Here is a 112,010-nt window from a genome sequence, read left to right on the forward strand (position 1 = left end):
CAACTTCTCGCCGGTGGTGCTGCGCGAGCGCTGGCAGTCGGAGTGGGCGCTGCTGCTCGACGAGCTCGGCGAGCGGCTCCCGGAACGCGCGAAGGCCCAGGCCGCCTGCGAGGTGATCCTCCTGACCCACCACGAGGGACTGCACGAGGTGAACCTCGGCTGGCATCCGCTGGCCGAGGAGGTGCTGTGGCGTCCGGAGGCGCAGGAGGCGAAGCGCACGCAGCACGGCGGGGCGGTCGTGCGGTACCGCCTCGACGTCAAGCGCCGCGCGGTCGCCCGCTTCCGCGAGCTGGTGGCGCGCCACGCCCCGTGGCTGACGATCCGCTACGCGTTCTGACGATCTCGACGGGTCGAGCTCCGCTCCGCTGCGTCTCCCGGGATCGCGATTACGCTCGGTCCGCGTGAGCACCCGGCTGGCGTTGAGCCGCGCCTACCCCTACGGCGTCCCCGCCTTCGCCGCCGCGCTCGCGGACCCCGAGTTCCACCGGATCAAGCTGGACGTCGACGGGTCGGGACGCATCGAGGTCCTCGCGTTCGACCGCGCCGACGGTCCCGGGGACACCCGCCGCATCCGCGTGGTGCTGCGCCAGCCCGTCCCGCCCGGTCAGGTCCCGTCCGTGGTCGAACGGCTGCTGTCCGGCGTGCTCGTCATCGAGCGCACCGAGGAGTGGCGGCTCGGGCCGCAGCGCTGCGACGGCCGGGCGCGGGTCGCGGTCCCGGGGACGCCGATCAGCGCCGCGGGCACGATGTCGGTCGCCGGCGACGACGAGGGCAGCAGGCTCTCGGTCGACCTCGACATCACCGCCGCGGTGCCGCTGCTGGGCGGCGGGATCGAACGGTCCGTCGTCACCGGCATCCGCGGGCTCACCGGCAGCGAGCACGACCGCATCTCGCGGTGGCTCGACGGCGCGGAACGGGCGGGCTGATGCCGGCACGACGCAAGCGGCGACCCGGTTCCGACCGGCTCTACGTGACCTCGGCCGAGGGCCTGCCCCTCGGTCACCTCGACCTCGTCTCCCGCGTCGCGCACGACGTCCCCGCGGGCTACCGGGAGCGGTTCACCCACGAGGCCAACGCCTGGCTGTGGGAGAACAACCTGCCGCCGATGGCGAGCCCCGACGAGATCGCCCCGCCGGCGGCCCTGGGTGCGGGTGCCGCGCCCCCCGAGGGCGGCTGGGACCCGGGCTGGGAGGACCTCGCGCTGCACCGGCCCGGGCACGGCCTGATCGAGGAGGCCGCCACCGCCCGCGCCGAGCGCGGACCGGAGGCCGACCGGCCGGCCCGCCTGCGCGCCGACGGCCAGCACGCGGTCGCCGAGGCCGTCGCCAAGCTGACCCGCCCGCCGACGCTGCGCCGCGGCCGCGGGGCGCGCTGGCGCATCCTGCACAGCGTCCCGATGGCCTTCGCCGAGGCTCCGGGAGACGCCGCGCAGCGGAGCTCGACCCCGGGGCTCGTCACGCTCGACCACGTCCTCATCGGGCCGCCGGGCCTGTTCGTCATCGAGGTCGTCAACATCCCCGGCGGACGGGTCGTCGTGGAGGACCAGCACCTCGACCTCGCGGGCTCGTCGCTCGACCTCGACCGCCACCGGCGGATCGGGCTCGAGGTCGCCGACCGCGTGTCGGTGGCCCTGGCCCGCGCGGTGGGCGCGACGGAGACGCTCGATCCGCCCGCCGTGCACCCGATGGTCGCCGTCGTCGGCGCGATCCTGTCGGGGGGCGGGCGGCCCCGCGGGGTGACGGTGACGCGGCTGGGCCCGATGCCCCGCCTGCTCACCGCGTTCGGCACGCCCCAGTCCGACCAGGCCGTCGAGCAGATCCACGACGTCGCGCGCCGATCGGTGACGTGGCGCCCGTGACCCGTGCCGAGCCCGCCCTCCGGCGTGCCCGCGTCGCGGTCGTCGCGATGTTCGTGGTCAACGGGGCGACCTACAACAGCATCGTCCCGCGGTTCCCGACCCTGCGCGACGAGCTGGGCCTGTCGAACGCCGCGCTCGGCACGGCGATCGCCGCCTTCCCGGCCGCCGCGCTGATCTTCGGGGTGCTCGCGGGGCCGCTGATCGCCCGTGTGGGCAGCGGCCGCGCGGGCGCCGGCGTGGGCCTGGTCGGCGCGGTCCTGCTGCCCGCCGTGGCGCTGGCGCCCTCGTGGCTCGCCCTGGCCGCGGCGCTGTTCGTCCTGGGCGTGACCGACGCGTGGGCCGACGCTGCCATGAACGCCCACGGGCTGCGGGTCCAGACCGGCTACGGACGCTCGATCGTCAACGGGCTGCACGCGGTGTGGAGCATGGCCGCGGTCGGCGCGGGGCTGCTCGGCGCGGCCGCCGCCGGGTTCGGGGTGCCCTTGCTCGCGCACCTCGGGATCGTCGCGGTCGTGCTCGTGCTCGGCTCCGTGCTGGCCTGGCGCTGGTGCCTGCCGGGACCCGAGCCGGAGGCGGAGCAGGCCGAACCCGACGGCCATCCGCACGGGCCCTGGCGCGCGGTCGTCGTCGCCGCCGGACCCCTGCTGGCGCTCTCGGCGCTGCTCGTCGCGTCGGGCGGGATCGAGGACTCCGCGGCGTCGTGGGGCGCCATCTACGTGCGCGACGACCTCGGCGGCGGGGCGTTCGTCGCCGGCCTGCCGTTCGTGGCGTTCCAGACGGCGATGACGCTCGGGCGCCTCCTCGGCGACCGCGTGGTCGACCGGTTCGGCGCGGTCCTGGTCGCCCGGACGGGCGCGGCGATCGCGACGCTGGCGATGGCCGCGGCGCTGCTGGTCGCCCACCCCGTCGCGGCGGTCGCGGGCTACGCGCTGGCGGGCTTCGGGGTCTCGACGCTCTTCCCGCTCGGCTTCGCCGCGGCGGGCCGCATCCGGGGCGTGCGGCCCGGGGACGGCATCGCGGTCGTCGGCTGGCTCGCGCGGCTCGGGTTCCTCACGTTCCCGCCGATCATCGGGGCCGTGGCCGACAGCGTGTCGGTCGGCGCGGGCCTGGCGCTCGTGCCGGTCGCGGGCGTCGCGGCGTTCGTCCTGGCGGGGTCGCTGCGGCCGCCGGGGTCGGGGCGGACACTGCGGGCGTGACCGTCGCTGCCGTCGTGGATGCCCTGTCGGGGCCCTTGCCGCCGCTGGACGAGGCGGTGGCCGGTCTCGGGCGCGACGCCGGCCTCGTGGCGTGGTGGGGCACGGAGGTGCCCGTCGACGGGCCGGCCCACCCGACGGACGAGGGCTACGTCCTGCTCGACGTCGGCGACGCGACGATGCTGCGCAACCGCGTCACGCGCCAGGACCTCTACCGCACGGGCGTCTCGCCGATGCGGCGCGCGCTGGCGGGGCTGCTGCTCGAGGAGCTGGCGTTCGCGCCCACCTGGGCGGCCGAGGTCGTGCTGACCCGGGCCGACGAGGACCGCCTGAGCGCGTGGATGCGCGCGCACCTGCGCCTGACGACGGTGCTGCACCCCGACCGCAAGGTGCTCCTCGCCCCGGTGCGCGACGCGATGGACCCGGGGCTGCGCGAGGACGGCGCGACGGCCCGCGCGGCCCGGGAGCGCTTCGCCGCCGCCGGCGGCCCCCGCCCCGTCCGCGACCCCTCCGTCCCGTTCCGCCGCCCCTGAACCCATGTGAGCGAACCTCGGGGCTATAGCACCGAAGTTCGCTCACATGGGCCGATCAGGTGCACCCCACGCAGGTGCGGGCGGCGGGGCGGGCCTCGAGGCGTTCGGGGGCGATCGGGCGCCCGCAGCGCTCGCACACCCCGTACGTCCCGGCGTCCACCCGCGCCACGGCGGCGTCGATCTCGGCGAGGTCACGGCGCGACGCGGCGAGCAGCGCGGCCACCTGGGCGCGGTCGTAGGCGATCGTCTGGCCCTCGGGGTCGTGCTCGTCGTCCCCGGAGCTCGCCGAGGCGGTCTCGACGATGCCCGCGAGCTGCGCCTCGAGCGACGCGATCCGCGCCTCGGCGTCGGCGCGGGCCTCCTCGAGCGGGCCGGTCACACGACCGTCGCGAGCGCCCGCGGCGCGATCCGGACCGACACCGCGCGGTCGGCGGGCAGGTCGAGCACCTCGCCGTCGAGCTGCACCGGGATCGGCGAGAGCGTCGTGAACGCGAAGCGGGCGGTGCGCGGCTGGGCGCCCAGGCCCCGCACCGCCGCCCGCACCGCGTACGCCAGCAGCCGCAGCTTCGAGCGGTGCGGCAGCGTGACGACCTCGAACAGCCCGTCGGCGGGGTCGCCGTCGGAGAGCGTCACGTACTTCGCCATCTCGGTGGTGTTGGCGAGCACGAGGCTGTCGAAGCGCTTCCGTCCCTCGCCCTCGACGTCGACCTCGAAGGGGTGGAAGGCCGAGAACGCGCGCACGGTGGTGACGATCTCGCGGATCGAGCCCTTGCCGCCGCGCTCCAGCTCGAGCGCCACGGTCGGCGTGATGCCGAGCCCGAGGTAGGAGTGCGCCCAGCGCGGCCCGCCCTCGCCCGCGATCTCCACCCGCAGCAGGTCGAGGCGGCTCACCTGGGCCGCGGCGATGGCGTCGACGAGCGGACGTTCGCGCGTCGCGCGCCGGTGGTCGTTGGCGTTGCCGGCGGGCAGCACGGCGGCGACGGCCCCTGACGTCGTGCCGTCGCCCGCGGCCATGACGCCCTGGACGACCTCGTTGTAGCCGCCGTCACCGCTGACCGAGACGACGAGCACGCGCCCCGCGCGCGCCTCCTCCTCGGCGATGACGCGGGCGTGCCCGGCGTACTCGGTCGCCGTGAGCACGACCCCCAGCTGCGGCGACTGCTCGGCCAGCGTCGCCTGCGCCTGCTCGGCGCGCTGCTGGCCGTCGCCGCTGCTCTGGGGGTTGTAGACGAGCACGACGCGGTCGTAGGCGGGCATCGGGGACGGTTCGGACGGCACGGCCACGAGGAGAGGTTACGACGACGACGTCGCGCTGCGGCGCAACGCGAGCACGTGCTCCACCGCCTCGGGCAACGTCGGCACCGCCGGAGCGACGGTGCGCAGGTCCTCCGCATGGTGGGTCGAGTGCTCGGCCACGAGCACGCAGGCGCTGCCGACGGCCGCGGTGGCGGCGGCGTCGTCCAGCGTGTCGCCGACCAGCACGACCCGAGCGGGATCGAGCCCCAGCACGTCGAGGTGGGCGGCGAGCGCGGCCTCCTTGCTCCGGCCGTCGCGGTGGTGGTCGCCGTCGACGCGCACGAACCAGTCGTGCAGACCGCGCCGCCCGAGGGTGGCGTGCAGCTCGTCGTGCCCGAGCATGCTCACCACCGACTGCCCGAGCCCGGCGGCCGCGAACCGGTCCAGCGCGTCGAGGGCCCCGTCGGCGAGCGGCAGCGCGGGCTCGAGGCCCCGGTAGTGCTCGCCGAAGACGGCGTTCATCCGCGCCCACTCCTCGTCGCCGACGTCCCGCCCGACGAGCGCGGCGTAGAAGTCCCGCAGCGGGCGCCGGAACGTCGAGCGGTACCGGGCGAGGTCGAGACCGCCGGTGACGCCCACGGCCGCCAGCCCGGCCGCGGAGGCGTCGACGACGGCGTGCACGTCGGCGAGCAACGTGCCGTTCCAGTCCCAGACGACGTGGTCCACCACGCCGTCCATGGTCCGCTACCCCTCCAGGTGGTCGAGCAGCGCCTTCAGCGAACGGATGCGCGTGTTCTTGAGGACGTCGCCCGGCTCGTCGGTCTCGAACTGCTCGACCCACGCCTCGGTGCTGTCGCGGTCGTCGATCGCGAACCACACGGTGCCCGGCGGCTGGTCGTCCTGCGGCTCGGGCCCGCCGGCGCCGCTGACGGCGAGCGTCAGGTCGGCGCCGAGGAGCTCCGCGGCCTTCTCGGCCATCGCGCGCACCGCGGGCTCCGACACGACCGGCCCGTCCGGCACGCCCAGCGCGCCGTGCTTGGTCGTGCGGTCGTAGGCGACGACGCCGCCGCGGAACCACTCGCTCGACCCCGGCGAGGCCGCGAGGTCACTGCACACGAGCCCCCCGGTCAGCGACTCGACGATCGCGACGCGGCGCCCGTCGCGCGAGGCGACGTCCGACACCGACCGGGCCAGTTCTTCCGGGTCCTCCGACACGCTTCCCGGCCTTGCCGATCGGGGGGCACGGGAAACGCGGTCGGTGTCGTCGGTCAGGGCTTGAAGCGGCGCAGGCGCAGGCTGTTGCCGACGACGAAGACGCTCGACAGGGCCATCGTGACGCCCGCGAGCATGGGGTTGAGCAGGCCGGCGACGGCCAGCGGCAGCGCGGCGACGTTGTAGGCGAACGCCCAGAACAGGTTGCCGCGGATGGTGCCGAGCGTGCGGCGGGCCAGGCGCAGGGCGTCGGGCACCGCACGCAGGTCGTCCCGCACGAGCGTCACGTCGCCGGCCTCGATCGCCATCGCGGTACCGGTGCCCATCGCCACCCCGAGGTCGGACTGGGCGAGCGCCGCGGCGTCGTTGACGCCGTCGCCGACCATCGCGACGACCGCACCCTGCTCCTGCAGACGGCGGACCGCGTCGGCCTTCTCCGTCGGCAGCACCTCGGCGACGACGTCCTCGGCGGCGATGCCGACCTCGGCGGCCACGGCGCGGGCGGCGGCGGGGTTGTCGCCGGTCAGCAGCACCGGGCGCAGCCCGCGGGACCTCATCTCCGCGACGGCCTCCGCGGAGCCCTCGCGGACCCCGTCGGCCACCTCCAGCACCGCCCGGGCACGCAGCACGCCGGAGCCGTCGTCCCAGGCGGCGAGCACGGTGGTGGCGCCGTGCGCCGCGGCCCGGTCGAGCGCGTCGGCCAGGTCGGCGGGGACGTCCACCCCGTGGGAGTCGATCAACCGGCGCCGCCCGGCGAGGACGCGCACACCGTCGACGGTGCCCTCGACGCCGAGCCCGTCGAGCGGGCGGACGTCGGTGGCCCCGCCGAGCCGGCCCGGCAGCTCGTCCCGGGCCGCCGCGGCGATCGCCCGCGCGACCGGGTGCTCGAGCTCCGCCTCGAGCGCGCCGACGCGGGCGAGGACCTCCGCGCGCCCGGTGTCCGGGGTGGTGTGCACCGCCTGCAGGCTCATCCGCCCGGTCGTGACGGTGCCGGTCTTGTCGAGCACGATCGTGTCGACGCGCCGGGACGACTCGAGCACCTCGGGGCCGCGCAGCAGGATGCCGAGCTGGGCGCCGCGGCCCGTGGCGACCGCGAGCGCGGTGGGGGTGGCGAGCCCCAGCGCGCACGGGCAGGCCACGACGAGCACGGCCATCCCCGCGGCGATCGCGAAGCCCCAGCCGGCACCCGAGACGCCCCAGAACAGCAGGGTGTTGACGGCCAGCAGCATCACGACGGGCACGAACCACGCCGAGACCCGGTCGGCGAGCCGCTGGATGGCGGTCTTGCCCGCCTGCGCCTCCTGCACCCGGCGCGCCATCCGCGCCCACTGGGTGTCCCCGGCGCCCCGGGTGGTCTCGACGACGAGCCGCGCGGACTCGTTGCGCGTGCCGGCCAGCACCTCGGCGCCGGGCTCGACGTCGACGGGTGCCGACTCGCCGGTCATGGCGCCGGCGTCCACGGTGGAGCGTCCCTCGACGACACGGCCGTCGAGCGGGAACGGCTCGCCCGGGCCGACCGCGATCCGGTCGCCGGGCCGGACGCCCCCGACCGGGACGGGCAGCTCACGGTCGCCGACGACGACACGCGCCTCCGCCGCCGGCGGCGCCAGCAGGGACGCCGACACCCCGAGCGCGCGGCGCCGTCCGCGCCGCTCGATCCAGCGGCCGAGCAGGGCCGCGGTGGTGATCGCGGCCGCCGCCTCGAGGTAGATCGTGCGGGAGCCGTCGAACTGGTCGGGCCGCGGGATCAGGTAGAGCGCGTGCCGCATCCCGCCGAGACCGGCGCCGCCCTTGAACAGCGCCCACACCGACCAGCCGAACGCGGCGAGCGTGCCCACCGAGACGAGCGTGTCCATCGTCGCCGAGAGGTGGCGCAGGTGCCGCGCCGCCGCCCGGTGGAACCGCCACCCGCCCCAGATGACGACGGGCGCGGTGAGCACGAGGGAGAACCACTGCCAGTACCGGAACTGCCAGTCCGGCGTCATGGCCACGGCGATCACCGGGAGGGTCAGCGCGAGGCACACCAGCGCGCGGTGGCGCAGCTCGGCGAGCTCGGGGTCGGGCGCGTCCTCGGCGGGGGCGGCCGCCGACGGGGCGCGGTGCCTCCCCTGGTCCGCAGCCCCGTCCGGCGCCGTCCGGGGCGCGGGGACGGCCGCCGCGCCGGCGGCCGGGATCTGCGGCGTCACCGGCTCGGCGCCGAAGCCGAGCCCCGTGACCGCGGTGACGAGCTCGGCCGGGTCCTGCTCCGCGGGGTGGGTGACTCGGGCGCGGCCGCTGGCGTAGTTGACGCTCGCCTCGACGCCGGGCAGGCGCCCGAGCTTGCGCTGGATCCGCGCGGCGCACGTCCCGCACGTCATGCCGGTGACGGCCAGCTCGGTGGTGACCCGGGTGTCGTCCCCGGTGATCGCCGGCCCCGCACCCTCCGCGACGTCGGTCGCCACGCCGACACCTCCGCTCCCTGGTGGTCGCTGGTCGATCGGGTCGATCGACGCCGCGACGCTAGGGGGCGCCCCCGCGCGCGCCTCCGGACCTGAGAACCCCCCGTCTCCCGTCCGGCGACCGTCCGGTTCGGACACGACGAACGGTCGACGCCCGCCCCGGACGGACGGCGCGGGTACCCCGAACGGCGTAGCGGACGTCTCAGCGGGCGGGCGTGTGCGGGGTCGTGACGATCGGGTAGGCCCGCCGTCGACCGAGGACACCGTTCGACGACGGAGGAAGACGATGGCAGAGGACACGTCGGCCGAGGACCTCAAGGGCCGCGCCAAGGAGGCCGTCGGTGCGCTGACCGGGCAGGACGACGTCGCCCGGGAGGGCAAGGAGCAGCAGAAGAAGGCCGACGCCGAGGACACCGCCCGCCAGAAGGAGGCGGAGGCCCAGAAGGCCCGCGCCGAGGCGGACAAGAAGGACGCCGACCAGAAGAAGCACCAGTAGACGGCTCCCCGCACCACGACGGCCCCCGGACGACGGTCCGGGGGCCGTTCGTCTGTCCGGGCCGTTCGACGCGAACCGTCGCGGCGGCACTGAATCGGTGTCGAACCCTTCGTTGCGTGGGTAACCCTGCTCGCATGGCGTCCACGACGGAGCGCGAGGAGCACGAGGACCAGGTCCACCCCGACGACGAGCGGTTCGGGGCCGCCCTGGCGCGCGCCCTCGACGAGGCCGCCCGGAACCTGCTGGACCGGGGCGACGAGACCGTCGAGCGCACGCTGACGCTGATCGTGCAGGGAGCGATCCACACGATCCCGCACGTGGAGCACGCGGGCGTCTCGCTCGTCGAGCGCGGCGGGCAGGTCGAGGCCTGCTCCCCGAGCAGCGACGCGGTGCGGGACCTCGACGAGCTGCAGAACGAGCTGCGCGAGGGGCCGTGTCTCGACGCGATCTGGCAGGAGCACCGGACCCTCGTCGAGGACATGGCGCAGACGCAGCGCTGGCCGCGCTACGCCAGGGCCGCCACGGAGCGCGGGATCTCCTCGCTCATGGCCTTCCAGCTCTTCGCCACCCACGGCAGCGCCGGCGCGCTGAACCTGTACGCCTCGTCGCCGCACGCGTTCGACGAGGCGTCGGCGGACGTCGGGGCCCTGTTCGCGTCCCAGGCCGCCCTCGCGCTGCACGGGGCCAAGCGCATCCAGGGCCTCACCGTCGCCCTGGACAGTCGCGACGTGATCGGCCAGGCCAAGGGCGTGCTCGTCGAGCGCTTCGGCGTGGGCCCCGAGCAGGCGTTCTCGATGCTCGTGGAGTCCTCGCAGCAGACGAACATCAAGCTCGTCGAGGTGGCCACCTGGCTGGTCGGCGAGGCGCAGAAACGCCGCGATCGCCCGGCCGCTCCGGGACGTTAGAGGGCGTCGTCCGGACGGGTAAGACCGGCGCCAGGTCGACAGGACGCCCGCGGGTCGATCGTCGACTCAGACCCCGCCGGTTCTACTCCACGAGCCGGCGGGGTCGCCTCGTCCCCGGATCGTCGTCCCGACGTTGTCCCGACGGCCGGGGAGGTCGACCATCGACGTCATGGCGGACGACGGGACCCACGTGATCGTCGGTGCGGGGCTGGCCGGGGCGAAGGCCGCGGAGACCCTGCGGGAGGACGGCTTCGGCGGCCGGGTCGTGCTGGTCGGCGACGAGCAGGAGCGGCCCTACGACCGCCCGCCGCTGTCCAAGGAGTACCTGCAGGGCGGTCTCCAGGGCACCGCCGACCGCGACAGCGTCTACCTGCACGCGCCGGACTGGTACGCCGAGCACGGCGTCGAGCTGCGCGCCGGGGTGCCGGCCACCGCGCTCGACCGCGACGCCCACGAGGTCGTCCTCGCCGACGGCGACCGGCTCGACTACACCAAGCTGCTGCTCGCCACCGGGTCGTCCCCGCGGCGCCTCCCGCTGGCCGGCGCCGACCTCGAGGGCGTGCACCACCTGCGCACCCTCGCCGACAGCGACGGCATCGCCGCGGCGGTGCGCTCGTCGTCGCGGATGGTGGTGATCGGGGCCGGATGGATCGGGCTCGAGGTCACCGCCGCCGCCCGCCTCGCCGACGTCGCGGTCACGGTGATCGAGTCCGCGTCGCTGCCGCTGCTGCGGGTGCTGGGCCCCGAGATCGCCGAGGTCTTCGCGACGCTGCACCGCGAGCACGGCGTCGACCTGCGCGTCGACACGCAGCTCGCCGCGATCCTCGGCCGCGACGGGCGGGTGTCCGGCGTCCGGCTCGCCGACGGCACCGAGATCGACGCCGACGCCGTCGTGGTCGGCGTCGGGATCACCCCGAACACCGCGCTCGCCGAGGCCGCCGGGCTCGAGGTCTCCGACGGCGTCGTGGTGGACGCACGCCACCGCACGTCCGACCCCGACATCCATGCCGCGGGTGACGTCGCGAACCTCTGGTTCCCGTCGTTCGGGCGTCACCTGCGGGTGGAGCACTGGGACAACGCCCTGAACGGCGGCCCGGAGGCCGCCCGCGCGATGCTCGGCGACGAGACCGGGCACGACCGGCTGCCGTACTTCTTCAGCGACCAGTACGACCTCGGCATGGAGTACACCGGGTACGTCGCGCCCGGCGAGTACGACGAGGTGGTGATCCGGGGCGAGGCCTCCTCGCGCGAGTTCGTCGCGTTCTGGCTCGCCGGTGGGCGGGTGCTCGCCGGCATGAACGTCAACGTCTGGGACGTCACCGACCCCATCGCCCGGCTCGTGCGCCTCGAGGAGACCTTCGAGCGCGGCCGCCACGCCGACACGGCCGTGCCGCTGGCCTGACGGTCAGATGACCTCCGAGAGCCCGACGTAGCCGACGTCGTGCAGCCGCTGACCGGACACCTCGGCGTAGGCCTCGTCGGCGCGGATGCCGACCCCCTCGACCACGCGGTTCATGAAGTTGAACAGCGCGCACACGAGGATCGCGTCGTAGAGCGCGCGGTCGTCCCACCCCGCGGCGGCCACGGCCGCGGCGTCGGCCTCGGTGACCCGGCTCGGTGAGCGGGTCAGCACCCCGACGTAGTGCAGCAGCGGCTTCATGCCGTCCTCGAGCGGCGCCGAGTCGAGGTCGGCGAGGGCGGCGGCCAGAACGTCCTCGTCGACGCCGAACGCCCGGGCCGTCGCGGCGTGCACGCCGTGGCAGTAGCCGCAGTCGTTGAGGCCGGAGACGTAGGCGGCGATGAGCTCGCGCTGCCCCGGCGTGAGCGCGGAGTCGCCGCGCATCACCGTCTCGTGCAGGCCGAGCAGCGGGGCGACGGGCTCGGGGAACGCGCGGAACGCGTCGAGCAGCGTGGTCGCGGGCGGCAGGGAGCTCAGGTGGGACACGGGGCCTCCGTCAGATCGTCCGGGTGTCGAGCCGCGCCGCCAGCGGGTCGATGTCGGCGCGGCGGATCCAGCAGGCGACGAGGTAGGTCCGCACCGCGGGCGGCGCGGTCGCGTCGGGCAGGTCGCGCAGCGCGGCCCAGGCGGCGCGCACCGAGCCCACGGCCGGCGCCGTCGTGGCGGGCGCGAAGTCCGGTCGCCGGGCGGACCAGCACGCGGCGCCGCGCGCGAGCAGCTCGTCGCGTCCCGGCGCGTCGGGCACGCCGTGACGGACGAGGTCGACGGTCGTCGCGACCAGGGCCGGGTCGTCGTCGCCACCCTCGTCGCCACGCAGCGCAGCGAGACCCAGGCCGAGGAGCAGCGCTTCCGCGTCGAGCCCGAGGACGACGACACCGGCCTCCTCGTCGGGGGCGGCGTCCTCCCCGGGCAGGGACATCCGCGCGACGTCAGGCACCCGCGGCCACCGGGACGTCGGCGGGGACGAGCGGGTGTCCCCGGCGCAGGCCCTCGGCGACGGCCGTCGCGACCCGCGCCGTCGCGAGGCGGTGGCCGTCGATGTTGCGGGCGGACGGGCCGAGCGCCATGCCGGCCGCGGCACCGACCGCGAGCACCCGCGGGGCCCGCGCGTAGGACACCGTGCGCGGGTCGAGGTCGGGCCAGCCGTCGGCGGCGGCGACGACCTCGTCGGGCAGCAGCCCCGCCCCCGGCGCGAACACCGTGCCGAGCGCGAGGACGACGCGGTCCCCGGTGACGGCGGTGCCGTCGGCGAGCGCGACGCGGCCGGTGGTCACCGACGACACCTCACGGCCGCGGTGCAGGGTCAGGCGCCCGTCGGCCTCCGCGGCCTCGAGGCGCGGGCGGAACTCGAACATGATCGAGGCGCGCCGCTGGGCCCGGAGGAGGTCCAGGCGCCGGGCCCGGTCACCGCCGTCGAAGCGGGCGCGGCCCTCGGGGCGGAAGAACGTCGCGTTGACGTCGGCGCACTGGTAGCGCTGCTGGTCGGCCCGCAGCACCCACCGGACCCGCGAGCCCGCCTCGAGGGCGCCCGTGACCAGGTGCGCGGCGGTCAGGCCCGCACCGACGACGACCGTCGGCCCGCCGTCGTGGACGACCCCCTCGTCCCAGAAGCCGACGCCGGCCGGTGGCGGGCCGCCGCCCCACCACGACGTCGGCGCCGGGCGGCGTTCCTCGCCGGGGCAGAGCACGGCGAACCGCGTCGCGACGCGGCCGCGGTCGGTGTGCACCACGACGCCGTCCGGCCCGGGGTCGACCGACCGCGCGGTCGCCCGGTACATCCGGCCGGTGACGTGGTGGCTCACCGCGAGGTGGTGGCAGTACGCCTCGAACACGTCGACCGGGACCACCGAGCGGTGCCCGGACTGGGCCATGCGGATCTCGCGGCGTTCGACGGCGGTGAGGCGGCCCCAGTGCAGGCGGGCGAAGTCGAGCAGCTCGCAGTCGCGGAACCCCTCGACCCCGGGGTGGTGCTCGTACGGGGAGCGCAGCACCCGCTGGCCGAGGGCGTCGATGCGGCGGAAGAAGCGCTCGGCGGGACGGGCACCCGGGTCGACGACCACGACGTCGCGCACCCCCTGGTGCCACAGCGCCGACACCACCGCCAGGCCGGCGGGACCGGCCCCGACGACGACCACGTCCGCGCGGGCGGGCGGGTCGGCGTCGTGGGCCCGTGGACCGGTCGCGGCGACCGGCCACGGGCGTCCGCGGGGGGAGTCGAGGAGGTGGGGCTCGGGGACGAAGGTGGGCACGGGGCGGCGATCAGCCGATCACCGTGACGGGGACGACGAGCTCCACGACCGGCCGCTGCGGGATGCCGTCGGCGACGATCTGCTCGATCGTGAGGTCGTCGCTCGCGGCCACCGGGCTGTACTGCGAGTACGAGTAGGCGGGGCTGGTCCCGCCGGCGTCCAGTGAGTACATCTTGAGCACGGCCTCCCCCGGGCGGACCTCGCCGTCGTAGAAGACGACCCGGGTGTGGTCGGGGGTGAGGAAGGACCGCGAGAACTGGCGCGACATCAGGGGAGCCTCGTCGCCGCCGACGATCGTCGAGCCCTGGCCGGTGACGACCTGCATCGCCACCCACGTCCGGTCGGTCAGGTTCGTCTCGGCCTTCACGACGGTCCAGCGACCCGCCGCGGGGAGCTCGACGACCACGGACACGTCGTGGTCGGTCGTGTCCACGGCGCCGGTGATCATCAGGACCCGGCGGGCGACGTCGGCCACCCCGGCCAGCTGGATGTCGCGGGCCCGCACCCGCTGGGAGACGTCGAGTCCGGAGAAGTCCGGTGTGGACACAGAGGGCCCCCTGGTCGAGCCGAGAACGGATGGTCGAGAAGGATCCGATCGAGCGGCGTGGACGAAGTCAACGCTGCCGGGATGATCTCCGATCGACTATCCTGCGCGGTCCGAGTGATCCAGGTTGCGCGCCGATGGCCGGCCGATGAAGTGCACCTCGAAGCCCTCGTCGACCCAGCGTCCGTCGAGGGCGATCTCCGCCGTCACGGTCGCCCGGAACCACTGTCCGTCGCTCGTCAGGTGGCAGCGGCGCGGGGCGGTCCCGTCGAGCAGTGCGAAGAGGACCTCGTAGACCTCGTTGCGCTGGGCCTGTGTCGCGGTGTCCGACCAGGCACCCAGGACGTCGGTGCCCTCGGTCAGGCGAGTCGTGATCATGGCGACCTCCTCGAACGGATAGCAGCACTGTCCGCTGCTGGTGCGGCCCAGTGTCGAGGGGTCGTCGGGCGCCTGGCTTCTCCTGCCGTGCGACCCACGCCGCCACCGAGGCCCGCCGTGCCGCGCTCCCCTGCAGACGGCGACGGCGCGCACCCGCCCGGCGGGTCGGACTGCCGAGGGGCGGCAGCCCGTGGGCAGGTGACTGATGGCTCAGTGACGACGTGGGTCGGCCCCGGCGCTGTGCGGTCAACTCCGGAGCCTCGCCGGGTGGCCGAGCAAGAGCCGCCGCGGCTGGACAAACGGTGCGCTGTGCGTCCACGAGACGCAAGGCGTGGTCCGGTTGCGCACGACGAGCGGGCACGTGGCGGAGACGGACGCCCTCAGGCCGGGCCCCGCGTCACCCGGCGCGGGTGCAGGACGATGCGACGCAGGTTCTCCTCGACGCGGTAGTCCTCGACGCGCTCGCGCTGCTCCGGCGACGCCAGGTCACCCCAGTAGCGCTCGGCGAGCCGGAGCGCGAGCTCCGACGCCCCGCCGTCCGGCAGGGTCACGTCGGCCTCGATCGACACCCACCCCTCGGGCTCCCCGTCCGGCTTGACGACGACGAACGTCGCCTGCGGGTCGGCCTCCAGCCGGCGGACCTTGAGCGCGTCGGCCATCGAGAACAGCTGCACCTCGCCCTCCGGGGTCAGCTCGAACCAGACGGGCCGGGGCGCGGGGAGCCTGTTCGGGCCGGGCGGGATGGTCAGCAGCCCGTGGAGGGGACGGCCGAGCAGGTCGCGGTCGTATGCGGTGAGCGCCATGCCCGACAGCCTGGGCGCCCCAGGCCGATGTGCCCATCCGCGCGACTCCGGAACACCTGCGCGATCGTCCGGCGCGCCAGGATTCTGACCGAAGGGCACCTTCGGTCGACTAGATCGGCGAGGGGCGCCCCTCGCCGGAACGAGCGGCGCGCCCCGGTTCTGATCGAAGGGCACCTTCGCTCGACTAGATCGGCGAGGGGCGCCCCTCGCCGGAACGAGCAGTTGAGCTGTGCTCGACGACGAGTAGGCGGCAACGCTTCCTCTCCAGCGCGTCGGCCAAGTGGCCCGACACGACCGCTACGTCCTGCGGCCCACGACGGGAACGCGGGGTGAGAGCTGGGCGACGAGGGCAGTGCCACTCGGAGTCGCGAGTCGAACGACGAGGACGGTCCGCAATCGGCATGTGCGCCTCGAGACACCCCCGCCGCTCGTTGTGTGGATCTGTCGGTTACGCCGTCGATATGCCATTCTTGCCTGACAGGTGGGTCGAACTGATCTGGGGGGATCATGACACGAGAGATCAAGATCGACAAAGTGTGCGCTGTACCGACCGGAAAGCGAGATCCATCTCTTTCCGAGTGATCCGCCATGCCGATACGTCCGCCCGCCTTCGCGCTCGTCGCCGTACTCCTCGCCGGACTGACGATCGCGACGCCCGCCGCACTCGGCGGGGAGGCGCCGACGCCCAGCAATCCGCCGGTCGCGACAACAACACCGACGGCGACGCCCACGCCGGTGGTGGTCAAGCAAGTCGGGGGCGACGGACTCGTGTTCGAGACCACGTCGAGCCTGACCGATCTGATCCACGACAACGCCACCTCAACGGCCGGGTTCATCCTGCTCGACAAGCCGTGCACTCATGTCAGCAAGGAATCCTTCTCGCACCGGCCACTGACGTCGACTCGCTGCAGAAGCGCTACCCCGCCCGGCTCACAACCATCGATCCTGTTCCCGCCGGCACTGCGAACGGCCCCTACTGCGCCGCCATGATCAACACGACGGTGAAGAGCACCGACCCCGCAACGGGAACTCTGATCCTGAGGATCGATCCCGTCGACGCCACGGCGTCACCCGTCGAATACGCCGTGGAGCGGTCCTCGGACTTCGACACCTTCTTCTGGATCTTCGTCGCGGCCCTCGTCGTGGGCGCGGTCAGCGCCTTCTTCACCGGGCGCACTCTCCGTGCGGCATCGGCTGACAACAAGGTCCTGCCACCCGACTACGCCTACGACAAACCTTGGGCATCTGCGACTGCGTTCCTGGGCGCCATCAGCACAACGGCCCTTGCCCAGAGCGGCGCGCTGTCCACGATCTCTCCCCAGTACCAGACGACAGGCATCACGATCGCCAACATTGCCGTCACCCTGATCCTGGCGGCGAGCCCACTCCTCGTCGGCGCTGCCTACGGCACCCTTCGGCCGAGCGGAAAGCGGTCGGTGCTCATCATCGTCACGTTGTTCGTCATGACCGGCTTCGCGGCGCAGACGTTCCTCAACGGTCTCTTCTTCCTCACCACAGGCATCATCAGGGGAGTACCGGCTTTCACCGTCCTCTTGTTCGTGCTCGTTCTCGTACTCCTGCTACCGGGCAGGTTCGTCTGGAAGACACTTGCGCTCGACCTCCCCAGCACGCGGCCATCGGTGCGCTACACCGGCACGTCGACCGAGAAGTCCGGCACGAGTTGACCTCGCGCTGAGACGCCCGTCACGGGCACGATCTCCACCATGAACGCTCCCGAGACACCGACGCTGATGCGCTCGCCGGGACAGCCGGAGGGCACCGGCCTCGGCGCCTACCTCGAGTACCTGGCGTCCACCCGAGGGCTGCGGTTCGAGGACTACCGCGCCCTCTGGCGCTGGTCGGTCGGCGAGCCGGAGGCGTTCTGGGCCTCGATCTGGGACCACTTCGGCGTGCCCGGCACCTACGAGCGCGTGCTGGGGTCGTCCGAGATGCCGGGCGCGCACTGGTTCCCGGGCGCCGAGGTCAACTACGCGGCCCACATGCTCGGCACCGACGACGACCTCGACCGCACGGCGATCATCGCCCGCTCCCAGACGCGCGAGCCCCGGGAGATGACGTTCGGCGAGCTGCGCGACCAGGTGGCGCGCGCCCGCGCCGGGCTGGTGCGTCTCGGTGTGGGCAAGGGCGACCGGGTCGTCGGCTACCTGCCGCACGTCCCGGAGACGATCGTCGTGTTCCTCGCCGCGGCCAGCCTCGGCGCGATCTGGGCGGCGTGCGCGCCCGAGTTCGGCGCCCGCAGCGTCGTCGACCGTCTCGGTCAGCTCGAGCCGACGGTGCTGCTCGCCGTCGCGTCGTACCGCTACGGCACCAAGGAGATCGACCAGCGCGAGGAGCTGGCCACCATCCGGGCGGGGCTGCCGAGCGTGCAGCACGTCATCGGCCTGGACTACGGGCCGCACGCGGTGCCGGACGCGATGACGTGGGACGAGCTGCTCGCCGGGACGGGTCCGCTCGCGTTCGAGCCGGTCGGTTTCGAGCACCCGCTCTACGTGCTGTTCTCGTCGGGCACCACGGGGCTGCCGAAGGCGACCGTCCACGGCCACGGCGGCATCCTGCTCGAGCACCTGCGCCTTTTCGGCCTGCACTTCGACATCCGTCCCGGCGACCGGACGCTGTGGTTCACCACCACGGCCTGGGCGATGTGGAACATCACGATCTCGGTGCTGCTGCACCGCGGCGCCGTCGTGCTGCTCGACGGGAACCCGCTGTGGCCGGACCTCGAGGCGCAGTGGCAGCTCGCCGCCGAGACCGGTGTCGCCCTGCTGGGTGCCAGTCCCGGCTACCTGACGTCCTGCCGCAAGGAGGGCATCGTGCCGCCCCGCTGGCCCGAGCTGCGCCAGCTGGGGACGACCGGGGCGCCGCTGCCGCCGGAGGCGTTCGACTACGTCTACGAGCACCTCGGACCCGACGTCATCCTCAACCCGTTCAGCGGCGGGACCGACGTGTGCAGCGGCTTCGTCGGCGGCGGCACCTGGCAGCCGGTGTACCGCGGCGAGATGTCCGGCGCCGGGCTCGGCCACGACGTCGCCGCGTTCGACGAGGACGGCCACCCCGTCGTCGGGCAGCTCGGCGAGCTCGTCGTCCGGGCACCGATGCCGTCGATGCCGGTCGGGTTCTGGAACGACCCGGACGGCGAGCGCTACCGCGAGGCCTACTTCGACACGTTCCCCGGCGTCTGGCGGCACGGGGACTGGGTGCGGTTCACCGACCGCGGCAGCTGCGTGATCACCGGCCGCTCCGACGCGACGCTGAACCGCGGCGGGGTGCGGCTGGGCACCGCCGAGTTCTACGACGTCGTCGAGGACATGCCCGAGGTGGCCGACTCGCTGGTGGTGCACCTCGAGGACGACCAGGGCGGGTCGGGCGACCTGCTGCTGTTCGTGGAGCTCACGCCCGGCACGGAGCTGGACGACGACCTGCGCTCCCGCATCGCCGGCGGGCTGCGGCGCAACCTCTCGCCGAGGCACGTGCCCGACCTGATCGCGGCCGTGCCCGCGGTGCCGCGGACGCTGACCGGCAAGAAGCTCGAGCGCCCGGTCAAGCAGGTACTGCGCGGCCGCGCCGTCGACGAGGTGATCAGCCCCGACGCCGTGCGGGGCGCCGAGGCCGTGCCGGCCTTCGTCGACGCCTACGGCGCGTCGCGCTAGCCACCGCGGGGCGCTCGCCGCCGTCGGCACTTCCTCCGCGGCCGATCCGCTGTCACGATCGCCGACGATGTCAGAGACAACGGATTTCGAGCGCCTCCGCCCGCTGCTCCACGCGATGTCGTCGGACGACCGCGACGAACGCCGCCCCTGGGCCGACACCCTCGGCGAGTGGTGGCGCGAGGGCGCCCTCGACGCGGAGAGCGCGACCACCCTCGGCACCGTCGTGACCTGGTGCGCGATGGTCGACGACGACGCCGGCGGCATCCGCGCCCGGGTCCTCGATTCCCTCGCCTCCCTCGCCGAGGACGGGCGGCTGCCCGAGGCCTCCCTCGACCGGCTCCTGCGGGGCATCGACGCGCAGTGGGTCCCCGACAGCGAGAAGACCGCCGTCAAGACGCTGCGCGCCGCCCTGGACCGGGCGCCCGGCGGGCGCCGGGACCCCAAGGGCTATCTCTGGACGCTCGTCGACCACGTCCACGCGCTCACCTCGCCCGACCCCGCGGAGCGCCGGGCCGCTGCGGAAGCGGCCGCCGCCGAACCGGGCGTTGGCGCGACGGACCGCGAGGCGCTCGACACCGTGTCCGGCTGGGCGACCGCCTGACGACCTGATCGGCCAGGCTGGCAAACGGCGGGCGCGGCGCGACGACCGGAATGGGCATCTCTCGGACGGAATGGTCGGAAACGGCGCACCGTGGCCCTCGTCAGCCGTCGGACCGATGCGTTCGGTAGTGAGTCGATGACGTCGAGTCGGCCGCCCGCAGACCGTGTCATGCGGACAGCGGTAGGAGGCTCTCGGGGACCGGTTCACCATGTGACGCACCTCGAGGCGCGGGGCGTCGAGGATGGCGCATCCCTGGAGCCGGAAATGAATCACCGTGGCCGTCCTGTGAACTGCATCCTCCCTCCCCACATCCTGAACGCGCTCCTCGACAGCGACGACCAGGAGATCCGCCGCACCGCCGTCGCCACGCTGACCAGCACGTCACGGCTGCGTGGCGAGCGGATCGCCCGGGCCATCGCCGCGGTCGCGGCGCCGGCGGGTGGTCGCCGCACCATCTCCGACTGCCACCACATCAAGGTGCTCTCGCAGGCCACGGTCGAGCGCGGAGAGGACGACCCGCCCACCGCCGACCCCTCGGTGAACGCGGCGTTCGACGGCCTGGGCACCACGCGCGACTTCTACTGGGAGATCCTGCAGCGCAATTCCATCGACGGTAAAGGGATGCGCCTGAACGGGTACGTGCACTACGGACAGAAGTTCAACAACGCGTTCTGGGACAGCCGTGAGATGGTGTTCGGTGACGGCGACGGTCGCATCTTCAGCGACTTCACCGGCTCGCTCGACGTGATCGCCCACGAGCTCACCCACGGCGTCACCGAGCACACCGCCGGACTCGATTACCACAACCAGTCCGGGGCGCTCAACGAGTCGATCTCCGACGTGTTCGGGTCGGTGGTCAAGCAGTGGAAGCTCGGGCAGACGGCCGACCAGGCCGACTGGCTCATCGGCCCAGAGATCTTCACGCCCGGCATCGAGGCGGACGCGCTGCGCTCGATGAAGGCGCCCGGCACCGCGTACGACACCCCGCTGCTCGGCGGGAAGGACCCCCAGCCCGACCGCATGAGCAAGTTCGTCCACCTCCCCGACACCGACGAGGACGACAACGGCGGCGTCCACATCAACTCGGGCATCCCGAACAAGGCGTTCTACCTCGTCGCCACCGGGATCGGCGGGAACTCCTGGGGCGCACCGGCCATCATCTGGTACGAGTCCCTCAAGGCCTCGTCCGCGGACACCGTCTTCCAGGAGTTCGCCGACACGACCTTCGCGAAGGCCGGCCAGCTCTACGGGACGGGCAGCCCGGAGCAGCAGGCGGTCTTCGCCGCGTGGCAGGGAGTCGAGATCACGATCACCGGGGCGTCCCCACTGAGCATGCGGCTCAGCGCCGGCGCCGCGAGCAACGGGAACGGGACCGCCGCCGCGGTCCTGCCCAGCCGCGTCGACGAGCTCGCCGGCCAGATCAAGGCCCTCACCAAGGAGGTCAACGGCTTGCGGAAAGCACGCGCTTGAAGATCACCGTGACCGAGCGGGGCGGGTTCGCCGCCGCCGTCCTCCGAGCCCAGCCCGACACCGTCGTCGACACCGCGGACCTGGCGTCCGCGGACGCCGCCGCACTGGAGGGCGTCGCGAGGACGGCGGTGGCGCGCACGGCCGGCGACAGCGGCGAGCACCGCGCCCGTCCCGACGAGCAGAGCTACCGCGTCGTCGTCGACGACCACGGCGAGCAGTCCGTGATCAAGGCCTACGACTCGACCATGGACCCGGCGGTCGCCGACCTCCTCGAGCGAGTCCGGCGGCACGCCCCCTCATCGGGAGGAGACCGGTGACAAACGTGATCAAGCTGTTCGACAGCTACAGGATCAGATACTTCACGGTGAGTGCCGACCCGACCAACGAGCTGCGAGCGATCATCGACTGCGACGCCGGGGGCAAGTGGGTCGTGCAGATGCAGTTCTGGGCCAACGCGCCCAACACCGGCGGCGGCCTCGGTACAGACGTGGTCGTCATGTACTACGCCCTCGAGCGGTTCTCCGCCATCGTGGACATCCTCCGGCACGACTCGCCGTTGGCGATCTCCTTCGACACGGACGCCAAGCGCGGGGAGCTCTACACATACACCGAAGAGATCGGCGAGACGGAGATCGTCCAACTCGCGTGAGTCGTCATCGGCCCTGGCGCGCGAGCTTTCCCCTCAGCTCGGACGGCAGCTCGTCGCCGACCGAGATGAGCCGGCTCCACTCCTCGTCGGTGACGGTCAGCGTGCCCGCGCGGCCCGTGAGGAAGTTGGCGCAGAGGAAGTAGTGACCCATGGGTTCGGGGTAGCTGTAGAACTCGACGGCGCCGGCGCTGCTGTGCCAGCCGACCGAGCTGGTGCGGTTGTCGACGAGCTGGTCGGGGTCGTCGCCGCTGAGCTCGAGGTCGCAGAGGAGCGAGGCGAGCTTCGTCTGCGTGCAGTAGGGCTCGGTCGCGGTATGCGAATGACCGCTCGCGGTGTAGCGGCGGACGTCGCAGCCGAGCGGGGTGGTTCCGAGGTACGCGCCGTTGGCGGTCGACGACGATGCCCCGCTCGAGCTCCGCGTGGACGAACCCGACTCGTTCGGCTGCGGGGTCAGCGACCCGAGGAAACCCGCCGCGACGAGGGCGACGAGCAGCCCGCCCGGCACCCGTCGGTGGAGCGCGCGCAGCGCGACGCCCACCAGCTCGCCCAGACCGAGGGCCGGCCGGGTCGGGTTGTCGCCGCGCGGCGTCACCACGGGATGACGTCCGTCGGCGGCTCCGGGTCGGGAGCGACGGCCGATCGTGCGGCGTGCCGACCGGTGCTGGTGAGCGGCTTGCGCAGCCCCAGCCGGGACGGCGAGGAGCTGGTGGACGTGCCGGCCGCGCGGCGCATGTGATCCCCCGACGAATGCGCTCGACCCGCCCTGGCGGCGGATCGTCGATCTCCTCATCGCGACGGCCGGTCGATCGTTAGCGGGAACCACGAACGAGCGGTCCGCAGTTCGATTGACCTACTCACCGCTCCTCTTTTAGGATCGCAACGCGTTGCCGACCACGAGGGAGAACCACGTGTCCTCGACATCCCCCGCCGACCTCCCGGTCGCCACCGTCATCCCGGTGTCGGACATGGACCGCTCCCGCGAGTTCTACGAGGAGACCCTCGGTCTCGCCGGGGAGGCCGTGCCGGGCGGCGGCCACTTCCTGCGGGCGGGCGGCGGCACCCTCCTCTACCTGATGAGCAACGCCGGCTACGCCGGTCGGGCGGGGTGGCCGCTGGCCTCGTTCCAGACGCACGATCTGCCGGGGACGGTCGCCGACCTCCGGCGCCGCGGTGTCGTCATGGAAGAGATGGACGACGACCCGCCGTGGAAGACCGACGAGCGCGGCATCGCCGACTTCGGGACCGTGCTGATCGCGTGGTTCCGCGACCCGGACGACCAGGTGATCTCGGTGGTCCAGCCGACGTAGGGCTCAGCCGTCCCGTCGCGGCACGTACCGCGACGCCACGACCCCTCCGTCGAACTCCTCACGGCCGACGAGCTCCAGCGCGAGGGGCTGCGCGAGTCCGGCGAACAGCGTCGGGCCGTGCCCGGCGAGCCGCGGGTGCACCCAGAACTCGTACTCGTCGATGAGCCCGAGGTCCGCCAGGGCGAGCGGGAGCTGGACGCCGCCGCAGTACAGCTCCTCGCCGGGCTCGTCCTTCAGACGGCGGACGGTGGCCTCGAGATCGTCGGGGCGCACCAGCTCCGCGTTCCAGTCGACGTCGTCGAGCGTGCTCGAGACGACGTACTTCCGGGCGGCGTCGATGCTGCGGGCGAAGAGGCCCGGGTTCGGGCCGGCCGCTTCCTCCCGCCAGAACTCCATCAGCTCGTAGGTCTTCCGCCCGAAGATCACGGCGTCGGCCCGGGCGATCATGTCCGCGGCGCGCTGGTGAACCCCTTCGCTGGGCGTGCCCTCGCGATGGTCGACGCAGCCGTCGAGCGTGACGTTGATCGAGTACCGGAGAGATCGCATTTCAGGACCGTAGCGTCATTCGGTAGGACCGAACAGACCACCGCCGTTGTCGGATGCAGCGTCGGGTTCGGGAACCTCGCGCTCGCCAGGGACGCCGTCGCTCTGGCGGAATCGCTTCGGGAATCGAAGCATTCTCGTGGAAGAGTCGCCCGCCTCGACCCGCCGGCGGACGGCAGGGCTGTCGGTCCGCGATCCGCGGCGGTCGAGATCGTGGTGACGAAACGGGGCACGTCCGGGCCGGACTAGAGCCAGGTGATCCCGTACTCGCGGGAGGCCGCCTCGCGGGCCTCACCGTCGAGGCTGCCGCGGGCCTCCGCGGCGGCAAGGCGGCGGAAGAAACCCTCGAGACCGGCCGGAGAGATGACAACCAGGACGCGCCCCTCGCCGGGCGTCACCCGCCGCTGCGCGTGCGGGGTCCCTCGCGGGGCGAACGCGCTCTCGCCCGCAGCGAGCCGGTGCTCCCGGTCGCCGATCCGGATCACGTGCTCGCCCTCGACGGCGTGGAAGTACTCATCCTCGTTCTCGTGGACGTGCAGCGGGGTGTCCGACAGAGGCGGCAGCTCTTCGATCACCGAGAACGCCCCGCCGGTCGTGGAGCCGTCGACGTGGACCACGAGGGTCAGCCCCGCGAAGGTCAGGACCTCCCGGAAGGCAGGAGCGGCGCCGTGGAGGGAAGTGAGCGGGTCGGCCATGGATCCCTGCCCGGTCTGAACGGTTCATCGGACAGAGGAAGCCTGAACCGGTCCTCGCAGGAGCACAATCACCCGCCGGCCCCATCGCTCCTGGCCGGCTGCTGGTGGGCCCCGTGGGACTCGAACCCACAACCAACGGATCAAAAGATCACAGCAGGTCGACTACTGCCTCCTCTACCAGCAACAACAGTGTCGGCGTGGGCCTCACCGCCCGCACCATGCACCACCGGTAGCCACTGTTTCGCACCACGACCCGCACCACGAGCCGCACCACGAGCCTCAGGACGCCCCAAGGTCCACGCCGATCCCGACGCCCGACCCCTGGAGCTGAAGCATCGAGCGGTGCGGACCTTCAGCGGGACCGAGGTCGGAAACGAGGTTGCCCGTGGCAGGGGATACGGGGCGGTCGGCGCTCGGGACCATGTCCGGCGTCCTATCCCGTCGCGGCGGGCGACCAGCGCCAACGAATCAGTTTCTGGTCGAAGGTCATCCACACCGAGCCGTTCGACGTCGCCGCCGGAGCCCACTGTGAGTCGCGGCCGTCCGGAGCGGTCCACGACTCCCCCCATGTTGTGACGTCGGAGGCGGCGTCCCAGCGCGCGATGTCGCAACCGCCGCGGGCGTCGTTCTCCGGGCAGTACCACCCGGCGGTCCAGAAGCGGCCATCCCGCCCCGCGACTCCGTATCCAGACGCTGAGAGGCCGTTCTTATCGATGAAGACACGAGCAACCGGGTCGTACACGGAACCCTGCGTGCAGCCTGCCTTCCATCCGGCGCCGCCATGATGGAGTACGACGCCCCCGGACCCCAAGATGCCCATCACGGTCGGCGAGAAGCGCTCCGGACACTGTCGCGTCGCCGGGATGGGCACCTCGCGTTCGGTGGTCGTTCCGTCGGGGGCGAGTGAGAGAAGACTCCAGGTTCCGTCGTGCCCGTAGCTGGTGAACCACAGGGTGCTGTTGTCGGCGACGCCCGGCGACCAGTGGAAGCGATCGGAGCCTGGGGGGCGAACGAGGTCACCAGCTGTGCCGTCGCTGCTCAGCAGGTAAGCCACTTCGCCCCTCATCACCCACAATCCGCCGTTGGGTAAGGACACGAGATTCGCGGGGTCATAGAGCGGGTCGAAGTTCATCGCCTCGATGGCGGCGGGCTCGGCGACTTCGGTCCTGCTGCCGTCGGCAGCGAAGCGCACCAGGCCCGAGGACCCGTCGTCTGCCTGGGCCGGCACCCAAACGTTGCCCGCGTCGTCGACTCCGGGCTTGCGGGTGGACTCGCGCAACCGAGCGTCGTAGGGGAGCGGCAGGACACGTTCGAGTGCGCCGGAGTCCTGATCGAACCCCACGACACCGTAGGTGCGGCCAAAGGTGAGCTCACAGCTCGGACAGGACCACACTGCCGACGCGTACACGCGTCCGTCGCGGCCGGCGACCGGCTCGGACATCCCCCGAAGGCCGGGGAGCTCGGGGTAGTCGTTCGACGTGCGCTCGACCGTGCCGACCGTTTCGGCGGGTACCTCGGCGCTTCCAGTGGTGCCCGCTCCTCGGTCCACGAGACGCTCCCCGATCTCGCGCCCGGCAGCACGAGCGTCCTCACCGCAATAGGCGTCGCAGTCCGTGTGGGTCTGCAGGCCGTCGGCGACGGCGAGAGGGATACTTGCAGCAGGCTGAGTCGTCAGAATTCTGGTGGTGTCACACACGAGGTCGCCATCCGCGCACAGCTGCGTGGTGATCTCGTGCAGGGACTCGGGGATGTCGGCCACCGGCTCGTAGTCCTCGAGGCACGACGGCCGACCAACTGGGGGCAGGAATCCGAGGGCCTCGCAGAGGCCGGCAGTGGTCGAAGGTGTAGTGCCTTCGCTGCTCAGGTTCCGCACCTCTGATAGCGGTAGCCGTGCGGGGTCGGCGACAAGCACCGCGCCCATGATTGTTGACGTCGCCCGCTGGTCCTGCGATGCGGTGTCCACGAGATAGTTGTGCAGTGCCAGCGCACCTTGCGAGTAGCCGACGAGCACGAGCCGTGGTGGCTCGCGAATCGAGTCGCACTGCGCGGTGATCTGGCCTACTGCCTGCGAGAAGCCGGTCTCGGCCTCGCGCTCGCCATCGAAGTAGTCCGCGATATCGGTCCGCACCGCATCAAGCCGGGCGCGGGTCGGCCGGTCGAGGAACGCCGGGATCGAGGCCGCCATGGAGCCGACCGACAACGCCGGATAGTTCAGGTTGATCGTCTGCGAGGTGACGCTGCGTCCACTTCGAGCCACTTCGGCGCGGAGCCCTTCAAGGATGGCCGCGGTCTCCGGCGATCCGGCCAGGCTTTCGGTGCCCTCCTCCGAGGGCTGGCCCGACCCACGTGCGCTTACGAAGACGACGTCGGGGCAGATATCCGCCGGCGCGGCCGACACTGCCGCGGGCCCGAGTGGTGCTGCCAGCGCGGCGAGCAGGACGACGATCAGCGCAGACAGCTTCGCGCGGTGCACGCCGATCACCGCCGAGCTCCGGCGGAGCCGCAGCGCCCGCCACGCCGAGCGGTCAGAGCCGTGACAAGCAATACCAGGATGGCGGCCACAACGACGAGGACGGCTGCCGCCACAGCGGTGATGCGGACACCGTCGCCCGCCTCGACCCCTCCCTGCGGATAATCCTGGGAGCCGTCGACCGCCGTTTCAGCAGCGTCGAGGCCTGCACCGCTTCCGGCCGACCCGAGACCTCGTCCGCTGGTGTCCGCGGCAGCCTCGCTGTCCGACTCCCCTACGACCTCCTCCGAAGCAGGCGCAGTGCGATCAGCAGATACGCCACCAGGCGGACTGGACGCACCCGACGGACTGCTCCCTGATGGGCTGCCCGCGCTACTGCCGCCGCCGCTACTGCCGCCGGTGCTACCGGCCCCGTTGCTGCCGCCGCCGCTGGTTCCCCCACCCGTCAGGCCTCCGCCGCCACTCCCAGGTTCGTCTCCGGTCCCAGGTGACTCTCCGTCGCTGCACGCCTCAATTGCTGACGCTTCCGCGGCGAGAGCCAATTGCTGGTAGTAGAACGCGTCGTCGTCCTCGGGCAGACCGGCGCTGAAGCCCTCGGCGAGACGTCGAGCCAAGTCCCGCTCTGAAACTGCAGCTGCACACGTCGGGACCCCGTGTAGCCGACCGTCGTCAGGGATCGGATAGCCCGGGCACAGGGCAACAGCCCGGTCCACCCGCTTTGCGTCCAGATCGCCTTGCGCAGCCTGCGAGCCCGGCGAACTCGAAGCCACCCGATCGACCACGGCTCGATACGCGACAACTTGCGGGTCGATGTCGAGGATGGCCTCGCACGAGGAATCAGGGACGGCCGCGTCGCCCGGCCCCTGCACACCGCTCTCCGCGCCTTGCTGTTCGTTGAGGTTCGGACCCAATCCGACCGTCGATGCGTAGTGGGCAACGACTCGCGACGCGATCTCTCCGCCCCCGACATGAAGCGCTCCCGCGGCGCTTGCAGCACCGACACTCACACCACTGAGAAGAAGAACCGACGCCGAGGCGGCCGTCAGGCGCGCACCGATCTTCCCGCGCCGGGCGAGATCCCCCACCAACCCGCCTCCACTCAGTCGCTCGGGCCGCGATCGTCTGGTCCTGCCGCTCGTCGTCCAGCACAACGACGTCGTTACCGACCCGAGGTCACCCCGCTGCCACCACGACACCTCCACCTGGCGCGACCCGGCGTCCGACGTCGGAACGACAGCTCCCTCGGCGAGCGCGACCGAGGCGTCGGGCTCGCCCCAGGCATGGGCCTGATGCTGTGCTGTCATGTCCGGCGCGCTGTCCGAGCTCGTCGACATCGTCGAAGACCTGGCGGGCTGGGTCTGGTTTCCCCGTCGGCCAGGTCCTCTCGGAGCGCACCGGGACCAGGGGCCAGGTGGAGCACCCGACGAGCCGAACGACCTGGGCCCCTAGTCCTGGGGTGCTATGTCCTCGTGGTGGCTGGCGGGGAGACCTGAACCGAGTACCGCACGAGCCTGGCCATCGCCGAGCGCCTGGCCGGCGCCGACCCCGGCAACGCCGGCTACCAGCGCGACCTCGCCGTCAGCCACGAACGCCTCGGGGACCTCGCCGTCGCCGCCGGCGACAGCGCCACCGACGATTCCCACATCTAACGTCCAGCGAGCTCCTGAAGGCGAGCTAGCGCCTCGCGACGCGCTTCGTTGTCATGGAACCGGTTATCGGGTCGAGCCGGGCTGGCTGCGCGCCAGCGGTGACTGTGGTCGTCGAGGGGCCCGGCTGGTCTGCGCACGTAAACCCGCGCTGAAGGACGTTCAGGCCGTCGCTCGACGTCTGGTGCTCGATGTGGCACTCACCGTCGTCAGGGGCGCGGACCAGTACGTAGTTGCCGTCATGTCCGTGCCGTGGCGACGCGGTGGATGCTGGCCCCCGTGACGACCACGCGGAGCACCAACGTTGCCACCGTCCAGGGCGCGTACGACGCCTTCAACAGCGGCGACGTGCCAGGGGTCCTCGCGGTGATGCAGTCCGACATCGAGTGGATCGAGTGTGCCGGGCCTTATCAGGGCCGCTACGTCGGACCCCAGGCGATCGTGGACGGCGTGTTCGCCCCGGTTCCCGGGGACTGGAGCGAGTTCACGGTGATTCCAGACGAGTTCCTGGAGGCCGGGGACGTGGTCGTCGTGCTCGGCTGGTTCGCCGGGACCGCTCGGGAGAGCGGCACGTCGTTCCGATCCCGGTTCGCGCACGTGATCCGGATGCGTGACGGGCTGGAGGCCTCCTTCGAGGACATCTCCGATGCCCACGCTCTCCACGTTGCGCTCGGCCACTGACGAGTAGCTGTGTTCCCACCGCGGGACCGACGGTCCCCGGTTGCCGCCGAGGAAGCGTCGTCAGCGGAGGTCGATCGTGCCGTTGTACATCTACGAGGCCGCCTACACGTCTGAGTCGCTGGCGGCCCAGATTCGCGAGCCCCAGGATCGCCTGGAGGCCACCCGGGCCCTCTACGACGCTGCCGGCGTCACCGTCGTGGCCGCCGGTCATCCCCTCGGCGAGCGCGACGTAGTGATCGTCTTCGACGCCCCGGACGACACCGCAGCGGCCAGCGTGGCGTTGACCATCGGCGCGGGAGGGGCGGCCCGGTCGGGTCGAACGACGCGCCTGTTGAGTACCCAGGAGTGGAAGCAGTCGCTGGAGCGCGCACAGGACGTGGCGTCTCAGTACCGGCCCGCGCGGTGATCAGGCGGAGCCTGACGGCCCGAGCCGGCATCGCCGCCAGGGCGCGCCGTGCTCGAGCATCGAGCGGCGCCGGCGAAGCATCTATACGACTGACGTTGACAGGCGACGACGAACCGGGCGCTGGCCAGAGACTGGTGGGCCCCGTGGGACTCGAACCCACAACCAACGGATTAAAAGTCCGTAGCTCTGACCCATTGAGCTAGAGGCCCGCGACCGCGCTGAGCCGCAGCACGAGCCTAACCGGGCACCCGCGGAGCAGGGCGAACCACCGACACGTTGAGCCGTTCGGCGCATCCGCCGTGGCGTTCGGCGAACGCCTCACGGCGACCAGATGCGTGCGCGCTCCGCGCACGGAGCCCCACTCGGTGCAACCGGTCGTGCCCCGCCCGGTGATCCGGTGTGACACCTGGAGGCCGCGACCGAGCGTTTCACCAGCTCAGAAGCACATATCTCGAGAACACGCCGCCGACCACCGAGACACGCCGGGACGAAACGCCGAGCACCGGCCTGACCCTGCGTCACCGATGGTCACCGTCGGGTCACTGTCGTGCGGCGACCCGGAAACGAGTACGAACAGCGGGTACCGGAGGTCCCGCCTCCGGGACGCACGACCGATGCGGTAGGTCGAGCACTCCCCGTTCTCGACGCCTCACCCGCCGCGACGGTTGCCCGCGGGCCCCGACGGCACGCTTGACGACTCAGGCGGGCCGGCCGCACGGAGAGGAGCCACCGCATGTCGATGGCCGTCGTCATGTCCGAGATGCCCGACGTCTGGCGCAAGGTGCTCGCCGAGCACGTGCCGGACGGGCAGCAGCTCTGCCGCGAGTGCTTCCAGGGCGGGTCCCGCGCGAGCTGGCCGTGCCAGACCTATCGGATCGCCCAGGAGGCGAAGTGGGTCGCCGAGGGCGGCCTGCCGGGCACCGGCCCCCACGGCCCCGGGCCGAGCCGGACCCGGATCAGCGCTCCGGAGCCCGAGTCCCGCTCCTCGCTCGACGCGCCGTCCGACTCCCTGCCCCTCGGCTCGTCCCCCTCGGCGCTCGACGGGCCGCTGGGCCGGTCCGACGCCCTCGGCCGCTACGACGAGCCCGTCGGCAGCTGGGCCTCCGCCCTCGACGACCGCCCGCTCGCGGGCGACCCGCGCGGGGAGACCTCGGCGCCCGTCACGGGAGAGCGTCCGTACGGCTCGGACTTCGACGCGCCCTACGGCTCGTCCTTCGGTGTCGACGACCGCCTGCACGCCTCGCGCTGGTAGCGGGCCCCGGAGACAGGAAGGCCCCCGGAGCGGCTTCCCGTCCCGTCCGGCGATGCCGGGCGGATCGGGCCCCGACTGGACGACGGTCGGGGGCTCCGGGGGCTGGTGTCCTGCCTGGATTCGCTGGCCGCCCTGCCGCAGGATCACTGCCTGCGGTCCGGCCACTCCACGGCCTTCGAGCGACTAGCTGACGGACACCTCACGAGTCCTGTCGTTCATCAACGCTGGACCACCTCCTCTCCCGTGTACATCCCAACGTAGGCGCGGATCGATCACCCCGCAAACGGCTTCGCGCACCCCTCCGTTGACAGACAACCGAACGGTTCCCTATGCTCGATCAGGCAACCTCCTGGTTGCCTGATCGGAGTGGTGATGGACGACGTGTTCCGTGCCCTCGCCGACCCCAGTCGGCGGGCGCTGCTCGACGCCCTGCGCGATCGCGGCGGCCAGTCGCTGCGCGAGCTGTGCGACGGCCTCGCGATGACCCGGCAGGCCGTCGCGAAGCACCTCGGGGTGCTGGAGGAGGCCGGGCTCGTCGTCACGTCGTGGCACGGGCGCGAGAAGCACCACCACCTCAACGCCGCGCCGATCAACGACGTCGCCGACCGGTGGATCCGGCGGTACGACCGGGCGCGGGCGGAGGCCCTCGCCGACCTCAAGACCGCGCTCGAGGAGACCGAGATGACCGACGACTTCGTCTACGTGACCTACATCCGCACCACGCCCGAGAAGCTCTGGCAGGCACTGACCGACCCGGCGTGGATCACCCGCTACTTCGACGGCGGTGGCCCGAGGTCGGACTGGGCCCCGGGCTCGACGGTGCTGTGGTCGATGCAGGGCGAGGAACACCACGACTGGGACCAGCGCGTCCTCGAGGCCGACCCGCCCCGGCGTCTGTCGTACAGCTGGCACAACTACCAGCCCGAGATGGCGGAGATGTTCGGGTGGAGCGACGAGCGGCTCGCCGAACTGCAGCAGGAGAAGATCTCGAAGGTCACGTTCGACATCGAGCCGGCCGGTCAGGCCGTGAAGCTCACCGTCACCCACGACGACTTCGCGCCCGGCAGCGAGATGCGCGCGGGCGTCTCCGAGGGCTGGCCCGGCATCCTGTCGAACCTCAAGTCGGTGCTCGAGACCGGCGAGATCGCGGTTACGGGGTGAGGTGCCGCCAGGCGGCGAGGTCGTCGGCGGAGCGGGTGTTGACGATCCGGTCGATCGGCACCTCGCACTCCTCGGCGCGCTCGGCGCCGTAGGGCTGCCAGTCGAGCTGGCCGGGGGCGTGCGCGTCGGTGTCGATGACGAACTCGCACCCCGCCGCCAGGGCCTGACGCAGGAGCGGGCGCGGAGGGTCGAGGCGCTCCGGCCGTGAGTTGATCTCCACGGCCACGCCGTTCTCGATGCACGCGTCGAACACGGCCTCGGCGTCGAACGTCGACGGCGGCCGCGTCCCCCGTCCGCCGGTGACCAGACGGCCCGTGCAGTGCCCGAGCACGTTGACCAGCGGGTGCGACACCCCGGCGATCATGCGGGCGGTCATGAGCTCGCTCGGCGCCCGCAGCTTCGAGTGCACGCTGGCGACCACGAAGTCGAGCTCCTCGAGGAGATCGTCGGGGGCGTCGATGTCACCGTCCTCGAGGATGTCGACCTCGATGCCGCGCAGCAGGCGGAACGGCGCGAGCTCCTCGTTGACCTGCGCGATCACGTCGAACTGACGACGGCGCCGCTCGGGGGTCAGGCCGTTGGCGACGGTGAGGTTCTCGGAGTGGTCGGTGAGCACCATCCACTCGTGGCCGAGGTCGCGGGCCGTGCGGGCCATCTCCAGGATGTCGCTGCCGCCGTCGGACCACGTCGAGTGCGTGTGGCAGTCGCCGCGCAGCGCCGCGCGGATGTCCGCGCCGCCCGCCACCGGCTCGGTGTGGCGCGACTCGAGGTCGGTCAGCGTGACCGACGTCCCGCCGTCGAGGACCTCCGTGACGACCGCGGCGGTCTTCTTCCCGACGCCCTTGAGGTCGGTGAGGGTGCCGGCGCGGGCGCGGCTCGCGACGTCGTCGGGGTCGAGCTCGGCGAGCTTGTCGGCCGCGGAGCGGTAGGCCTTCACCCGATAGGTCTCGGCCCGCTCACGCTCGAGGTAGAAGGCGACGGCGCGCAGTGCGGCGATCGGGTCACCGTCGACGGGAAGGGCGGTCACGTGGTCAGGGATACCCCACCCGGAGCCGCCGCGGGCCACGGCGACGCGGACAATCGCTGAGGAGCGACGTCATGGAGGTGGTCTGCTCGTGCGGGTGACCGGAGTCGGGCACGCGGGAATGCGCTTCGAGACCACGGGCGGCAGCGTGCTGTGCGACCCGTGGGTGAACCCCACGTTCTTCGCGTCGTGGGTGCCGTTCCCGGACAACACGCAGCTGGACTGGCGTGCGCTGGGGGACTGCGACTACCTCTACGTCTCCCACCTGCACCGCGACCACTTCGACGCGGACAACCTGCGCGACAACGTCTCCAAGGACGCCCGCGTCCTGCTGCCGGACTACCCCACCGACGAGCTCGAGAACGAGCTGCGCGCGCTGGGCTTCAAGCACTTCGTGCGCACCGAGACCGGCGTCCCGCAGGAGCTCGACGGCGGCCTCCGGTTCATGATCACGTCGCTCAAGGGGCCGGGTGACGGGCCGATCGGCGACTCGGCGCTCTCCCTCGACGACGGCACGGCGCGCGTCGTCAACCAGAACGACGCGCACCCGCTCGACATCCCGAAGCTGCTGGAGTTCGGCGCCTACGACGCGCACTTCACGCAGTTCTCCGGCGCGATCTGGTGGCCGATGGTCTACGACCTGCCCAAGGCCGCGAAGCGCGAGTTCGCCCGCCGCAAGCGCATCGGCCAGGAGGACCGGGCCATGCGCTACATCCGCGAGGTCGGGGCGCCGCACATCTTCCCGACGGCCGGCCCGCCCTGCTTCCTCGACGACGAGCTGTTCCGGTGGAACGGCCTGGGCTACGAGGGCGTCGAGGACGAGTCGATCTTCACCGACCAGTGGGAGTTCCTGGGTCGGATGCGCGAGCTGGGGCATGACGGTGGCCACCTGCTGCTGCCGGGCACCACCGCCGAGATCGGACACGGCACCGTCGACGACCTGACGCACCCGGTCAGCGACGCCGAGATCGAGACGATCTTCCTCGACAAGGAGCGCTACCTGCGCGACTTCGCCGAGCGGGCCCGTCCGGCGATCGACGCGCAGAAGGCGCGCTGGTCGGCGCCGCAGCCCGACATCCTGCGCCAGCTCAAGGAGTGGATCGAGCCGCTGATGAAGCGCGCCGACCACATGTGCGACGGCATCGGCGGGCCGGTCCGCATGGACCTGCACGAGATGCCCGCGGACACCCCGGGCGTCGACGCCGACGGCACGCTCTCGCTCGCGTTCGACTTCCCCGCCCGCGAGATCCGCGTCTGGAACGGCGAGCAGGCCCGCTACCGCTGGGGTGTGCCGGCGACGCTCGTGCAGACGAACATCGACACCGGCGAGGTCGACTGGTCGAACTCGCTCTTCCTCTCGGTGCGCTTCTCCGCCACCCGCGTGGGCCAGTACAACGAGTACCTCTACACGTTCTTCAAGTGTCTGTCCGAGGAGCGGATGGACTACGTGGAGAACTGGTACGACGCGCAGAACGACGACGGGCGCGACATCGAGCTCGACGGGTGGACGGTGCAGGCGCGCTGCCCGCACCTCTCGGCGGACCTGTCGAAGTTCGGTTCCGTCGACGGCGAGATCCTGACGTGCTCGCTGCACAACTGGAAGTTCAACCTCCGGACCGGCCGCTGCCTGACCTCGGCGGGGCACGAGATCCGCGCCGCCAAGATCCAGAACTGAGAGCTGGGAGAGTAGGAAGCGTGCTGCGCATCGGTCCCCTCGAGCTGCCGACGCCGGTCGTGCTCGCGCCGATGGCGGGCATCACCAACGTCGCGTTCCGTCGCCTCTGCCGCGAGCAGGGCGCCGGGCTCTACGTCTGCGAGATGATCACCGCGCGAGCGCTGGTGGAGAAGCACCCCGGCACCGCGGAGATGATCGCCTTCGACGCGGACGAGAAGCCGCGTTCGATGCAGCTCTACGGCGTGGACCCGGTGACGATCGGGCGCGCGGTCGACCGCATCGTCGACGAGGACCTCGCCGACCACGTCGACCTCAACTTCGGCTGCCCGGTACCCAAGGTGACGCGCCGCGGCGGCGGGGCCGCGCTGCCGTTCAAGCGCCGGCTGTTCGGCTCGATCGTGCGCACGGCGGTCGAGGCGGCGTCGCGCGGCGGGCTGCCGCTGACGGTGAAGATGCGCGTCGGCATCGACGACGACCACGTGACGTTCCTCGACGCCGGGCGCATCGCGGCCGACGCCGGGGCGGCGTCCGTGGCGCTGCACGCGCGCACGGCGTCGCAGCGCTACTCGGGGCACGCCGACTGGGACCGGATCACGCAGCTGCGCGACGCCCTGCCCGCGACGACGCCGGTGCTGGGCAACGGCGACATCTTCGCGGCGTCCGACGCCGTCGCGATGATGGAGAAGACCGGGTGCGACGGGGTGGTCGTGGGGCGCGGGTGCCTCGGGCGGCCGTGGCTCTTCGGCGAGCTCGAGGCGGCCCTGGCCGGACGCCCGATCCCGACCCCGCCGACGCTCGGCGAGGTCGCGGAGGTCATGCGCCGGCACGTCGAGCTGCTCATCGCCCACCACGGCCACCACAAGGGCGTCCGCGACTCGCGCAAGCACATGTCCTGGTACCTCCACGGTTTCGCGGTCGGTTCGGAGCTGCGCCGGGAGCTCGGGATGATCGACGGCCTCGACCGTCTCGACGAGCTCCTGGCCCGGCTCGACCCGGACCTGCCCTTCCCCGCCGACGCCGACGGGCCGCGCGGCCGGCAGGGCTCGCCGGCCCACGTGACGCTGCCCGAGGGCTGGCTCGACGACCCCGAGGACGACACCGTGCCGGCGGCCGCCGACGTCATGCACAGCGGCGGCTGACGCTACTCTTCGTACCCAACGCCGAGTTCACGTCACGGGCTGGCACAGGCCGTTCTCGCAGGACCACCGGCGCGGGCGACTCAAGGTGGGCCGAACGGGTCGCCGCCTGATCCGTCTACGCAGCGTCACCTGCGCCGGACGACTGAAGTTGGTGGCGACGCGGGGAATGACCGTTACACGGCGGTGATCCGGGGCGACACTGGAGGCAGGGACGGAGGTGGTGTCTGTGCGGCTGGTCGGGCTGCTCCACGGGCGTGGGAGCACGGCGGGGACGACCGTCGGGTCGGCGCACGACACCGGCGCCGAGGCCCCGGCCCACCCCCCGATCACTCGCGAGACGCCCGTCACCTGCGGGTTCCCCACCGCGCCGATCGTCGGCCTCGACACGGTCCCCTCCCCGGAGCCGACGCCCGACGGGCGCGCCGACCAGGCCCGGGCCCACGAGGCTGCCGCCGAGGTCCTCGCCGACCGGGGCGACTGGCGCCGCGCGTACCACCACATGAAGGCCGCCGTCTCGCTCGTGCGCGACGAGCAGACGCTGCCCGCCGGCGTGCCCGATCAGTTACGCGTCGAGGTCGATCGTCTCCGTCGCGAACGGGCCGAGGCGCGGGAGCAGAGCCGCCGCGACAGCCTCACGGCCACCTGGAACCGCCGCTACCTCGACGAGCGTCTGGGCACGCTGCGTGAAGGATCGGCCGGGTCCTCGGCGTGCGTCGCGCTCGCCGACGTCGACCACTTCAAGGAAGTGAACGACACCCACGGCCACGCCCTCGGCGACGAGGTGCTGCGCCGCCTCGTCGACCTCATGAGCGAGGACCTCCCCGAGGACGGCTTCTGCGCCCGCTACGGCGGCGAGGAGTTCGCCCTCGTCCTGCCGGGCGCCGACCCGGCCGAGGCGGTGCGGGTGTGCGAGGAGGCCCGCGCCCGCGTCGACGCGCACCCGTGGCACGAGATCGCGGAGGACCTGCGGGTCACGGTCAGCGTCGGCGTCGCCTGCCTGGGCGACGCCACCCGGCCCGGGTCGCCGGGTCTCGACGCCGCGGACGCCCTGCTCTACGTCGCCAAGCGGGCCGGTCGCAACGCCGTGGCCTACCGCGACGGCGCCGACGGCGAGGTGCGTCTCGCCGGCGCGGCGTCCGGTCGCCGGGGCATCGCGGCCGCCGCACGCCGCGCGTTCCCGTCCGCGTGAGCCGAACCTGAACGTCCGCGCATTCTCCTGTCGCCCGGTCGTGTGGTGCCCGTTGTGTCCGGGTGTCCGCGTGGCGTAGTGGGGCCGACGCCGGGGGGTCCGCGACGCGCCGTAGTATCCCGCTGCTGACCTCCCCGGACCGGGTCGACCGTTCGGGGGCCGCGACCCCTCGAGGAGCTGCGTGACCGACGACCGCGCCGGTGACCCGGTCCGGGGCTCCCGCCCCGCGACGACCGGATCCGACGCGGTTCGCACGTCCGCCCTCGGCGGCCCGGCGTCGGCGCCGTTCCGCATCCCTGTCGCCACTCCCGCCGGTCGGCGCCCGACGATGGTGCGCCTGACACGCCGCAGCGGGCCGCGCCTCGGGCTGCGCTCGCCGAGTGCGGCGCTCGCGTCACACGGCTCCTCGGCGGTTTCGGCGCCCAGGACTCCGTCGTCGGGCATCCCCTCGCCCGCCGCGGCGTCCCCGCCCTCCACCCGGGCGCCCGTCGACGCCGTCACCCTCCCCGCGGGCCAGGTGCCCGCGCGGGCCGTCACGCGGGTCGGCTCGCCGGCCGCGCCCTCCCCCGCGGAGCCGCCGACGGAGGCGTCGACCGTCGTCACGCCCCCGCCCCGCTACACCCGCAGCGCCCCACCACCGCCCCGCGCGGCACCGGGTCCCGACGCCGAGCCCGCCCCGGTCCCGACGGCGCCCGTCGCGCCGACGCCGCCGACTCCGCGGACGCCGCCGCCGCCACCGACGGCCGAGGTACCGGCCGACGGACCGGTCGCCACCCGACCGCCCGACCCGCTCCCCGACCCGGCCCCCGATCCGCCCGCCGCCCCGCCCGCGGCCCCGCCCGCGGCCCCGCCGCCCGCCGATCCGGATGCGCGTCGCCGCCCGGCCGCCGAGGCGCGGGAGGGTGAGACCGACTTCGCCGCGACGTCCGCGGTGCTCGCCTCCGTCGGCGTCCGGCTCGCGGCGTGGCGGCGCGGGTGGACGTGGCCCCGGGTGATGCGGCTGATGACCGCCACCTGCGCGGTCCTCGTCGTCGTGGTGTGCGGGCTCGGGTGGGGTGCGGCGTCGTGGGTCGAGGCCGCGGTGCGCCAGATCGGGGCGCTCGACCCGAACTCGCCGGCGATCCAGGACGCCGCCGCGCAGGTGGGCGACCAGAACTTCCTCGTCGTCGGCTCGGACAGCCGGGCGGGGGCACCGGCCTCGGAGGACGCCGGCGACACCGCCGACGTCCCGGGCGCCCGCACCGACACGATCATGATCGTGCACGTGCCCGAGGACCGGACGGGCGTCACCGTCGTGTCCTTCCCCCGTGACCTGGAGATCACCCGTCCTGCCTGCGAGCGCTGGGACCCGGTGTCGGGGGCGTACTCGCCGGACATGCTCCCGCCGACCCCGCGGGTCAAGCTCAACTCCGCGTACGCCGCCGGCGGGCCGCGCTGCGTCACGCGCGCGGTCCAGGAACTGTCCGGTCTCGCGATCAACCGCTTCCTCGGCGTCGACTTCCAGGGCTTCCAGGGCATGGTCGACTCCGTGCGCGGCGTGCCGATCTGCGTCGAGCGGCCGGTGAAGGACGGCATCCTCGGCCCGATCATCGACCGGCCCGGCCCGACCGTGCTCTCGGGACAGCAGGCGCTCGACTACGTCCGCGCCCGGCACGTCGAGGGCGACCCGTCCAGCGACTACGGCCGCATCCAGCGCCAGCAGCGCTTCCTCGGCGCCCTGCTGCGCTCGGTGCTCTCGGCCGGGACGCTGCTCGACCCGAGCCGCCTCAACGGGCTCGTCGAGGCGATCTCGCGGTCGACGTTCGGGGAGAACATCGGCTCCGACCAGCTCCTGACGCTCGCGCAGTCGCTCGGGAGCCTCGACCCGCAGTCCGTCAGCTTCGTGACCGTCCCGACCACGGGCATCGCCAACGACCGCGGCAACGAGGTCCTGCGCCCGGCCGAGGAACGGGCGATGTTCACCGCGATCATCGAGGGTCGCCCGTTGCCGGGGACGCCGGGCGCTCCCGCGGCGCCCGCCCCGGCCCCCGCCCCCGTCGACGTGCGCCTGGTCGACGCCCGGTCGCCGGCGGACTCGTCGGACTCGTCGGAGTCGTCGGAGTCGTCGGACTCATCGGACTCGTCGGGGGAGAGCAGCGACGAGGACGGCGGCGACGACGGCGGGTCGTCGGAGTCCCGTGTCCCGAGCGGCCCGTCCGCGGCGACGGTGGCCGAGCGTCTGCGGGGAGCCGGCTTCGGCGTCGTCCCCGACGACAGCGGCATCTCCACCGACAGCTCCGGGACGGCGATCCGCTACTCGCCGGACCAGGCCGTGGCCGCGCAGTCCCTCGCCGCCGCCGTGCCGGGCGCGACGCTCGAGCCGAGCGCCACGGGGTCCGGCACCCTGACCCTCGTCCTCGGCGACGACTTCTCCGGCCGCATCCGATCGAGCGCCGGCCCGTCGGGCGGCGCCCCCGCGGCACCGGTCAACCCCACGATCACCGCGGCCGACGCGTCCTGCGCCTGACGCCACGCCGCTCGGGGCGGTGATCGACGTTCGGCGTCCGACGGACGAATCGCAGCGACGCGGGTCACCCCTCTGACGTGGGGTTTCCTCCGTCTCGTTCATCCCCGGTTCACGCCGCGGACGGATGCGCGACGGCGGCTCCGCGTAGGTTGCGCGGTATGCGCACGGCCTACCACGAGAAGCTGGACGCCCTCTCGGGCGAGCTGGCCGAGATGTCCCTCATGGCCGGCGAGGCCATGAAGAAGGCGACGGCCGCCCTCCTCGAGGGCGACCTCGACCTCGCCGAAGAGGTCATCTCGGACGACAACAAGATCGACGCCCTGCGCAGCCAGGCCGAGGAGCAGGCGTTCGGCCTCCTCGCCCTGCAGGCGCCGGTCGCGGGTGACCTCCGGTCGGTCATCGCGGCCATCCACTCCGCGGGCGACCTCGAGCGGATGGGCGACCTCGCCCTCCACGTCGCGAAGGCGGCCCGGCGGCGGCATCCCGCCAAGGTCCTCCCCGACGACGTCGCCCCCTACTTCGCCGAGATGGGCCGGGTCGCCCTCGACCTCGCCCAGGACACCCGCCAGGTCATCCTGACCCGCGACGTCGAGCTCGCGTTCACCATGGAGTCCGACGACGACGCCATGGACGACCTGCACCGCCACCTGTTCACCCTGCTGCTGAGCAAGGAATGGCCGAGCGGCGTCGCGCCCGCCATCGACGTGACCCTGCTGGGCCGCTTCTACGAGCGGTTCGCCGACCACGCCGTCGCCGTGGCCCGCCGTGTCGTCTACATGGTCACCGGCAAGATGCCCAACACCCCCGAGGCCTGAGCCTCCCGATCACGACGAGAGCCCCTTCCGCCGGCGGCGGGAGGGGCTCTCGTGCGTTCGAGGGACGACTCAGCCGAAGCGGCCCGAGATGTAGTCCTCGGTGGCCTGCTCGGTCGGGTTCGAGAAGATCTTCTCGGTGTCGTCGATCTCCACGAGCTTGCCGGGCTTGCCGGTGGCCTCGAGGTTGAAGAACGCCGTCTGGTCGCTCACCCGCGCAGCCTGCTGCATGTTGTGGGTGACGATGACGATCGTGTACTCCTTCTTGAGGTCCGCGATGAGGTCCTCGATCGCGAGCGTCGAGATGGGGTCGAGCGCCGAGCAGGGCTCGTCCATCAGCAGCACGTCGGGCGCCACCGCGATCGCGCGGGCGATGCACAGACGCTGCTGCTGGCCACCGGAGAGGCCGCCGCCCGGCTTGTCGAGGCGGTCCTGGACCTCCTTCCAGAGGTTGGCGCCGCGCAGCGAGGCCTCGCAGACCTCGTCGAGCTTCTTCTTGTCCCGCACCCCGGAGAGCTTGAGGCCGGCCACGACGTTGTCGCGGATCGACATCGTCGGGAACGGGTTCGGGCGCTGGAACACCATGCCGATGGTCTTGCGCACGGCGACGGCGTCGGAGGACCGGTTGTAGATGTCCTCGCCGTCGAGGAGCACCTCACCCTCGACGCGGGCGCCGGGGATCTCCTCGTGCATGCGGTTGAGCGTGCGCAGCACCGTCGACTTGCCACAGCCCGACGGGCCGATGAACGAGGTGACGCTGCGCGGGGCCACCGACAGGTTCACGCTCTGCACGGCGTGGAAGTCGCCGTAGTAGATGTCGACGTCTTTCAGATCGAGACGCTTGGCCACGGGGATTCCCTCTACTTCGAGATGGCGGAGAAGCGCGACACGACGCTCGCCCCGAGCTGCAGGATCATGATGATGAGGATCAGCGTGAGCGCCGCGCCCCAGATGCGGAACTGACCGGAGGGCTCCGGGTTCGACAGCTCCGAGAACATCAGCAGCGGCAGCGAGGCCATGTTGCCGGAGAACGGGTCGAAGTTGATCGACTGCGAGTAGCCGACCAGGACCAGCACCGGCGCGGTCTCGCCCATGACGCGGGCGAGCGCCAGCATGACGCCGGTGACGGTGCCGGACAGCGCGGTCGGCAGCACGATCCGCAGGATCGTCTTCCACTTCGGGATGCCGAGGGCGTAGGAGGCCTCGCGCAGCTCGTCGGGCACGAGCCGCAGCATCTCCTCGGTGTTGCGGATGACCACCGGGAGCATCAGCAGCACCAGGGCCAGCGACACCATGAACGCGCTCTGCGTGCCGCCCAGGATCGAGATGAAGGCGGCGAAGATGAACAGTGCGGCGACGATCGACGGCACGCCGGCGAGGATGTCGACCATGAAGCTGGTCGCCTTCGCGAGCCGCCCGCGGCCGTACTCCGTGAGGTAGACGGCGGCGAGGATGCCGATGGGGACCGCGATGATCGCGGCCAGCAGCGCCTGGATGATCGTGCCGTAGATGGCGTGGTAGACGCCGCCGGCGAACGACTCCGGCAGCACGCCCGAGAGCGACCGCCCCCACCAGTCGGCGGAGAGGATCGCGCCGATGCCGCGCCCGACCACCGTCACGAGCACCCACACCAGGGGCACGAGGGCGATGAGGAACGCGAGCGTCACCAGCACGGTGGCGGCGCTGTTCTTGATCTTCCGGCCGGTGCTGAGGGCCTGGAAGGTGGGCCCGTTCGCGGGCCGGTCCGGGGCGTCGAGCCCGGTCGCGGTGCTCATCAGCCGTTCACCTTCCCGCCGGCGACCACGCGGGCGATCGCGTTGACCACGAAGGTCAGGACGAACAGGACCAGGCCGGCGGCGATGTAGGCGCCGGTGGGCAGCGGCTGGCTGAACTCCGAGGCCGCCGAGGCGATCAGTGAGGCGAACGTGTAGCCGCCGTCGAACAGGCTGAAGCCCGAGGGCGTGGTGGCGGCCCGGATGACGATGAGGACCGCGATGGTCTCGCCGAGCGCGCGGCCGAGGCCGAGCATCGAGCCGGCGATGTAGCCGCTGCGCCCGTAGGGCAGCACGGCCATGCGGATGACCTCCCAGCGCGTGGCGCCGAGCGCCTGCGCCGCCTCGATGTGGAAGCGCGGGGTCTGGGAGAACACCTCGCGGGTGACCGCCGTGATGATCGGCAGGATCATCACCGCCAGCACGACGCCGCCGGTGAAGATCGTCCCGGTGAGCACCGGCAGGTTGCCGGGCGCGAACAGGAAGAACCATCCGAGGTTGCCCGAGAGCCACTCGGCGATCGGCAGCAGCGCGGGCGCGAGCACCGCGATGCCCCAGAGGCCGTAGATGATCGAGGGCACCGCGGCCAGCAGGTCGATGATGTAGGCGAAGGGGCGCGAGACCCGCTTCGGCGTGTACTGCGTGAGGAAGAGCGCGATGCCCAGCGAGATCGGCATCGCGATCGCGAGGGCGAACAGCGACGACAGCAGCGTGACCACGAGCAGGTCACGGATACCGAAGTTGAGGTTCGCCGCGTCGCGGGTGTCGAACACCGGCGACGTGAAGAAGTTGGCGTTGTTGGCCAGCAGCGAGGGCACCGCCTGCACGAGCAGGAAGAGCCCGATCGCCGCGACGGCCGCGACGACGAGGAGGCCGGACCCCGAGGTCAGCCCTCGGAAGATCCGCTCACCGCGTCCTTGGATGGGAGACCCCTGGGACCGCCCACGAGCAGGGTCGGGTTCGGTCACGGTGTCGATGGTGGACGACCCGGCCGCGGAACTCTCGTCCTGAGAGCTCCGCGACGGGGCCTGCTCCGTGGTGCGTTCGGTCACAGCCGGGGTTCCGTCCGCCTCGTCGTCGCTGGTCAATCGGTCTGACCGGGCCTTACTGGATCGCGTTGACCGCGGTGGTCAGCCGCTGCTTGAACTGGTCGGGCAGCGGGACGTAGCCGGCCTCCGGCAGGGCCTGCTGCGCGTTCGGCGAGAGCGCCGTCGAGAGGAACGCCCGGACCGCGGAGGCGGTCTGGTCGTCCGCGTAGTTCGAGCAGACGATCTCGTAGGTGGCCAGCGCGATCGGGTACGCACCCGGGGCGCTCGCCTGGTAGAGGCTGTTCAGGTCGAGCTTGAGGTCGTTGCCCTGGCCCGAGACCTGCACGTTGTTGATCGCCGCGCCCACCGACTCGGGCGAGAGGGCGACCGGGGCGCCGCCGCCGGCGTTGATGATCTGCGCCATCGCCAGGCCGCCGCGCTGCGCGAAGGAGGCCTCGACGTAGGTGATCGAGTTCGGGGTGTTCTTGGTGGCGTCCGCGACCCCCTGGCTGCCGCGGGCACCGGCGCCGACACCGCCGTTGAACGTCTGCGCGGCCTCCTTGCCGTACGCGCCGTTCGAGGCGGCGACCAGGTACTTCTGGAAGTTCTCGGTGGTGCCGGACTCGTCGGAGCGGAAGTTCACGACGATCGGGGCGGCCGGCAGCTGCTTGCCCTGGTTGAGGGCGGCGATGGCCGGGTCGTTCCAGGTGGTGATCTGCCCGTTGAAGATGCGGGCCGTGGTGGTGCCGTCGAGCACGAGGTCGGTGACCCCCGCGACGTTGTAGGCGACGGCGACCGGGCCGAACACCAGCGGCAGGTTCCACGCCGGCGAGGCGCAGCGCTGCTGGGCGCGGTTGGTCTCGTCGCCGTCCTTGAGCGCCGAGTCCGAGCCGGCGAAGTCGGTCTGACCGCCGAGGAACTCGTTGCGGCCCGCACCGGAGCCACTGGGGGTGTAGTTCAGCGTCTGCCCCTGGCAGGTCTGCTGGTACGTCGCCACGAAACGGGTCATGGCGTTGTTCTGCGCCGACGAGCCGCTGGAGCGCAGGTCCGGCTTGCCGCCGCACTGCACGCCCTCGACTGCCGTGACCCCGCCGCCACCAGCGTTCTCGTCGCTGCCGCACGCGCCGAGCACGAGCGCCGATGCGGCGATCAGACCGACCGCCGCCACGCGCCGCTGATACCTCACAGAGAATCCTCCGGGTCCGTCGTGCCCACCTCGATGCGGGCGTGTTGCGGCGCGGGCTCGCACCACGACGCGCACGGTAGGCAGGCAGGGTGGACACACGGAGCTAGCAAGGTGAACGCAGGATGAACTGGCTCAGTGACGTACAACCGAATGAGTGATCAGCTGCGACGCCGATCACATTCGGTGATCATCGCTGGTAGGAGACGTCCACCGCGTCGCGCTCGAAGCCGAGGCGACGGTAGGTCGCGATGGCCGGGGCGTTGTCACCCTCCACGTACAGGAGGGTGATGCGCAGCCCGCGACCAGCCAGGTGATGGAGCCCCGCCAGGGTGAGCGCGCGCCCCAGACCGCGCCCCTGCGCGGCCGGGTCGACGCCCACGACGTAGACCTCGCCGAGGGGCTCGGGGACGCCCGCCGAGACCGCATGGACCTTCGTGAAGTGGAAGCCGAGCAGCTCCCCGGACCCCGTGTCCCAGCCGAGCAGGACGCCCTCGGCGTCGAACCACGGCTCCGCCTCGATCTCCTCGACGTCGGCACGGGTCCAGCCGCTCTGCTCGGGGTGCCACGAGAACGCGCGGTTGTTGACGGCGACCACGGCGTCCTCGTCGCGTCCCACCCGCAGCGGCGCGATCGCGACACCGTCGGGCACGACGAGGTCGGGCAGCGGCGGCGCCTCGTGCCCGGGTGCCGGGCGGCGCATCCGCCACAGCTCCCGCAGGCGGCGCCGCCCGACCCGCTCGGCCAGGCGCGCGGCCCCGGGGTGGTCGCCGTGGGCCCAGAAGCGGGCGGCGGGCGACGCCTCCACGACCGCGTCGGCGACCGCGGACCCCACGCCCCGCCGGCGGCGCTCCGGGTGTACCGCGAGCTCCGCCACCGGGTCGTCGGCGTTCTCGGTGTCGAGCAGCGCGTAGCCGACCAGCTCGTCACCGTCGTGCACGAGCAGGTGGTGCGTGCTCGCGCGGCCCCCGCCGTCACCACCGAGCGCGCCGATGTCCCGGCGCGCGGGCTCCGCGAAGGCCTCGACGCGGTCGGCGACCGCGACCGCCTCGACGAGCGCCCGGACCCGGTCGGCCTCCTGGGCGGTCGCCGTCGTGGTCCACCGGCTGGTCAGCACGGACGCGACCGTAGCGCGTGCCGGATCACCGACCGTGCTCAGACACCCCGCGCCCAGGCGTCACGGCGCAGGTCACGGGCGTCGTCCCACGACCCCGTCGAGCGCGGGAGGGGCGTCGCGGGCGTGCGGGGACGTGGCGGCGTCGGGGGTGTCAGGGCCGGGGGCACGGCGACCCCTCGTCCGGAGGCGTCCTCGTCGTCGGGCTCGGTCCGGTCGCCGGCCTCGTCGGCGGCGGCCCGCCCGGTGCCGAGGACACCGCGCAGGGGGCGGACGAACTTGTAGCCGACGTTGCGCACGGTGCCGATGAGCTGCTCGTGCTCCGGGCCGAGCTTCGCCCGCAGGCGCCGGACGTGGACGTCGACCGTCCGCGTGCCGCCGAAGAAGTCGTAGCCCCAGACCTCCTGGAGCAGCTGCGCGCGGGTGAACACCCGGCCCGCGTGCTGCGCGAGGTACTTGAGGAGCTCGAACTCCTTGTAGGTGAGGTCGAGCGGGCGCCCGCGCAGGCGGGCGGTGTAGGTGGACTCGTCGATGACGAGCTCGCCCAGCACCAGGGCGCCCTCGGCGGAGGCGCCGTCGGAGGCGCGCCGGGCGCGCAGCAGCCGGAGGCGCGCGTCGATCTCCGCCGGGCCCGCGCCGGGCAGCAGCACCTCGTCCACGCCCCACTCGAGGGAGACGGCGACGAGGCCGCCCTCGGTGAGGACCGCGATGACCGGCACGTCGAGGCCGGTCGACCCCAGCAGGCGGCAGAGGCTGCGGGCGGCGGCGAGATCGTGCCGGGCGTCGACCAGCACGGCGTCGTGCGGGCCGGCATCGAGCAGGGCGGCCACCTCGGGGGCGGCGGTCCGGAGTCCGTGGGGTAGCAGGGTCAGCGACGGCAACACTGACGTCGGCTCGGGGTCGGCGGTGAGCAGCAGCAGCTCCACGAGTCTCCCTCCGCGATCGTGACCCGGACGATAGACCAGTTCACCGCGCCGTCACCCGCCCGCGCGCTCAACGTCACTCGGCTCGGAGGGACGGGTCCACCGCCGACGGGGACCTCACCACCCCGGGACTAGGGTGGCGGCACGCCACGGTCGTACGGGAGGGGCGCGTGACGAGCTGGGTGCTCCTGGCCGCGGGGGCGGTCGTCGTGGTGGTCCTCGTCGCGGGTGTGGTGCTCGGCCTCGTCCGGGCCCGCCGACGGCTCGCCGCGCAGCGCGTGGCTCCGACCGACGACGACCCCGGCCCCGAGGGCACCCGCCGCGACCTGCGCGCCGTCGCGCCGCACCCGGGCGCGTCCGTCAGCGGCGTGCTCCCGCGCGACCTCGCCGCCCCGCCGGGCGGCGTCGCACTGCTCCAGCTCTCCTCCCAGTTCTGCGCCGACTGCCGCGCCTCGCGGGCCGTGCTCACCGACGTCGCCTCCGAGCGCCCCGGGGTGACGGTGCGGGAGGTCGACGTGGCGGTGCGGCCCGAGCTGGTGCGCCTGCTGGGCATCCGACGCACGCCCACGACCCTCGTCGTCGACCCCGCGGGCGTCGAGCTCGCCCGCACCGTCGGCGTCCCCCGGCGGGCGGACCTGCTGCGCTCGCTCGACCCGCCGCTCGACCCGGCCCGGCGCACCGGGTGACGTCACCCTCGGTGGACGCCCGAATCTTCGGTACCGTGGCGCCCGTGAACGGAGGGCTCACCCAGCGGCGCACGGTCGACCTGTGCCGCCTCGATTCCAGCCTCTGTCGCTGACCCCTCCCGGCCGACGCCGCGCCGGACCGTTCACCTGATCGCGTCAGCACGCGTTTCCGCAGGTCCCGGTCGCGAGCGTCAACCTCCGCACCGTCCGAGAGAACCCGAGAACGCATCCGAGGAGTACCACACATGAGCCGCCAGGACGCCCTGGTCAGTGCCGACTGGGCCGAGGAGAACCTCGACGCCCCCAACACCGTCTTCGTCGAGGTCGACGAGGACACCACCGCCTACGACGGCGGCCACATCCCGGGCGCGGTCAAGCTCGACTGGAAGACCGAGCTGCAGGACCCGGTGCGCCGCGACTTCGTCGACAAGGCCGGCTTCGAGAAGCTGCTGTCGTCGAAGGGCATCTCCAACGACGACACCGTGATCCTCTACGGCGGCAACAACAACTGGTTCGCCGCCTACGCCTACTGGTACTTCAAGCTCTACGGCCACCAGGCCGTGAAGCTGCTCGACGGCGGCCGCAAGAAGTGGGAGCTCGACGGGCGCAAGCTCGACACCGAGGTGCCGCAGCGCTCGCAGTCGTCCTACTCCGCGAAGGAGCAGGACACCTCGATCCGCGCGTTCCGCGACGAGGTCGTCAACGCCATCGGCACCAAGAACCTCGTCGACGTCCGCTCGCCCGACGAGTTCTCCGGCAAGCTCCTCGCCCCGGCGCACCTCCCGCAGGAGCAGGCGCAGCGCGGCGGCCACATCCCCTCGGCGCTCAACGTGCCGTGGTCGAAGGCCGCCAACGAGGACGGCACCTTCAAGTCGGACGACGAGCTGCGCAAGCTCTACGAGGAGCAGGGCCTCGACTCCTCGCGCTCGACCATCGCCTACTGCCGCATCGGCGAGCGCAGCTCGCACACCTGGTTCGCCCTGCACGAGCTGCTCGGCGAGACCGACGTCAAGAACTACGACGGCAGCTGGACCGAGTACGGCTCGCTGATCGGGGTGCCGATCGAGACCGGGCCCGGGCAGAACGACAGTGGCAAGTCCTGATGTGCAGCGCTCCTGACCAGAACACCGAGCTGCCCGCCGGCACCGACCTCTCCAAGGAGTCGGTGCTGGTCGGCAAGGTGACCAACGGCGGCTCGCCCGTCGGCGGCGCCTACGTCCGGCTCCTCGACGGCACCGGCGAGTTCACCGCCGAGGTCGTCTCGTCCGCGTCCGGCGACTACCGCTTCTTCGCGGCGCCGGGCACCTGGACCGTCCGCGCGCTCTCGCGCTCGGGCAACGGCCAGACCGAGGTCGCCGTCAGCGGCCCGGGACTGTTCACCAACGAGGTCCAGGTCGCCTGAGACCAGCCCGGACCACCACGGCACACCGCCCGCTCGCCACGCCCACCCGGGCGCGGCGGGCGGGCGGTGCCGCGTGGTTAGGCTGTCGGGGTGGCGTGGTTCTACACCGTCCTGCTCGCCGCGTGCAGTGCCGGCATCCTCGGCGCCGGCGTCGTCCTGACACGCCGGCTCTTCCGTGACGAGCTCATCACCGGCTCCGACGATGTCCAGGAGACGCGATGACCGAGGCAGCGCCGAACAGCGGTGAGAACGCCGACCTGCCCGAGGGCACCAGCGGCAACGAGGCCATCCGGGCCGCGGAGGAACGCGCGCAGCACACGCGCGACGCGAACCTGCCGTCGTGGCCCGATCTGCCGGTGCCGAACGACACCGCCAACCTGCGGCTCGGCCCCGAGCTCAACGACGCCCTGCTGGGCCTCCTGCCGCTGGTCGGGGTGTGGCGCGGCGAGGGCGAGGTCGTCTACCCGACGATCGACGGCCCCTTCCACTTCGGCCAGCAGATCACGGTCGCGCACGACGGCCGCCCCTTCCTCACCTGGGAGGCCCGCGCCTGGATCCTCGACGGACCGGGCGGAGCCGTGGTGCGGCCCGCGGCCCGCGAGTCCGGTTTCTGGCGCGCGCAGGAGGACGGCACGATCGAGCTGCTGCTCACCCACCACACGGGGATCGTCGAGCTCTACTACGGCGAGAGCCGCACCCAGACCTCCTGGGAGCTGCAGACCGACGCGATCGCCCGCACGTCCTCGGCGAAGGAGGTCGTCGGCGCGACCCGCCTCTACGGCATCGTCGACGGCGGCGACCTCGCCTACGTCGAGGAGCGCGCCATGGAGGGTCAGCCGATGCAGCCGCACACCTCCGCCCGCCTGCAGCGCCTCGTGGGTTGAGTGGGTCGGCTGAACCGTCGGTGCGGGTCGACGTCCTCGCGGCGGGGCCGGAGGCGCTGCTGATCGACCTCGACGGCCCCGACGAGGTCGCCGCGGTCGGCGCGGCCCTGCGCGACGCCCTCGACCGGGGTGACCTGCCCGGCGTCGTCGACGTCGTGCCCGCCGCCCGCACGGTGCTGGTGACGGCGCCGGGGGCACGGGAGTCGCTGCGTGCGGTCCGGCCGCTGCTCGACGCCGTGGACCCGGCCGCCGTCCCCGACCGGGACGCGGCGGGCACCGTCGAGCTGCCGGTGATCTACGACGGCGAGGACCTCGATCTCGTTGCCCGGGACGCGGGCTGGTCGACCGCCGACGTCGTCCGTGCCCACACCGAGGCCGAGCTCACGGTGGCCTTCGGCGGCTTCGCCCCGGGGTTCGCGTACCTCGCCGGGCTGCCCGCGCCGCTCCAGCAGCCCCGGCTCGACACGCCGCGCCCGCGCATCGCGGCGGGATCGGTCGGGGTGGCCGGCGAGTTCGGCGGCGTCTACCCGCGGACCTCCCCCGGAGGCTGGCGGCTCATCGGACGGCTCACCGACGACGCGCCCACCCTCTTCGACCCCGACCGGGACCCGCCGGCGCTGCTCGTCCCCGGGGCGACGGTCCGGTTCCGGGACGCGGGGTCCCGGTGACCCCCGGGGTGGGCCGCACGCTGGTCGTCGAGACGGTCGGGCCGCAGGCCCTGGTGGTCGACCGCGGCCGTCCCGGCTGGGCGCACATCGGTGTCCCGCCCGCCGGGGCCCTCGACGGTCCCGCGCACGCGCTGGCCCAGCGCCTCGTCGGCAACCCGCCCGACGCCGCGGGCCTCGAGGTGCTCCTCGGCGGGCTCGCCGTGCGGGCCACCGAGCCCGTCACGGTGGCGCTGACCGGCCCACCCGGGGGTCTGCGCGTGCGCCGTGCGGACGGGCCCGAGCGGGTGGTCGCGTCCCACCAGCCCGTCCACGTGGCGGCCGGGGACGTCGTGGTCGTGCCCCCGCCGGCGTCCGGGCTGCGGGGCTACCTCGCGGTCGGGGGCGGGCTGGCGGTCGACGAGGTACTCGGCAGCCGGAGCGCCGACACGCTCTCGGGGCTCGGGCCGCCGCCGCTCGAGGTCGGCACGACGCTGCCGCTCGGCCCGCCGACGACGATCCCGGCGACCGGCACGGGCGCGATCGGCATCTCCGCCGCGCCCGACGCCGTCACGGTGCGCCTGCACCTGGGGCCCCGCGCGGACTGGGTGGACGACGCCGCCGACCGCCTGGGCGCGGGGACGTGGACGGTCGCCCCGACCGGCGACCGGGTCGGCGTGCGGCTCGAGGGGCCGGTGCTCGAGCGTGCCTCGGCCCGCCGGGCCGAGGAGCTGCGCAGCGAGGGGCTGGTCGGCGGCGCGGTGCAGGTCCCGCCGGACGGGCAGCCGGTGGTGTTCCTCGCCGACCACCCGACGACCGGCGGCTATCCCGTGGTCGGCGTCGTCGACCCGGCGGGGCTGGCGGCGTTCGCCCAGCTGCGACCGGGGTCGTCGGTGCGGTTCTCGCCCGTGGTCACGCCCCCGCCGGACTGAGCCGCGCCACCCGGCAGGAGGCCGAGACGTCGCGCGACGACCGTCGCGAGGTCGTGCTCGTCGACGCCCACCAGGCGGGCCACCTGCCCCGGGGTGAGGCCGGCCCGCAGCAGGGCGGTCACGTCGCCCTCGCCCGGCCCGTCGTCGCCCGTCCGCGCGGCCCCGAGCGCCGCGACCGCGGCCTGCGGGTCGCGCAGCAGCACCCCGAGGAGGCGGTCCTTCACGGACTCGGTCGCCGGGTCGGTCGGCGGGTCGGCCGCGGGTTCCCCGGCGGGCGGGACCTCGGGCTCGGCGGCGGAGTCGGCGGCGGCATCGGTGGCGGGCTCGTCGTCGGTGGCGGGCTCGTCGTCGGTGTCGGGCGCGTCGTCGGTGGTGGTGTCGGCGTGCGGGGCCGCGTGCCGGGGCCGGTGGAGTGCGTGCCCGACGGTCGGGGCCGCGCTCTCCTCCGACGGCGCCCCGGCCGCGTCCTCGGGCGTCTCGGACGTCCCGGCGGGAGTCCCGTCCGGCGCGATCTCGGCGGCGAGCCGGGCGCGGATGGTGTCGACGTCGAGGGGCGCGGTGTCGGGCTCGGTGTAGCGCGCCGCGGCCGCCGACTCCGTGCGGCCGGACAGGTTCGACACGGGCGTGCGGGGACCGACGCGCACGCGCTCCTCGCGGGCCTCCGTCGTGGGGGTCGGACCGGTCCACGGGGCGTCCGGGTTCGTCCGGCTCGCCTCGAGCGCCGGCGGCGGCCAGGCCGCGGCGGCCGCGGCCCGGCGGGCGCGGCGTCGCCGGGCCGACGAGATCACCAGCAGCACGACGGCGAGCACCACGAGGACGGCGGCGACGACGATCCAGGTGATCGGCGACTCGAGCACGTCCATGACCGCAGACAGTACGCCGGTCGGCGGCGCCCCGTAGGGCGCTGTGGTCACTGACCGTCGGACGGGGTCACCCGTCTGCCGCACGCTCCGGGGCGGACGGAGCAGGCTGGGAGCCGTCGGACGGCGGGTGGACGCCCTCGGTGACGTCGACCTCGGCGTCGCCGTCCACCGGCGGGCTCCCCGGCGTGGCGTCGACGGCGACCGTGTCGTCCGCCGACGTGCCCACCCCGCCGTACGGGGTGTGGGGTCCCTGGTGGCCCTGCTGACCCTGGTGGCCCTGCGGGGCCTGGGGACGCGGCCCCGGCGCGGGCGGTCCGGGCGGTCGGCCCGGTCCGCGCCACGGGCCCGCGGGACCGCCCGGCCCGGGCGGGCCCGACGGGCGCGGCGGCCCGGGCGGCACGGCCGACGGGCGCACCGGGCCGGACACGATGTCGTCGAGGCGTCCCCGCAGACGGACCAGCTCGTCGACGACGGCGTCGCGCTGCGCCCGCAGGTCGGCCAGCGCGGCCCGCGACTCGGCGTGCTCGGCCAGCAGCGACTCGGCGGCCTTGCTGCGCACCAGCTGCGCCTCCTGCTCGGCCGCCTGGAGGATCCCGCGCAGCCGGTCGTTGAAGGCACCGACCATGTCGGGGCCGCCGACCCCCTGGTCCTCGGGCGGCGACGCGCGGCGCGCCTCGGGGATCGTGTCGGAGATGCGGCCCTCGAGTGCCGAGCCTCCCGGCGGTGTCGACGGCCCCGTCGGGCCACCCCGCCGCCGCTCGCGCACCGCGAGCTGCGCCCGGAGCTGGGCGTTCATCCGCCGGAGACCGGCCACGTGCTCATCGACCTGGCGGCGGTCGTAACCCCGCAGGACGACGTCGAAGTGCGGGCCGGGACTGTCCTCCTCGACACCTGAGAGATCCAGGTAGTGCTCGGCGTCGGGCGGTGTGCGTCCCTGCTCACCGGTCGTCATCGTCACCTGCCTGCCAGCCGGGTCCGCCAGTGCGCCGCCGTGGGTGGGGCGCCGGCCTCCCGATCGTAGGGACCGGCGCCGGGCGACGCACGGAGCCGCACCGGCCCGACCCGGCGAGGGAGGGCCTGCGGGGTGGCCGGGAGGCCTACCATCGAGGGGGTGGACACCGAACTGCGGCAGACGCTGCACCGCCGTGGCCTGCGCATGACCCCGCAGCGACAGCTGGTGCTCGACGCGGTCTCGGAGCTCGGGCACGCGACGCCGGAAGCCGTGTGCACCCGGGTCCAGGCGACCGCGCCCGCCGTGAACATCACCACCGTCTACCGCACGCTCGACCTGCTCGAGCAGCTCGGCGTCGTGAAGCACACCCACCTCGGGCACGGCGCGCCGACCTACGCGACCTCCGAGCACGAGCACGTCCACCTCGTCTGCCACCACTGCGGCCGGGTCGACGAGATCGAGGCCGACGCGCTGGACGACCTGGCGGGCGTGCTGGCGGCGTCCCACGGCTTCCGGCTGGACGCCACCCACGTCGCCCTGTCCGGGGCGTGCCGCGACTGCGCCGCCCGGGCCGACGCCGAGCTCGCCGACGCATCCGAGGAGGCACCGTGACATCCCCCGAGACCACCCCGTCCTTCGACGAGCCCGGCGCCGTGGCGCCGCAGCCCGGGCCGGACTCCTCCGGCGAGGAGCTGCGCGACGCCGCCGTCCCCGCCCACTACGGCGACCCGTTCGGCGAGCAGCGGGCGATGGCCCGCCGCGCCGGCGTCGTCGACCGCTCCCACCGGGGGGTCCTGCGCGTCACCGGGCCGGAGCGGCTGAGCTGGCTGCACCTGCTGCTGTCCCAGCAGGTGGCCGACCTGGGCGAGGGCGCGGGCACCGAGGCGCTCGTGCTCGACGCGCAGGGCCGCGTCGAGCACCACGCCGTCCTCGCCCACGTCGACGACACCGTGTGGCTCGACGTCGAGCCGGGTCGCGCCGCCGGGCTCGCCGACTACCTCGACAAGATGCGCTTCTGGTCGCAGGTCGAGGTCGCGGACGTCTCCGAAGAGTGGGCGCTGCTCTCGGTCGTCGGCCCGGCGGTCGACGAGGTGCTCACGGCGGCCGGGGTGCCGGCCCCCCACGGCGACCACGCCGCGCTCGCCGTCCCCGGTGGCGGGATCGTCCGCCGCATGCCGTGGCCGGGTCCCGGCTCCGAGGGCGCCGTCGACCTGATCGTGCCGCGGGGTGACCTGGCGGACTGGTGGTCGCGGCTGCGCGGTGCGGGCGCCCGTCCCGCGGGCCACGACGGCTTCGAGGCCCTCCGGGTGAGCGCGCTGCGCCCGCGTCTCGGCATCGACACCGACGATCGCGCCATCCCCCACGAGATGGGCTGGATCGGCGAGGCGGTGCACCTGCACAAGGGCTGCTACCGCGGCCAGGAGACGGTGTCGCGCGTCGCGAACCTGGGGCGGCCGCCGCGCCAGCTCGTGCTGCTGCACCTGCAGTCGGGCGACGATCCGCTGCCCCCGCCCGGCACCCCGGTGCTCACCGGCGAGGGCGGGCGCGCGGTGGGGCGCATCGGCTCCGCCGTCCGCCACCACGAGCTCGGCACCGTGGCGCTCGCGCTGCTCAAGCGCTCGGCCGTCACCCAGGCCCCCGACGGCGAGCCGCTCTGGGTGGCACCCGAGTCGGAGGACCTGGCGCCCGGCCCCGCGGCCGTCGACCCCGACTCGATCCCGCCCGACACCGGCGAGCCGCCGGGCCGGGCGGCGATGCGGCGCCTCAAGGGATGACGCTGCCGGTCGAGCTGCTGGGGCCGGCCGACGTCGCCGCGGCGGCGGCCGTCCTCGACGGCGTCGCGGTCCGCACCCCGCTGACCGATCTCGCGCCGGGCTTCGCGGTGAAGCGCGAGGACCTGCAGCCGATCGGGGCGTTCAAGGTGCGCGGCGCCTTCCACGCCGCGAGCAGGCTGACCGCCGAGCAGCGGGCCGCCGGGCTCGTGACGCACTCGTCGGGGAACCACGGCCGGGCGCTCGCCTGGGTGGCGCGGCGGCTCGGCGTCCCCTGCACGGTCGTCGCGCCCGAGGACGCGGTGGCGGCGAAGGTCGCCGCGATGGCCGAGCTGGGGGCGCGGCTGGTCCGCGTGCCCGCCGACGAGCGGGAGTCGGCGGCGGCGGCCGTGGTCGCCGAGACCGGAGGGACGCTGATCCCGCCCTACGACCACCCGCACGTCATCGCGGGCCAGGGCACGGTCGGCGCCGAGATCCTCGCCGACCGGCCCGACGTCGAGCAGGTCGTCGTCCCGGTCGGCGGCGGCGGGCTGATCAGCGGCATCGCCGCGGCGCTGCGCGACTCCGGGGTCCGGGTCGTCGGCGCCGAGCCCGCCCTGGCCGGCGACGCCGCCGCGAGCAGGCGCGCGGGCGAGCGTGTGCGCTTCCCCCGCGAACAGGTGGCCGCCACCGCCGCCGACGGCCTGCGCGCCACCGTGCTCGGCGAGCTGACCTGGCCGCACGTGCGCGACCTCGTCGCCGACGTCGTCACCGTCGACGAGGAGGCGATCGCGGACGCGACCCGGGGGCTGCACGCCGCCGGGGTGCCGTGCGAGGCGAGCGGGGCGGTCGCCACCGCGGCCTGGCTCGCCCTGCCGGCCGCCGACCGTGGGCGCCGGACCGTCGCCGTCGTGAGTGGCGGGAACGTCGACCCGCCGTGGCTGGCGAGTGTGCTCGCCGGCGGGGTGAGCGCGCCGACGTTCGGGTGACACCCGCCCGACGGCCCGACCGGCGCGCGCGCGGCACGGACCTCTCGACGCGTCGACCCCGGTGCGGGATGACACGCGCCACCGGCCGCGCGACCATGAACACATGATCGAGTTCCGTCAGGGCGGTCGTCGGCGCCTCGACCGCGTGCTCGACCCCGGCTTCCTGGCCGACGTCAGCACCTGCGCGCTGGACGACGTGCGCGCCAAGCGCGACGACGCCGCCCAGGAGGAGACCGACCTGTCCTACCTGCGGCGGCTCCTGCACGCGCGGATGGACATCGTCCGGTTCGAGCAGCGACGACGTGCCGCCGCCGCGCACGGGGAGGACGGCCCGTCGCTGGTCGACGAGCTGCCGCGCATCCTCGCCGACAACGCCCTCGGGCCGTCCGCGGGCCGCGGGCGTCACCACACCGTCCAGCCCTCCCGCGCGGAGTCCCACCGCCGCCACGTCGAGGCGCTGCTCGCCGACACGGGCCTCTCCGACGTCGCCACGCTGTCCGACGACGACCTCACCGCCGCCGCCACGGCCTACGCCGAGGAGGAGGCGGCCGTCTCGGAGCACCGCGGCCGCGTGCAGCAGGTCATGGACGCGTGCAACGACGAGATGGGACGGCGCTACCGCGACGGCTCCGCGTCGGTGGACGACCTGCTGCGCCGCGAAGGTGCCTCCGGCTTGTGAGCACTTCTGCGTGCTGGAGCACGCAGAAGTGCTCACATGGCCGGAGGCCACCTAGTTGGCCCGCTGGCGCACCGCCCGGCCCGCCCAGAAGTCCCGCAGGCGCCGGTAGCTCCCCATCGCGCGCTCGGCGTCGCCCTCACGCAGCGCCTCGAGGGCCTCGGCGACGTCCTCGGCCGACGTGTCGCCGGTGAGCGTCTCGTCGTCCATCAGCGTCACGAGCCCGCCGTAGTCGAGCTCGACGAGCGAGCCGGGGTCGAAGTGGCGCAGCCAGCGGGCGGTGTCGCGCAGGACGTCCGAGGGCCCGTCGTCGCCGAGGGTGTCCGCGAGCAGGTCGGCGGCCGCGTCGGCGCGGGAGAGCGCGTCGCCCATCGACACGCGCCAGTAGCAGCGGCGGGCGGGCGCCTCGGGCGCGGTGACGGCGTCCTCGCTCGGCAGCACGAGGATCCGCTCGGCCGGCTCGACGAGCGCGAACCAGGGCAGCGGGACGGTCCAGTTCGCCGAGACGATGTGCGTCGCGGAGTCGCCGAGCTCGGCGACCACCGCCTCCGCGCGCGAGCGGACCACCGACTCCTCGGCGGGCAGCGCGGCGGTGCGCAGCACGGGCGTCTCGCCGGCCAGGAAGCCCACGAGCGCCGCCGCTGCCCGCGGGCGCGTCTCGAGGGGGCAGACGAGGGTCTGGGGGCCGATCGGTTCCGCGGCGGGCGAGCCCGGCGCACCGCCCGTGCCCTCGGCGAGGATGACGTCGGCCGGGGCGTCGATGGCCGTGCCGTCGATCCGCTCGCCGGGCAGCAGCCGGGGCGGGACGCCCAACTGTGCCCGAAGACACACCTCGCGATCGCGCCGGCCGGCGTCGACCACGGGGACCGCCCCGCGGGCCAGTCCGGCCCGTACCCGCTGGGCCAACGGTCCGCGCAGCGCACCGAGCGGCTCGTAGACACGCAGGTAGCAGACGAAGGGGGCGGGCACGGGCGCCGATCGTGCCATGTCACGTCGCGACCCCGATCGGACACACGGTATTGTCGTGGGTACGAGAGTTACCTCAGATTTCAGGGGGCCGCCGGAGACGCTCCGGCCGCCCCCGCCCTGTGCGAGGGGGTCCAGCCATGGGACGCGGACGAGCCAAGGCCAAGCAGACGAAGGTGGCCCGAGAGCTCAAGTACAGCTCCCCGAACACGGACTTCGACGCGCTGCAGCAGGAACTGGGCAGCGGCGAGGACCGGTTCACGCGACGCTCCGACGACGACGACCAGGTCGATGCACGCTGGGGTGAGTACAGCTACGACGAGCGGTGACTCCCGCTCCCGGACGCTGAGGGTCGGTCCGACCCGTCCGGTGGGCGACGTGCTTCGTCGTTCCCCGGGCGGGTAACCGCGCCCGTCCGCCGTTCACCACGAGCGGCACGACGGGTGAGGAGCATCGGTGACCAAGGCGTTCAGCAAGGGTGACGACGTCAAGTGGAACTGGGGTCCCGGCCAGGCCGAGGCCACGGTGAAGGAAATCCACACCGAACGCGTCGAGCGCACCATCGACGGCAAGAAGAAGACCCGCAACGGGTCCGACGACAACCCGGCCTACGTGCTGGAGCAGTCGGACGGTCAGCGGGTGCTCAAGCTCCACTCGGAGCTCATGCCGGACGACTGAGCGGTCCGGCTCAGAATCTGGGGTGATCGCCCCGCAGCACCGCGTGGCCGGCGTCGGTCGGGCCCTCGTCGTCGGCGGTGGCCCGCACCTCGCCGAGCACCCACGACGGCACGTGCTTGGCGGTGAGCACCGCCATGGCGCGGTCGACGTCCTCGGGCGGCAGCACGACGACCATGCCGACGCCCATGTTGAAGGTGCGCTCCATCTCGTCGCGGGTCACGCGCCCGCGCGAGGCGATGAGCTTGAACACCGGCGCGGGCGTCCACGTCGTGCGGTCCAGCTCCGCGGTGAGCCCGGCAGGCAGCACGCGCGCGAGGTTGGCGCACAGACCGCCGCCGGTGACGTGGGCGAAGGTGCGGACGTCGGTCTCGGCGGCCACGGCCAGGCAGTCGCGGGCGTAGATGCGGGTGGGCTCGAGGAGCTCGTCGCCGAGCGTGCGGCCGAACTCCTCGACGTGCCCGTCGAGCGACATGCGCCCGATCTCGAGCAGCACCTGACGGGCCAGCGAGTAGCCGTTGGAGTGCAGGCCCGACGACGCCATGGCCACCACGGTGTCCCCGGGACGCACGCGGTCCGGCCCGAGCATGCCGTCGGCCTCGACGATGCCGACGCCGGTGGCCGAGAGGTCGTAGTGATGGGGCTCCATCACTCCGGGGTGCTCGGCGGTCTCGCCGCCCAGCAGCGCGCAGCCCGCGAGCCGGCAGCCCTCGGCGATGCCCGAGACGATCTTCTCGACCTTCTCCGGCACGAGCTTGCCGATGGCCAGGTAGTCCTGGAGGAACAGCGGCTCGGCCCCGCACACCACGAGGTCGTCGACGACCATCGCCACCAGGTCGCGGCCGACCGTGTCGTGGCGGTCCGCGGCCTGGGCGACGGCGAGCTTGGTGCCGACGCCGTCGGTGGACGCCGCCAGCACCGGCTCGCGGTACTTGCCCGAGCGCAGCGCGAACAGCCCCGCGAACCCGCCGATGCCGCCGAGGACCTCCGGGCGCGAGGTCGACCTCGCGAGCGGCTTGAGGCGGTCGACGGCACGCTCACCGGCCTCGACGTCCACCCCGGCCGCCGCGTAGCTGGCCTTCGGTCCGTCGGGGTCCTCGGGGGCGTGGGTCATCGGTGGGGGTTCCTCGGAGCGTGCGTCGGGGGGCGGGAGGGCTGGGCGTCAGGGACGGCTGAGCGCGTCCTCGGCACCGTAACCCGGCGTGCCGAGCGGCATGCCGGCACCGTTCCCGGCGGGCGCCTGGTGCCCCGTGTGCACCACCGGCCCGCCGGAGCCGCCGTCGCCGCAGCTGGCGCCCGTGACGTCCTCGAGCAGGTGCTTGCCGACCATCGCGTCGGACGGCAGCGGGATGGGGTACTCGCCGGAGAAGCAGGCGGTGCACAGGCGCGAGCGCGGCTGGTCGGTGGCGGCGACGAGGCCGTCCTGCGAGATGTAGCCGAGGCTGTCGGCGCCGACCGAGCGGCGCACCCCCTCGTCCTCCAGTCCGTTGGCGATGAGCTCGGCGCGGGAGGCGAAGTCGATGCCGTAGAAGCAGGGCCAGCGCACGGGCGGGCTCGCGATGCGCACGTGCACCTCGACGGCGCCCGCCTCACGCAGCATCCGTACCAGCGAGCGCTGGGTGTTGCCGCGCACGATCGAGTCGTCCACGACGACGAGGCGCTTGCCGCGGATGATCTCGCGCAGCGGGTTGAGCTTGAGCCGGATGCCCAGCTGACGGATGGTCTGCGAGGGCTGGATGAACGTGCGGCCCACGTAGGCGTTCTTGACCAGGCCCTGGCCGTACGGGATGCCCGAGCGCTCGGCGTAGCCGATGGCCGCCGGCGTGCCCGACTCCGGGACCGGGATGACGAGGTCGGCCTCGGCCGGGTGCTCGTCGGCGAGGCGCCGCCCGATCTCGACGCGCGCGGAGTGCACCCCGCGGCCGGCGATCGAGGTGTCCGGGCGCGCCAGGTAGACGTACTCGAAGATGCAGCCCTTGGGCTCGGGGGCGGCGAAGCGGGAGCTGCGCAGGCCCTCGGCGTCGATGGCGATCAGCTCGCCGGGCTCGACCTCGCGGACGAAGGAGGCGCCGACGATGTCGAGCGCCGCGGTCTCCGACGCGGCCACCCAGCCGCGGTCGAGCCGCCCCAGCACCAGCGGGCGCACCCCGTGCCGGTCGCGCGCGGCGTAGAGCGTGGTCTCGTCGCAGAACACGAGGCTGAAGGCGCCCTGCAGGTCGGGCAGCAGCCGCAGCGCGGCCTCCTCGACCCCGAGGTCCGCGGCGGAGTCGGCGAGCAGGCCGGTGACGACGTCCGAGTCGGTGGTCGCGCCGTCGAGGGCGGAGCGGGGGCGGCGGTTGCCGGCGCCGTTCCCGTTGCCGGAGCCGGAGCCGTGACCGGCGCCGACCGTCAGCGCGTCGCGGCGACGGACCAGCTCGGCGGTGTTGACCAGGTTGCCGTTGTGGCCCAGCGCGAGACCCGTGCCGGCCGCGGTGGTGCGGAACGTCGGCTGGGCGTTCTCCCAGGTGGGCGACCCGGTGGTGGAGTAGCGCGTGTGGCCCACGGCGAGGTGGCCGCGCAGGGACGAGAGCGACTGCTCGTCGAACACCTGGCTGACCAGCCCGAGGTCCTTGAAGACCACGATCTGGCGGCCGTCGCTGACGGCCATCCCGGCGGCCTCCTGGCCCCGGTGCTGCAGCGCGAAGAGCCCGAAGTAGGTGAGCTTCGAGACCTCCTCGCCGGGCGCCCACACACCGAAGACGCCGCACTCCTCCTTGGGCCCGTCGTCGAACGCGGGCTGATCAGGAAGGGGGGCCGGGGTGGTTGACGTGGGCCGAGGATCGTTTCCGGCTGCATCCACCGGGACGGCTCCTTGTCGACGGGGTGCCACGAGTCGTGCCGAGCCCAGACTACGCGCGGCACCGCGCCCGTGGGCCCGCCGCGCCGCGATCCGCGTCTCAGCGCTCGCCGCTCACGCGCCGAGGAGATCGTTGCGGTCCGGCTCACCCAGCGGGGTGCCGCGGCGCAGCAGGCCCGCGATGTCCGCGGCGGGCAGTGCGGGTGCGAAGAGCCACCCCTGGCCCTCGTCGCACCCGAGCGCGCGCAGCCGCTCCGCCTGGGGGCCGGTCTCGACGCCCTCGGCGGTGACCGTGAGGCCGAGCGTGTGGCCGAGGGCGACGAGCGTGTCGACGATGACCTCGTCGACGGGGTCGGCGAGCTCCTCGCGCAGGCCCTCGCCGAACGAGCCGTCGAGCTTGATGACGTCCACGGGGAGCTTGCGCAGGTAGGAGAGGTTCGAGTACCCGGTGCCGAAGTCGTCGACGGCGACGCGCACGCCCATGGCGCGCAGCCCGTCGAGGGCCTTGAGCGGCGCGCCCTCGTCGGCGGTCAGCTCCCGCTCGGTGAGCTCGACCTGCAGACGGTCGGGCCGCAGGCCGGTGCGGTCGAGCAGGTCGGCGATCTCGGTGACCAGCGCGGGCTCGACGAGCTGGCGCTGGGCGACGTTGACGCTGACGAAGGGTGCGGCGTCGCCGAACTCGTCCTGCCAGGCGCGGGCGTCCCGGCAGGCGTGCTCGAGCACGCGGCGCCCGAGCTCGACGATGATGCCGGTCTCCTCGGCGGGCCCGATGAACAGCGACGGCGAGAGCACCCCGAGGCGGGGGTGCTGCCAGCGCACCAGGGCCTCCACGCCGCGCACGCGTTGGTCGGCCAGCGACACCAGCGGCTGGTAGAGCACGAAGAACTCGTCGTGGGCCACCGCCGACGGCAGCGCCGCGGCCAGCGCGAAGCGCTCGGTCTCGGCCTCGTCGCGCCCGGGGTCGTGGACGGCCCAGCGCCCCCGGCCCTCGGCCTTCGCGGTGTAGAGCGTGATGTCGGCGGCCCGCATGAGCTCCGAGGCGGTGGTCTGCGTGACCGCCTGCTCCACCACGCCGACGCTCGCGCCCACGACGAGCTCCTGGCCGGCCAGCGGCAGCGGCGGCGCCAGGGCGGCCAGGATGCGCTCGGCGAGGCCGACGAGACGGTCGACCCCGTGGGAGTCCTCGACGAGCACGACGAACTCGTCGCCGCCCATCCGCGCGACCAGCTCGCCCTCGCTGACGCACGCGTCGAGCCGGCGGGCGACCTCCTGGAGCATGCGATCGCCGACGCTGTGCCCGAGGCTGTCGTTGATCGTCTTGAAGCCGTCGAGGTCGAGGAAGCAGACCCCGACCCGGCGCGTCGAGTCCGGTCCCTCCCGGGAGAAGACCCGCCCGAGGCGCTCGGTGAACTTCGCGCGGTTGGCGAGGTCGGTCAGCGGGTCGTGGAAGGCCTGGTACTCCAGGTGCTCCTGCAGCCGGTGCCGCTCGCTGACGTCCTCGAGCATCGCGAGCTGGTAGGCGGGGGCGCCCTGCTCGTCACGCACCAGCGAGAGCGTCAGGTGCCCGACGATCTCCTGGCCGGTGCGGCGGAAGAACCGCTTCTCCAGGCGGAAGTTGTCGATCTCCCCGCGCAGCAGGCGCTCGTAGAGCCGCCAGACCGACGGGGCGTCGTCGGGGTGGGTGAGGTCGCCGACGGTGAGCCGGCGGAACTGGTCGGCGGTGTGGCCGAACATCCGCGTCATCGCCGGGTTGACCTCGATGATGCGGCCCTGCATGTCGCCGAGCCCGATGCCGATGGCCGCCTCGTGGAACATCGCGCGGAAGCGGGCCTCGCTGGCGTGCAGGGCCTGCTCGGTGTGGTGGCGCGCCGCGAGCACGGCCCGGCGGATCGCCTCCTGCTCGTCGAGGGTGCGGTCGCGCAGGGCCGCCGCGTAGCCGCCCGCGAGGGCACCGACCATCGCGTGGGCGGCCGGGCGCACCGCCTCGCCGTGCAGGGCGGGCAGCGCCTCGGCGAGCAGCAGCACCGTGCGCTCGAGCGTGGCGGGCCCGGTGAAGTGGGCGGCGACGAGACGCCGGCCGACCTCCGCGCCGACGTCGGGCCGGGGCGGGTCGGCGAGGACGGCGTCCACCACCAGCCCCGCCAGCCGCCGCAGGTGCGCCTGCAGCTCGTCGGCGGCCATCGGGACGTAGCTCGTCCCCTCGACCTCCTCGGCCCACGCGGCGGCCAGGTCGTCGACCGGATCGGGGTGGACGTCAGTCACGACGACCCACGGCGGCGTAGCCGGTGAAGCGCTCGGGCCGGTCGAGCGCGGCGGCCGGGTCGTCGGGGCGCCACTGCGGGAGGAACACCAGCCCCGGGTCGACGAGCGTGAACCCCTCGAGGAGCGCGGCGACCTCGTCGTGGGAGCGCATGCGCATGGGCGTGGCGGTGCGCCGGTAGAGCGCCTGGTGGTCGCCGGCGCGGTCCGGGGCGCCGTCGGCGCTGGCGTGGCTGATGACGAGGTGGCTGCCCGGCGCCATCGCCTCGCGGTAGCGGGCGAGCACCTCGCCGGGCCGGAGCTCGTCGCCCACGAAGTGCAGCAGCGCGACCACGAGCACTCCGACCGGGCGGGAGAAGTCGAGCAGCGACCGCGTGACCGGGTCGTCGAGGACGGCCGCCGGCTCGGTGAAGTCGCCCTGCACCACGCCGGTGCGCGGGTCGTCGGCGAGCAGGGCGCGGGAGTGGGCGACGGCCACGGGGTCGATGTCGACGTAGACCACGCGGGCCTCGGGGTCGGCGGCCTGGGCGACCTCGTGGACGTTGCCGACCGTCGGGATGCCGGACCCGATGTCGAGGAACTGGTCGATGCCCTCGGCCGCCAGGTGGCGCACGGCGCGGCGCAGGAACGCGCGGTTGGCCTGCATGATCCGCGGGAGCTCGGGCCAGTCGGCCACGGCCCGGGCGGCCATGGCCCGGTCGACGGCGAAGTTGTGCCCGCCGCCGAGGTAGTGGTCGTACACGCGGGCGGCGCTCGGGCGGTCGATGTCGACGTCGAGAGGAGCCCAGCTCGGCCGCTGCACCGGCTCTCCTTCCCGCCCCGGGATCGTCCGGTCCGTCACGGTCCGGTGACGGCCATCGTACGGGCGCAACCAGGTCGGCTCAGCGCTTCTCACACGTTCGGTGCACGTCCACCACCGGGAGCCATCGGGCGATCTCCCCGGCCCGGTGCCCCGACGCCGACACCCGGTCGGCCGCCGCGTCCCAGGTGAGCAGCCCGAGCGCCAGGGCGAGCCAGGTGGCCGCGTCGGTCTCGACGACGTTCGGCGGCGTCCCCCGGGTGTGACGCGGCCCCTCGACGCACTGGACCGCGCCGAACGGCGGGACGCGGACCTCGACCGAGTGACCCGGGGCCGCGTGCTCGAGGGTGCGCAGGGACGAGCGGACGGCCGCCGCGAGGGCGGGGCGCGGCGGGCGCTCGTGGGCGTCGGGATCCCGGACCCAGGGCGCGACCGCGAGCAGCTCCTCGCGCACCTGCGCGGGGTCGGGGGCTCGGCGGGGCACGGTGGTCGAGGATATCCGCGTGCCGCGCCTCCGCCCGCTCGTCCTGACCGGTCTGCTGCTGGGTCTGCTGGGTCTGCTCGCCGTCGCGGCCCGGCGGCTGTGGCTCGCGACGACGATGGAGCCCGACCACGCCGCCTACTGGCGCCGCCGCCGGCGCAGCCCCGGCGACGTGCTGCTCGTGGCGCTCGGCGACTCGCTCGCCCAGGGCATGGGCGCGGTGCACCCGGAACGGTCGTGGGTGGGGCGGCTCGCCGACGCGCTCGAGGCCCGCTCGGGGGCGCGCGTGCGCGTCGTCAACCTCGGCGTCGTCGGGGCGACGGTCGCCGACGTGCTCGCCGAGCAGCTGCCCGCCGTGCCCGCCGGGGCGACCGTCGTCGCCCTCGCCGTCGGGACCAACGACGCCGCGCAGGCCGTCGCGCCCGAGGACTTCCGCCGCGACCTCGACGCCGTCTGCGCGGCGCTGCCGGCCGGCGCGCTCGTCGCGGACGTCCCCGACCTGCAGCGCGGGGCGCCGCAACGGCACGCGATCCGCCTGGCGGCCGTGGCGCGCGAGGTGATCGCCGCCCACCCCGGCCTGCGGCCCGTCGCGCTCGAGGCCGCGACGCACCGGATGCGGCTCTGGGAGGTCGGGCCGGACCTCGCCCACCCCAGCGGCCGCGGCTACGCCCGCTACGGCCGCGCGTTCGTCGCCGCCCTGCCCGTGTCAGCGGAGTGGCTCCACAGACGTTGAGTGTCCGTATCTCCACGCACACGAAAGCGCGGAGATGCCACGGCGACGGGGCAGCGACACCGCGCGGAGATCAGGAGAGCGCAGTGCACCCCGCCCGGCACCTCGAGGTGCGTGGCGCGCTCCTGATCTCGGGCCACGGGACGTCGGCATCGCGAACGGCACGTTCCGCAGGCTCGCGACCCCGATGATCATGCGCGACGTGCCGCTCGCGTGACCGTCGGACCTCGCCTCTCGTGATCAACGCGGACTTTGCGCGCGTAGAAGCAGCGAACAGCGCGCTCGTTGCGACAACGGGCGCGAGCGAGGGTCAGCCCAGCACGGCGGGCAGGGTGGCCCCGCTGAGCGCGCGCAGCTCGGCGAGGGGGAGGTCGTCGACGCCCTCGATCCGCAGCACGTCCCCGCCGACCTCGCCGAGCCGGGCGGCCGGCTGCCCCGCCTCGGCGCACCGGCGGGCGAGCTCGGCCTCGTCGCCCGGGGCGACGGTGACGAGCATCCGTGCCCCGGTCTCGGAGAAGAGCACGGTGGCGGCCGCAAGGCCCGGCGCCGGGGGCAGGGTGACCGTCGCGCCCCGGCGGGTGGCGAGCGCCGCCTCGACGAGCGCCTGGGCCAGGCCGCCGTCGGAGAGGTCGTGGGAGCCCGAGAGGAGCCCGTCGACGGCCGCCCCGGCGACGAGCGCGGCGAGGCGGGCCTCGGCGGCGAGGTCGACGCGGGGCGGGAGCCCGCCGAGGTGGTCGTGCACGACCCCGGCCCACGCCGAGCCGTCGAGCTCGTCGCGGGTCTCGCCGAGCAGCCACACGGCGTCCCCCGGCTCGCCGAGGCCGTGGGGCACGGCCCGGGCCACGTCCTCGAGGATCCCGAGCACGCCGACCACGGGCGTCGGCAGGATCGCCGCGGTGCCGGTCTGGTTGTAGAAGCTGACGTTGCCGCCGGTCACGGGCAGCCCCAGCGCCGCGCAGGCGTCGGCGAGGCCCGCGACGGCCTCGGCGAACTGCCACATCACCGCCGGGTCCTCGGGCGAGCCGAAGTTCAGGCAGTCGGTGACGGCGACGGGCACGGCGCCCGACGACGCGACGTTGCGGACGGACTCGGCGAGGGCCAGCTGCGCGCCGGTCCGGGGGTCGAGCTGGCAGAAGCGGGCGTTGGCGTCGATCGACACCGCGACGCCGCGCCCGCTCGCCTCGTCGACGCGCACGATCCCGGCGTCGGCGGGGGTGGCCGCGGTGGTGTTGCCGCGGACGTAGCGGTCGTACTGCTCGGTGACCCACGTCCGCGACGCGAGCGCGGGCGAGGCGACGAGGGTGCGGATCTGCGCGGCCACCTCGTCCGGCGACGACGGCAGCGGACGTCCCGCCACCGAGTCCGCCTGCAGCGCGTCCTGCCACGCCGGGCGGGCGTACGGCCGCTCGTAGACCGGGCCGTCGTGCGCGACCGTGCGCGGCGGGACGTCGACGACGGTCCCGCCGTGGTGGGTGATCCGCAGCCGGTCGCCGTCGGTGACCTCACCGATGACGGTCGCCGTGACGTCCCAGCGCCGACACACCGCCATGAACGCGTCGACGTTCTCGGGGGTCACCACCGCGCACATCCGCTCCTGCGACTCGCTGGAGAGGATCTCGGCGGCGGTCATGTCGGCGGCGCGCAGCGGGACGGCGTCGAGGTCGACGTGCATGCCGCCGTCGCCGGCGCTCGCGAGCTCGCTCGTCGCGCACGACAGCCCGGCCCCGCCGAGGTCCTGGATGCCGACGACGAGGCCGCCGCCGAAGAGCTCGAGGCAGCACTCGATCAGCACCTTCTCGGCGAACGGGTCGCCGACCTGGACGCTGGGCAGCTTCTTCCTTCCGGTGTCCTCGGCGAACGTCTCCGACGCCAGCACCGACACCCCACCGATGCCGTCGAGACCCGTCCGGGCGCCGAAGAGCACGATCTTGTTGCCGGTGCCCGACGCGAACGCCAGGTGCAGGTCCTCGTGCCGCAGGACGCCGACGCACAGGGCGTTGACCAGGGGGTTGCCGACGTAGCTGGGATCGAAGACGACCTCGCCGCCGATGTTGGGCAGGCCCAGGCAGTTACCGTAGAAGCCGACGCCGGACACGACGCCGGGCAGCACGCGCGCGGTGTCCGGGGCGTCGAGCGGCCCGACCCGCAGCCCGTCCATCACCGCGACGGGGCGGGCGCCCATGGCCATGATGTCGCGCACGATCCCGCCGACGCCGGTGGCCGCGCCCTGGTGGGGCTCGACGTACGACGGGTGGTTGTGCGACTCGATCTTGAAGGTGACCGCCCAGCCGTCGCCGACGTCGACCACGCCCGCGTTCTCGCCGATGCCGGCGAGCAGACGTGCGCGCATGGCCTCGGTGGTCGTCTCCCCGAAGCGCCGCAGGTGGACCTTCGAGGACTTGTAGGAGCAGTGCTCCGACCACATCACCGAGTACATGGCGAGCTCGGCCTCGGTGGGGCGCCGGCCGAGGATGTCCCGGATGCGGGCGTACTCCTCGTCGCGCAGGCCCAGAGCGGCGTGCGGCTGGGGTTCGTCGGGGGTGACGGATGCCTGGTCGACCGTGTCGACGGGCGGGGAGACGGTCACGTCGACGAGGGTAGGCGCCACGGGTGACGGGCCGGCGGGGCCGTGAGCAGCGCCGCTCACGAGGCTGCGCACGGTGAACGCGTCGTTACCCACGACGTACGGTCGACAAACCCGATATGGCCCCCGTCACCGTTTCCGCTGACCGACGTCCGCCACACGCCCACCGTGCGCACCATCACACGCTTCAACCGAATGGACCGTTCGCTCGATCGGATGGCCGCTCATGGGCCGTCACGGTCGTTTCGCCGCGACACGGTGAAGGCGTGTCGCGAAATCCCGGGGGTGTCGGACCCTCGATACATCATGGAGCCATGACCACCGCCTCCGTCTCCTCGGCGACCGGCCCGGCCTCCGGTGACACGGCCGGCTCGCCGGGAGCCGGCGACGCCCTCGCCCGGCTCCACCTCGTCCTCGACCGTGCGCTCCTCGGCGTGCGCCGGCACGACCTCGAGCTCGCCGGCCGGGTCCCCGAGAGCGTCCGCCCCCACGTCGACGACACCGCCGGGATGCTCGAGTTCCTCGTCGACGACGGCGCCGGCGGCGCGGTCGTCCTGGCCGTCGCGCCCGGCGCGGGGGGCGACACGGTGGTGCCCCTGCTGCCCGCCGCGCAGCCCACCGAGCCCGGTGGCCGGGACGTCTCGGGCGAGGAGCCGTTCGACGAGGTCGTGGGCGAGCCGGTCGAGGACGTCTCGCGCCTGCTCACCCACGTCGAGCGCCCCGACGAGATGCGCGGTCTGGTGCTGCACCTCGGCGGGCGGATGCTCCTCGTCTACGCCGACCTGTGGGAGCTGCGCGTCACGCTGTTGCCGTAGCCGTGATCCTCTGCAGCACGGACGTGAACAGCCCCAGGCCGTCGGTGCCCGGGCCCGTGAGGGCGTCGATCGCGTGCTCGGGGTGCGGCATGAGGCCGATCACGCGGCCGTCGGCCGAGCTGATGCCGGCGATGTCGCGCAGCGCGCCGTTGGGGGCGGGCTCGGTGTAGCGGAACACCACGCGGCCCTCGGCCTCGAGCGCGTCGAGGGTCGCGGCGTCGGCGACGTAGCGGCCCTCGCCCGACTTCAGCGGCACGGTGATCTCCTGGCCGACCGTGAACCCGGAGGTCCACGCCGTGTCGGCCTCCACCCGCAGCCCGACCTCGCGGCACACGAACCGCAGGCCGTGGTTGCGCACCATCGCGCCGGGCAGCAGCCCCGCCTCGCAGAGGATCTGGAACCCGTTGCAGATGCCCAGCACGGGCATCCCCGCGCGCCCGGCCTCGACCACCGGGCCCATCACCGGCGAGCGGGCCGCGATCGCGCCGGCGCGCAGGTAGTCGCCGTAGGAGAACCCGCCGGGCACGATCACCGCGTCGACCCCGCGCAGGTCGGCGTCGTCGTGCCAGAGACCCACGGCCTCGCCGCCGGCGTAGCGCACCGCCCGGGCGGCGTCGACGTCGTCGAGCGTGCCGGGGAAGGTGATGACCCCGATCCGCGTCACGAGGACACCCTCCGCACGACCCACTCCTCGATCACCGGGTTGGCCAGCAACGTGCCGGCGATGTGCTCGAGCGCGGCGTCGTCGACGGTGTCGTCGACCTCGAGCTCGAAGTGCTTGCCCTGACGCACGTCCGCGACGCCGCCGACCCCCAGACGACCCATCGCACGGGCCACGGCCTGGCCCTGGGGGTCGAGGATCTCGGCCTTCGGGAGGACGTCGACGATCACGCGAGCCACGCCGTCCAGGTTACCGGGGCCCGACGGGGGAACACGGGTGGCGTGGAACTCGTGCACCTCGGCCACTCCTGTGTCGTCGCCGACACCGGTTCGGCCCGCATCCTCATCGACCCCGGCGCCTTCTCGGAGGGCTACGAGACCCTCGAGGGGCTCGACGCCGTGCTGGTCACCCACCAGCACTTCGACCATCTCGACGTGGACAAGCTGCCCGCGCTGCTCGCCCAGAACCCGGGCGCGGAGCTGATCGTCGACGCGGGCACGGCGGAGGTGGTCGGCGAGCGGGACATCGCCCACACCGTCCGCGAACCCGGCGAGAAGTTCACCGTCGGCGGGACCATCGTCGAGGTCGTCGGCGGTGCGCACGCCGTGATCCACCCGGACCTCCCGCAGATCACCAACAACGGCTACCTGCTCGGCGGCACCGTCCTGCACCCCGGCGACGCGTTCACCGTCCCGGAGCGCACGCCGGACGTGCTCCTGCTCCCGACCGCGGCGCCGTGGCTCAAGGTCGCCGAGGCCGTGGACTACCTGCGCGCGGTCGCCCCGCCGCTGGCCGTGCCGATCCACGAGGCCGTGCTGGCGAACCCGGACCTGCACTACGGGATGTTCGAGACCCTCGCCCCGCGAGGCACCGAGGTCCGGATCGCCCCCCGCGGGGTCGCCCTCGCCACGTGAGCACTTCCCGGTGCCCGAGGCCCGGAAAGTGCTCACGACGGCACTACGCGGTGATCGACCAGTGCTCGGGGTCGCCGGTGGTGCGGGGACGGCGCGGGCCCCGGCGCGGCACCAGCTCGCCCGCCCCGAGCGGCGTGGCTCCCCCGGCGAGGGCCTCGTCGACGAGCGCCCCGGCGGACGCGAGCGGGACGGTCAGGGGCAGCGCGAGGTGCACGAGGGCCCGCTCGGCGCGACGGCGCGCGGGACGCCGCGGCTCGTCACCGGCGACGGGACCGCGCCACGAGGTGACGAGTGCGCCGTCCGCGCCGAGGCGGTGGACGCCCGCGTCGTCGAGCAGCAGCCCGAGGTCCGCGGCCGCGAGCGCGGCGCGCGTGCCGGGCGAGGCGGACCACCCCGGCGCGGCGAACCCGTCGACCGCGAGACCGAGGGCGTCGCGCGAGCGCAGCGCGGCGGTGAGGCGCAGCCCGGCCTCGTGGGCGGGCAGGCGCCGGTAGGGGCGGCCGGACTCCGGCGCCGGGCGGGTGCCGTGGAGCAGCACGACGTCGCCGACCCGGCGGCGGGCGGTGGCCCAGGACGCGACCTCGGGGTGGGGGCGCGGGCCGACGAGCCAGGTCGCCGGGACGCGGCGGGCGTCGAGGGCGTCCGCGAGCGCGACGGCGGCGGCCAGGGGCGCGCCGGGCTCGAGACCCGGCACCGACACGAGGAGACGCTCAGTCACGTCCCCCATGAGGCCAGCCGGAGATGCCGCCCGCGCGTCCGGGGGGTGAACACCGCGGCTCGGATCGGCGACGGTCGAACGCCCAGGTCAGGCTCACACCGCGGGCGGCCACTCCCGGCCGGTCAGGCGCGTGTAGGCCTCGATGTACCGCTCGCGCGTGGCGGCGATCACCTCGTCGGGCAGCGGCGGCGGTGCCTCGCCCGAGTGGCGGTCCCACCCGGACGCGGGCGACGTGAGCCACTCCCGGACGTACTGCTTGTCGAAGCTCGGCTGCACGTGCCCCGGCTCGTAGCCCTCGGCGGGCCAGAACCGCGACGAGTCCGGTGTGAGCACCTCGTCGCCGAGCACCGGCGTGCCCTCGGCCGAGAGCCCGAACTCCAGCTTGGTGTCGGCGAGGATCAGGCCCCGCGAGGCGGCGTAGGCCGCGCCGCGGGCGTAGATCGCGAGCGTCTGGTCGCGTAGCGCGCCGGCGAGCTCGGGCCCGACGGTGGCGGCGACGGCCTCGAAGCTGACGTTCTCGTCGTGCTCGCCCTGCGCGGCCTTGGTGGCCGGCGTGAAGATCGGCGACGGGAGCATGCTCGCCTCGGTGAGCCCGTCGGGCAGCGGGACGCCGCAGACCGTGCCGTCGCGGCGGTAGTCGGCGGTGCCGGAGCCCGCGAGGTAGCCCCGGGCCACGCACTCCACGGGCACCATCTCGAGCCGGCGCACGAGCAGCGCCCGGCCGCGGACCTCCTCGGGGATGCGCTCGTCCCGCGCGGCGATCAGGTGGTGCGCCACCGGGGGCGCGGCGACGTCCGTGCCCCCGAGGAGCTCGAACCAGAACACGCTCATCGCCGTCAGCACCCGGCCCTTGTCCGGGATCGGCGTCGACAGCACGTGGTCGAACGCCGAGATCCGGTCGGACGCGACGAGCAGCAACGTCTCGTCGTCGACCTCGTAGAGGTCCCGGACCTTGCCGGAGGCCAGGTGCCGGTAGGAGCTCAACGCGACCACGGTCGCGCAGGCTAGAGGATCGGGGCGGGCGCGTACGTCGCCGCATCAGGGCGGGCGGCGACGATCTCCTCGATCCGCCGGACGACCTCGGCGATCTGAGCGTCGGCGGCGCCGACGAACGCGCGCGGGTCGCCCACGGCGGCGTCGAGGTCCGCCGCCGAGAGCCCGAGCCGGGCGTCGGCGCCGAGACGGGCGAGCAGGTCGTTGCCCTCGGTGCCCTTCTCGCGCATGTCGAGCGCGACCGACCGGGCGTGCTCGGAGATGATCTCGTGCCCGGTCTCGCGGCCCACCCCGGCGCGCACGGCCGCCATGAGCACGGCCGTGGTCGCGAGGAACGGCAGGTAGCGGTCCAGCTCGCGGGCGATCACCGCCGGGTAGGCACCGAACTCGTCGAGGACGGTGAGGATCGTCTCGAGCAGCCCGTCGATCGCGAAGAACGCGTCGGGCAGGGCCACGCGGCGCACGACGGAGTCGGAGACGTCGCCCTCGTTCCACTGCCCGCCCGCGAGCTCGCCGACCATCGCCGCGTTGCCGCGCAGCACCACCGCGAGGCCGTTGACGCGTTCGCAGGAGCGGGTGTTCATCTTGTGCGGCATCGCCGACGAGCCGACCTGCCCCGCTCGGAAGCCCTCGGTGACGAGCTCCTGGCCCGCCATCAGACGGATCGTGGTCGCGAGCGAGGACGGGCCGGCGGCGAGCTGGACCAGGGCGGTGAGCACGTCCTGGTCGAGCGAGCGCGGGTACACCTGGCCGACGCTGGTGAGGACCTCGGTGAAGCCCAGGTGCGCGGCCACCCGGCGCTCGAGCTCCGCCAGCTTCCCGGCGTCGCCGCCGAGCAGCCCGAGCATGTCCTGCGCGGTGCCGACCGGGCCCTTGATCCCGCGCAGCGGGTAGCGCCCGATCAGCTCCGTGACGCGCCGGTACGCGACGAGCGTCTCGTCGGCGGCGCTCGCGAAGCGCTTGCCCAGCGTCGTCGCCTGCGCGGCGACGTTGTGGCTGCGCCCGGCCATGACGAGCTCGGCGTGCTCCCCCGCACGGCGGGCCAGGCGCGCGAGCACCGCGACGGTCTTGTCCGCGACGAGGCGCAGCGAGTCACGGACCTGCAGCTGCTCGACGTTCTCGGTGAGGTCGCGGCTCGTCATGCCCTTGTGGGCGTGCTGGTGCCCGGCGAGCTCGTCGAACTCCTCGATGCGCGCCTTGACGTCGTGGCGGGTCACCCGCTCGCGTGCCGCGATCGACGCGAGGTCGACACGGTCCACGACGGCGCGGTAGTCCTCCAGCACACCGTCCGGCACGTCGACCCCGAGCTCCCGCTGCGCCGTGAGCACCGCGATCCACAGCTCCCGCTCCGAGATGATCTTGCGCTCGGGCGACCAGAGCGCGGTCAGCTCGGGGGACGCGTACCGGGCGGCGAGCACGTTCGGGACCGTCGGGGCACTCACTCGGCCGAGCCTACGGCCCGGTCGGCGCACACGGCGTCGGCCGCACCCGGTCCGACTACCCGGGCCTACTACGGTCGAGGCACCCGTGAGCAGGTCGGGAGCAGCTCGAGCGCAGGGAGGGGGGTCGGATGGAGCCGGTGGATCCGGACGCGTCCGCGTCCCTGCGGGTCCTGCTCGTCGAGGACGACGACGCCGACGCCCTGCTCGTCACGGAGCACTTCTCCGACGCCGACCTCACCGTGGACATCGCGCGGGCCACCTCGCTCGCCGAGGCCGAGACGCTGCTGGACGGGGGGCTCGACGGCGCCGGCTCCGGCGTCCCGGTCGACTGCGTGCTGCTCGACCTCGCGCTCCCCGACGCCCACGGCTTCGAGGGCCTGCGCCGCCTGCTGACCGTCGACGGCCCGGCGGTGCTGGTGCTCACCGGGCGCCGCGACGAGGCGCTCGGCGCCGACGCGGTGGGGGTGGGCGCCCAGGACTACCTGGTCAAGGACGCCGTCGACGGCCCGACGCTGGCGCGCGCGGTGCGCTACGCCGTCGAGCGCCGCCGCGGCGACTCGGTGCGCCGGGAGCTGCGCGACGCCCAGCTGCGCGCCGACGAGAACGCCCGGCTCGAGCGCGGGCTGCTGCCGACGCCTCTGCTCGACGACCCGGCCGTGCACATCCTCGCGCGCTACGAGCCCGGCTCCCAGCAGACGCTGCTGGGCGGCGACTTCTACGACGTCGTCGAGAGCTCCGACGGCCGCCTGCACGCGGTGATCGGCGACGTGTGCGGCCACGGCCCCGACGAGGCGGCGCTCGGGGTGAGCCTGCGCATCGCGTGGCGCACGCTGGTCCTCTCGGGCATCGACCCCGACCGGGTGCTGCCGACGATGCACGAGCTGCTCGTCAGCGAGCGCAGCCACCCGACCCTGTTCACGACGCTGGCGACCGCCACCGTCGACGAGACCCGGGAGCGCCTGACCCTGCGGCTCGCGGGCCACCCGCCGCCCGCGCTCGTCGGCGAGGGCGAGGACACCCAGCTGCTGTCCACCGAGACCCTCGGCGTGCCGCTCGGGATCGGCGCCGGCCGGACGTGGCCGCCGCTGGAGGTCAAGCTCCCGCCCAAGTGGGCCCTGCTGCTCTACACCGACGGGCTCATCGAGGGCCGTCAGGAGACCGGCGAGGTGCTGTGGACCGACGGCCTGCAGGCGTTGCTGCGGGAGGTCACGGCGGGGTCGACGCCCTGGCGCGACGACCCGGCGTCGATGCTGGACGCCGTGATGGAACGGGTGCGGGCGCTGTCGACGGCGCGGACCGACGACGTGGCGGCGGTGCTGCTGGTGTCCGACCGGTGAGCGCGCCGACCATCGGCACCGACGAGCGGACCCCGGACGCCGGGGAGGACGACCGACCGGCGGCGCGTCCCCGACGCACCGTGCGGGAGGGACTCGCCCGCTGGTCGCTGGCCCGGATCCTCGTCGTGACCGGCGCGACCGTGGCGGTCCTCCTCGTGCTCGCCGCCGTCATCGGGGGCATCGGGCTCTCGGTGCTCGACGACCGTCGCGTCGAGCTCGTCGACCAGATCGGGCCCGCGCTCGTCGCCACCCAGCAGCTCGACGCGGCCACCGTGAACCAGGAGACCGGCGTCCGCGGCTACGCCCTGGCCCGCACGCCCGACTTCCTCCTCCCCTACGAGCAGGGCCGCGCCGACGAGGCCCGGCTCATCCCGACGGTCCGCGCCCTCGAGGCGGCCCACCCCGAGGCCCTCGCCGACCTCGCCGCCGTCGAGTCGGCGACCGCCCGCTGGCGGGCCACCTACGCCGACCCGACCGTCGCGGCCGTCGGGAGCGGCGCGCCGGGTCTGTCGCCGGAGGTCGGCAAGGCCGCCTTCGACGAGGTCCGCGGCGCCATCGACACCCAGCGGTCGCGTCTGCTGGCGATGCGCGACGAGGCCCGCGCCGCGCTGGGCAGCGCGGCCCGCACCCTCGCCGTCATCGGCGTCGTCACCATGCTCGGTCTCGCGCTGGGCATCACCGGGCTGCTGCTGTGGCTGCGCCGCGTCGTCGTGGTGCCCACCCGCCGTCTCGCGAGCGAGGTGCGGGAGGTCGTCGACGGCGACCTCGACCACCGCGTGACCGCCGCCGGACCCCGCGAGATCAGCGAGCTCGGCGAGGACGTCGAGGCCATGCGCGTGCTCATCGTCCGCGAGCTGGCCGACACCGAGCGGGCCCGCGCGGAGCTCGACGCCCGCAGCCACGAGCTCGCCCGGTCCAACTCCGACCTCGAGCAGTTCGCCTACGTCGCGTCGCACGACCTGCAGGAGCCGCTGCGCAAGGTGGCGAGCTTCTGCCAGCTCCTGCAGCGCCGCTACGCCGGCCAGCTCGACGAGCGCGCCGACCAGTACATCGAGTTCGCCTCCGACGGCGCCAAGCGCATGCAGGTGCTGATCAACGACCTGCTCGCCTTCTCGCGGGTGGGGCGCCAGGGCGACCCGATGGAGGAGGTCGACCTCAACCGCCTCGTCGACCGGGCCGTCGAGAACGTGGCGGGCGCGCTCGAGGAGAGCGGCGGCGCGGTCGAGCACGGGGAGCTGCCGACCGTGATCGGCGCGCCGGCCCTGCTGACCACGGTGTTCCAGAACCTGCTCGGCAACTCCCTGAAGTTCCGCGGCGACGACCCCCCGCGGCTGCGGGTGGACGCCGAGCGGGACACGGAGTCCGACCGCTGGCTCCTGCGGTTCAGCGACAACGGCATCGGGATCGAGCCCGAGTACGCCGAACGGATCTTCGTCATCTTCCAGCGCCTGCACGCCCGCAACGCCTACCCGGGGACGGGGATCGGGCTGGCGATGTGCCGCAAGATCGTCGAGCACCACGGCGGCGCGATGTGGCTCGACCCGCACCCGCCGCCCGGCACCACCTTCGTCATCGCGCTCCCCGCCCAGCAGTCCGAACACCAGCCCGAGACCGCCCCGGCCGGCGCACCCGCCGGACCCGCCCTGGAGGCCGCCCCGTGACCGAGCCGCTGACCGAGATCGACGTCCTGCTCGTCGAGGACGACGCCGGCGACGTCCTCATGACCCAGGAGGCGTTCGAGCACCACAAGCTGCGCAACCAGCTGCACGTGGTGTCCGACGGCGTCGAGGCTCTGTCGTTCCTGCGCCGCGAGGGCGAGTTCTCCGACGCCCCCCGGCCCGGGCTGATCCTGCTCGACCTCAACCTGCCCCGGAAGGACGGGCGCGAGGTGCTGGAGGAGGTCAAGAACGACGAGTCGCTGCGCAGCATCCCGATCGTCGTGCTGACCACCTCGCAGGCCGAGGAGGACATCCTGCGCAGCTACAACCTGCACGCGAACGCCTACGTGGCGAAGCCGGTCGACTTCGAGCGGTTCATCGACGTGATCCGCCAGATCGACGACTTCTTCGTCTCGGTGGTGAAGCTCCCCCGGTGACGGCTGCGATCGACCTGCGCTCCGACACCGTCACGCGGCCCTCGGCCGCGATGCGGGAGGCCATGGCCGGCGCCGACGTGGGCGACGACGTCCTCGACGGCGACCCGACACTCGCCGCGCTGCAGACCCGCGTGGCCGACCTGCTCGGTGTCGAGGCCGCGCTCTGGACGCCGACGGGGTGCATGGCGAACACCATCGCCCTGATGCACCACCTGACACGGGGTGACAGGTTCCTCGCCCCGGCGGGCGCCCACGTGCTCGAGGCCGAGCTCGGCACCTCGGCGTGGCTCGCGGGCGGGCTGCCGACGCCGCTGGCGCACGACGCCGGTCCCGGGCGGCCGACCCCGGCGGCGGTCACCGCGATCGCGGGCGCGTCGGGGCCCTACTTCTCGCTGCGCACCTCGCTGCTGTGCCTCGAGAACACCCACAACGGCGCCGGCGGGGCGGTGACCCCGGTCGACGAGCACCGCGCGCTGGTGGCGGCGGCGCGCGACGCCGGGCTGGCCGTGCACCTCGACGGCGCACGGATCTGGCACGCCGCCGCCGCGCTCGGGGTGCCGGTATCGGCGCTGACCGCGGGCGTCGACACGGTCAGCGTCTGCCTGTCCAAGGGTCTCGGAGCACCGATGGGCTCGGTGGTCGCCGGCTCGGCGGCCTTCGTCGACGGGGCCTGGCGGCTGCGCAAGATGCTCGGCGGCGGCATCCGCCAGGGCGGCGTGGTGGGCGCGGCGGGGCTCGTCGCGCTCGACCAGGCCGGCGACCTCGGCGGCGACCACGCCCGCGCCGCCCGGCTCGCCGAGGGTCTGCAGGCGCTCGGCTGGCCAGTGATCGCTCCGGACACGAACATCGTGCTCGTCCCCACGGCCTCGCCGGCGCCCCTCGTCGCGGCGCTGCTCGACGCCGGCGTGCGGGCGGTGCCCTTCGGCCCCGGCGTGCGGTTCGTGACCCACCGCGACGTCGACGACGCCGACATCGAGGCCGTCCTCGAGCGCGCGGCCACCCTCCCCGCCCCGTCCTGACCTCTGACCTCTGACCTCTTGTAGTCGCCCGGGTGTTCCAGCCTGGCGGCCACGCTGACGTTGAACGTCAGGAAATCCGCCTCGATCAACCGGGCGCGGACTCCGTGGGCCGGTCCGGCGCGGATTCCAGGACGTCGAGGCGCCGGCGCAGGTCGCGCAGTTCCGCCAGGAGCTCCGCGTGCCGCAGGTCCGCCGGGTCGGCGCGGGGCGGCGCCGCGACGGCCTCGGACGCGTCGCGCGCCCCGACCTGCTCGAGGAACCACGTGGCGATCGCGGCGGTCACGGTGCCCAGCACCGCGATCCCCGCGAGCATCAGACCGGCCGCGACGAGGCGACCTTCGGTCGTCACCGGGGACAGGTCGCCGTAGCCGACCGTCGTGATCGTCGTCAGCACCCACCACAGCGAATCACCGAAGGTCAGGATCGAGGCCTCGGGCGCGTCGCGCTCGGCCTCGAACACCCCCAGCGCCGCGATGAAGCTGAGCAGGGAGATCGAGACGATCAGGTAGCTGCCGACCCGGCCGCGGAAGTCGTCGCGCAGCACCCGCCCCAGCACCGAGATCGCCGCGACGAGCCGCAACAGGCGCAGGAACCGGAAGAACGGCGCCGCGACGATGAGCAGGTCCAGAGGGTGGCGGACGACGAACCGCCCCTTGCGCCGCGCGAGCCCGATCCGGATGACGTAGTCGACGACGAAGATCGCCCACACCGCCCAGAGCAGGGCGTCGAGCCGCCACCACCACGTCTCGGGCGGGCGGGTCGCGAGCACCTGGACGGCGTAGACCGCGAGGTAGAGCACCGCGAGCCCGGTCAGCGGGTAGTCGGTGCGACGTTCCCAGGCCTCCAGTCGTGCCTCGTCGTCCGGCTCCATGGACACGGAGAGTAAGTCCCTAGAGCGTCGGGAACCAGCGTCCGAGCCGATCGATCCCTGCGCGGACGTCCTCGGTGGCGCCGGCGAACGACAGGCGGATCCAGGAGTGCCCGTCGATCGGGTCGAAGTCGATGCCGGGAGCGACGGCGACGCCGGTCTCGGCGAGCATGCGCTGCCCGAACGCCAGGGTGTCGTCGGTGAGGTGCCCGACGTCGGCGTAGACGTAGAACGCGCCGTCGGCGGGTGCGAGCCGCGTCAGGCCCAGGCCCGGCAGGCCGTCGAGCAGCAGGCGGCGGTTGTGGGCGTAGCGCTCGACGTGCCCGTCGGCCTCCGCCAGCGACGCCGGGGTGAACGCGTCCAGCGCCGCGTACTGGGGCGGCACCGGCGGGCAGACGGTGAAGTTGCCGGCGATCACGTCGACGGCCCGGCGCAGGCGCTCCGGCACGAGCAGCCAGCCGAGGCGCCAGCCCGTCATCGACCAGTACTTCGAGAACGACGTCACGACGATCGCCTCGCGCGACGTGCTCCAGGCGCTGGCGGTCGGCGGGGCCGATTCCCCGGACCCGTACTCGATGCCGTGGTAGATCTCGTCGCTGATCAGCTGGACGCCGTGCTCCTCGCACCACCGCGCCAGCGCGGCCAGCTCGTCGGGCTCGATGACGCTGCCGGTCGGGTTGGCCGGGCTCGCGACGACGAGGCCCTTCGGCGGGCGGTCCAGCGCGTCGAGCATCGCGACCGTCGGCTGGAACCGCGTCTCCTCGCCGCAGGGCAGCTCGACGACCTCGCACCCCAGGGCCGCGAGGATGTTGCGGTAGCAGGGGTAGCCGGGTCGGGCGAGCACCACGGTGTCGCCGACGTCGAACGCCGCGAGGAAGGCGAGCAGGAAGCCGCCGGACCCCCCGGTGGTGACGACGACGTCCTCCCGGCGCACCGAGTCGTCGGCGTAGCGGGTGCGGTGGTGCGCGGCGATCGCGTCGCGCAGCTCGACGGTGCCGAGCGAGCTCGAGTAGCCGAGGATCTGCTCGTCCAGCGCTCGGGCGGCGGCGGCGCGGACGTCGGCGGGCGCGGGCGTCGATGGCTGGCCCGCGGAGAGATTGACGAGGTCGCCGTGGGTGCGCGCCCGCTCCCCCGCGGCCGCCCACACGTCCATCACGTGGAACGGGGGAACCGTCGCCCGCACCGCCGGGCCGAGGCGCGCCAGAGTCGTCACCCGGCCACCCTCGCACTAGTACCCGACGTAGGCCTCGCCGCGGGCCTCGGCCACCACCCCCGGCACCTGGGACACCGAGCCGTAGCGCTCGATCGCGTACCGGACCCCGGCGATGATGTTGTCGATCGGGTTCCGGATGTCGTCGTGCCCGGGGAGCTTGTGCGCGTCGAAGGTCGGGCCGATCGTCTGCATGAGGCCCTGCGACGGCGTGCCCTTCGTGGCGTTGGAGTCCCAGTTGTTGATCGCGTCAGGGTCCCCGCCCGACTCGTGCTCGATGATCGTCGCGATGGCGGCCGGGTCCATCTTCTCCGGCGGGACGCCGTTGGCCGCCAGGATCGCCATGGCCTCGCGGATCCAGTCGCCGACCTCGCCGGGCGGGGCCTTGCCGGTGCCCGCCGGGAGCGGCGTGGCCTCCGTGCTGCCACCGCCGCCGGCTCCCGCACCGCTGCCGCCGGCCCCCGTACCGCTGCCACCGGCACCGTCCCCGTCGGCGCTCGACGACGCCCCGGCGCCCGTCGTCCTGCCCGTCCCCTCGCCGTCGCGTGCCGCCGCCGCATCCGTCTCCGTCGGCGTCTCGACGGGTCGCCAGGTGAGCGGGAACCCGGGCGGCGGGGCCATCGTCGCGGCGTCGGGTCCGGCGAGCGTGGTGAACCCGGTGAGGCCGTCGGCGAGGCCGCGGAGTCGGGTGGCGACGCCCGTGAGCTCGGCCTCCGCGCGCTCCACCGCGGCGCGCGCCGCCTCGGTGGGCCCCCGCAGCGCGTGACCGGCCATCCCGTCGGCGAGACCGGGCGGGGCGTCCGGCGTGGCCGCCGCCTGCTGACGGGCCGCCGCGGCGAGCGCGAGCGCCTGGGAGACCTGCTGGTCGACCTCCCGCTGCAGGCCCTCCAGCGTCGTCCCGGCCTGCTCGAGCGCCGTCCCGGCGTCCGTGATCGCCTGCCGGTCGCGCTCTCCGGCGGTCCGGAACGCCTCGACCCACGTGCCGAACGCCTGAGCGCCCTCACCCTCCCAGCGCCCGTCGACCGCCGCCGCGCCGTTCCCGACGGTCCGGACCGATCCGCCGACACCGTCGCCGATCGACCCGACCTGCGCGGCCATCGCCCGGACCGCGGCCGGGTCGACGGTGCGCAGCCGACCCGCGATCGCCGCGAGCTCCGCGGCGGCGGGCTCGGCCGCGAGCTGGCCCTCGACGTCGGCGGGCACCGCTCAGTTCCCCGCCGGCGTGAGGGAGTCGGACACCGCCCGCTCGGTCTCCTGCATGTGCCGCATCGTCGCGTCGAGCGCCCGATCGGCGTCGCCGAGACGCGCGCCGGCGGCCTCCAGGTCGGCGGTCAGCGCCCGCGTCAGCGCGGCGACGGCGTCCGTGAGCGCCGCGGAGACGTCCAGCGCGCCGAAGTCCGGAGGTGGCGCGGCCCCGAGCCGGTCGGCGAGCCCGGGCATGCGGCCGGACTCGCCCGCGACGGCCGTGCGCGCCTCTTCCAGCGCGCGGGTGTCGTAGTCGATGCCGGCCACGGGGAGCACGGTAGGCGGGCGGAGCCCGGGGTAGGTGCCGTTCGGGAGAACCCGCGTCAGTAGCCGACGTAGGCGTCGCCGCGCGCCACGGCCTCGACGCCCGGCACCTCCGAGACCGAGCCGTACCGCGCGATCGCGTAGCGGACGCCGGCGATGATGTTGTCGACCGGGTCGGTGATCTCGCCGTGCCCGTCGAGCTTGTAGGAGTCGAACGTCGGGCCGATCGTCTGCATCAGCCCTTGCGACGGGGTGCCCTTGTCGGCGTTGGAGTCCCAGTTGTTGATCGCTTCGGGGTCGCCGCCGGACTCGTGGTCGATGATCGTCGCGATGTCGTCGGGGTCCATCTTGTCGACGGCCACGCCCTCGCTCTGCAGGACCGCCATCGCCTCCCGGATCCAGTCCCCGACCTCACCCTTCGGGCCGCCGCTCGGCGCCGCGCTCCCGGCCCCGGGGTCACCGGCGTCGCTCGTGTCCGTCGATGCGCTGGTCACCGCACCCTCCTCGGCGTCGCTGTCGTCGGACGCGTCGCCCTCGCGCGAGTCGTCGTCGCCGGAGGGGCCGTCCGCGTCCGAGGGGTCGTCCGCGTCCGAGGCGTCGGAAACCGAGGCGGCGTCGGCGTCGGCGTCGGTCAGGTCCGCCGACGTCCCCGTGAACGAGTCGTCGTCGGCTGATGCTCCGGAATTCGAAGCATCTCCACCGTCGACCAAGTCCTCCGACGTCCCCGTGAAGCCGTCGTCCGACGACGACCCGGACCCGCTGTCGTCGTCGTCGACCAGGTCCGCCGACGTCCCGGTGAACGAGTCGTCGTCGGCAGATGCTCCGGAACTCGAAGCATCGTCACCGTCGGCCAGGTCCGCCGACGTCCCGGTGAAGCCGTCGTCCGATGCCGACCCGGACCCGCCGTCGTCGCCGTCGACCAGGTCCGCCGAGGTCCCCGTGAACCCGTCGTCATCGGCAGATACTCCGGAATTCGAAGCATCTCCACCGTCGACCAGGTCCGCCGACGTCCCGGTGAACCCGTCGTCCGACGACGACCCGGACCCGTCGTCGTCGACCAGGTCCGCCGACGTCCCCGTGAACGAGTCGTCGTCGCCGGCAGATGCTCCGGAATTCGAAGCATCCTCACCATCGACCAGGTCCGCCGACGTCCCCGTGAACCCGTCGTCCGACGACGACTCGTCGAGCGCCGACGACCCCGCCCCGTCGTCGATGAGCAGGTCCCCGGAGCCGTCGTCCGACGACGCCCCGTCGTCGACGGACGATTCCGGCACCGAGGCATCGTCAGCGTCGGAGCACCCCGGCGAACCGTCGAGGGACGAGACGTCCGTGAAGTCGCCCGACGTGCCGCCGGAGAGGTCGATCCCCCGCGCACCGTCGGCGCCACCCGTGTCCGAGAACGCGGGACGGGTGGCGACGCTCTCGCCCGGCCGCGCGACCGCCCCGACGTCGGGGGCCGGCAGGCGCGAGAACGCCGTCAGCTCGCCGGCGAGCTCGCGCAGCACCGTCGCGGCGTCCCCGAGCGCCGTCTCCGCGCGCACGACGGCGACGCGGGCGGCCTCGGTCGGTGCGGCCATCGCCCGGGCCGCCAGCTGGTCGGCGAACGGGGCACGGGCGGGATCGCCGAGCGCCTCCGCACGGGCGCGGCGGGCCGCGTCGAGCGCGCGGGACACCTGGACGTCGACCTCACGACGCAGCGCGGCCAGGTCCTCGCCGGCCGCGTCGACCCGGGCGCGCACGCGATCGGTGACGTCGAGCGTGCGACTGCCGGCGCTCCCGACGTCGTCGAGGTAGCCCGTCAGCGCGTCGGCGCCCCGCCCCTGCCAGGCGGCCCGGACATCGTCGCCGTGGCGGCCGAGCGACCGCATCGACCCGTCGACGCCCTCCGCCATCGCCGCGAGACCCCGTGCCGTGCGGTGCAGGGCCTCGGGGTCGACCCGCTGCATCCTGGCGACCAGGGCACTGAGCTCCTGGCCACCGGGCTGGGCGGCGAGCTCGCCGACGGCGTCGAACGCCATCCGTCACGCCGCGGCGAGCGACGCCGCCGCGTCGCGGTCGCCCGCCCGGGTCGCGCCGAGGGCGGCGTCGAGCGCGCGGTCGACACCGTCGAGGCGGGAACCGGCCGCACCGAGCTCGGCGTCGAGCGCCCGCACGACCTCCTCGAGGGCGGCGACCATCGCGCCGGCCGACGCGAGGTCACCGAACCCGGCGCGGGGCACCGTGACCCTGTCGATCATCGCCGGCACCCGGCGCGCCTCGGCGGCGAGACCGGTGCGCGCCTGCTCGAGAGCCGCGGGAACGAGGACGAGATCGGGCACGCCCCGGAGGGTAGGTCGACACCTCGAACCGGTGGTGCGCTTTCGCGGAATCAGGCGCGCACGGGCATCGCGACCCGCCCGGCCGCGGCGTCGCGGGCGATGTCCGTGCGGTGGTGGCCGCCGGCGAGGTGCACGGCGGCGAGGCGGGCGTAGGCGTCGGAGCGCGCGGCGTCGAGGTCGGCCCCCGTGCCGACCACCGACAGCACCCGCCCGCCGCTGGACACCACGGCGCCGTCGTCGCGGCGGCGCGTGCCGGCGTGCAGGACGCCGGGGTCGTCGGCGCCGCGCAGGACGTCGCCGGTCCGCACGGCACCGGGATAGCCCTCGGCGGCGACGACGACCGTGACGGCCGCGCCGTCCGACCAGCTCGGTGCGGGTTCGTCGGCGAGGCGCCCGTGCGCGGCCGCGGCGAGCAGCGAGGCGGCCGAGCTGCGCAGCAGCGCGAGGACGACCTGGGTCTCGGGGTCGCCGAAGCGGCAGTTGAACTCGATCACCTGCGGCCCCGACGACGTCAGCGCGAGCCCGGCGTAGAGCAGGCCGGAGAACGGGGTGCCGCGGGCGTCGAGCTCGGTGACGACGGGCGTGACGATCCGCTCGACGACCTCGTCGACGAGGCCGGCGGACGCCCAGGGCAGCGGCGCGTAGGCGCCCATCCCGCCGGTGTTGGGGCCGGCGTCGTCGTCACCGAGGCGCTTGAAGTCCTGCGCCGGGAGGAGCGGGACCACGGTCGTGCCGTCGACGACGCAGAACAGCGACGCCTCGGGACCGTCGAGGAACGACTCGAGCAGGACCGGATGCCCGGCCTCGAGCACGGCCGCGGCGTGGCGGCGGGCGGCCTCGAGGTCGGAGGTGACGAGCACGCCCTTCCCGGCCGCGAGGCCGTCGTCCTTGACCACCCACGGCGCCTCGAAGCGGGCGAGGGCGGCGTCGAGCTCGCCGGGGTTGTCGACGCTCTCGCTGCGCGCGGTGGGCACGCCGGCGGCGTTCATGACGTCCTTCGCGAACGCCTTCGAGCCCTCGATCCGCGCGGCGGCGGCGCTCGGGCCGAAGCACGGGATGCCCGCCGCACGCAGCGCGTCCCCCACCCCGGCGACGAGCGGGGCCTCGGGGCCGACGACGACGAGGTCGGCGCGCCAGGACCGCGCGAGCGCCTCCACCTGCTCCGGGTCGGTGGGGTCGGCGAGCCCGGGGTGCTCGGCCAGCGTCGCCGTGCCCGCGTTGCCGGGGGCCGCGGCCAGCGCGGTCACCTGCGGGTCGCCGGCGAGGGCGAGGAGCAGGGCGTGTTCACGGGCTCCGGAGCCGATGACCAGGACGCGCACGCCCGACACGCTACGGGGTCGCGAGATGGGGGCTTTCCTGACGTTCAACGTCAGCGTGGTCGCCAGGCTGGAACACCCCGTGTTCACGGCGACGTCGGGGAGGACGGGTGGCGGGGTCACGCGGGCACCGGAACACTGCGCCCGATGACCACGCCGGGGCCCTCGTTCACCCGTCGCTCCGCCCTCTGGGGCGGGCTCGCCGCCGCCGGGGCCCTGGCCGCCGGGTGCGCGGACACCCCGATCGTCGCCGCGGCGCCCGCGCCCACCGGGGCCCCGCCCACCAGCGCCCCGGCCCCGGCCCCCGGCGGCACGGGCACCGCGCCCGGCGGGCCGGACCGGATCATGGTCGTCGGGCACCGCGGCGCGTCGGGCTACCGCCCGGAGCACACGCTCGCCGCCTACGAGCTCGCCATCCGCATGGGCGCCGACGCCGTCGACGTCGACCTCGTGCCCACCCGCGACGGCGTCCTCGTCGCGCGCCACGAACCCGAGATCGGCGGCACCACCGACGTCGCCAGCAAGCCCGGGTTCGCGTCCCGGCGCACCACCAAGGAGATCGACGGCACCACGGCGACGGGGTGGTTCACCACCGACTTCACCCTCGCGGAGCTGCGCACCCTGCGGGCGACGGAGCGCATCCCCGAGACCCGCCCGCACAACACGCTCTACGACGGCCGCTACGCCGTGGTCACGTTCGACGAGGTCCTCGACCTGCTCGACCGCCTCGCCGCCGAGCTGCGCCGCCCGGTGGGGGTGCTGCCCGAGGTCAAGCACTCGACGTACTTCGCGAGCCTCGGGCTGCCGGTGGAGCCCCCGCTCGTGGACACCCTGCGCCGGCGCGGCCGGGACGGCGCCGACTCCGGCGTGATCATCCAGTCGTTCGAGACCGCCAACCTGCGCGCGCTGAAGGGGCAGGTCGGCTGCCCGCTGCTGCAGCTGGTGGACGCCGCCGGGACGCGGCCCGCCGACCTCGTCGCCGCGGGGGACCCGCGCCCGTCCGACGCGCTGCTCACGCCGCAGGGGCTGCGCGACGTCGCCGGCTACGCGACCTGGCTCGGGCCGTCGAAGGAGTGGATCGTTCCGCTGGGCCCGGACGACGCCGGCGGGACGCCCACGCGCCTGGTCGAGGACGCCCACGCCGCGGGCCTGCGCGTCATGCCGTTCACGTTCCGCAACGAGAACGAGTTCCTGCCCCTGCAGCGGCGGCGCGGCGGCGCCGCAGCACCGCCCGACACGTACGGCGACGCGTTCGGCGAGTACCAGCAGTTCGTCGCGGTCGGGGTCGACGCCGTGTTCAGCGACGACCCGGACACCGCGCTCGCGGCGGTCACCTGAGCCCTCCCCCGGAGTCCTAGCTGTTCTAGCCTGCCGGGCGGACCCGGGTGAGCGTGTTCCGCTCGCTGTTCGGGATCCACAGCGTGCCGTCGGCGGCGACGAGGAACGTCGTGGCGTCCCGTCCCACGCCGACGATCGGGGTGCCGTCCTCCCGCCCCGTCCGGACGTCGAGGCGCGCCAGGGTGTCGCCCAGCGGGAAGGTCGTCCACAGCGTCGATCCCCGCACCTCGAACCGCCCGCCGCCGGGCGCGAGCCGCACGGGTGCGCCGAGGGCCCGCGTGCGCTCGTCGACGGGGTGCAGCGTCGAGTCGGGACACCCGACGTAGACCACGCCGGCGTCCGCGGTGATGCCGCCGGCGCAGGGCAGCGCGATCGGCGGGTCCAGCACCTCGCCCGTGCTCAGCGCGATCTTGCTGATCGTGCTGTCGGCGGTGTTGAGCACGTAGAGCGCGTCGTCGACCCCGATCGCCTCGCCCACGGGGAAGCGCCCCACCGGGATCGGGTTCCCGACCGGCCGGCCGGTCACCGCGTCGAGCCGGGTCACGACGCCCGCGTCCCGGTGCGTCAGCCACACCGAGCCGCCGCCCACCTTGACGTCGCTGATCCGCGGGGTGGGCACGAACGACGCGCCCGACACCGCGCCGGTGGCCGCGTCGATGCGCACGACGCCGTCGTCGTAGTTCCACACCCACAGCGACGTGCCGTCGGTGACCAGGCCGTTCGGCGTACCGCCCACGGGGATGCTGGTGACGGTCCGGGTCACGGGATCGACGCGGGAGACGGTGCCGTCGCCGTAGTTGGCGGTCCAGATGCTGCCCGCGGCCTCCACGACGCCCCGGGGGTCGGCGCCGACCGGGATCGGCGCGCCCTCCACCTCGCCCGCCGCCCCGCCCCCGGTCGCCCGGGTGAGCGCCCCGGTGCCGAGCACGACGCCGAGGGTCGCGAGCAGGACCAGCACCACGCCCGCCGCCACCGGGAGCCACCAGCGCCGCCGCGACCGGGGCGACGGCGCCGGTCCCCCGACCGGCACCCCGGCGGCGGTGGGGACGGTGGCCTGGCCGGCCACGGGCCGGCCGGAGAGGTCGGGCAGGGCCCGCAGGTCGCGCGCGAAGGCGTCGAGGTCGGGCTGGCGGGCGGCGGGGTCCTTCGCGAGGGCCCGCTCGAGCACCCGGCACAGCGCGTCCGGCACCCCCCGCGGGCGCAGGTCGGGCACCGGCTCGCGCAGAACGCGGTAGATGACCGGCCCCGGCGAGTCGTCGCCGCCCGAGAACGGCGCCCGGCCCGCGAGCAGGCAGTGCAGCGTGGCCGCCAGCGAGTAGAGGTCCGCCGACGGTGAGGGCCCGCGCCCGTCGAGGACCTCGGGCGGCGCGTAGGCCAGGCTCGCGGTGATCATTCCCGAGGCCGTCCGCTCGGCCCCGGTGAGGCGGGCGATCCCGAAGTCGGCGAGCAGCGGCTCGTCGTACGGCGAGATCAGCACGTTCTCCGGCTTCACGTCGCGGTGGAGCACCCCGACCCGGTGGGCGCTCGCGAGCGCCCCGGCGAGCTTCGCCCCGACGTCGACGACGTGCGCGGCGGGCAGGCGCCCGGCCCACGGTGCGAACGAGCCCCGCTCCAGGTACTCCATCACCAGGAACGGCGTGCCGTCGGCCAGCTCGCCGCCGTCGTAGACGGTGACGATGTGCGGGTGCTGGGCCAGCGCACCGAGGGCGCGGCGCTCGCGGTCGAAGCGCATCCGGGCCTCGGCGTCGACGCGCCCGTCGACCACCTTGATCGCCACGGTCTGCCCGAACGACTCGCGCCGGGCGCGGTACACCGTGGCGAACCCGCCGCGGCCGATCACCTCGAGCCCGGCGTACCCGGGCACGACCGGCGCGCCCGTGGCCGGTCGCCCGGGGAAGGTCACGTCAGGGCGCGAGGCGGCGGTCGACGTAGCACCAGCGCCACGTCTCGTCCGGCTCGTGCGAGCGCATCACCGGGTGCCCGGTGTCCTCGTGGTGCTTCGACGCGTGCCGGTACGGGCTCGAGTCGCAGCACGCCACGTGCCCGCACGCGAGACACTTCCGCAGGTGGGCCCACGCGGTGTAACCCTCCGCGCGACAATCGGGACAGATCAGCGTCTCGCCGTCGCGGGCGACGGCGTCCGGCGCCGGGTCGGTGGTGACACCCGAAGTGCCGATCTCGAGGAGGTGTTCGCAGGCGCCCACCCCGTCCACTCTAAGGGGTGGGCACGTCGCGCAGGACCGTTTCGTCACGACCCGGTCCGACCCCGATCGCCGACACCGGCGCCCCGGAGAGCTCCTCGATCCGCTCGACGTAGTCGCGGGCCTTCGCGGGCAGGTCGTCGAAGCGGCGCGCGGCGGAGATGTCCTCGAACCAGCCGGGCATCGTCTCGTACACGGGCGTCGCCGCGACGACGTCCGACTGCCTCATCGGCATCTCGTCGACTCGCCGGCCGTCGACCTCGTAGCCCACGCAGATCGGCACGTTCTCGAGCCCGGAGAGCACGTCGAGCTTGGTGAGGAAGATGTCAGTCAGGCCATTGACGCGCACCGCGTACCGGGCGATGACGGCGTCGAACCACCCGCAGCGGCGGCTGCGGCCGGTGGTGACCCCGAACTCGCCGCCGGTCTTGCGCAAGTACTCGCCGTCGGCGTCGAACAGCTCGGTGGGGAACGGCCCCGAACCGACCCGGGTGGTGTACGCCTTGAGGATCCCGATCACGCGGTCGATGCGCGTGGGCCCGATGCCCGAGCCGGCGGCGGCGCCGCCCGCGGTGGGGCTCGACGACGTCACGTACGGGTAGGTGCCGTGGTCGACGTCGAGCAGCGTGCCCTGCGAGCCCTCGAGCAGGACGGTCTCGCCGCGCTCGAGCGCCTGGTTGAGCGCGAGGCGGGTGTCGGCGATGCGGTGCGCGAAGCCCTCGGCGTGCCCGAGGACGGTGTCGGCGACCTCGTCGACGTCCAGCGCCCGCCGGTTGTAGATCTTGACGAGGATCTGGTTCTTGAGCTCGAGCGCCGCCTCGACCTTCTCGCGCAGCAGCTTCTCGTCGAGCAGGTCCTGCATCCGCACGCCGACCCGGGCGATCTTGTCCTGGTAGGCGGGCCCGATGCCGCGGCCCGTGGTGCCGATCCGGGCCTTGCCCAGGAAGCGCTCGGTCACCTTGTCGATGGCCACGTGGTACGGCATGATCACGTGCGCGTCCGCGGAGATCAACAACTTGCCCGTGTCGACGCCCTTGGCCTCCAGGCCGGCGAGCTCCTCGAGCAGCACCCCCGGGTCCACGACGACACCGTTGCCGATCACGTTGGTGACACCCGGTGTCAGGATCCCCGACGGGATGAGGTGCAGGGCGAAGTTCTTGCCGTCGGGCAGCACCACCGTGTGGCCGGCGTTGTTGCCGCCCTGGTAGCGCACGACCCACTGGACCTGCTCACCGAGGATGTCGGTGGCCTTGCCCTTGCCCTCGTCGCCCCACTGGGCGCCGATGAGCACGATGGCCGGCATGTGACACTCCCTGACCTCGACTCCGGGTACGCACACGGGAGTGCAGGCCGCCCCGTGCAACCGAAGGGTAGTCCACACGGGTGTTCGTGATGCGCGTGGTGACCTGCGGGGACGCCGCCCTCGCCCGATGGCACCCCGCCGAGCGCGGTCTCGACGCCGTCGACCTCCCGGCGCTCCCGGCCCGCGGCGACGTCGACCCCGTGCTCGACGACCTGCCGCCCGGCAGCCGCCTCGTCGTGGCCGGTGACGACGCCGCGGTGGCCGCGGTGCTGGTCCGCGTGCTGCGTCGCGAGCGTCTCGACCTGGAGGTCGCGGTGCTGCCGGCGTCAGGGTCGGCGGTGGCGGAGGTCTGGGGGCTGCCCGTCGACCCCCCGGGGGCCCTCGCCCTGGCCCGCGGCGGTTCGGCGCGCCCGGCGCCGCTGGTGCGCGACGACCACGGCGGCCTCGTCGTCGGCCGGCACACGGCGGGTCCGCTGCACGGCGAGGTCTACTGCGACGAGCACCGGGTGCTCCGCGGTGACGCCGCCGAGCTGGTGGTGCTCCCCGACCCCGCCGCCGGCGTGCGGGTCACCGTCACCGGCCCCCGGCGGCTGGGAGGGTTGCGGGCGGGACGGACCACGACGACGGCCGGACGCGCCGTGCAGCTCGGCTGCCGGCCGGCCGTGACGGTCGTGCGTGACGGCGTCCCCGGCGACCGTCCGGTGTCGCGGCGCAGCTGGTACCGCCACACCGAGGACTGGCTGCTGGTCCGCCCCTGACCGGGACTCCGGGTGACCGGGCCCCTTGGGACGATCAGCGGCGTCGGCCCTCCGGACGGTGGCCCGCCCGACTGCGCTCGGCGACCACTCGGCCACCTTCCGTGCCCACCCGCCGCGGGTGAGGTGTGCCCCCGGGGGGTGGGGGTATGCCTTCTGCATGCTGGCGGTGGTGCTGCTCCTCCCGATCGTGATCATGGTTGTCGCCTGCCTCCTCGAGCGGTTCGAGGCCCACGCCACGTACGTCCGGCCGGCCGAGCGCGTGCGCACCCCCCTCCCGGGCGGGTCGGCGACACCGGCGCTGGAGCTCGTCGCGAGCAGCCACGGCACCGTCACGGACATCCCCGCCGCACCGGCGGCGGGCGCACCGCGCGAACTCCGCCGGGCGTCCTGAGCGCGCGAACGCGGACTTTCGACGCCTAGAAGCAGCGAACAGCGCGTTCGCTGCGGAAGCTCACGGCTCGTCGCGCCCCAGCCGCGTGCTCGTCGTCGCCGCGACGGCCTCGTCGCGATCCATCCCGGACGCGGTGAGGAGATCGACGAGCATCGAGCGGATCTGGGCGATCACGACGTCCGCCGAGTAGCCCCCGCCGTGCCGGGGCACCGCGCCGACGGTGTCCAGCAGCGCGCTGCGGGCGCCGTCGGTCGACTCGCCGGCGGTCAGCTCGCCGCGCAGCGCGGCGGTGTCCCCGGCCAGCCGGCGCAGGACGGCCACGAGGTCGGCGTCGGCCTCCTCGCCGTCGCGGATCGCGGCGTGGGCCCGCCGCGCGAGGACGCGGGCGTTGCGCAGCGCGAGGTCGACCGGGCGCACGGCCGCGCGGAGGCGGGCGAGCTCGCCGCGGTGGCGGCGGCGCAGGGGCGCGATCGCGGTGATCTCGAACCCCGCGTCGACCGCGTCCGCGAGCGCGTCGACCCGGCCCTGCGTGGCCCGCGCCCGCTCGAGCACCGCGTCCGCGGCCGCGAGATCCGCGATGTCGAGGGCGTCCGCCGTCCCCAGCAGCACCGCCTCCAGCTCCTCGAGCAGGGCGGACAGGCCGCGACGGGCGCGGGTCAGCGGGTGCGAGGGCAGGGTCGCCGCCGTCGCCAGGCCGATCGCCGCCCCGATCAGCGTGTCGATCCAGCGCGAGAACGCCGCGGTGGTGCCCGGCGGCTGCAGGGTCGCCACGAGCACCGCCGACACCGCCGCCTGGTTGAGCAGCAGGGCGCCGACGTCGAACAGGAGCGCGGCCAGCAGCGTCAGGCCCACGACCACGCTGATCTGCCACCAGCCCGGTCCGATGAGCACGACGATGAGGTCGCCGACCGCCACGCCGACGCTGACCCCGGCCGCGAGCTCCACCGAGCGCCGCAGCCGGTTGGTGAGCGAGACGCCGAGTACGAGCACGCACGCGATCGGCGCGAAGAACGGCAGCGGGTGACCGACGAGGTCGCGCGCCACCAGGTACGCGAGCCCGGCCGCCAGCGCGCACTGCAGCACCGGCAGGCCGGAGTCGCGCAGCCGCCGGGCACGGCTGCGGGCGAGCCGTTCCAGACGGAGACGGAGCCTGCGGAGCTCGACCATGTCAGCGGTCCACGACGTGTGCTCCTAGGCGAGACCGAGGACGGTCACGGCCTCCGGGTCGCAGTCGGCGAGGAGCTGGACGCAGCGCTCGACCTCGTCGGTCTCGCCGATCGCCTGCGCCGCCTTCGCCAGGGCCGCGACCGCGCGCAGGAAGCCCTGGTTCGGCTCGTGGCTCCACGGCACGGGGCCGAAGCCCTTCCAGCCGTTGCGGCGCAGCTGGTCGAGCCCGCGGTGGTAGCCGGTGCGCGCGTAGGCGTAGGACGCCACGTTCGCACCGGACGCCGCGGCCTGCTCGGCCAGCGCGGCCCACCCGGCCGAGTAGGTCGGGTGGTCGGCGACGACCGCGGCCGGGTCCTCGCCCTTCTCCAGCCGCGCGGCCGGCTCGGGCGTCTCCGGGAGGTAGGTCGGCTGCGGTCCGAGCAGGTTGTGCCCGTGGCCGGCACCCGGCCCCGTCGGGATGGTCATGCCCCGATTGTCCGCCCGAGCGCCCTCGCCTCAGCGACCCAGGGTCTGCCCGGTCGAGCGCAGGTTCTCGCAGGCCGTCGTGACCCGCTCGGCCATCGCGACCTCGGCCTTCTTGTTGTAGCTGCGCGGGTCGTAGGCCTTCTTGTCGCCGACCTCGCCGTCGACCTTCAGCACGCCGTCGTAGTTCGAGAACATGTGCGCGGCGATCGGGCGGGTGTAGGCGTACTGGGTGTCGGTGTCGACGTTCATCTTCACGACGCCGTAGTCGAGCGCCTCGTGGATCTCCTCGAGCAGCGAGCCCGAGCCGCCGTGGAAGACGAGGTCGAAGGGCTTCGAGCCGTCGGCGAGGCCCAGCTTGCGCGCCGCGACCTCCTGGCCCTCCTTGAGCACCGAGGGGCGCAGCTTGACGTTGCCCGGCTTGTAGACGCCGTGCACGTTGCCGAACGTCGCGGCGAGCAGGTAGCGGCCCTTCTCGCCCCCGCCGAGCGCGTCGACGGTGTGCTCGTAGTCGCCGGCGGCCGTGTAGAGCTTCTCGTTGATGTCGTTGGCGACGCCGTCCTCCTCGCCGCCGACGACGCCGATCTCCACCTCGAGGATGATCTTCGCCTTGACCGCCTCGGCCAGCAGCTCCTGGGCGATCTGCAGGTTCTCGTGCAGCTCGACCGCCGAGCCGTCCCACATGTGGGACTGGAACAGCGGGGCCTTGCCGGCGTCGACGCGCTCCTGGCTGATCGCGATCAGCGGGCGGACGAACCCGTCGAGCTTGTCCTTCGGGCAGTGGTCGGTGTGCAGCGCGACGTTGATCGAGTACTTCTCGGCGACGACGTGCGCGAACTCGGCCAGCGCGCTCGCGCCGGTGACCATGTCCTTGACCGACTGCCCGGAACCGAACTCGGCGCCGCCGGTGGAGAACTGGATGATCCCGTCGCTCTCCGCCTCGGCGAAGCCGCGCAGCGCCGCGTTGATCGTCTCCGAGGACGTGCAGTTGATCGCCGGGAAGGCGAACGCGTTCGCCTTCGCCCGGTCGAGCATCTCGTTGTAGACCTCGGGGGTCGCGATGGGCATCGTCGTGCCTCCCAGGGGCTTCGACAGCGTTCGGCAGGTGCCGTCCGGGCACCGGTGCGCACACGGATCCCGGCGGGACGTCGGCGCAGTATGGCGCAGCCGCGCGATCCGGCGCTGGATCGTCCGGTGTGACCCGATTCCCGGTCCGTGGCCGCCTGCGCCACGCGGGTGATCCGCGGACCGACCCTCGTCCCCACCGGGACCACGCGAGGTGAAGGGCTATCGTCGGTGACGTGGGCCATCCCGGGGAGAGCGCCGTCGAGCGCACGCTCGGCAGCCTCCGAGCCATCGACGCCGTCGCTCCCGCGGACGCCTCGGTGATCCATCCGTCGGCCCGCCCCGCGGGCCCCCCACGGCCGGGACCCGGGGCTCCGGGAGCGCCGGGCGGGCACGTCGGACCGGGTCCCTCGCCCGCGAGCGGCCCCGTCGCCACCCAGGACCAGCAGCAGGGCCCGCGCACCCTCGAGGATCTCTACCGCGAGCACCGCATGCGGTTCGTCCGCCTCGCCGTGCTGCTCGTCGACGACCCGGCCACCGCCGAGGACGTCGTGCAGGAGGCCTTCACCGGCCTGCACCGCCACTGGGGCCGGCTGCGCGACGAGCACGCGGCGCTGGGCTACCTGCGCACGGCCGTGGTCAACGGCTCGCGCTCGGTGCTGCGCCGCCGCCGCACCGCGCGGGAGTACACCCCGCCGCACACCGCCGACGCGCGCTCGGCCGAGTCGCTGGCGATGCTCTCCACCGAGCACCAGGCGGTCGTCTCGGCGCTGGGCAAGCTGCCGCGCCGGCAGCGCGAGGTGCTGGTCCTGCGCTACTACGGCGGGCTCTCCGAGGCGGAGATCGCCGAGGCCACGGGCATCAGCAAGGGCACCGTGAAGTCGACGGCGAGCCGCGGGCTCGAGGCCATCGGCAAGCTCGTCGGCGACGGCTGACGCCCGACGGCCCCCCGGACGGCCGTCCCCGTCCCCCTGGGTGGTGCCCGTCCGCGCCGCTACCATCGGCCGGGATGGACGACGAACGGCTGCTGTCCGAGGCCCTGCGCGCGCACGCCGCGGGCGGGGTGTCCTCCCCGGGCACACCGAACGCCCCCCAGCCGTCCCCGGGCGGCGCGCAGGCCTCTCCGGTGCCCCCGGCAGCCCCGGAGGGTGCGGCGGACGCCGGCGGGTCTCGTCTGCGCGACCGTTTCCGGCCCCTCGGGCGCAAGCGGGGCGCGGACGCCGCGCCCGAGACGGTCGTCCACCCCACGGCCGGTCCCGTCGGGACTCCTCCCGGGGCGCCGTTCCCGACGACCACGACGCGCGGTGGGCAGCCACCGGCACGTCCCGCGCCCCGTCCCGGCCCCGCGACCGACCGCCCCTGGCCGCAGACCGGCCCCCGTAGCGCCGGGCGGCCAACCCATCAGGGCCCGCCGCCGGGCTATCCGCCCGGGCCGGGCGTCCCGCATCCCCGGACGGCACCGGGCCACGTCAACGGGGTCACCGGGGCCACCGGCGCCGGCCCCGCCGCGCCGCCGCTCGCCGACCGCGAGCCGGCCGATCCCGGGGCCTGGACCCCCGCCAGGATCGCCTGGTGGTCGGGGATGGCGCTGCTGGCGGGCGCGGTCGCCGGTGCGCTGGCGGCCGTCGGCACGCTGGGCCTGCCCGGCTGAGACGGACCCGACCGGCACCCGACCCTGGGGCCGACACCGGCCTCACCCGGGCCTGACACCGATCTCACCCGGACCTGACACGGGCCACACCCTCGGGGAGTCCGGGGTGACCCGGAGACCCACGCCCAGCTCCGCCGCGTACGGTTCACAGGCGTGTCGCCCACACTCTCCGCCGCCACGACCACGGTGCAGGCCCTCGGCCCGGAGTGGCTCGACCCGCAGTACATCATCACCTCGCTCGGGCCCTGGGCCCTCGTCGGTGTGTGTCTGATCATCTTCGCCGAGTGCGGACTGCTGGTCGGGTTCTTCCTGCCCGGCGACTCGCTGCTGTTCATCACCGGGCTCGCGGTGGTCACCGGCCTGATCAGCACCCCGCTGTGGCTGGTGTGCGTGCTGCTGGTGGTGTGCGCCTTCGCCGGCAACGCGCTGGGCTACTACATCGGTCTCAAGGCCGGCCCGGCGATCTTCGACAAGCCCGACTCGAAGCTGTTCAAGAAGGAGAACGTCGACCGGACGCAGGCGTTCTTCGACAAGTACGGCAACCGGGCGATCGTGCTCGGCCGCTTCGTGCCGATCGTGCGCACGTTCATCACGGTCATGGCCGGGGTCGGGCGGATGGACGCGCGTCGCTACCTGACGTTCTCGCTGATCGGCGGCGTCGCCTGGGCGGCCGGGGTGACGCTGCTCGGGGCCGGGCTGGGCCAGTTCGAGGTCGTCAAGAACAACATCGAGCTCATGCTGATCCTCGTGGTGGCGCTCTCCCTGGTGCCGATCGCCATCGAGATGATCAAGGCGCGGCGCGAGAAGAAGCTCGGCGCGCAGGGCCTGGCCGAGGACGTCCTCGACGGCGCGAACGACGAGCCGACCCAGGTCATCGACACCCGCAACCGGGAGCGCTAGAGCCTCTCAGACCCGGGCGTGCGCGCGGATCCACGCGTGCATGGCGATCCCGGCGGCGACCCCCGCGTTGATCGAGCGGGTCGACCCGAACTGGGCGATCGAGAGCACCCGCTCCGCGCCCGCGACGGCCTGCGGCGTGAGGCCGACGCCCTCCTGGCCGAACAGCAGCACGCAGCGCCGGGGCAGCACGGCCGTCTCCAGCGGCGCCGCCCCCGGCCCGTTGTCGACGGCGACCACGGCCAGGTCCTCCGCACGGGCCCACGCGAGCAGCGTCGCGACGTCGGGGTGGTGGTGGACGTGCTGGTACCGGTCGGTGACCATCGCGCCCCGCCGGTTCCACCGCCGCCGGCCCACGACGTGGACGGCGGCCGCGGCGAAGGCGTTGGCGGTCCGCACGATCGTGCCGATGTTCGCGTCGTGGTGGAGGTTCTCGATCGCCACGTGGAACGGGTGGCGCCGGGCGTCGAGGTCGGCGACGACGGCCTCGCGGCGCCAGTACCGGTAGCGGTCGACGACGTTGCGGCGGTCGCCGCCGGCGAGCAGCTCGGGGTCGTAGCGGGGGTCGTCGGGCCACGCGTCCGGTCCGCCGGGCCAGGGCCCGACGCCGACCGGTTCCGGCCCGGTGCGCCACTCGGTGGGCCCGGGCCCGTCGTCCCCGTGGTGCTCGGTCACAGCCCCAGGTCGGCCAGGCCCAGCAGCGAGCGGCACGGGAGCCCACGCGCCTCGACGGCCTCGGTCGCGCCCGTTGCGCGGTCGACGACGGTCACGACCCCGACGACCTCGGCCCCCGCCTCGACCAGCGCGTCCACGGCGGTGAGCACGCTGCCCCCCGTGGTCGAGGTGTCCTCGACGGCGAGCACGCGGCGCCCGGCGACGTCCGGCCCCTCGATCCGTCGCTGCATGCCGTGGGTCTTGGCCGCCGCCCGCACCACGCAGGCGTCGACGGGCGGGCCAGGGGCGTGCATGACGGCGAGCGCGACCGGGTCGGCGCCCATGGTCAGCCCGCCCGCGGCGTCGTAGCTCCAGTCGGCGGTCGCCTCGCGGACGAGCCGCCCGATCAGCGGGCCCGCCTCGTGGTGCAGCGTCGCGCGGCGCAGGTCGACGTAGTAGTCGGCCTGCTGCCCCGACGACAGCGTCACCTTCCCGTGCACGACGGCGAGCTCGGCGACGAGCGCGGCGAGCCGGGCGCGGGCATTGGCGTCGATCGCGGGGACGTTCATCCCCGGTCCGTCGCCGTCCGCGCCGCGAGGGCCCGCAGCACCCCGCGCGGCACGACCCGCGCCACGCCGACGATCGCCTTGTAAACCGCTCCCGGCACGGACACCGCCTTCCCTGCCCGGAGATCGTCCAGGCCCTCCGACACCACCGTGTCCGCGTCCAGCCAGATCCAGTCCGGTCCCGGACGCTCCTGCCCGAGCCGGGCGTGGAACTCGGTGCGTGTGAACCCGGGGCAGAGTGCCATGACCCGCACGCCGGTGCCGCCCAGGGACAGGGCGAGGTTCTGCGAGAGCGCGGTGACGTAGGTCTTGCCCGCGCTGTAGACCGAGCCGCGCCCGGGCAGGAAGCCGGCGACGCTGGACACGTTGACGACGTCGCCCCGGCCCCGCGCGACCATCCCGGGCAGCGCAGCCGCCGTCAGCTCGAGCACGGCGGCCACGTTGACCTCGTAGTTCGCGCGCAGCGCGCCCGGCTCGGTGTCGACGAACTCGCCCGCGGTCGCGTAGCCCGCGTTGTTGACCAGGAGGGAGACCGGGGTCTCGCCGAGGGTCAGGCGCTCGACCACCTTCCGGCGTCCGGCCGCCGCGGCGAGGTCGGCGACGAGGACCTCGACGTCCACGCCGTGGCGGGCCCGCAGGCGTTCGGCGAGGCTGTCGAGCCGGCCGGCGTCGCGGGCGACGAGGACGAGGGCGTGGCCCGCGACCGCGAGGTGCTCGGCGAACGCGGCGCCGATGCCGGAGCTCGCGCCGGTGACCAGCGCGGTGCCCTCGCGGGAACCCCGGGGCCCCCGCCGGCCGGCGAGCGCGCCGGCGAACGTCGTCCGGCGCATCCCCGACGACACCCGCAGGGCGGCGAAGGGGACGAGCCGCGACGTGCCGACCAGCGCCTTCATGCCCACCCCGGGCGTCGACACGGCGCGCCCGGCCGCGTGGTCGGCGATTGCGGCACCGGCCACCGCGTCCGCGTCCGGCGGTGCGACACGCAGCGGGACGGCGTGCCCGCTGCTGCCGCCGACCCCGGGCGGGGTCGGGCACACCACGGTGAGCGCGAGTCCCTCACCGCTGTGCCTCTGGGCGAGCGACTCGGTGAGCATCGCGACGTAGGCCTGCGCGGCGCCGTCGAGACCCGCCGCCCCGGAGAGCGGGAGGTAGGCACCGGGACCGGCGGTGGTGATCACGCCGCCGGGGCCGGGGTGGCGGCGGGCGACCATCCCGGGCAGCGCGGCCCGGACCAGCACGAGCGCGGCGGCGGCGGTGCGGTCGAGGGCCGCGCGGACCGCGACGGGGTCGGCTTCGGGGAGCCCCTCGGTGCTCGGCAGCGTCGGGCCGACGACGAGCAGGTCGATCGGGCGCACGTCGGTCTCGAGGCGGCGGGCGACGAGGTCGAGGTCGTCGGCGTCCGCGAGGTCGCCGGGCAGGACCTCGGGGCGGGGCTCGCCGAGGTCGTCGGCGAGCGCCTCGAGGGCGGCCCGCTCGCCGCCGGCGAGGACCAGCTCGTCGCCGGCGTCGTGCAGGCGCCGGACGAACGCCCGGCCCAGGTCGGTGTCCGCCGACGTGACCAGGGTCCGGCGCGGAACGGCCCGGCTCACCGACCGGAGGACGAGCTGCTGCGGGCGCCCGGCCCGAACTCGTCGTCCTCGATGTCGTAGGGGATGTCGGCGGGACGGTCACGGTGGGTCTGGCGCGGCTCGCCCGGTTCGGTGTCCGCGTCGTCGTCGGGCGCCTCGCCCGTCTCGGGCGTGGGCTCGGGACCGTGGCCGTCGTCGTCCCCGCCGCCCGCGGCGTCCTCGAGCGCGACGGAGACCTCGACCAGGGCCTGCAGGAGCCCCTGGACGCGCTCCGGGTCGGCGCCCGGCTCCATGCTGGCGAGCACCCAGGTGTCCTCGGCCCAGACCAGCGGCACGTCGTCGCCGACGAGGTCGGCGGCGCGCGCGACGTCGGCGGTGATCAGCGGGCGCGCCTGGGCCACGGAGGTGACGAAGGCGTAGCGCTCCCCGACCTGGCCGAGCGAGTCGAGCCCGGCGTCGTCGGGCAGCGGGGCCGAGGGCAGGCGCAGCTCGATCGCGACCGGCAGCGTCGAGACCCCGCGCACGGCGGCGACGATCCCGGTGATCTGGCCGGCCTGCTCGTGGTCGAAGACGTGGGCGAGGCGACGTCCGCCGGGCCCGGGCACCGCGCCGGTGGCGAGGTCGAGCGCGCGGCCGTGGCCGCCCTGGTGCACGGCGCCGTAGCGCCAGCGGCTCGGCAGGACGGGGTCGACGTCGACGAACTCCCAGCTCTTCTGCTCGGCCCACTTCCGCCGGTCGCGACGGTTCCCGCTGGTGCGGGCGCGGTCGGAGAGCAACAGCAGCGCCCCGCCGCCCGCGGCCAGCGCCGCGATGACGAACCAGACCCAGGCAGGCACGCACGCAGAGTACGACGCCGACGTCCCCCCATCGTGCAGGCCGTCCTCGGCGCGCCGTTCCCATGTGAGCGAACTTCGGGGCTATAGCACCAAAGTTCGCTCACATAGGAGGTCAGGAACCCGGTGGTGTGGCGCGGTTAGGCTCGACGGTCGTGAGCGCCACGCTGGTCGCGCGGGACCTCGCCGCCGCGCACGGCGCCCGGGTGCTGTTCTCCGGACTCGACCTCGTCGTCGCCCCCGGCGACGTCATCGGGCTCGTCGGGGTGAACGGCGCCGGGAAGTCGACCCTCCTGCGCCTGCTCGCCGGCCTCGCCGCGCCCGACCAGGGCTCGATCGCGCTGTCGCCGGGCACGGCCACCGTCGGCCACCTGCCGCAGGAGACCGCGCGCGTCCCCGGCGAGACCGTGCGCGGCTTCCTCGGCCGGCGCACCGGCGTCACGGCGGCCGCCGCGACGCTCGAGACCGCGACCACCGCGCTCTCCGAGGGCGCCCCGGGCGCGGACGACGCCTACGCCGCGGCGCTGGAGCTCTGGCTCGACCTCGGCGGCGCCGACCTCGAGGAGCGCACCGGGGAGGTGGCCGACGACCTCGGCTTCCCGACCGCCCTCCTCGACGCCGCGATGACCTCGCTGTCGGGCGGCCAGGCCGCCCGCGCCAACCTCGCGTCGCTGCTCCTCGCCCGGTTCGACGTCTTCCTGCTCGACGAGCCGACCAACGACCTCGACCTCGCGGGCCTCGAGCGCCTGGAACGGTGGGTCCGCGAGCTGCGCGCCGGCACCGTGCTCGTCAGCCACGACCGCGAGTTCCTCGCCCGCACCGTCACCTCGGTGCTCGAGCTGGACCTCGCCCAGCAGCAGGTCACACAGTACGGCGGCGGCTACGAGGCCTACCTCGCCGAGCGCGAGACGGCCCGCCGCCACGCCCGCGAGGCCTACGAGGAGTACGCCGACAAGCGCTCCGAGCTGACCTCGCGGATGCAGACCCAGAAGCAGTGGGTGGAGAAGGGCGTGCGCAACGCCCGCAAGAAGGCGACCGACAACGACAAGTTCATCAAGCACCACCACGCGGCGACCGCGGAGAAGCAGGCCGCGAAGATCGCGCAGACGGAGCGGCGGCTCGAGCGCATGGAGGTCGTCGAGGAGCCGCGCAAGGAGTGGGAGCTGCGGATGTCGATCGCCGCGGCGCCGCGCTCCGGCACCGTCGTGGCGACCCTCGACGCGGCGACGGTCCGGCGGGGGGACTTCACCCTCGGGCCGGTCACCCTGCAGCTGGACTGGGCCGACCGCGTCGCGATCACCGGGGCGAACGGCGCCGGGAAGACCACACTGCTCGCGCTGCTGCTCGGACGCCTGGCCCCCGCCGAGGGCCGCGCCGCGCTCGGGTCGGGCGTCGTCGTCGGGGAGGTCGACCAGGCCCGCGGCCTGCTGACCGGGTCGACGGCGCTGCTCGACGTCCTGTCCCGCGAGCCGGAGCTCGACCGCTGGCCCACCGCCGAGCTCCGCACCCTGCTGGCGAAGTTCGGCCTCGGCGCCGAGCACGTGCACCGCGGCGCCGACACCCTCTCTCCCGGCGAGCGCACCCGCGCCGCCCTGGCCCTGCTCCAGGCCCGCGGGGTGAACCTGCTGGTGCTCGACGAGCCCACCAACCACCTCGACCTCGCAGCCATCGAGCAGCTCGAGTCCGCGCTCGCCTCGTTCGAGGGCACGTTGCTGCTGGTCTCCCACGACCGGCGCCTGCTCGCCGGGGTGTCGACCACGCGGCACTGGCACGTCGACACAGGGCGGGTCACCGAGACCGGCTGAGTCACCGCGGGCGACACGGTCAGGTGTGCCGTGCCGGGCCGAGCAGGAGCCCGCCGTCGATGACGAGCTCGGAGCCGGTGACGAAGGCGGCGTCGGGGGAGGCGAGGAACAGGAGTGCGCGGCTGATCTCGTCCGGCTCACCGAGCCGCGGGACGGCGAACGGCTCGGGGTCGAAGACCTCGGCGATGGCCGGCACGCCGTCGGCGAGCGGCTCGGTGATCAACGGAGTGGCCACCACCCCCGGGGTGAGCGACACGACGCGGATCCCGTCGCGTCCCAGCTCCAGCGCGGCCGTCCGGGTCAGTCCGCGCACCGCCCACTTCGCGGCGACGTACGGCCCGAACGCGGCGGTGCCGACGTGGCCCATCGTCGAGGCGACGGTGACGATCACGCCGCCGCCTGCCCGGCGCATCGACGGCGCGACGGCCCGGATACCGAGCGCGGTGCCCGTGACGTTGACGGCGGTGACCATGTCCCACAGGCGGCGGTCGGCGTCCTCGAGCAGCGTCGGCGGGTGCTGCACCCCGGCGTTGGCGACCAGGACCGAGACCGGCCCGAACCGCTGCTCGGCGGCCTCGACAGCGGCCGTCCAGTGCTCCTCGTCGGTGACGTCGAGCCGGACCGCGAGCGCTCGCTGCCCGAGCTGGTCGGCCATCGCGAGCCCGGCCGTCTCGTCGCGCGCAGCGATCACCACGGCAGCGCCTTCGCGGTGGAAAGCCTCCACGTGGCTGCGGCCCATCCCGCCGGTCGCACCGGTCACGAGCACGGTCCGTCCCTCGAAGCGACCCATCGTTCCTCCTCGCCCACGAGGTGAGTCGATCCGCTCACCTCGTAACGAGGCAACCACTCGGTCGGAGGTGAGTCAAGTGACTCGACTCCGAGCCCGGCCTGCGGCAGGATGGCGTGTGATGGACGAGGACGAGCCGACGCAGACGGGAGCGGCGCGCTACCACCGCGAGCTCGCCCGGAGGAATCGCGCGGCGCTGCTGGGTGCTGCGCGGCGGCTCTTCCTCGACCTCGGCTACGACGGCACCTCGCTCGCGAAGGTCGCCGCCGAGGCCGGGGTCTCGCGAGCCACCCTGTTCAAGCAGTTTCCGACCAAGGCCGAGCTGTTCAGCGCCATGGTGACCACGTCGTGGGCCACCGACGACGAGCAGGCCCCGCCCGTGCCCGGCGATCCCCTGACCGCCCTGTCGACACTCGGCACCCGGTACGCGGACCTGCTGACACGCCCCGGCATGGCCGACCTGTTCCGTATCGTCATCGCCGAGCTCCCGCGCTTTCCCGAGCTGGGGCGCACGCACTTCGACCTGGGCAAGATGCCGTTCTTCGACTCGGTGCGCGACCACCTGCTCGCCGAACAGCGCGCCGGCACCCTGCAGTTCCGGGACGCCGACCTCGTGACCACCCAATTCCTCGGCATGATCGCCAACTACGTCCTCTGGCCCCGGATGCTGCTGCTCGACTGGGACCCGGACGCGGCGAGCGTGGCGCGGGCGGTCGAGGAGGCCGCGCTGACCGTGCACGCGCGACACGCAGTGCCCGGCTCTCGAGGTCCGGGGGAACCGGACACACGATGAGACCGTTCTCATCCCGGCACCACGTCCGGCTCATCCGGGTCGACGAGACTGGCCGCATGGCTCGTTCGACGCTCGCCGCTGCGCTGGTGCTCGCGGGACTCGCGGTCGGCGCGACCGCGTGCGACACGTCCGGCGAGGCCCCGCTGCCGGCCCCGGTGTCGGTGCCGTCGGTGCCGGGCGGGGCGCCCGCCCCGGCGCCCGAGCAGGACGACGACGACGGGACCGTGGCGCCGCCGCCCGCCGGGGAGCAGGGAGACGATGACGGCGCCGACGACGGTGACGACGGCTGATCACTCCGTCGCCCACCCCGTCGGCTTCCTGCGTGCCCGGGGCGCCCGCGTCCGGATCGTCGCCTGGGTGCTGCTGCTCGTGCTCGGCAGCCTCGCGGTGGTCACCGTCGTCACCTGGCAGCTGCTGATCCGCGCCACCGACGCCCGGATGGACACTGCCCTGCGCACCGAGATCGAGGAGTTCACCGCGCTGACCGCCTCCGGCCGCAGCCCGACCGACGGCGCGCCGTTCGCCTCGGTCGACCAGGTGCTCCAGACCGCCATCACCTACAACCTCGCGCGGCCCAACGAGAAGTTCCTCGGCTACCTCGACGGCGTCTTCCGGTACCAGAGCCGCCAGCAGAGCCCCGTGCTGCTGGCCGGCGACCCGGGGTTCGCGCGGCTGGCGGGGTCGGTGCCGGCGCCGGTGGAGGCGCGCTACGAGAGCGCGGCGGGCGAGGTCCGCTACATCGCCGTGCCCGTCACGCTGGCGGGCGACCCGGCGCGCGGGGTCATCGTCGTCGCGTACTTCGCCGACCAGGAACGCTCGGCCGCCGACGACGCCGCGCTGCTCATGGTGGCGGCCGGTGCCGCGACCGCCGTGCTCGCCGCCGTCGCCGCCTGGCTGGTCGCGGGCCGCATCCTGCGCCCGGTCCGCGACGTCGCCGACACTGCCCGCGCCATCACCGAGACCGACCTCTCCGCGCGCATCCACGCCGGCGCCGACACCCGCGACGAGCTCGGCGCCCTGGTCCGCGCGGTGAACGCGATGCTCGACCGCGTCGAGGACGGCGCGCGGGCGCAACGGCGCTTCGTCGACGACGCCGGGCACGAGCTGCGCACCCCGATCACGATCGTGCGCGGCCACCTCGAGGTGGTGGACGTCGACGACCCGGCCGACGTGCGCGCGACCGTCGGGCTGGTCGACGACGAGCTGGAGCGGATGAACCGCATCGTGTCCGACCTGCTCGTGCTCGCGAAGGCCGAACAGCCCGAGTTCGTCCGGCGCGCGCCCACCGAGGTGCCCGCGCTGCTCGAGGAGACGCTGCGCAAGGCGTCGGGGCTCGCCGACCGGCAGTGGGCGCTCGTCGGGGCGCCCGAGGCCGTGCTCGCCGACCTCGACGCCCAGCGCGTCACCCAGGCGCTGCTCGTCCTCGCCGACAACGCCGCCCACCACACCGTGCCGGGCGACCGGATCGTGCTCGGCGCGGCCGCCGACGACGCGACCCTGCGCCTGCGGGTCGCCGACACCGGGACCGGTGTCCCGGCCGCCGACCGGGAGCGCATCTTCGCCCGCTTCGCCCGCGGCTCCGGCGCGGCCCGGCGCTCGGACGGGGCCGGCCTCGGGCTCGCCATCGCCGGCGCGATCGCCGGCGCGCACGGTGGTCACGTCGAGGTCTCCGACGGCGTCGGCACGGGCCTGCCCGGCCAGAGCGGCCCCGGCGCCACGTTCACCCTGGTCCTGCCCCTGCGTGCCGAATCGGAGGTGCGGTGAGCAGCATCCTCATCGCCGAGGACGAACCGCGGATCGCGTCGTTCGTGGAGAAGGGCCTGCGGTCGGCCGGGTTCGCGACGACGGTGGTCGACGACGGTCTCGCCGCCCGCGACCAGGCCCTCGGCGGCCACCACGACCTGCTCGTGCTCGACATCGGGCTGCCGGGGCTCGACGGGTTCGCGGTCCTCGCCGAGCTGCGGGCCTCGGGCTCGCGACTGCCGGTGGTCGTCCTCACCGCGCGGGACAGCGTCGCCGACACCGTGGCGGGGCTCGAGGGCGGCGCCGACGACTACATGGCCAAGCCCTTCCGCTTCGAGGAGCTCCTGGCGCGGGTGCGCCGCCGGCTCGCCGACGCCGGCGCCGGGGAGGTGACGGTGCTGCGGCACGGCACGTTGTCGCTGGACCTGCGCACCCGGCAGGCGACCGTGGACGGGGCGACGGTGGACCTGTCGGCGCGCGAGTTCGTGCTCGCCGAGACGTTCCTCCGTCACCCGGGTCAGGTGCTGTCCCGTGAGCAGCTGCTCTCGCGTGTCTGGGGCTACGACTTCGACCCCGGCTCGAACGTCGTCGACGTGTACGTGCGCTACCTGCGGCGCAAGCTCGGCGCCGAGAGGATCACGACGGTGCGGGGCATGGGGTACCGGCTGAGCTGACGCCGGGCGGATCCTTTGCGGTTACTGGCTGGCATCTCTCGCCTGGCGAGAGATACCAGCCAGTAACCCGTGCCGAGGCGCCTCAGTCGTCCCAGCCGTCGTCGTCACCGTCGTCGTCACCGGGGCCGTCGTCGTCACCGGGGCCGTCGTCGTCGCGGTCGTCCAGGTCGTCGTCGAGGTCGTCATCGTCGTCGCCCCGGTCGTCGAGGTCGTCGCGGTCGAGGACGCCGTCGTTGTCGTCATCATCGTCGTCGCGGTCGAGTCGGCCGTCGTCATCGTCGTCGTCGTCATCCACGGGCGCGACCGGGGCGGCGGGGATCGGCAGCGCGGGCCCCGACCCCGGCACCGCGGGCACCGAGACGGCGACGGGCATCGGCGCGCCCTCGGTGGCCGCGCAGCCGGTGAGGGCCAGCGCGCCGCCGAGGGTGGCGACGATGAGCAGGGAGCGGGTGCGTGTCATGACGGCCTCCGTGTCCGGTGCGGGCGTCTCTCGCCCGGCACCGACCAGCGTCGGCGGCGCCCGTGAGGTCCTCGGGAGACCGTCATGAGGGCCCTCTCATGGCGGGCGGAGGGCGTCGCGCGCGAGGTCGACGAGGCCGTCGTCGTCGCGGGCGGCCCCGCGGCGTTCGGCGCGGGCGAGGGCGTCGTCGCCGAGGCGCGCGGCGAGGGCGTCGCGCAGGGCGGCGAGCCGGGCGGCGTCGGGCCCGTAGAGCGGTCCGCCCGAGCGTCGGGTCCCGAGCCCGCCGAGGAGCTCCGCGGCGAGCTCGTCGTGGCCGGTGTCGGCGAGCATCTCGGCGACCCCGCGCAGGCCGACCCACTGGTGGGTGCGGTTGCCGGTGCCGCGCCAGTGCTCCAGCGACGCGAGGGCCGAGCGCGCGGCGGCCGCGGTGTCCCCGGCGCGGGCGCGCAGCGAGGTGAGCGTGACCAGGGCGACCCCCAGCGCGTACTGCTCGCCGACGTCCCGGGCGAGCCGCACCGCCTCCTCGACCCGGGCGAGCGCCGCCGCCGGGTCGGTGTCGGCGCGGACCTCGCCGGCGAGGTAGGCGACCCACGGCGCGAGCAGGGGGTCGCCGGCCGTGCGCATCGCGGTCTCGAGCGCCTCCGCGTCGGCGACGGCCGTGGCGAGGTCACCGCCGTAGGCGACGGCCAGGAGGCGCGAGCCGTGGGCGAGGACCCCGACCCGGTCGCCCGGGCCGGCGAGGCGCCCGGACTCCGCGGCCGCCTCCGCGCAGTCGTCCGGGCGCCCGGCGAAGAGGTCCAGCTCGGCCTGCAGGTAGGCGAGGACCGCCGCCGCGCGGTCACCGGGTGCGGCCGCGGCACGCCCGGCGGCGACGAGCGCCCGGGCACGCTCCAGGTCGCCGGCGAACCGGGCCCCGCCCGCGGCGACCGCGTGCACGGCCGCTCCGGGCTCCCCGCCGGCCAGCAGCTCGTCCGCCCACGTGAAGATCTCCGGGGTCATGCGGACCTCGGCGACGTCGACCAGCAGGCCGACGATCGCGGCCGCGAGCCCGGGCGCGTGCCGGCCGGTCCACGCCACGGCCGCCCGGACCTCGTCCCACTCCGCGGTCACGGCCGCGAGCCGGCAGGTCGCGTCAGGTCCGGCGAGGAGGCCGTCACGCGCCACGACGGCGAGGACGTGCTCGGCGTGGCGGCGACGCAGCGTCGCGGTGTCGCCGGTCTCGTCGAGGCGCTCGCGGGCGTGGGCCCGGACGGTCTCGAGCAGGGCGTAGCGCGACGGCACCCTCCCGGCGTGGTCGACGGACGCCGTGAGCAGGGACTTGTCGACGAGGTCGGCGAGGACACCGTCGAGGTCCGGCTCGCCGACCACGGCGCGGGCGGCCTCGCGCGTGAAGCTGCCGGCGAACACCCCGAGCCGGGCGAGCACCGCCTGCTCCCGCACGTCGAGCAAGCGGTAGGACCAGTCGACGACCGCGTGCAGCGTGCGGTGGCGCCCGTCGGCACCTCGGTGCGGGCTGCGCAGGAAGCGCCGCTGGACGGGGAGGTCGGCGGCGAGCTCCGCCGGTGAGAGCACCCGCATCCGGGCGGCGGCGAGCTCGATGGCCAGCGGGAGCCGGTCGAGGCGCCGGCACACCTCGAGCACCGCGTCCCGGTTGGTCGGCGAGACGGCGAACTCCGGGTCGGCGGCGGCCGCGCGTTCGGCGAAGAGCGCGACCGCGGCGTCGTCGGCCAGCGGCGGCACGGGCCGGAGCCGCTCGCCGCGGACGCCGAGGGGTTCGCGGCTCGTCGCGAGCACCGCGACCGTCGGGCATCCGGCGCTCAGACCGGCCACCAGCGCGGCGACGGCGTCGACGACGTGCTCGGCGTTGTCGAGCACCAGCAGCATCCGCCGGCCGCGCAGGACGGCGTGGACGTCGGTGCCCGACGCCCCGGGCGCGCCGAGCGCCGCCACCACCGCGGGGGCGACCTCGGCGCCCGCGGTGACGGTCGCGAGCTCGGCGACGACGACGCCGTCGGGGAACGACGCACCGACCGTGGTGGCGACGTGCCGGGCGAGTGCCGTCTTCCCGACCCCGCCGGGGCCGACGAGGGTGACCGGCCCGTCCCCGATCGCCGCCGCCACGCCCGCCGACGCCGCCTCCCGGCCGAGCAGCGCGGGCCCCGCGGGCCCCGCGGGCCCCGTCGGCCCTATCGACGACGGAGCGAACGCGCCGTTCGCTGCTTCTAGCGCAACGAACGGCGCGTTCGCTGCCACAGGGGTTGCGACAGGAGGAGGCGACGGCGGGGGCGCTCCCGCCAGCACCGCCGCCTCGAGCCGGCCGATCTCCGGGCCCGGGTCGAGGCCCAGCTCGTCGGCGAGCACGTGGCGGTAGTTGGCGACGGCGGCGAGGGCGTCGCCCGGGCGCCCGGCCCGGTGCAGCGCATCGACCAGCAGCTCGCGGCGGCGCTCCCGCAGCGGCGTCGCGGCCACCATCTCCTCGAGGCGGGCGACGGCGTCGCCGGGGCGGCCGAGGTCGAGGTCGGCCTGGGCGCGGGTGTCCTCGAGGTCGGCGCGCAGCTCGTCGAGGCGGGCGGCGACCGGCCGGAACGGGTCCTCGTCGGCGAACTCGGCGAACGCCGGTCCTCGCCAGAGCGCGAGGGCCTCGTCGAGCAGGTCGACGGCGCCCCCGGCCCGCGCCCGGTCCCGGAGGACGACGACCGCGGTCGCGTCGAGCACCTCCGGTGCGAGTGCGTACCCCGGCGGCCGGGTGACCAGCACGCCGCCGGGCAGCACCCGACGAGCCCGGGCGACCAGGCTGTGCAGGGCGGCCTCGCCGTGCTCGGGCGGCTCGTCGGGCCACACGTGCTCGACCAGCCGGTCGACCGGGACCACCCGTCCGGGCTCCAGCGCGAGGACGGCGAGCAGCCGCCGCACCCGCGCGGAGCGGACCGGGACGTCGTCGACCGCGATCGCACCCAGGACCCGCAGCACGCTCGTCACGCCCCACCACCTGCGGCGGGAGCGTAACGCCCCTTGACCCCCGACCGGACGGGTGCTTGCATCAATGCACTCGTTGCACGAATGCAAGGAAGAGACGATGGACGAGCGGGAACGCCTCGCGACCAGCTTCGGCGACATGCGGCGCGCAATGATCCCCGCGTTCCTGCTCGACCTGCTCGGCGCCGTCGACGGCGGTGACGAGCTGTCGATGACCCAGCTCGCGACGCTCTACGTCCTCGACTCCGGCGAGGCGGTGCCCCTCGGCACGCTGGCGGAGCGGGTGGGGCGGTCGGTCTCGGCCACGAGCCGGCTGGTGGACGCCCTCGTGCGGCGCGGGCTCGTCGAGCGCCAGGAGCACCCCACCGACCGGCGGGTCCGCCTGGTCGCGATCGCCAAGGACGGTGGGGGCCTGCTGCGCCGCCTCGAACGCACCCGCGCCGACGCCCAGCTCGAGATCATGAACCGCCTCGACCCCGCGGACCGGGCCCTGGTGGGACGCGCGATGGCCCTGCTCGGGGACGCGGCCCGGCAGGAGAAGAGGCCGTGATGACCGACCTGGTGCTGCCCCTCGAGGCGATCGACCCCGACGACCCGGCGACGCTCGGGCGCGTCGGCGGCAAGGCGTCCAACCTGGCGGCGCTGATCCGCGCCGGCCTCCCCGTCCCCGGCGGCGTCTGCGTCACGACGGACGCCTACCGGCGAGCGGTCGGCACGGCGCTCGACGCCCTGCTGGCGGACGGGACCGACGTCCTCGCCGAGAAGGCCCGCGCCGCCGTCCTCGCCGTCCCGGTCCCCGACGACGTCGCGGACGCCGTGCGCGCCGCGTGTCCCGAGGGGCCGGTGGCCGTGCGCTCGTCGGCGACGGCCGAGGACCTGCCCGACGCCAGCTTCGCGGGCCAGCAGGACACCGAGCTCAACGTCGTCGGGCCGGACGCGGTCCTGGAGGCGGTCCGCCGGTGCTGGGCGTCGCTCTGGACCGACCGGGCCGTCGCCTACCGCGGGGCCCAGGGCATCGACCACGCCTCGGTCGCCCTCGCCGTCGTCGTCCAGCGGATGGTCGACGCGCGGTGGGCGGGCGTGCTGTTCACGGCGAACCCGGTCACCGGACGGCGCGGCCAGTCGGTGATCGACGCCGCGCCCGGGCTCGGCGAGTCGGTGGTGTCCGGGTCGGTGGATCCCGAGCACCTCGTCGTCGACCCCGACGGCACGGTCACCCGGCGCGCGGGCACCGGCGGCTCGCTCGTCCTCCCCCGGGCGGGCGGGGGCACCGAGACCGTCACCGGCTCCGGGGCATCCCCCCTGGACGGCGAGCACGTCGGCGCCCTGGTCGCCCTCGGGCAGCGGGCGGAGGCGCTGTTCGGGGCGCCGCAGGACACCGAGTGGGCGGTCGACGGCGACGGCACGGCGTGGCTGACGCAGTCGCGCCCGATCACCACGCTGTACCCCCTGGTCCCCGGACGCCCCGGCCTGCGCCTGTTCCTGTCGGCCAACGTCGCGCAGGGCGTGTTCCGGCCCTTCACCCCGGCCGGGCTCTCCGCGGCGCGGCACCTCGGGACGAGCGTCGCCCGCCTGCTCGGCACGCCGGTCGACACTCCCGAGGCGGGGCCGCCGATGCTGTCCGAGGCGGGCGGGCGCAGCTTCGTCGACCTCACCGACGTCCTGCGCAGCCGCGTCGGGCGGGCCGGGGTCCGCGGGGTGCTCGGGGTGATGGAGCGGCGCTCGGCCGAGGTCGTCGCCACCCAGCTCGACCGCCCCGAGCTGTCGGTGACGCGGCGCTCGCCGCTGCCGGCGCTGCGGCGGATCGGCCGGGTCGCCCTCCGCTACCGCATCCCGGTGCACGTCGTCGACGCATGGGTGCGCCCCGCCCGTGCCCGCGCACGCGCGTTCGCCCTGGTCAGCGCGGCCGAGGCGACGCTGCCGTCGCCCCCCGGCGCGTCCCGCGCGGAACGGGTCGACCGCGCGCGGTGGATGCTCGCCGACGCCTTCGCCCCGATGGCCCCGCGCATCGCGCCGGCCCCGGCCGCCGGGTTCCTCGCGCTCGGGCTCGCCGCGAAGCTCCTCGGCGACCGGGCACGGCCGGGCGAGCTCGGCACGGTCCTGCGGGGGCTGCCGCACAACGTCACCACCGAGATGGACCTCGCGCTGTGGGACCTGGCGGCGCGCCTGCGTGACGACCCCGCCGCGCTCGCCGTACTGGCCGCGGGCGGACGCCCGCCCGGCCTCGACGCCTTCCTTGCCGTCCACGGTCGCCGCGCGGTCGCCGAGATCGACCTGGGCCTGCCGCGGTGGTCCGAGGACCCGGCCCACCTGCTCGGCGTACTGGCCAACTACGTCCGCCTCGACGACCCGGGGCGCGCCCCGGACGCCGTGTTCACCCGCAGCACCGCGGAGGCCGAGGCGACGGTCGCGACCCTCGCCGGACGCCTGGGCGGCCTGCGCGGGCGGGTCGTGACGGTCGCGCTGCACCGCGCCCGCGCGCTCGTCGGCCTGCGCGAGCTGCCGAAGTACTGGCTGGTCACGGTGCTGGCCGCCGCCCGGGCCGAGCTCGCCGCGGTCGGCGCCGAGCTGGCCTCCGCCGGTCACCTCGACAGCGACGACGACGTTTTCTTCCTGAGCCTCACCGAGGCCCGCGAGGCCGTCGATCGCCGCGCCGTGGTCCGCGCCCGGCGCGCGACGTACGACCGGGAGCTGCGCCGTCGCCACGTGCCACGCATCGTGCTCTCCGACGGCACCGAGCCCGAGGCGCTCGCCGACAGCGGCGAGGCCCCGGACGGCGCCCTGACCGGCGTCCCGGCCTCGGCCGGCACGGTGACCGGCCCGGTCCGCGTGATCACCGACCCCCAGGGCGCCCACCTCGAGCCCGGCGACGTGCTCGTCTGCCCGTCGACCGATCCCGGGTGGACGCCGCTGTTCCTCACCGCCGGCGGGCTGGTGATGGAGATGGGCGGGTCGAACTCCCACGGCGCCGTGGTCGCCCGCGAGTACGGGCTGCCGGCCGTCGTGGGCGTCCGGGACGCGGTGGCCCGCCTCGCCGACGTGGCGTGGGTGCGCGTGGACGGCACCAGCGGACGAGTGGAACCTGTCGACGATCAGCAGAGCCGGTAGAAGCGGAAGATCTCGTGGTCGAGCTCCGCGAGCACCTCGACCGTCGAGAACCCGGCCGCCCGGGCGTAGGACTCGAGCGTGTCGCGGCGCATCACGGTGCCGGTGCCCACCGAATCGGGCGTCGACATCCCGTCGGGCAGGCAGCAGAGCAGCGAGAAGCCGTAGAACAGCCGCTCGATCTCGTCGCCGTCCGGCGCGAAGGCGTCCGCCACCTTCTCGTCCATGATCAGCACGGTGCCGCCCGGGGCGACGGCGCGGCGCATCCCGG

The 112,010-nt window shown here is 74.3% G+C and carries 115 protein-coding genes, 1 tRNA gene and 1 pseudogene (2 of these 117 cut by a window edge); 58 read left to right on the forward strand and 59 right to left on the reverse strand.

The genetic code is table 11. The features are described from left to right. The 5 genes from WCD41_RS19225 to WCD41_RS19245 all read left to right on the forward strand — a co-directional run. A protein-coding gene (locus WCD41_RS19225) for a spore photoproduct lyase family protein (RefSeq protein ID WP_337715311.1) crosses the window boundary here: on the forward strand, window positions 1–337 show its end. It extends 719 nt beyond the left edge of the window; the window shows 337 of its 1,056 coding nt (coding positions 720–1,056); its start codon lies off the left edge, out of view; its stop codon occupies window positions 335–337. 64 nt (window positions 338–401) lie between these two features. After that, window positions 402–926, forward strand: a complete 525-nt coding sequence (locus WCD41_RS19230) for a DUF2505 domain-containing protein (RefSeq protein WP_337715314.1) — start codon at window positions 402–404, stop codon at window positions 924–926. Next, a complete protein-coding gene (locus WCD41_RS19235; protein WP_337715315.1) occupies window positions 926–1,858 on the forward strand; it encodes a nuclease-related domain-containing protein in 933 nt (310 codons plus the stop codon). The genes WCD41_RS19230 and WCD41_RS19235 overlap by 1 nt, the downstream gene beginning before the upstream one ends. Continuing rightward, entirely contained in the window at window positions 1,855–3,054 is a 1,200-nt protein-coding gene (locus tag WCD41_RS19240; RefSeq protein WP_337715317.1) for an MFS transporter, read from the forward strand. Before WCD41_RS19235 ends, WCD41_RS19240 begins: the two co-directional genes overlap by 4 nt. Next, window positions 3,051–3,584, forward strand: a complete 534-nt coding sequence (locus WCD41_RS19245) for a hypothetical protein (protein ID WP_337715319.1) — start codon at window positions 3,051–3,053, stop codon at window positions 3,582–3,584. Before WCD41_RS19240 ends, WCD41_RS19245 begins: the two co-directional genes overlap by 4 nt. Window positions 3,585–3,639: 55 nt before the next feature. Here WCD41_RS19245 and WCD41_RS19250 read toward each other — a convergent pair whose 3' ends face one another. Genes WCD41_RS19250 through WCD41_RS19270 form a run of 5 tightly spaced genes read right to left on the reverse strand, consistent with a single transcriptional unit; the run spans window position 3,640 to window position 8,473 of the window. Beyond that, entirely contained in the window at window positions 3,640–3,963 is a 324-nt protein-coding gene (locus WCD41_RS19250; protein ID WP_337715321.1) for a TraR/DksA family transcriptional regulator, read from the reverse strand. Beyond that, a complete protein-coding gene (locus WCD41_RS19255; RefSeq protein WP_337715323.1) occupies window positions 3,960–4,868 on the reverse strand; it encodes a diacylglycerol/lipid kinase family protein in 909 nt (302 codons plus the stop codon). Before WCD41_RS19255 ends, WCD41_RS19250 begins: the two co-directional genes overlap by 4 nt. Before the next feature lie 9 nt (window positions 4,869–4,877). Further along, window positions 4,878–5,558, reverse strand: coding sequence for an HAD family hydrolase (locus tag WCD41_RS19260; protein ID WP_337715325.1), 681 nt, complete (start codon window positions 5,556–5,558; stop codon window positions 4,878–4,880). Between the two features lie 6 nt (window positions 5,559–5,564). Further along, window positions 5,565–6,035, reverse strand: coding sequence for a CinA family protein (locus WCD41_RS19265; RefSeq protein WP_337715327.1), 471 nt, complete (start codon window positions 6,033–6,035; stop codon window positions 5,565–5,567). A gap of 53 nt (window positions 6,036–6,088) precedes the next feature. Further along, on the reverse strand, window positions 6,089–8,473 hold the full coding sequence (locus WCD41_RS19270) for a heavy metal translocating P-type ATPase (RefSeq protein ID WP_337715329.1): 2,385 nt from the start codon (window positions 8,471–8,473) through the stop codon (window positions 6,089–6,091). Window positions 8,474–8,756: 283 nt separating this feature from the next. Between WCD41_RS19270 and WCD41_RS19275 the strand changes: the two genes are divergently transcribed. The 3 genes from WCD41_RS19275 to WCD41_RS19285 all read left to right on the forward strand — a co-directional run bounded on the left by WCD41_RS19275 (window position 8,757) and on the right by WCD41_RS19285 (window position 11,273). After that, complete coding sequence (locus tag WCD41_RS19275; protein WP_337715332.1) at window positions 8,757–8,966, forward strand: CsbD family protein; 210 nt, start codon at window positions 8,757–8,759, stop codon at window positions 8,964–8,966. Window positions 8,967–9,100: 134 nt separating this feature from the next. Next, window positions 9,101–9,871 (forward strand): GAF and ANTAR domain-containing protein, encoded by a 771-nt coding sequence (locus tag WCD41_RS19280; RefSeq protein WP_337715334.1) that lies wholly within the window; start codon window positions 9,101–9,103, stop codon window positions 9,869–9,871. Window positions 9,872–10,040: 169 nt separating this feature from the next. Further along, complete coding sequence (locus WCD41_RS19285; RefSeq protein WP_337715336.1) at window positions 10,041–11,273, forward strand: NAD(P)/FAD-dependent oxidoreductase; 1,233 nt, start codon at window positions 10,041–10,043, stop codon at window positions 11,271–11,273. 3 nt (window positions 11,274–11,276) lie between these two features. Here WCD41_RS19285 and WCD41_RS19290 read toward each other — a convergent pair whose 3' ends face one another. The 6 genes from WCD41_RS19290 to WCD41_RS19315 form a co-directional block, all read right to left on the reverse strand. After that, window positions 11,277–11,816, reverse strand: a complete 540-nt coding sequence (locus WCD41_RS19290; protein ID WP_337715338.1) for a carboxymuconolactone decarboxylase family protein — start codon at window positions 11,814–11,816, stop codon at window positions 11,277–11,279. A gap of 10 nt (window positions 11,817–11,826) precedes the next feature. Further along, a complete protein-coding gene (locus tag WCD41_RS19295) occupies window positions 11,827–12,267 on the reverse strand; it encodes a DUF6187 family protein (RefSeq protein ID WP_337715340.1) in 441 nt (146 codons plus the stop codon). Beyond that, window positions 12,260–13,579: an NAD(P)/FAD-dependent oxidoreductase gene (locus WCD41_RS19300; protein WP_337715342.1), complete on the reverse strand. Its 1,320-nt coding sequence runs from the start codon at window positions 13,577–13,579 to the stop codon at window positions 12,260–12,262. The genes WCD41_RS19295 and WCD41_RS19300 overlap by 8 nt, the downstream gene beginning before the upstream one ends. A gap of 10 nt (window positions 13,580–13,589) precedes the next feature. Then, the gene (locus WCD41_RS19305; RefSeq protein WP_337715344.1) at window positions 13,590–14,126 is read right to left on the reverse strand and encodes a DUF6423 family protein; all 537 of its coding nucleotides are present in this window, start codon (window positions 14,124–14,126) and stop codon (window positions 13,590–13,592) included. Window positions 14,127–14,222: 96 nt separating this feature from the next. After that, complete coding sequence (locus WCD41_RS19310; RefSeq protein WP_337715346.1) at window positions 14,223–14,501, reverse strand: DUF6235 family protein; 279 nt, start codon at window positions 14,499–14,501, stop codon at window positions 14,223–14,225. A 380-nt stretch (window positions 14,502–14,881) separates the two neighbouring features. Further along, window positions 14,882–15,304, reverse strand: coding sequence for a pyridoxamine 5'-phosphate oxidase family protein (locus WCD41_RS19315; RefSeq protein ID WP_337715348.1), 423 nt, complete (start codon window positions 15,302–15,304; stop codon window positions 14,882–14,884). Between the two features lie 588 nt (window positions 15,305–15,892). On the opposite strand from WCD41_RS19315, the gene WCD41_RS19320 reads away from it, so the two are divergent. The 7 genes from WCD41_RS19320 (at window position 15,893) to WCD41_RS19350 (ending at window position 21,692) form a co-directional block, all read left to right on the forward strand. Continuing rightward, the gene (locus WCD41_RS19320; protein ID WP_337715350.1) at window positions 15,893–16,294 is read left to right on the forward strand and encodes a hypothetical protein; all 402 of its coding nucleotides are present in this window, start codon (window positions 15,893–15,895) and stop codon (window positions 16,292–16,294) included. Continuing rightward, on the forward strand, window positions 16,291–16,989 hold the full coding sequence (locus WCD41_RS19325) for a hypothetical protein (RefSeq protein WP_337715352.1): 699 nt from the start codon (window positions 16,291–16,293) through the stop codon (window positions 16,987–16,989). The genes WCD41_RS19320 and WCD41_RS19325 overlap by 4 nt, the downstream gene beginning before the upstream one ends. A 39-nt stretch (window positions 16,990–17,028) precedes the next feature. Beyond that, window positions 17,029–18,972 (forward strand): acetoacetate--CoA ligase, encoded by a 1,944-nt coding sequence (locus WCD41_RS19330; RefSeq protein ID WP_337715354.1) that lies wholly within the window; start codon window positions 17,029–17,031, stop codon window positions 18,970–18,972. Between the two features lie 67 nt (window positions 18,973–19,039). Next, window positions 19,040–19,573: a hypothetical protein gene (locus WCD41_RS19335; protein WP_337715356.1), complete on the forward strand. Its 534-nt coding sequence runs from the start codon at window positions 19,040–19,042 to the stop codon at window positions 19,571–19,573. Between the two features lie 285 nt (window positions 19,574–19,858). Next, window positions 19,859–21,043 (forward strand): M4 family metallopeptidase, encoded by a 1,185-nt coding sequence (locus WCD41_RS19340; RefSeq protein ID WP_337715358.1) that lies wholly within the window; start codon window positions 19,859–19,861, stop codon window positions 21,041–21,043. Next, window positions 21,040–21,360 (forward strand): protealysin inhibitor emfourin, encoded by a 321-nt coding sequence (locus WCD41_RS19345; RefSeq protein ID WP_337715360.1) that lies wholly within the window; start codon window positions 21,040–21,042, stop codon window positions 21,358–21,360. The genes WCD41_RS19340 and WCD41_RS19345 overlap by 4 nt, the downstream gene beginning before the upstream one ends. Window positions 21,361–21,365: 5 nt before the next feature. Continuing rightward, window positions 21,366–21,692: a hypothetical protein gene (locus WCD41_RS19350; protein ID WP_337715362.1), complete on the forward strand. Its 327-nt coding sequence runs from the start codon at window positions 21,366–21,368 to the stop codon at window positions 21,690–21,692. A gap of 4 nt (window positions 21,693–21,696) precedes the next feature. Here the strand turns inward: WCD41_RS19350 and WCD41_RS19355 are convergent, their stop codons facing one another. Continuing rightward, the gene (locus WCD41_RS19355; protein ID WP_337715364.1) at window positions 21,697–22,287 is read right to left on the reverse strand and encodes a hypothetical protein; all 591 of its coding nucleotides are present in this window, start codon (window positions 22,285–22,287) and stop codon (window positions 21,697–21,699) included. A 313-nt stretch (window positions 22,288–22,600) separates the two neighbouring features. On the opposite strand from WCD41_RS19355, the gene WCD41_RS19360 reads away from it, so the two are divergent. After that, window positions 22,601–22,999 carry a VOC family protein gene (locus WCD41_RS19360; RefSeq protein ID WP_337715366.1) on the forward strand — a complete coding sequence of 133 codons (399 nt, stop codon included), beginning with the start codon at window positions 22,601–22,603 and terminating at the stop codon, window positions 22,997–22,999. Window positions 23,000–23,002: 3 nt separating this feature from the next. Here the strand turns inward: WCD41_RS19360 and WCD41_RS19365 are convergent, their stop codons facing one another. The 3 genes from WCD41_RS19365 to WCD41_RS19375 form a co-directional block, all read right to left on the reverse strand. Beyond that, window positions 23,003–23,545, reverse strand: coding sequence for a dihydrofolate reductase family protein (locus WCD41_RS19365; protein WP_337715368.1), 543 nt, complete (start codon window positions 23,543–23,545; stop codon window positions 23,003–23,005). Window positions 23,546–23,787: 242 nt separating this feature from the next. After that, window positions 23,788–24,237: a cupin domain-containing protein gene (locus tag WCD41_RS19370; RefSeq protein ID WP_337715370.1), complete on the reverse strand. Its 450-nt coding sequence runs from the start codon at window positions 24,235–24,237 to the stop codon at window positions 23,788–23,790. A gap of 433 nt (window positions 24,238–24,670) precedes the next feature. Continuing rightward, window positions 24,671–26,719 (reverse strand): cutinase family protein, encoded by a 2,049-nt coding sequence (locus tag WCD41_RS19375; RefSeq protein WP_337715372.1) that lies wholly within the window; start codon window positions 26,717–26,719, stop codon window positions 24,671–24,673. 1,913 nt (window positions 26,720–28,632) lie between these two features. Here WCD41_RS19375 and WCD41_RS19380 point away from each other — a divergent pair. Continuing rightward, the gene (locus WCD41_RS19380) at window positions 28,633–29,034 is read left to right on the forward strand and encodes a nuclear transport factor 2 family protein (RefSeq protein ID WP_337715374.1); all 402 of its coding nucleotides are present in this window, start codon (window positions 28,633–28,635) and stop codon (window positions 29,032–29,034) included. A 76-nt stretch (window positions 29,035–29,110) separates the two neighbouring features. Next, complete coding sequence (locus WCD41_RS19385) at window positions 29,111–29,440, forward strand: GYD domain-containing protein (RefSeq protein WP_337715376.1); 330 nt, start codon at window positions 29,111–29,113, stop codon at window positions 29,438–29,440. Window positions 29,441–29,572: 132 nt separating this feature from the next. On the opposite strand, the gene WCD41_RS19390 is transcribed toward WCD41_RS19385, so the two are convergent. Next, window positions 29,573–29,649, reverse strand: a tRNA-Lys gene (locus WCD41_RS19390). Window positions 29,650–30,173: 524 nt separating this feature from the next. On the opposite strand from WCD41_RS19390, the gene WCD41_RS19395 reads away from it, so the two are divergent. Together WCD41_RS19395 and WCD41_RS19400 are read left to right on the forward strand one after the other, a co-directional pair. Beyond that, window positions 30,174–30,692 carry a hypothetical protein gene (locus tag WCD41_RS19395; RefSeq protein WP_337715378.1) on the forward strand — a complete coding sequence of 173 codons (519 nt, stop codon included), beginning with the start codon at window positions 30,174–30,176 and terminating at the stop codon, window positions 30,690–30,692. 372 nt (window positions 30,693–31,064) lie between these two features. Beyond that, on the forward strand, window positions 31,065–31,853 hold the full coding sequence (locus WCD41_RS19400) for an ArsR/SmtB family transcription factor (protein ID WP_337715380.1): 789 nt from the start codon (window positions 31,065–31,067) through the stop codon (window positions 31,851–31,853). Here the strand turns inward: WCD41_RS19400 and WCD41_RS19405 are convergent. After that, a complete protein-coding gene (locus WCD41_RS19405; protein ID WP_337715382.1) occupies window positions 31,843–32,880 on the reverse strand; it encodes a PHP domain-containing protein in 1,038 nt (345 codons plus the stop codon). The two genes, WCD41_RS19400 and WCD41_RS19405, sit on opposite strands and share 11 nt — an antisense overlap. Window positions 32,881–32,968: 88 nt before the next feature. Here WCD41_RS19405 and WCD41_RS19410 point away from each other — a divergent pair, with 88 nt between their 5' ends. The 5 genes from WCD41_RS19410 to phoU all read left to right on the forward strand — a co-directional run bounded on the left by WCD41_RS19410 (window position 32,969) and on the right by phoU (window position 40,201). After that, window positions 32,969–34,552 carry a Rieske 2Fe-2S domain-containing protein gene (locus tag WCD41_RS19410; protein WP_337715384.1) on the forward strand — a complete coding sequence of 528 codons (1,584 nt, stop codon included), beginning with the start codon at window positions 32,969–32,971 and terminating at the stop codon, window positions 34,550–34,552. Window positions 34,553–34,572: 20 nt separating this feature from the next. Next, entirely contained in the window at window positions 34,573–35,691 is a 1,119-nt protein-coding gene (gene dusB, locus WCD41_RS19415; RefSeq protein ID WP_337715385.1) for a tRNA dihydrouridine synthase DusB, read from the forward strand. 226 nt (window positions 35,692–35,917) lie between these two features. Continuing rightward, window positions 35,918–36,880 (forward strand): GGDEF domain-containing protein, encoded by a 963-nt coding sequence (locus WCD41_RS19420; protein ID WP_337715387.1) that lies wholly within the window; start codon window positions 35,918–35,920, stop codon window positions 36,878–36,880. Between the two features lie 181 nt (window positions 36,881–37,061). After that, window positions 37,062–39,386 (forward strand): LCP family protein, encoded by a 2,325-nt coding sequence (locus WCD41_RS19425; protein WP_337715389.1) that lies wholly within the window; start codon window positions 37,062–37,064, stop codon window positions 39,384–39,386. Between the two features lie 158 nt (window positions 39,387–39,544). Continuing rightward, window positions 39,545–40,201: a phosphate signaling complex protein PhoU gene (phoU, locus tag WCD41_RS19430; protein ID WP_337715390.1), complete on the forward strand. Its 657-nt coding sequence runs from the start codon at window positions 39,545–39,547 to the stop codon at window positions 40,199–40,201. Window positions 40,202–40,270: 69 nt separating this feature from the next. Here phoU and pstB read toward each other — a convergent pair whose 3' ends face one another. The 6 genes from pstB to WCD41_RS19460 all read right to left on the reverse strand — a co-directional run bounded on the left by pstB (window position 40,271) and on the right by WCD41_RS19460 (window position 46,221). After that, window positions 40,271–41,047, reverse strand: a complete 777-nt coding sequence (gene pstB, locus WCD41_RS19435; RefSeq protein WP_337715393.1) for a phosphate ABC transporter ATP-binding protein PstB — start codon at window positions 41,045–41,047, stop codon at window positions 40,271–40,273. Window positions 41,048–41,058: 11 nt separating this feature from the next. Further along, on the reverse strand, window positions 41,059–41,973 hold the full coding sequence (pstA, locus tag WCD41_RS19440) for a phosphate ABC transporter permease PstA (RefSeq protein WP_337715395.1): 915 nt from the start codon (window positions 41,971–41,973) through the stop codon (window positions 41,059–41,061). Next, window positions 41,973–42,938 (reverse strand): phosphate ABC transporter permease subunit PstC, encoded by a 966-nt coding sequence (pstC, locus tag WCD41_RS19445; protein WP_337715397.1) that lies wholly within the window; start codon window positions 42,936–42,938, stop codon window positions 41,973–41,975. The genes pstA and pstC overlap by 1 nt, the downstream gene beginning before the upstream one ends. Before the next feature lie 136 nt (window positions 42,939–43,074). Continuing rightward, the gene (gene pstS / locus WCD41_RS19450; RefSeq protein WP_337715399.1) at window positions 43,075–44,184 is read right to left on the reverse strand and encodes a phosphate ABC transporter substrate-binding protein PstS; all 1,110 of its coding nucleotides are present in this window, start codon (window positions 44,182–44,184) and stop codon (window positions 43,075–43,077) included. A gap of 187 nt (window positions 44,185–44,371) precedes the next feature. Continuing rightward, a complete protein-coding gene (gene mshD / locus WCD41_RS19455) occupies window positions 44,372–45,298 on the reverse strand; it encodes a mycothiol synthase (RefSeq protein ID WP_337715401.1) in 927 nt (308 codons plus the stop codon). 38 nt (window positions 45,299–45,336) lie between these two features. Next, window positions 45,337–46,221 (reverse strand): winged helix-turn-helix transcriptional regulator, encoded by an 885-nt coding sequence (locus tag WCD41_RS19460; RefSeq protein WP_337715404.1) that lies wholly within the window; start codon window positions 46,219–46,221, stop codon window positions 45,337–45,339. A 167-nt stretch (window positions 46,222–46,388) separates the two neighbouring features. On the opposite strand from WCD41_RS19460, the gene WCD41_RS19465 reads away from it, so the two are divergent. From WCD41_RS19465 to WCD41_RS19495, 7 genes are all read left to right on the forward strand, one after another. After that, window positions 46,389–46,904 carry a TlpA family protein disulfide reductase gene (locus tag WCD41_RS19465; RefSeq protein WP_337715406.1) on the forward strand — a complete coding sequence of 172 codons (516 nt, stop codon included), beginning with the start codon at window positions 46,389–46,391 and terminating at the stop codon, window positions 46,902–46,904. A gap of 245 nt (window positions 46,905–47,149) precedes the next feature. Then, complete coding sequence (locus WCD41_RS19470; protein WP_337715408.1) at window positions 47,150–48,007, forward strand: sulfurtransferase; 858 nt, start codon at window positions 47,150–47,152, stop codon at window positions 48,005–48,007. Beyond that, a complete protein-coding gene (locus tag WCD41_RS19475; protein ID WP_337715410.1) occupies window positions 48,007–48,306 on the forward strand; it encodes a DUF1416 domain-containing protein in 300 nt (99 codons plus the stop codon). Before WCD41_RS19470 ends, WCD41_RS19475 begins: the two co-directional genes overlap by 1 nt. Window positions 48,307–48,396: 90 nt before the next feature. Then, complete coding sequence (locus tag WCD41_RS19480; RefSeq protein ID WP_337715412.1) at window positions 48,397–48,528, forward strand: hypothetical protein; 132 nt, start codon at window positions 48,397–48,399, stop codon at window positions 48,526–48,528. Further along, window positions 48,525–49,190 carry a heme-binding beta-barrel domain-containing protein gene (locus tag WCD41_RS19485; protein ID WP_337715414.1) on the forward strand — a complete coding sequence of 222 codons (666 nt, stop codon included), beginning with the start codon at window positions 48,525–48,527 and terminating at the stop codon, window positions 49,188–49,190. The genes WCD41_RS19480 and WCD41_RS19485 overlap by 4 nt, the downstream gene beginning before the upstream one ends. 20 nt (window positions 49,191–49,210) lie before the next feature. Then, the gene (locus WCD41_RS19490; RefSeq protein ID WP_337715416.1) at window positions 49,211–49,858 is read left to right on the forward strand and encodes a 5-oxoprolinase subunit B family protein; all 648 of its coding nucleotides are present in this window, start codon (window positions 49,211–49,213) and stop codon (window positions 49,856–49,858) included. Then, window positions 49,855–50,766 (forward strand): 5-oxoprolinase subunit C family protein, encoded by a 912-nt coding sequence (locus tag WCD41_RS19495; RefSeq protein ID WP_337715418.1) that lies wholly within the window; start codon window positions 49,855–49,857, stop codon window positions 50,764–50,766. The genes WCD41_RS19490 and WCD41_RS19495 overlap by 4 nt, the downstream gene beginning before the upstream one ends. Here the strand turns inward: WCD41_RS19495 and WCD41_RS19500 are convergent. Next, entirely contained in the window at window positions 50,658–51,629 is a 972-nt protein-coding gene (locus WCD41_RS19500) for a hypothetical protein (RefSeq protein ID WP_337715420.1), read from the reverse strand. The two genes, WCD41_RS19495 and WCD41_RS19500, sit on opposite strands and share 109 nt — an antisense overlap. A 67-nt stretch (window positions 51,630–51,696) precedes the next feature. Beyond that, window positions 51,697–52,581, reverse strand: a complete 885-nt coding sequence (locus WCD41_RS19505) for a DivIVA domain-containing protein (protein WP_337715422.1) — start codon at window positions 52,579–52,581, stop codon at window positions 51,697–51,699. Between the two features lie 159 nt (window positions 52,582–52,740). Between WCD41_RS19505 and WCD41_RS19510 the strand changes: the two genes are divergently transcribed. The 4 genes from WCD41_RS19510 to WCD41_RS19525 all read left to right on the forward strand — a co-directional run bounded on the left by WCD41_RS19510 (window position 52,741) and on the right by WCD41_RS19525 (window position 56,000). After that, window positions 52,741–53,193: a Fur family transcriptional regulator gene (locus WCD41_RS19510; RefSeq protein WP_444876305.1), complete on the forward strand. Its 453-nt coding sequence runs from the start codon at window positions 52,741–52,743 to the stop codon at window positions 53,191–53,193. Continuing rightward, on the forward strand, window positions 53,190–54,356 hold the full coding sequence (gene ygfZ / locus WCD41_RS19515; RefSeq protein WP_337715424.1) for a CAF17-like 4Fe-4S cluster assembly/insertion protein YgfZ: 1,167 nt from the start codon (window positions 53,190–53,192) through the stop codon (window positions 54,354–54,356). Before WCD41_RS19510 ends, ygfZ begins: the two co-directional genes overlap by 4 nt. Further along, window positions 54,353–55,321, forward strand: a complete 969-nt coding sequence (locus WCD41_RS19520; RefSeq protein ID WP_337715426.1) for a threonine ammonia-lyase — start codon at window positions 54,353–54,355, stop codon at window positions 55,319–55,321. Before ygfZ ends, WCD41_RS19520 begins: the two co-directional genes overlap by 4 nt. A gap of 103 nt (window positions 55,322–55,424) precedes the next feature. Then, entirely contained in the window at window positions 55,425–56,000 is a 576-nt protein-coding gene (locus WCD41_RS19525; protein WP_337715428.1) for an RsiG family protein, read from the forward strand. Between the two features lie 51 nt (window positions 56,001–56,051). On the opposite strand, the gene WCD41_RS19530 is transcribed toward WCD41_RS19525, so the two are convergent. Then, the gene (locus WCD41_RS19530) at window positions 56,052–56,966 is read right to left on the reverse strand and encodes a DUF8083 family protein (RefSeq protein WP_337715430.1); all 915 of its coding nucleotides are present in this window, start codon (window positions 56,964–56,966) and stop codon (window positions 56,052–56,054) included. A 137-nt stretch (window positions 56,967–57,103) separates the two neighbouring features. Here WCD41_RS19530 and WCD41_RS19535 point away from each other — a divergent pair, with 137 nt between their 5' ends. Then, the gene (locus WCD41_RS19535) at window positions 57,104–57,292 is read left to right on the forward strand and encodes a DUF3073 domain-containing protein (RefSeq protein ID WP_337715432.1); all 189 of its coding nucleotides are present in this window, start codon (window positions 57,104–57,106) and stop codon (window positions 57,290–57,292) included. A gap of 127 nt (window positions 57,293–57,419) precedes the next feature. Further along, the gene (locus tag WCD41_RS19540; protein ID WP_337715434.1) at window positions 57,420–57,641 is read left to right on the forward strand and encodes a hypervirulence associated TUDOR domain-containing protein; all 222 of its coding nucleotides are present in this window, start codon (window positions 57,420–57,422) and stop codon (window positions 57,639–57,641) included. Between the two features lie 10 nt (window positions 57,642–57,651). Here WCD41_RS19540 and purM read toward each other — a convergent pair whose 3' ends face one another. The 5 genes from purM to WCD41_RS19565 all read right to left on the reverse strand — a co-directional run bounded on the left by purM (window position 57,652) and on the right by WCD41_RS19565 (window position 64,016). Continuing rightward, complete coding sequence (gene purM, locus WCD41_RS19545) at window positions 57,652–58,752, reverse strand: phosphoribosylformylglycinamidine cyclo-ligase (RefSeq protein ID WP_337715437.1); 1,101 nt, start codon at window positions 58,750–58,752, stop codon at window positions 57,652–57,654. Between the two features lie 48 nt (window positions 58,753–58,800). Next, window positions 58,801–60,477 (reverse strand): amidophosphoribosyltransferase, encoded by a 1,677-nt coding sequence (purF, locus tag WCD41_RS19550; protein WP_337715438.1) that lies wholly within the window; start codon window positions 60,475–60,477, stop codon window positions 58,801–58,803. Between the two features lie 111 nt (window positions 60,478–60,588). Continuing rightward, window positions 60,589–62,736 carry a putative bifunctional diguanylate cyclase/phosphodiesterase gene (locus WCD41_RS19555; protein ID WP_337715440.1) on the reverse strand — a complete coding sequence of 716 codons (2,148 nt, stop codon included), beginning with the start codon at window positions 62,734–62,736 and terminating at the stop codon, window positions 60,589–60,591. Beyond that, window positions 62,729–63,535: an SAM-dependent methyltransferase gene (locus WCD41_RS19560; RefSeq protein WP_337715442.1), complete on the reverse strand. Its 807-nt coding sequence runs from the start codon at window positions 63,533–63,535 to the stop codon at window positions 62,729–62,731. The genes WCD41_RS19555 and WCD41_RS19560 overlap by 8 nt, the downstream gene beginning before the upstream one ends. Window positions 63,536–63,614: 79 nt before the next feature. After that, window positions 63,615–64,016 (reverse strand): sterol carrier family protein, encoded by a 402-nt coding sequence (locus WCD41_RS19565; RefSeq protein ID WP_337715444.1) that lies wholly within the window; start codon window positions 64,014–64,016, stop codon window positions 63,615–63,617. Window positions 64,017–64,035: 19 nt separating this feature from the next. Here WCD41_RS19565 and WCD41_RS19570 point away from each other — a divergent pair, with 19 nt between their 5' ends. Beyond that, on the forward strand, window positions 64,036–64,746 hold the full coding sequence (locus WCD41_RS19570) for an SGNH/GDSL hydrolase family protein (protein WP_337715447.1): 711 nt from the start codon (window positions 64,036–64,038) through the stop codon (window positions 64,744–64,746). Window positions 64,747–65,053: 307 nt separating this feature from the next. Here the strand turns inward: WCD41_RS19570 and purL are convergent, their stop codons facing one another. Then, on the reverse strand, window positions 65,054–67,330 hold the full coding sequence (gene purL, locus WCD41_RS19575; RefSeq protein WP_337715449.1) for a phosphoribosylformylglycinamidine synthase subunit PurL: 2,277 nt from the start codon (window positions 67,328–67,330) through the stop codon (window positions 65,054–65,056). Between the two features lie 311 nt (window positions 67,331–67,641). Here purL and WCD41_RS19580 point away from each other — a divergent pair, with 311 nt between their 5' ends. Then, the gene (locus tag WCD41_RS19580) at window positions 67,642–68,142 is read left to right on the forward strand and encodes a hypothetical protein (protein ID WP_337715451.1); all 501 of its coding nucleotides are present in this window, start codon (window positions 67,642–67,644) and stop codon (window positions 68,140–68,142) included. Here WCD41_RS19580 and purQ read toward each other — a convergent pair. Together purQ and purS are read right to left on the reverse strand one after the other, a co-directional pair. Further along, on the reverse strand, window positions 68,126–68,806 hold the full coding sequence (gene purQ / locus WCD41_RS19585; protein ID WP_337715452.1) for a phosphoribosylformylglycinamidine synthase subunit PurQ: 681 nt from the start codon (window positions 68,804–68,806) through the stop codon (window positions 68,126–68,128). The two genes, WCD41_RS19580 and purQ, sit on opposite strands and share 17 nt — an antisense overlap. Beyond that, window positions 68,803–69,042: a phosphoribosylformylglycinamidine synthase subunit PurS gene (gene purS, locus WCD41_RS19590; protein ID WP_337715454.1), complete on the reverse strand. Its 240-nt coding sequence runs from the start codon at window positions 69,040–69,042 to the stop codon at window positions 68,803–68,805. Before purS ends, purQ begins: the two co-directional genes overlap by 4 nt. A 42-nt stretch (window positions 69,043–69,084) precedes the next feature. Here purS and WCD41_RS19595 point away from each other — a divergent pair, with 42 nt between their 5' ends. Beyond that, window positions 69,085–69,717: an MBL fold metallo-hydrolase gene (locus WCD41_RS19595; protein WP_337715456.1), complete on the forward strand. Its 633-nt coding sequence runs from the start codon at window positions 69,085–69,087 to the stop codon at window positions 69,715–69,717. Between the two features lie 43 nt (window positions 69,718–69,760). Here the strand turns inward: WCD41_RS19595 and WCD41_RS19600 are convergent, their stop codons facing one another. The 3 genes from WCD41_RS19600 to purB form a co-directional block, all read right to left on the reverse strand. Next, window positions 69,761–70,435: a DUF2334 domain-containing protein gene (locus tag WCD41_RS19600; RefSeq protein WP_337715457.1), complete on the reverse strand. Its 675-nt coding sequence runs from the start codon at window positions 70,433–70,435 to the stop codon at window positions 69,761–69,763. Between the two features lie 93 nt (window positions 70,436–70,528). Beyond that, window positions 70,529–71,428, reverse strand: coding sequence for a phosphoribosylaminoimidazolesuccinocarboxamide synthase (locus WCD41_RS19605; protein WP_337715459.1), 900 nt, complete (start codon window positions 71,426–71,428; stop codon window positions 70,529–70,531). Window positions 71,429–71,439: 11 nt separating this feature from the next. Next, the gene (gene purB / locus WCD41_RS19610) at window positions 71,440–72,870 is read right to left on the reverse strand and encodes an adenylosuccinate lyase (RefSeq protein ID WP_337715461.1); all 1,431 of its coding nucleotides are present in this window, start codon (window positions 72,868–72,870) and stop codon (window positions 71,440–71,442) included. A gap of 128 nt (window positions 72,871–72,998) precedes the next feature. Here purB and WCD41_RS19615 point away from each other — a divergent pair, with 128 nt between their 5' ends. The 4 genes from WCD41_RS19615 to WCD41_RS19630 are packed head-to-tail and all read left to right on the forward strand — an operon-like array spanning window position 72,999 to window position 77,321. Next, window positions 72,999–74,207, forward strand: coding sequence for a PP2C family protein-serine/threonine phosphatase (locus WCD41_RS19615; RefSeq protein ID WP_337715463.1), 1,209 nt, complete (start codon window positions 72,999–73,001; stop codon window positions 74,205–74,207). Further along, window positions 74,204–75,868, forward strand: a complete 1,665-nt coding sequence (locus tag WCD41_RS19620) for a sensor histidine kinase (protein ID WP_337715465.1) — start codon at window positions 74,204–74,206, stop codon at window positions 75,866–75,868. Before WCD41_RS19615 ends, WCD41_RS19620 begins: the two co-directional genes overlap by 4 nt. Continuing rightward, window positions 75,865–76,302, forward strand: coding sequence for a response regulator (locus tag WCD41_RS19625; protein WP_337715467.1), 438 nt, complete (start codon window positions 75,865–75,867; stop codon window positions 76,300–76,302). Before WCD41_RS19620 ends, WCD41_RS19625 begins: the two co-directional genes overlap by 4 nt. A 50-nt stretch (window positions 76,303–76,352) precedes the next feature. Next, window positions 76,353–77,321: a threonine aldolase family protein gene (locus tag WCD41_RS19630; RefSeq protein ID WP_373695170.1), complete on the forward strand. Its 969-nt coding sequence runs from the start codon at window positions 76,353–76,355 to the stop codon at window positions 77,319–77,321. Between the two features lie 85 nt (window positions 77,322–77,406). Here WCD41_RS19630 and WCD41_RS19635 read toward each other — a convergent pair whose 3' ends face one another. The 7 genes from WCD41_RS19635 to purD all read right to left on the reverse strand — a co-directional run bounded on the left by WCD41_RS19635 (window position 77,407) and on the right by purD (window position 84,545). Next, window positions 77,407–78,192 carry a potassium channel family protein gene (locus WCD41_RS19635; RefSeq protein ID WP_337715470.1) on the reverse strand — a complete coding sequence of 262 codons (786 nt, stop codon included), beginning with the start codon at window positions 78,190–78,192 and terminating at the stop codon, window positions 77,407–77,409. Between the two features lie 19 nt (window positions 78,193–78,211). Further along, window positions 78,212–79,342, reverse strand: coding sequence for an aminotransferase class I/II-fold pyridoxal phosphate-dependent enzyme (locus WCD41_RS19640; RefSeq protein WP_373695171.1), 1,131 nt, complete (start codon window positions 79,340–79,342; stop codon window positions 78,212–78,214). Between the two features lie 75 nt (window positions 79,343–79,417). Continuing rightward, window positions 79,418–80,602, reverse strand: coding sequence for a transglycosylase SLT domain-containing protein (locus WCD41_RS19645; RefSeq protein WP_337715474.1), 1,185 nt, complete (start codon window positions 80,600–80,602; stop codon window positions 79,418–79,420). Window positions 80,603–80,605: 3 nt separating this feature from the next. Continuing rightward, window positions 80,606–80,911 carry a hypothetical protein gene (locus WCD41_RS19650; protein WP_337715476.1) on the reverse strand — a complete coding sequence of 102 codons (306 nt, stop codon included), beginning with the start codon at window positions 80,909–80,911 and terminating at the stop codon, window positions 80,606–80,608. A gap of 56 nt (window positions 80,912–80,967) precedes the next feature. Continuing rightward, window positions 80,968–82,926 (reverse strand): transglycosylase SLT domain-containing protein, encoded by a 1,959-nt coding sequence (locus tag WCD41_RS19655; RefSeq protein WP_337715478.1) that lies wholly within the window; start codon window positions 82,924–82,926, stop codon window positions 80,968–80,970. Window positions 82,927–82,929: 3 nt separating this feature from the next. After that, window positions 82,930–83,226 carry a hypothetical protein gene (locus WCD41_RS19660; RefSeq protein WP_337715480.1) on the reverse strand — a complete coding sequence of 99 codons (297 nt, stop codon included), beginning with the start codon at window positions 83,224–83,226 and terminating at the stop codon, window positions 82,930–82,932. Window positions 83,227–83,276: 50 nt separating this feature from the next. Beyond that, window positions 83,277–84,545, reverse strand: a complete 1,269-nt coding sequence (gene purD / locus WCD41_RS19665) for a phosphoribosylamine--glycine ligase (protein WP_337715481.1) — start codon at window positions 84,543–84,545, stop codon at window positions 83,277–83,279. Window positions 84,546–84,689: 144 nt separating this feature from the next. Between purD and WCD41_RS19670 the strand changes: the two genes are divergently transcribed. After that, a complete protein-coding gene (locus WCD41_RS19670) occupies window positions 84,690–85,880 on the forward strand; it encodes a glycerophosphodiester phosphodiesterase (protein WP_337715483.1) in 1,191 nt (396 codons plus the stop codon). Window positions 85,881–85,905: 25 nt separating this feature from the next. Here WCD41_RS19670 and WCD41_RS19675 read toward each other — a convergent pair whose 3' ends face one another. Genes WCD41_RS19675 through WCD41_RS19685 form a run of 3 tightly spaced genes read right to left on the reverse strand, consistent with a single transcriptional unit; the run spans window position 85,906 to window position 89,384 of the window. Beyond that, complete coding sequence (locus tag WCD41_RS19675) at window positions 85,906–87,783, reverse strand: protein kinase domain-containing protein (protein ID WP_337715485.1); 1,878 nt, start codon at window positions 87,781–87,783, stop codon at window positions 85,906–85,908. A gap of 1 nt (window position 87,784) precedes the next feature. After that, window positions 87,785–88,084, reverse strand: coding sequence for a UBP-type zinc finger domain-containing protein (locus WCD41_RS19680; RefSeq protein ID WP_337715487.1), 300 nt, complete (start codon window positions 88,082–88,084; stop codon window positions 87,785–87,787). A gap of 10 nt (window positions 88,085–88,094) precedes the next feature. After that, on the reverse strand, window positions 88,095–89,384 hold the full coding sequence (locus WCD41_RS19685; protein ID WP_337715489.1) for an adenylosuccinate synthase: 1,290 nt from the start codon (window positions 89,382–89,384) through the stop codon (window positions 88,095–88,097). A gap of 89 nt (window positions 89,385–89,473) precedes the next feature. On the opposite strand from WCD41_RS19685, the gene WCD41_RS19690 reads away from it, so the two are divergent. Together WCD41_RS19690 and WCD41_RS19695 are read left to right on the forward strand one after the other, a co-directional pair. Continuing rightward, the gene (locus tag WCD41_RS19690; protein WP_337715491.1) at window positions 89,474–90,142 is read left to right on the forward strand and encodes a hypothetical protein; all 669 of its coding nucleotides are present in this window, start codon (window positions 89,474–89,476) and stop codon (window positions 90,140–90,142) included. 157 nt (window positions 90,143–90,299) lie between these two features. Then, complete coding sequence (locus tag WCD41_RS19695) at window positions 90,300–90,533, forward strand: hypothetical protein (protein ID WP_337715493.1); 234 nt, start codon at window positions 90,300–90,302, stop codon at window positions 90,531–90,533. Between the two features lie 60 nt (window positions 90,534–90,593). Here the strand turns inward: WCD41_RS19695 and WCD41_RS19700 are convergent, their stop codons facing one another. Genes WCD41_RS19700 through fbaA form a run of 3 tightly spaced genes read right to left on the reverse strand, consistent with a single transcriptional unit; the run spans window position 90,594 to window position 93,230 of the window. Continuing rightward, entirely contained in the window at window positions 90,594–91,700 is a 1,107-nt protein-coding gene (locus tag WCD41_RS19700; RefSeq protein WP_337715495.1) for an FUSC family protein, read from the reverse strand. Window positions 91,701–91,724: 24 nt separating this feature from the next. Next, window positions 91,725–92,165 (reverse strand): DUF3151 domain-containing protein, encoded by a 441-nt coding sequence (locus WCD41_RS19705; protein ID WP_337715497.1) that lies wholly within the window; start codon window positions 92,163–92,165, stop codon window positions 91,725–91,727. A gap of 30 nt (window positions 92,166–92,195) precedes the next feature. Further along, a complete protein-coding gene (fbaA, locus tag WCD41_RS19710) occupies window positions 92,196–93,230 on the reverse strand; it encodes a class II fructose-bisphosphate aldolase (protein WP_337715499.1) in 1,035 nt (344 codons plus the stop codon). A 233-nt stretch (window positions 93,231–93,463) separates the two neighbouring features. Between fbaA and WCD41_RS19715 the strand changes: the two genes are divergently transcribed. The 3 genes from WCD41_RS19715 (at window position 93,464) to WCD41_RS19725 (ending at window position 95,778) form a co-directional block, all read left to right on the forward strand. Beyond that, window positions 93,464–94,162, forward strand: a complete 699-nt coding sequence (locus WCD41_RS19715) for a SigE family RNA polymerase sigma factor (protein WP_337715501.1) — start codon at window positions 93,464–93,466, stop codon at window positions 94,160–94,162. 74 nt (window positions 94,163–94,236) lie between these two features. Continuing rightward, the gene (locus WCD41_RS19720; protein ID WP_337715503.1) at window positions 94,237–94,878 is read left to right on the forward strand and encodes a hypothetical protein; all 642 of its coding nucleotides are present in this window, start codon (window positions 94,237–94,239) and stop codon (window positions 94,876–94,878) included. Window positions 94,879–95,031: 153 nt separating this feature from the next. Then, on the forward strand, window positions 95,032–95,778 hold the full coding sequence (locus WCD41_RS19725; protein ID WP_337715504.1) for a DedA family protein: 747 nt from the start codon (window positions 95,032–95,034) through the stop codon (window positions 95,776–95,778). A 6-nt stretch (window positions 95,779–95,784) separates the two neighbouring features. On the opposite strand, the gene WCD41_RS19730 is transcribed toward WCD41_RS19725, so the two are convergent. The 5 genes and pseudogenes from WCD41_RS19730 to WCD41_RS19745 form a co-directional block, all read right to left on the reverse strand. Continuing rightward, the gene (locus tag WCD41_RS19730) at window positions 95,785–96,450 is read right to left on the reverse strand and encodes a TrmH family RNA methyltransferase (RefSeq protein WP_337715506.1); all 666 of its coding nucleotides are present in this window, start codon (window positions 96,448–96,450) and stop codon (window positions 95,785–95,787) included. After that, window positions 96,447–96,998: an orotate phosphoribosyltransferase gene (gene pyrE / locus WCD41_RS19735; RefSeq protein WP_337715508.1), complete on the reverse strand. Its 552-nt coding sequence runs from the start codon at window positions 96,996–96,998 to the stop codon at window positions 96,447–96,449. The genes WCD41_RS19730 and pyrE overlap by 4 nt, the downstream gene beginning before the upstream one ends. Further along, window positions 96,995–97,753 carry an SDR family NAD(P)-dependent oxidoreductase gene (locus WCD41_RS31240; RefSeq protein ID WP_444876306.1) on the reverse strand — a complete coding sequence of 253 codons (759 nt, stop codon included), beginning with the start codon at window positions 97,751–97,753 and terminating at the stop codon, window positions 96,995–96,997. Before WCD41_RS31240 ends, pyrE begins: the two co-directional genes overlap by 4 nt. A gap of 276 nt (window positions 97,754–98,029) precedes the next feature. Further along, window positions 98,030–98,584, reverse strand: a pseudogene (locus tag WCD41_RS31245) (SDR family NAD(P)-dependent oxidoreductase); the annotation flags it as partial. Then, window positions 98,581–99,399, reverse strand: coding sequence for a TtfA family protein (locus tag WCD41_RS19745; RefSeq protein WP_337715513.1), 819 nt, complete (start codon window positions 99,397–99,399; stop codon window positions 98,581–98,583). The pseudogene WCD41_RS31245 and the gene WCD41_RS19745, both read right to left, overlap by 4 nt. 152 nt (window positions 99,400–99,551) lie before the next feature. Between WCD41_RS19745 and WCD41_RS19750 the strand changes: the two genes are divergently transcribed. Next, window positions 99,552–101,201, forward strand: coding sequence for an ABC-F family ATP-binding cassette domain-containing protein (locus WCD41_RS19750; protein ID WP_337715515.1), 1,650 nt, complete (start codon window positions 99,552–99,554; stop codon window positions 101,199–101,201). A 19-nt stretch (window positions 101,202–101,220) separates the two neighbouring features. Here the strand turns inward: WCD41_RS19750 and WCD41_RS19755 are convergent, their stop codons facing one another. Then, the gene (locus WCD41_RS19755) at window positions 101,221–101,991 is read right to left on the reverse strand and encodes an SDR family NAD(P)-dependent oxidoreductase (protein WP_337715517.1); all 771 of its coding nucleotides are present in this window, start codon (window positions 101,989–101,991) and stop codon (window positions 101,221–101,223) included. A gap of 118 nt (window positions 101,992–102,109) precedes the next feature. On the opposite strand from WCD41_RS19755, the gene WCD41_RS19760 reads away from it, so the two are divergent. Genes WCD41_RS19760 through WCD41_RS19775 form a run of 4 tightly spaced genes read left to right on the forward strand, consistent with a single transcriptional unit; the run spans window position 102,110 to window position 105,198 of the window. Continuing rightward, window positions 102,110–102,781 (forward strand): TetR/AcrR family transcriptional regulator, encoded by a 672-nt coding sequence (locus tag WCD41_RS19760; protein ID WP_337715519.1) that lies wholly within the window; start codon window positions 102,110–102,112, stop codon window positions 102,779–102,781. Between the two features lie 56 nt (window positions 102,782–102,837). Further along, window positions 102,838–103,071, forward strand: coding sequence for a hypothetical protein (locus tag WCD41_RS19765; RefSeq protein ID WP_337715521.1), 234 nt, complete (start codon window positions 102,838–102,840; stop codon window positions 103,069–103,071). After that, window positions 103,040–104,545 (forward strand): sensor histidine kinase, encoded by a 1,506-nt coding sequence (locus tag WCD41_RS19770; protein ID WP_337715522.1) that lies wholly within the window; start codon window positions 103,040–103,042, stop codon window positions 104,543–104,545. The genes WCD41_RS19765 and WCD41_RS19770 overlap by 32 nt, the downstream gene beginning before the upstream one ends. Continuing rightward, window positions 104,542–105,198, forward strand: coding sequence for a response regulator transcription factor (locus tag WCD41_RS19775; protein ID WP_337715524.1), 657 nt, complete (start codon window positions 104,542–104,544; stop codon window positions 105,196–105,198). The genes WCD41_RS19770 and WCD41_RS19775 overlap by 4 nt, the downstream gene beginning before the upstream one ends. 82 nt (window positions 105,199–105,280) lie before the next feature. On the opposite strand, the gene WCD41_RS19780 is transcribed toward WCD41_RS19775, so the two are convergent. Continuing rightward, a complete protein-coding gene (locus WCD41_RS19780) occupies window positions 105,281–105,658 on the reverse strand; it encodes a hypothetical protein (RefSeq protein WP_337715526.1) in 378 nt (125 codons plus the stop codon). Between the two features lie 96 nt (window positions 105,659–105,754). After that, window positions 105,755–108,637, reverse strand: a complete 2,883-nt coding sequence (locus WCD41_RS19785) for an ATP-binding protein (protein ID WP_337715528.1) — start codon at window positions 108,635–108,637, stop codon at window positions 105,755–105,757. A 97-nt stretch (window positions 108,638–108,734) separates the two neighbouring features. Between WCD41_RS19785 and WCD41_RS19790 the strand changes: the two genes are divergently transcribed. Then, window positions 108,735–109,184, forward strand: coding sequence for a MarR family winged helix-turn-helix transcriptional regulator (locus WCD41_RS19790; RefSeq protein ID WP_337715529.1), 450 nt, complete (start codon window positions 108,735–108,737; stop codon window positions 109,182–109,184). Beyond that, window positions 109,184–111,742: a PEP/pyruvate-binding domain-containing protein gene (locus WCD41_RS19795; protein WP_337715531.1), complete on the forward strand. Its 2,559-nt coding sequence runs from the start codon at window positions 109,184–109,186 to the stop codon at window positions 111,740–111,742. The genes WCD41_RS19790 and WCD41_RS19795 overlap by 1 nt, the downstream gene beginning before the upstream one ends. Here the strand turns inward: WCD41_RS19795 and WCD41_RS19800 are convergent. Next, window positions 111,727–112,010: the end of a class I SAM-dependent methyltransferase gene (locus WCD41_RS19800; protein ID WP_337715532.1), read on the reverse strand. 799 nt of this gene lie beyond the right edge of the window; only the last 284 of its 1,083 coding nucleotides appear in the window; its start codon lies beyond the right edge, outside the window; it ends in the stop codon at window positions 111,727–111,729. The two genes, WCD41_RS19795 and WCD41_RS19800, sit on opposite strands and share 16 nt — an antisense overlap.

The sequence above is a fragment of the Actinomycetospora aeridis genome, from assembly GCF_037400275.1.
In the GTDB taxonomy this organism is placed as follows: Bacteria; Actinomycetota; Actinomycetes; order Mycobacteriales; family Pseudonocardiaceae; genus Actinomycetospora; species Actinomycetospora aeridis.

What these genes read in the sequence shown, in the direction of transcription:
- WCD41_RS19235 (WP_337715315.1), top strand. Translation starts at nt 926, where the DNA reads ATGCCGGCACGACGCAAGCGGCGACCCGGTTCCGACCGGCTCTACGTG.
- WCD41_RS19260 (WP_337715325.1), bottom strand. Translation starts at nt 5,558, where the DNA reads ATGGACGGCGTGGTGGACCACGTCGTCTGGGACTGGAACGGCACGTTG.
- WCD41_RS19275 (WP_337715332.1), top strand. Translation starts at nt 8,757, where the DNA reads ATGGCAGAGGACACGTCGGCCGAGGACCTCAAGGGCCGCGCCAAGGAG.
- WCD41_RS19280 (WP_337715334.1), top strand. Translation starts at nt 9,101, where the DNA reads ATGGCGTCCACGACGGAGCGCGAGGAGCACGAGGACCAGGTCCACCCC.
- WCD41_RS19285 (WP_337715336.1), top strand. Translation starts at nt 10,041, where the DNA reads ATGGCGGACGACGGGACCCACGTGATCGTCGGTGCGGGGCTGGCCGGG.
- WCD41_RS19310 (WP_337715346.1), bottom strand. Translation starts at nt 14,501, where the DNA reads ATGATCACGACTCGCCTGACCGAGGGCACCGACGTCCTGGGTGCCTGG.
- WCD41_RS19315 (WP_337715348.1), bottom strand. Translation starts at nt 15,304, where the DNA reads ATGGCGCTCACCGCATACGACCGCGACCTGCTCGGCCGTCCCCTCCAC.
- WCD41_RS19320 (WP_337715350.1), top strand. Translation starts at nt 15,893, where the DNA reads ATGCCGATACGTCCGCCCGCCTTCGCGCTCGTCGCCGTACTCCTCGCC.
- WCD41_RS19325 (WP_337715352.1), top strand. Translation starts at nt 16,291, where the DNA reads ATGATCAACACGACGGTGAAGAGCACCGACCCCGCAACGGGAACTCTG.
- WCD41_RS19330 (WP_337715354.1), top strand. Translation starts at nt 17,029, where the DNA reads ATGAACGCTCCCGAGACACCGACGCTGATGCGCTCGCCGGGACAGCCG.
- WCD41_RS19335 (WP_337715356.1), top strand. Translation starts at nt 19,040, where the DNA reads ATGTCAGAGACAACGGATTTCGAGCGCCTCCGCCCGCTGCTCCACGCG.
- WCD41_RS19365 (WP_337715368.1), bottom strand. Translation starts at nt 23,545, where the DNA reads ATGCGATCTCTCCGGTACTCGATCAACGTCACGCTCGACGGCTGCGTC.
- WCD41_RS19370 (WP_337715370.1), bottom strand. Translation starts at nt 24,237, where the DNA reads ATGGCCGACCCGCTCACTTCCCTCCACGGCGCCGCTCCTGCCTTCCGG.
- WCD41_RS19395 (WP_337715378.1), top strand. Translation starts at nt 30,174, where the DNA reads ATGTCGATGGCCGTCGTCATGTCCGAGATGCCCGACGTCTGGCGCAAG.
- WCD41_RS19400 (WP_337715380.1), top strand. Translation starts at nt 31,065, where the DNA reads ATGGACGACGTGTTCCGTGCCCTCGCCGACCCCAGTCGGCGGGCGCTG.
- phoU (WP_337715390.1), top strand. Translation starts at nt 39,545, where the DNA reads ATGCGCACGGCCTACCACGAGAAGCTGGACGCCCTCTCGGGCGAGCTG.
- pstA (WP_337715395.1), bottom strand. Translation starts at nt 41,973, where the DNA reads ATGAGCACCGCGACCGGGCTCGACGCCCCGGACCGGCCCGCGAACGGG.
- WCD41_RS19470 (WP_337715408.1), top strand. Translation starts at nt 47,150, where the DNA reads ATGAGCCGCCAGGACGCCCTGGTCAGTGCCGACTGGGCCGAGGAGAAC.
- WCD41_RS19475 (WP_337715410.1), top strand. Translation starts at nt 48,007, where the DNA reads ATGTGCAGCGCTCCTGACCAGAACACCGAGCTGCCCGCCGGCACCGAC.
- WCD41_RS19485 (WP_337715414.1), top strand. Translation starts at nt 48,525, where the DNA reads ATGACCGAGGCAGCGCCGAACAGCGGTGAGAACGCCGACCTGCCCGAG.
- WCD41_RS19500 (WP_337715420.1), bottom strand. Translation starts at nt 51,629, where the DNA reads ATGGACGTGCTCGAGTCGCCGATCACCTGGATCGTCGTCGCCGCCGTC.
- WCD41_RS19505 (WP_337715422.1), bottom strand. Translation starts at nt 52,581, where the DNA reads ATGACGACCGGTGAGCAGGGACGCACACCGCCCGACGCCGAGCACTAC.
- WCD41_RS19520 (WP_337715426.1), top strand. Translation starts at nt 54,353, where the DNA reads ATGACGCTGCCGGTCGAGCTGCTGGGGCCGGCCGACGTCGCCGCGGCG.
- WCD41_RS19525 (WP_337715428.1), top strand. Translation starts at nt 55,425, where the DNA reads ATGATCGAGTTCCGTCAGGGCGGTCGTCGGCGCCTCGACCGCGTGCTC.
- WCD41_RS19535 (WP_337715432.1), top strand. Translation starts at nt 57,104, where the DNA reads ATGGGACGCGGACGAGCCAAGGCCAAGCAGACGAAGGTGGCCCGAGAG.
- purM (WP_337715437.1), bottom strand. Translation starts at nt 58,752, where the DNA reads ATGACCCACGCCCCCGAGGACCCCGACGGACCGAAGGCCAGCTACGCG.
- WCD41_RS19580 (WP_337715451.1), top strand. Translation starts at nt 67,642, where the DNA reads ATGACCACCGCCTCCGTCTCCTCGGCGACCGGCCCGGCCTCCGGTGAC.
- WCD41_RS19615 (WP_337715463.1), top strand. Translation starts at nt 72,999, where the DNA reads ATGGAGCCGGTGGATCCGGACGCGTCCGCGTCCCTGCGGGTCCTGCTC.
- WCD41_RS19630 (WP_373695170.1), top strand. Translation starts at nt 76,353, where the DNA reads ATGCGGGAGGCCATGGCCGGCGCCGACGTGGGCGACGACGTCCTCGAC.
- WCD41_RS19635 (WP_337715470.1), bottom strand. Translation starts at nt 78,192, where the DNA reads ATGGAGCCGGACGACGAGGCACGACTGGAGGCCTGGGAACGTCGCACC.
- WCD41_RS19640 (WP_373695171.1), bottom strand. Translation starts at nt 79,342, where the DNA reads ATGGACGTGTGGGCGGCCGCGGGGGAGCGGGCGCGCACCCACGGCGAC.
- WCD41_RS19655 (WP_337715478.1), bottom strand. Translation starts at nt 82,926, where the DNA reads ATGGCGTTCGACGCCGTCGGCGAGCTCGCCGCCCAGCCCGGTGGCCAG.
- WCD41_RS19670 (WP_337715483.1), top strand. Translation starts at nt 84,690, where the DNA reads ATGACCACGCCGGGGCCCTCGTTCACCCGTCGCTCCGCCCTCTGGGGC.
- WCD41_RS19685 (WP_337715489.1), bottom strand. Translation starts at nt 89,384, where the DNA reads ATGCCGGCCATCGTGCTCATCGGCGCCCAGTGGGGCGACGAGGGCAAG.
- WCD41_RS19690 (WP_337715491.1), top strand. Translation starts at nt 89,474, where the DNA reads ATGCGCGTGGTGACCTGCGGGGACGCCGCCCTCGCCCGATGGCACCCC.
- WCD41_RS19695 (WP_337715493.1), top strand. Translation starts at nt 90,300, where the DNA reads ATGCTGGCGGTGGTGCTGCTCCTCCCGATCGTGATCATGGTTGTCGCC.
- WCD41_RS19700 (WP_337715495.1), bottom strand. Translation starts at nt 91,700, where the DNA reads ATGGTCGAGCTCCGCAGGCTCCGTCTCCGTCTGGAACGGCTCGCCCGC.
- WCD41_RS19705 (WP_337715497.1), bottom strand. Translation starts at nt 92,165, where the DNA reads ATGACCATCCCGACGGGGCCGGGTGCCGGCCACGGGCACAACCTGCTC.
- fbaA (WP_337715499.1), bottom strand. Translation starts at nt 93,230, where the DNA reads ATGCCCATCGCGACCCCCGAGGTCTACAACGAGATGCTCGACCGGGCG.
- WCD41_RS19720 (WP_337715503.1), top strand. Translation starts at nt 94,237, where the DNA reads ATGGACGACGAACGGCTGCTGTCCGAGGCCCTGCGCGCGCACGCCGCG.
- pyrE (WP_337715508.1), bottom strand. Translation starts at nt 96,998, where the DNA reads ATGAACGTCCCCGCGATCGACGCCAATGCCCGCGCCCGGCTCGCCGCG.
- WCD41_RS19755 (WP_337715517.1), bottom strand. Translation starts at nt 101,991, where the DNA reads ATGGGTCGCTTCGAGGGACGGACCGTGCTCGTGACCGGTGCGACCGGC.
- WCD41_RS19760 (WP_337715519.1), top strand. Translation starts at nt 102,110, where the DNA reads ATGGACGAGGACGAGCCGACGCAGACGGGAGCGGCGCGCTACCACCGC.
- WCD41_RS19765 (WP_337715521.1), top strand. Translation starts at nt 102,838, where the DNA reads ATGGCTCGTTCGACGCTCGCCGCTGCGCTGGTGCTCGCGGGACTCGCG.
- WCD41_RS19770 (WP_337715522.1), top strand. Translation starts at nt 103,040, where the DNA reads ATGACGGCGCCGACGACGGTGACGACGGCTGATCACTCCGTCGCCCAC.
- WCD41_RS19780 (WP_337715526.1), bottom strand. Translation starts at nt 105,658, where the DNA reads ATGACACGCACCCGCTCCCTGCTCATCGTCGCCACCCTCGGCGGCGCG.
- WCD41_RS19790 (WP_337715529.1), top strand. Translation starts at nt 108,735, where the DNA reads ATGGACGAGCGGGAACGCCTCGCGACCAGCTTCGGCGACATGCGGCGC.
- WCD41_RS19795 (WP_337715531.1), top strand. Translation starts at nt 109,184, where the DNA reads ATGACCGACCTGGTGCTGCCCCTCGAGGCGATCGACCCCGACGACCCG.